Consider the following 108,557-nt stretch of genomic DNA (forward strand, 5'->3'; position numbering starts at 1 on the left):
CCCCGTGTATGTTCCTGCGGCTTAGCAGAGTTCTTTGGGGCATGCGGCAACCGTCTGGTCTTCACTTTTGTTTTGCCATTAGTAGCTGCTATGCCGTGATTTGTAGCCTCCGTTGCCTGGGCAGGCTCGGAAGAAGCAAGGGGCTTAGCACACACCTCCTGGCTGGCTAGCTGGGTAGCCTTAGTGTCTGGAGTTTGATAGAGCTGACCTTGGGACAGCATAGCGTAAACCAGGCGTACCAGCTTGCGTGCTGTGAGCGACAGCGCTCGTTTTATGGGATAGCGAGAAGTTTCATTGACCTTTCGGGTATAGTACTCGCGGTATTCCTGATTATGCTGCACCATAGACTGAGCCGCCTGGATCAGGTAGCAACGCAAGTACGGATTACCTGTCTTGGTCATAGGGGTAATATCCCCGTTAAAGCCGCCGGACTGGTGCTTCCTCCAAGTGAGCCCGGCAAACTTGGCCAGTTGAGCCTGGCCGGGGAAACGAGAAATATCGCCGATTTCGGCAAGGATACCCGCCGCTAGTACGGGTCCGATACCCGGGATAGAAGTCAAAGGCTGCGTGATTTTAGCCAGATGCTTAGCAATGCGCTTGTCCAATCGTTTTAAATGCTTGGCCAAGAGGTCCAGTTCCTGTAGGGTCTGCTTGACCATGAAGTGAACCCCCTGGGCCAGGGCTTTGGGAATAGCGAACGAATCCCGGGCCGCCCGGGAGACCGTGTTAGCCTTATCTTCCACGTCAGTGAAGTGATTGTGGCTAAACTCCGAAAGATAGGCCCTTAACTCATCCAGAGATAAGGCCTCCATGTCCTGGGCCGACGTAAACATCTTCAGCAGGCGGGAAGAAGTGGTCCCGAAGAGGTCCGAGAAAGGCTTGGTCCGTATCCATTCACTGAAGGTCAGGAAGAGCATGGACTGCAGATAGTTCTTCGACTGCGAGGCATGCTGCACCAGGTGGTAGCGGAAACGGGTCAGCCTTTGCAAGGCAAGCAAACCCTCATCTGGCATGTGCTGCTCGGGCAAGTGGCCAAAGCGGAGGCGGTCGGCGATTAGTGAGGCGTCAATGGGGTCTGTCTTATCCACATCAGCATAGGTCTTGCGAATTCCCTGGACCAACTTGGGGTTCATGGCCAGGATCTGTGCTTCCAGGTCGGTAAGACGCGGGTCAGTCCGTAGGGTTTGAAACAGCGGAAACCAGTAGAGGGCGGTAGCCTCCATACCGATAGAAAGCGCGTCAAATTTGGAGTGCTCCATCAGCCCGATCAAGTGGTTCACCATTTGGGCGGTGCCGGGAAGATTATTATCAAACTTCTGGGTCTTGCCCACTGGATGACCGTCACCGTCCATGCAGAATAATTGGTTTTCTTTCAGGCTCACATCAATACCGGCAAACAAGCGTTTTGACAAGTCCATCACCACCTTTTAAAAGTTAGCTGCTTACAGGGCATAAGGGTCCCTGCAACCTGGCCAGCTCAACACCCTCGCACAAATTAGAATTCGAAGAAACAAACTGCGCGTTAGAAGTACCGGCCAGGCGAGGGGGCACACTCTTCAAAAGAAGTCACCGAAGTGCAACAAGGAGGAGTTGTGCTTCCCCTATGTCCAAGGACCATCATGCAGGAAACCTATAACTTTGTAAAGACTTTGTTGGGAACCAGAAATATTACGGTTCCCTTGACGCCTAGAACCTAACTGTATCAAGGTTTCAAAGAACTTTTGTGGGCTACAAGTTAATTCTATACGAGGAGGAGTAAAAAATGGCAGAACAAAAAGTACCAATCGGCCATAGAGGAATCTGAACCCAGCCCCTGCACCTCGGAAGCGAAAGGCCTCACCTGTACCAATCGGCCATAGAGGAATCTGAACGAAAGAGAGTTTAAATAACTTTCTATATGGTCATTTGTACCAATCGGCCATAGAGGAATCTGAACGTTTTTATGACAATTACATTTGCTGAAAATGTTAAGTACCAATCGGCCATAGAGGAATCTGAACTTCGCCTCGCGTCTTCTTGCTCGGATAACACCGCCCGTACCAATCGGCCATAGAGGAATCTGAACTGATCTGGCCGTCATCCCCACCTGCGCAGCGAAAAAGTACCAATCGGCCATAGAGGAATCTGAACTGCACTTCCAGGTGTACTTCAGCCAGAGCCATAAGCTGTACCAATTGTAGATTCTCACATTAAACCGGAAAAACTTCTCACAATAAATTAGCCCAGGATAGCAGCAAAAATATAAGGTTTCTCAGATTAAACCGGTTATAGCCAAACATCATTCTCAGATTGCGCCAGTAAAGGCCCCGACCCATAAAGCAAAGGCCGGACACCCTCTCGAGGGTGTCCGGCCGGGTGACTTATGGCAGTGAATACCAGCGATTTTTGCGCCAGGCCATTACCTCAGCCCGCGCTTCCAGCAACTTTTCTCTAAACACAGCAGCAAACCATGCCGCCCGGTTTTTGGTCGGCGGGTAGGTCCTGGCTTTATCAGCCACCTTACAGATAGCTGCAATCATTTCTGCCGGGTTGCTATCCAGTTCCCCGGCAATTCTCATAGCCAGGGGAAGGAGGTCGGCGAAACCGCAACTGGCAAAATAATAATGCAGTCTATTCATTGCTACCACCTCCGGGGTCTAGATCTCCAGTTCTCTTTGTGCCTGGTAGACGATCTCTTCATCAATCAACCTCTGCTTCTTACCACAGGCACAGAGCATACAGGTAGTAACCAGGTTATTTACCAGGCGGGGTAAGCCGTTGGTGATGCCATAGATCGCATCAAAGGCAGCCGGGGCAAAAATATCCTCGTGGATACCGGCAAGTTTTAGCCGGCTCAAGCAATAATCCTTAAGTTCCTCTGGTTTAAGGCCCTGGAGGAAATACTTGACCGTCAGGCGCTGCCTTAAAGGGTTGTTGACATTAAGGGCGAGCCGGGAACTGATCAGGTTCTGGCCGGCGAGGATGAGGATAAAGGGGTTCTGGGAGTCCATCTGGAAGTTAAAGAGGAGGCGAATGTCCTCCAGGATCTTGTTGGTAGCGAGATGGATTTCATCCAGGACAATCACTGGGATGATATGACGGTCGGCGTAAAGGCTGGTGATAGCCGTCTGGATCTGGTGGAAAATATGAACTTTCTTATGCTTGGGTTCTTCCCCCAGGATTAAAGCCAGGCCCTGGTAAAACTCCAGCACGGTGACGGTGGAGAGGGCGAAATAGCAGGCCTTGTACTGGGCCGGGTTAAGCTCGCTGACAAATTTCCTTAAGGCGGTAGTCTTACCACAACCCGCCTCACCGGTAACCAGGCCGATGCCCCGCACCTGCAGCAGGTACTGCAGGCGGGAGGTGAGTTCCCGCAGGTCCTTGCTTAAGAACAACTGGTCGAAGGAGATCTCTTTGCTAAAAGGGTTAAACTTCAAACCCAAGAACGGCAGAAACATTACGCCTCACCTCCCCTGGCTTCCTCCAGTTTTTCCTTGACCTTCGAGCAGGTCGGCAAAAGAGACGGACGGCGAAGGTTCGGGCCTGTCAGCTGGAGGTGGGGATTCCTCTAGCAGGGCCGGAACCCGGTCCTTATGGGCCGGGCGGCCACGTCCCCTTCTTTTCAGCGTGGCATTGGTAGCCAAATCAACCTGCCTGGCCTCGCCCACCTTTAAACCCTCCCGGTACAGAAGGAGCGGCCGAGCGGGTAAGGTGAGCCACTCCGGGTCGTACCTGACCTCCAGGCGCAGGCTGGCCAGCTGCGGTTCCGTTTCATAGAGAATATTATCCAGGGAGAAGGTAGCGTCATGGTTGACCTTACGCATCACCCGCAGGAGGAAATACTCATCCAGGAGCGCCGGGTCAGGGAAGACCCGCACCCGCTCGGTCTGAGAAAGGAAAAAGTAAGCCCAAAGAGCTATGGATTTTGCGCTGGTAATCCTCCTCCAGCCACTGCCAGAAGGTCAGGTTCAATTCTTCCAGGGATTTAATTTTATCCAGGTCCAGGCGCGGCAAGAAGCGCGTGCGTACCGTGCGAAAGAAGCGCTCAATCTTACCCCGGGCATAAGGGGCGAAAGGTTCGGCATGGAGTAAAGAACAACCTAGACTAGCGCAAACGACGGCCAGCTGGCCCGAACGGTAAACCTTGCCATTGTCGGTATAGATCATTTTCGGCACGCCGCGCTTTAAAATAGCCTCTTTTAAGGTCATCCGCACGGCGGTGTAGTTCTGTTCCCAGAAGAACTGGGCATAAAGGATCAGGCGTGAGGCGTCGTCGATAAAGGCGATGAGGTAAGTCTGCTTTTTACCCCGACCTACCTTAAGGTAAGGGCCGTACATGATATCCCCCTGCCAGAGCTCATTCACCCACTGGTAGGCAAAGCGTTTGATTTCCTTTACCTCCGCCTCGACAGCAGCAGGCGCCGCCAGGTCTGGATGCTGGGCCAGATAGCGGTAAAAGGTGGATAAAGAGACCTTATCAGGGGTAAACACTTCGTCCTTGACCAGTTCATCATAGAGCATGATGCCATTGAGTCGCGGTTTCGCCGCCCTTTTGGTGGCGATTTTAAGGGCCATCTCCGCGGTTATCCGCCGGCTTTTCCCTCGGTCGGAACGGTAACCGGGTTTTAACCCCTCCAGGCCATGGCGGCGGTAGAGATAGAGCCACCAGGAGAAACTCTTGGGAGAATACTGTTTCAGGCCTGAGTTAGGCATCACCACGGGCCTTGCTGCCAGGTCCTTAAAGTACTCCTTCTGATTTGGCACCTGGCCGTTTAGTACCGGGGCAATCAAAGCAAACTTCTTCAGGGCGATCTCTTCTCTCGCTTGAGCAGAAAGCATAAAGAACCACAGCCTCCTTTAGTACTAAATGTTAAATTTTAGGAGGCCGTAAGCGCTTACAGCCTGCAGGCGCCCTTGAGTATCATGATACCATTCCTGATAGCCGCTCCCCAGACCAAAGTTTTGTTGCTTTTCCTTTTCCACCTCCAAGGGTACCAGAAGGGCTCCGTTTATGCTAAAATATTGTGCAGAGGAGCCATAAAAGAGTACCCGTACGCCTCGTAAAACCTGGCGCTGAAGATCTGGATGTGGGCAAATCCAGTGGCCATGAGGCGGAGTACCTTTTGGGCTCCTTCCCTTTTAGCCAGCTTTTCCTCCGGCAATTGGACCCGCGGCAGGAACTGGCGCAGACCCAGTTTGATGGCCGAAAGCCTGGTCAGAAAGCGGCGCAGGTAAAACTGCAGGTGAGAAATATCCCAGTAGAGCTGCCGGCAGCGCTCTTTTAGGAACTTAAGGTAGCCCCGTAGGGAGAAATTAAATTCCAGCACCAGCCTGATGCCGGTAAAGATTAAGTCCACGGTGTACTGGAAGTAGGGTAGGCAAAAGGAAGGCAGATAGGAGATGGTGGTGTGGCAGTAGGGGCAGTAGTAACGCCGGATTAAAATACGGCTGCTGAAATTGGCGGCAATTGCATTACGGTCAAAAAAACCATGTTTTTGCGGCGATACCTTTAGCCGGCAATGGGGGCAATAATCAAGTTCAGGGAAAGGGAAATCCTTACCCTGGCGGCAGTAGTACTCTTCAGGCGACACGGTGGTGTAGAATATCAGCTGCATGGCAACCCCTCCCAGCCAATATTCTACCTGCTTCGCCCTGAAGCTGCACTCCTTGCAGCAGACGGACAGACGGACTAAAACCCATCTATAGTTTAAATACTGGCGTAAAGTGAAATGGGTTTCTCATATTCTCCTGGTATTAACTTCAGATGCATATTGTCCAATTTGCGACCATGGAATTATTTTGGGATGAATGAATATGAGGACCTACAATACGTATCACGCATATATCGAAGGAGTTCGTACCAATCGGCCATAGAGGAATCTGAACTCCCCACTCCACGGTGTTGCCGCATTTGGGACAAGTACCAATCTGGGTCTTAACTGGTCTTGTAATGGAGAGCCAGGTGCGGTGAAAGTCGCAAGCCTGGTTCGGGAAGGGGCATGGGAAAACCGGCTTCAGCCAGGCGTCCCATGCCTACTTCACCAATCTATATCAAAGAACCTACTGAAAGACATTAGGCACTTTTTAATATATTACCCGTCCCTAATGTCTAGTGAGAGGGAAAGAGCGGGGATGGCCGCCCGTCAAACTCGATTTCCAGATGGGTTGAGGCCCATCTTTAGGATAGAAACTATAGCGGATATCCCGGAAGAAAGCATTTCCGGAAAGCACGGGTGGCGGCTGTTATGTTCTGGATCCAGAAATTTGTATTTATAATCCTCCTTGGATGGCAGGAAAAGGACAGTTGCTTGGGGAATATCTTTATAGTTTGCAACTGCGCTGGCAGCCCGGTCATATTAACATTCATAACGGGATATATATTCCGGTATCAACAGGGGCAAACAGTCAATAATTAATGGGGGGATATTGCATGTTACTCTGGCAATTACCAGGACGGCAAGCCGGAAAGAATCATCCGGCTCTGGTATATCACAATCGCACGACTACCTATGGGGAATTAATAGAAAGAATTGGAGCTTATAGCAATCTATTTCATTCGTTAGGACTGCAACCCGGTGAGCGCATAGCCATTTGCGCCCCCAACTGCCCGGAATTTATTTACAGCTATCTTGGGGGTATCCAAGGCGGGGGTATTGTCGTTCCCCTGAATCTGATGCTGACCCGGGAAGAGATTGCTTTCATTATCCGTGACTCCGGGTGTAGTATCCTGGTAATTCACCGGGCAATTATTGACCGCCTAGGTTTAAAGCCCCAGGAGGGGGCGGCCCTGGGCCTGCAACACCTGGTAGTTATAGACGGAACAACTACTGCCAGGGCCCTGGCAGCACCGCCGGCACCGCCGATCAGCACCACAGAGGAGGAGGTTTGTGCCTTCCTTTACACCTCTGGCACTACCGGCCGGCCTAAAGGGGCGATGCTCAGCCACCGCAATTTCCTGGCGGATATCGAGGCCATGGATGCCGTATCTGACCTGGGCCAGGAGGATAATTTCCTCTGCGTTTTACCCATGTTCCACAGCTTTGCCTGGACGACCAGCGTCCTCCTGCCTTTATACCTGGGAAGCACTATTACTATCAAAGAATCTTTTCAACCCAAAGATACGCTGATAACCTTGGCTGAAGAAGGTATCACCGTCTTTTGCGGCGTGCCCTCCATGTATGCCATCCTCTGGCGCCTGGCGGAAAAAGGGCAGTTCAAGACCCTCAAGCTTGCCATCTCTGGTGGGGCGCCCCTGGCGGCGGAGATCCAGCGGGGCTTTGAGGCTAAATTTGCCTTCCCCCTGGTGGAGGGCTATGGCCTTTCGGAAGCAGCACCGGTGGTGTGCCTGAATCCTCTGGATGGCGTACGTAAACCGGGGTCTATAGGCCTGCCCTTACCTGGCATGGAGGTCAGGGTAGTCGACGATAGCGACCGGGATGTACCCCGGGGCGAGGTCGGTGAACTTATCGTCCGGGGTCCCAATGTTATGGCCGGTTATTATAACCAGCCAGAGGAAACGGCTGTGGCCCTGCGGGGCGGCTGGTTGCATACCGGCGACCTGGTCCGCCAGGATGAAGACGGCTATTTTTATGTAGTGGATCGCAAGAAGGATATGATCATCCTGGGCGGCTTTAATGTTTATCCCCGGGAGGTGGAAGAGGTCCTGCTGACCCACCCCGACGTCCTGGAGGCGGCGGTGGTCGGTGTTGGCGATCCGGTAAAGGGAGAGACGGTCAAGGCCTTTATCGTCCCCAAGGAAGGGGCAACAGTGGAGCGGCGCCAGTTACAGGAATTTTTGCGGGAGCACCTGGCAGTTTATAAGATCCCGCGGCTCTTTGAGTTCGTGCCAGAGCTGCCCAAGGGCCCGACGGGCAAGATCATGAAAAAATTACTCAAGGAGCGGGCATAAGGGGTTACTGCTTGATTAGCCACCGGGCCCACTCGGGTCGACACTTTAGCTCATAACATACAACCTGGTTGTCTGTATGGCTATTTAAGGGGCATACGCATGCCGGTATGGGCCCGGATTATAGTCGCGGGTTTTTCCGATGTGTGAAATATGGTTAATTAAGGTGTTCTTTGTCAAAGGGACTTGAGAAGGCATTTTTTTTAGGTTAAAATGGTAGCAGGCGGGAAGAGGAGTGGTCCCGGTGATGGTGGCATCCGAAGCAGCAGTATTACTGGAACGCCTGCGTAACCACAGTATGACTACATACCAGCACTCCTGCAACGTTGGCAGCCTGGCCGGGGCCCTGGCGGAAGGCCTGGGGCTACAGCAAGATGAAGTGGAAGTCATCGCCCTGGGCGGCCTGCTCCATGACATCGGCAAAGCGCAGGTACGGGCAGCTATCCTGCATAAGGCGGCCCGGTTGTCCCCGGAGGAATGGGAAGTCATGCGCAACCATCCGGATTTTGGCGTCCAGATGCTGGCCGCCAAAGAGGAGTTCGAGGTTATTCAGCCCCTAGTGGCCTACCATCACGAGCGCTGGGACGGGCAAGGCTACCACGGGCTGGGAACGGAGGATATCCCCCTGGGGGCCCGGATTATTACCCTGGCAGATGCCTTTGACGCCATGACCTCCTGCCGGGCTTACCAGTATTCCAAGAATTTGCAGGCCGGTATCCAGGAACTGGCGGCCGGAGCAGGTAAGCAGTTTGATCCCCGCCTGGTGGAATTGTTTTTCGACATTATGCCGGAGGTATTGAAACGTAACAGCCGCCGGGCGTCGTAATAAAATTGCTGATTTCTAAAAGCCACCGTAAACCACGGTGGCTTAAATATTAGTTATGGCAGGTAGGAAGTAGTCGCCGGTATGGATGGGGGCCGTAAAGGTTATCTACCCTTCCGGTCCTGGTAGACCCGGAGGAGCTTATTCCCGATTTCCTGGTTATGGCGGGTGAGTTGCATAAGATAGGTGAAGACGCTACCTTCATACTCAAAGTTATCACCCAGGAGGGCCAGTTCCAGGGCACGACGCGTTACGTTAATAACACACTCTTCCTCATGGTTGTCGCGGCAGTTCTGGCACTGGAGCAAAACTTCTACCAGGGCGTTGGTCAGGTCATCCTGGTAGTAAGCCCGCAGGTCGTCCTGGGGCACCAGTTCATGGCCCCGGGGGATGCGGGAGGTATTTTTCTTCCGGGCGTAGGCTATAGCCGTTTGGGCGAAGCCAATGAGGCATTGAGTTCGGTTACATTGGCTGCACTCACTTTCGGTTTTACAGCAGCGATCGATAAACTCTTGCATCCTGTTCAGGTCAATATTGCGAGCAGCCATTATAAAAAACCTCCCTTTTTAATGTTGGAAAACTACCCAGCAGCCTGGTCTCCTGGTATACGTTTACCACTTGGCAAAGTTCAAGAAGTCATTCTCCTCCGATGGGCGGTAGGGATCTAGGAAGCCCTCGGGAGGGAGAAAGGCCTCCAGGCTGACTCGTTTAATGGTATTGCAGAGACGTTCCCGGGGCTCCCCCAGGACGCCGTAGCGCTTCAGGATATGCTCCAGTAGGGCGCTGACCCCCGCACCGGTAATGCTGGTGGCTATGCGGGTGGCGTGGACGGGTTTGCGGCTGCCGCCCCGGCCACCTATGTAGACGTCATAATTATCATTGCTAGTAGCGATAATACCGTAATCGGCACATAAGGGGTCGGTACAGCCGCGGTGGCAGCCGGCCAGGGCGATTTTGAAATCGCAGGGTGTGGGACGATTCATAAAGTGGTCCTGGAGTTTGCCGCCCAGTTCAAAGACGTCGCTTAAGGCCCGCTGGCAGAGGTCCTGATTGCCGGCACAGGCTTTGACATTGCGGACGATTTCGCCGAAAACGCCGACCTTTAACCCCAGGGCGGCAACACCGGCCTTCAGCTCCTCCAGGCGGTTTTCCGGGATGATAAAAATCAGGGTCTGGCGCGTGGTCATCTTACAGTACCGGCACTCCAGGGAGCGGGCCAGATCCCCAAGACCGGCCAGCTGGTTAGGGGTCAGGAGGCCGCATCGGCCGACGATACCAACTCCCAGATAACCGGAGCGTTGTTGAAAGATAGCATCACCCATAGTTCCACCTCCAAGATTAATAGTAATAATTCTTCATAAGGGGAGGAGATTCCTGCTTATAGGGAAAACTTTACCGGGCCATAATAAACTTAAGGATTTACTGCCGGGGCCTCCTGCAATCAATGCTGCGGGTCTGATTTGATTTACAGCCTGAACCCGGCTGTGTATCTATATTGGAAAATGGTAAAGCAATGTAGAGGTTCTGGCAAGAAATCATAGAATAAGTAAGAATTAAGGAGGGATGCAAGTTATGGGCGCTGATAATGCTCCCCTGAGTTACCGCTGCAGCCGTTGCGGCAACACCTTTAAGGCCAACCCGGGTAATCCCAACGTTTGCCCTATCTGTGGCTTTAACTGCGGCCCGGATAAATGCCGGCGATTGGAAGCCTCTGATGAGGGCTATTAAAGTTAGGTGATGGGTTGGCCGGCACAGATGGAGGGCGACTTGGTTTAAGAGATAAGGCCAGTCACCCCACCGCTAAGCAAGGTTGGGGGGCCAGGTTTGTTAACCCAGGCCACCGGTGCCTGAAGGTTGGTAAAGGCCAGGGCCCCATCAGGGGTGGGCCGGCAAAGAAAGGGGCAAAGGGGGGATAGGAGATGGGGACGGGAGAATTGCAGAACTGGGCTATGGCCCGGGGTCTGGTCCTGGGGGTGGCCCCGGTGCGGACCTTCGAAGAAGGCCGGGCGGCCCTGGAGTGGCGTGCCCGGCAGGGCTTCAGTACACCCTTTGCTGCTGGCAGGCCGGAGGAGCGTTACCGACCAGAGCTCCTTTACCCGGAGGCCCGCTCCCTGGTGGTGGTGGCCCGGCCCCATCCCGCCCCCATCCTGGAGCCCGGGCCGGGGCAGGGGGTTATTGCCTGCTACGCCCTGGGACCTGATTACCATGAAGAACTGGGGCGAGACCTGGGGGATCTGGCCAAGCTTTTAAAGCAGTCCGGTGCCCGCCTGGCGGTCACCCAGGTGGACAGCGGCCCCCTCCTGGAGCGGGAGGCTGCCCGCCTGGCCGGTCTGGGCTATTACGGTGCCAGCTGTAATCTGATTATTCCCGGCCTGGGAACGGCCTTTAGCCTGGGCCTGGTTATTACTGACCTGGAGCTGGAGCCCGGCGAACCATTGGCAACAGCCACCTGCCGCAACTGCGGCCGCTGCCTGGCCGCCTGTCCTACCGGGGCCCTCCTGGCTCCTGGGCGCTTGAATCCGGAACTCTGCCTCTCTTATTTGACCCAGAAGCGGGGGTTTATTCCACCAGAGCTGCGGCCGGCCCTGGGGGGCCGTATCTGGGGCTGCGACGTTTGCCAGGAGGTCTGCCCGGAGAATAATCGCTGGGCAGGGGCGATTCCTTTCCGGCCCCGGGCCGGCCTACTGCAAAAGGAGCAGGTGCAAGTCACTCCCTACCGTCAGGATCTGGCTGCTCCCCCTCTAACCTATCCCGACCTGGCAACCATCCTGGCCCTGGATAAGGTCAGCTTTAATCGTATCTTCAAGGGTACGGCCCTGGCTTGGCGGGGGAAGACCGTCCTGCAACGCAACGCGGCCATCGCCCTGGGCAATATGGGCGACCTGGCGGCCCTGGCGACCCTCCGGCAGGCCCTTGGTGCCCCGGTTGCTATCCTGCGGGCCCACGCTGCCTGGGCCCTGGGCCGCCTGGGACCGGCCGGCCGCCCGGCACTGGCCGCCGCCTTGGCTACAGAAGATGATCCCCAGGTCCGCCGGGAGATTCAGGTGGCCCTGGATTTTAAAAACCCCGGTAAAGGGTAATTACCGGGGTTTACTATTGCGGGCGCCGTTTTCTTCCCAATTACTTCAACAGCTTAAAGGCCTCCGGTTCGGCGACAAAGGCCTCATAAAGGGACTTGTTTTTCACTGCAGCCACGGGCTGGGTGAGGCTCGGGGCGGCTATCAGCTTCAGGGCGACAGAATTCTGGTAGCGGGGATTCTTGACGAAGTCACCTTTACCATCTTCACCTTGGAGGTAATAATAGGCTGCCCCTCGTTTTTCCCGGAAGGGGCCGTAAAGGGAAGAGAAGTGGCTTTCAATGAGATTGGCCATGACCAGAGGCTTGTCACCCGGGTTGATGGTCACATGGCCATAGGCGGGGGGGATAAAGACCTTGTCACCCTTTTTAGCCTCAATGGCCATAACCTCTTCGACATCGCCGCTGCGGTTATTCTTTTGGAAAAGGTAAATGGCCTCCCCCTCCAGGACCTCGTAGTATTCAGGGTAGGTCTCGGAGGAGTGGGGTTTCAGGGGATGAAAGTGGCCCACAGTTTTAATGTATTCCCTGCCAATGGTACCGGGTAAGACGACGGTAAGGTCATAGCGAATATCGTGCTGCTGGTAGAGTTCCTGATCATTATCCAAGTATACGCCCCGGTACATATAATAAAGGGGCTGGTCGCTGGGGGGAACATCAGCGTATAATACCGATACGGCGTCGGCCAGGCGCCGGATGTCTGGTTCCGGGGCCTTAACCCCGGGGGCAAAAGTTAAAAGACCGCTTGTTTCGACGGTGAAATGCTTACCTGAAAGCATGGAGGCTGACCTCCTCGAATATTTTTCTTTGCCATTACATACAACTATATCCTAATTATAACCTAATGGTACTAAAAAACAACCCTTGCCAGGTTTACCAGGTGTTAAGATTTCTGCTGGCCGTACATTTCCTGGAAGATTTTAGTTATGATCCGCTTTTCCTCGGCATCAAAGAGCCGGGTAACGGAAAACTCCACCACCGTCGTCAGGGAACCATCCGGTAACTCGTAGATCTCCGATTTGACAATCCGGCCGTAGCCCAGGACCTCTTCACTTTTGGTGACAATCAGGGCTTCCATACCCACTGGATGAGTCAGTTTATGCCCCTGGCGAAAAAAGCCCAGGATGATATTACCGCTGCTGCGTTTCCACAGTAGCAGGTTTTTCCCATCGCCCTTTTGCTCACACGGTTCCTGGGGCAGTTCATCCACAGGCAGGCGGATCAGCCAGGTAAACTCATATTTATACCCCATACCCATCACCTCGCCGCTATTTTTTGCCGATCCTCCTATTATCATTCGGCCTTTTATCGTTTTTTCCTGCTTCTGTCAGTTCCTTCTTTTTTGGTGAGCAACTTCATATTATATAATACTCCCGCAGATGACAGCCTGCTATTTTTACCGGGAAGGAGGAAGAGCCGGTGGAGATATTACAACGATTGGAGGAATACCGCCAGGAAGCGAAAAAACTTCACTGGGAAGGGACTTTCGCTGATTATTTGAAAATGGTGCTTGCTAACCCTAAACTGGCGCGGCTGGCCCATGCTCGTATCTATGAGATGATTGCCAGCGCCGGAGTGGAAGAGGTCGACGGCGTTAAACACTACCGGTTCTTTGAGGGAGAGATTTTTGGCCTGGAACGAACCCTGACTAGGCTGGTGGAGGAGTATTTCCACTCCGCCGCCCGGCGCCTGGACGTCCGCAAGCGAATTCTGCTGCTCATGGGTCCTGTTAGCGGCGGCAAGTCGACCATTGTTACCATGTTAAAGCGCGGCCTGGAGAGATATAGCCAGACCGATGACGGCGCCCTCTACGCCATTAAGGGTTGTCCCATGCACGAAGAGCCCTTGCACCTGATTCCCCGGGAATTGCGGCCGGACCTGCAGCGTGAATACGGCCTCTTTATTGAGGGCAGCCTGTGCCCTGTTTGCCAATTGATGCTGGAAGAAAAGTACGGCGGCCGGGTGGAGGAGGTGCCGGTGGAGAGGATTGTCCTTTCCGAGGAGAAGCGAGTCGGCATTGGCACCTTCAGCCCCTCGGATCCCAAATCCCAGGATATAGCTGAACTCACTGGGAGCATCGACTTTTCCACCATTGCCGAGTATGGCTCTGAGTCCGACCCCCGGGCCTATCGTTTTGACGGCGAACTTAACAAGGCCAACCGGGGAATGATGGAATTCCAGGAAATGTTGAAATGCGATGAAAAATTCCTATATAACCTGCTGAGCCTCTCCCAGGAGGGTAATTTCAAGGCCGGCCGCTTCGCCCTCATCTCGGCCGACGAGATGATTATCGCCCATACGAATGAGGCCGAGTACCGGGCCTTTATCAGCAATCCCAAGAACGAGGCCCTGCAGTCGCGGATCATGGTTATTACCATTCCCTATAACCTCAAGGTTAGAGAAGAGGTGAAGATCTACCAGAAACTCATCCGCCAGAGCGACATCGACGTCCATATCGCCCCCTATGCCCTCCAGGCGGCGGCCATCTTTTCCATCCTCTCGCGCCTGAAGGAATCGAAGAAGCAAGGTATAGACCTCTTGAAGAAGATGAAGCTTTACGACGGCGAGGATATCGAGGGCTTTAAGCAAAAGGACGTTGTCGAGCTGATGAACGAGGCTGAGGCCGAGGGTATGGGTGGTGTTGATCCCCGCTACGTCATCAACCGTATCTCCAGCGCCCTCATTACTGCCGATACCCGCTGCATCAATGCCCTGGATATCCTGCGGGCACTGAAGGACGGCCTGGACCAGCATCCTTCCATTACCAGGGAGGAGAAGGAGCGTCTGATTAACTTTCTCGCCATGGCACGCCAGGAGTACGACGAGTACGCCAAGAAGGAAGTCCAGCGGGCCTTCGTCTATTCCTACGAAGAATCCGCTCGCGCCTTGTTCAACAACTACCTGGATAATGTCGAGGCCTTCGTCAACAAGACCAAGGTCCGCGACCCCATCACCGACGAGGAGCTCGACCCCGACGAGAAGCTGATGCGTTCCATTGAGGAGCAGATCGGTGTCACCGAAAACGCCAAGAAGGCCTTCCGGGAGGAGATCCTAATCCGCTTATCCTCTTACGCCCGCAAGGGTAAGACCTTCGATTTCAACTCCCACGAGCGCCTGCGGGAGGCCATTGAAAAAAAGCTCTTTGCCGATATGAAGGACATTGTCAAGATCACTACCTCTACCCGGACACCGGATCCGGAGCAGCTGAAGCGCATCAATGCCGTCATCGACCGCCTGATTACCCAGCACGGCTACTGCCCGGTCTGTGCCAATGAGCTTCTGAAATACACCGGCAGCCTGCTGAACCGTTAAGCAGGGGCAAGGCCTGATGAGGTTTAATGCCCCAGGTTCTGTGGGTTAACCGCGAGTTAGTGCTGTTTAATGTGAGTTGCTACTCTGGGGAGGTCCATTAGTGATGGTAGTTTTCAAGGAAGGTGAGGGCTGATGACCGTCGAATACAACCTCTCCCGGGAAGACTGGTCCCTGCACCGCAAGGGTTACCTGGACCAGCAGCGGCACCAGGAAAAGGTGCGGGAGGCCATTAAAAAGAACCTGCCCCACATTATCGCCGAAGAGAGTATCATTATGGGTCAGGACAAAAAGGTGGTCCGGGTGCCTATCCGCAGCCTGGAGGAGTATCACTTCCGTTTTAATTACAACCAGGGGCAGCACGCCGGCCAGGGCAGCGGCGGCACCAAAAAGGGTACTGTTATCGGCCGGGAGAGCGCCGGGGGTACCGGCCAGGGACCGGGGGCCGGCGACGAGCCAGGGGTGGATTACTATGAAGCCGAGGTTACCCTGGAAGAGGTCCAGGAGATGCTCTTCCGCGACCTGGAACTGCCCAACCTGCAGGAGAAAAAGAAGCCGGTCCTGGCTTCCCCAACTTACGAGTTTCGCGACGTGCGCCGTAAGGGACTCATGGGCAACTTGGATAAGAAACGGACTATCCTGGAAAACCTGAAGCGCAACGCCTTGAAGGGCAAGTTGGCCATCGGCGGCATCACCCCCGAGGACCTGCGTTTCAAGACCTGGGAAGAGAGGATTCGTTACGAGACCAGCGCCGTGGTCCTGGCTATGATGGACACCTCTGGTTCCATGGGAACCTATGAGAAGTATATCGCCCGCACCTTCTTCTTCTGGATGGTGCGCTTCCTACGCAGCAAGTATCAACAGGTGGAGATTGTCTTTATCGCCCACCACACCCAGGCCCGGGAGGTTACCGAGGAGGAGTTCTTCGCCAAGGGGGAGAGCGGCGGTACCCGTTGTTCCTCGGCCTATCGCCTGGCCCTGGAGATTATCAACCGCCGCTACCCCCCGGCGGACTATAATATCTACCCCTTTCATTTTACTGATGGTGACAACCTGCCTAGCGATAACGAGGCTTGCCTGGAGGCGGTCCAGGAATTGCTGCCCCAGGTCAACCTCCTGGGTTACGGGGAGATTGTTAACCCCTATTATCGCACCAGCACCCTGATGAACGTCCTGAAGCGCATCAAGGATGACCGCCTGGTGACAGTCACCGTCAAGGATAAGAGCGAGGTCTACCAGGCCCTGCGGCAATTCTTCGCCGGCGCGAAGGGGGGAGAAATGGGTGGAACAAGAGTTTAAGGTCCTGGCTCGGGCCATTGAGACCATCCATGACCAGGCCAGGCAATTTGGCCTGGATTTTTTTCCCGTCTACTTCGAACTCTGCCCGGCCGATGTCCTTTATGCCTTTGGCGCCTATGGCATGCCGACCCGGTTCGCCCACTGGACCTTCGGCAAACACTTTTACAAAATGAAGCTCCAGTACGACTTTAACCTGAGCCGCATCTACGAACTGGTGATTAACTCCAATCCTTGCTATGCCTTTCTCCTGGTGGGCAATGACCTAATCCAGAACAAGCTGGTCATTGCCCACGTCTTCGCCCATAGCGATTTCTTTAAAAACAACACCTACTTTGCCCCCACTTCCCGCCAGATGGTGGAGACCATGGCCATCCATGCCGACAAGATCCGGGAATACGAGTTTAAGTACGGCCACCGGGAGGTGGAGATCCTCCTGGATGCCGCCCTGGCCATCCAGGAACATATCGAGCCCCCAGGACCCTACGGCCCTGCTGTAGATGAGGAAAAAAAAGAAAAAGAGGAGGCCAGAAATCACCGTCAGGAAACGCCCTACGACGACCTCTGGGCCCTAGACGGCAAAATAAAGGCCCCCCCGCCGGAGCGCAACCGGAAAATACCACCCCGGCCGACCAAGGATATGCTGGGGTTCATTATGGCCCACAGCCCCGAACTGGAAGACTGGCAGCGGGAAGTCCTGGCTATGATCCGGGAGGAGATGCAGTACTTCTGGCCCCAGATGGAGACCAAGATCATTAACGAGGGCTGGGCTGCCTACTGGCATCCTCGGATTATCCGGGAACTCGATTTGACCCCGGAGGAAACAGTCGAGTTTGCCCGCCTCCACGCCAGCGTCATTCAGCCGGGCCACCGGCAGATCAACCCTTACTTTGTCGGCAGCAAGATTTTTGAGGACATCGAGAAACGCTGGGATAACCCGAACCAGGAGGAACGGGAACGTTACGGACGGCCCGGGGGTGAAGGGAAGGCCAAGATCTTTGAGGTTCGCTCCTGTGAGAACGACATCTCCTTCCTGCGCAACTACCTGACTAGGGAACTGGTGGAGGAACTGGATTTATATCTTTATCAGAAAGTTGGGTCAGAATGGGTGGTGGTGGAAAAGGACTGGGAAAAGGTCCGGGATGGCCTGGTCAGCCGCTTGACTAACTGCGGTTACCCGTACATTGTTGTCGAAGACGCCGATTACCAGCGGCGGGGGGAACTCTACCTTAAACACCGCTATGAAGGGCTGGAGCTAGATATCCCCTACCTGGAGAAGACCTTGCCCCACGTTTACCTTCTATGGGGCCGGCCGGTACACCTGGAAACAGTTATTGATGGCAAAACGGCTGTTTTTAGCTATGATGGCAAGAAAAATAGCCGGCGCTAAAATTTAGCGCCGGTTTTTAGCAGGAATTCCCCAGCTTACGTGGAATAATCTATGCTATATGGAGATAATGGGGGGTACGGGTTTGTACTGGAACGAACGCTACGAGTGTATGCCCGAGGAAGAACTGCGGGAACTGCAGATGGAACGCCTTCAGGCCACGGTTAAAAGAACCTTTTTTAATGTCCCCTTTTATCGCCGGGCCTTTCAAGAGATAGGCCTGGAGCCCGGGGATATCAAGAGTCTTGATGATTTGCAGAAACTGCCCTTCACCACCAAACAGGATTTGCGGGATAACTACCCCTACGGCATGTTCGCTGTACCTATGAGCGAGATCGTCCGTATTCACTCCTCTTCGGGCACCACCGGCAAACCGACGGTGGTGGGCTACACCCGCCACGATATCGACGTTTGGGCGGAACTCATGGCCCGGGCTCTGGTCTGCGGCGGCGCCACCCGCCACGATATTATCCAGAACGCCTACGGCTATGGCCTCTTTACTGGCGGCCTGGGGATCCACTACGGTTCCGAGCGCCTGGGAGCCTCGGTAATCCCCATTTCCGGCGGCAATACCAAACGCCAGGTCATGATCATGAAGGACTACGGCAGCACTGTCCTGACCTGTACCCCATCCTACGCCTTGTATATCGCGGAAGTAATGGCGGAGATGGGGATTAAACCGGAAGAGCTCAAGCTCCGCTGCGGTATCTTCGGCGCTGAGCCCTGGTCAGAGAGCATGCGCCAGGAGATCGAGAAACGCTTGGGCATCAGCGCCGTCGACATTTACGGCTTGAGCGAGGTCATCGGCCCCGGCGTTGGGATCGAGTGTCAGGAGAAACACGGCCTGCACATCTTCGGCGACCACTTCCTGGTGGAGGTTATCGATCCGGTAACTGGGCAGCAGTTGCCCCCGGGCCAGCGCGGCGAACTGGTGATTACCTCCCTTACCAAGGAAGGCCTGCCGGTAATCCGCTACCGTACCCGGGACATCACCACCTTGTTGCCCGGAGCCTGTCCCTGCGGCCGCACCCACCTGCGGGTAGCCCGTTTTACGGGACGCACCGATGACATGCTCATCATCCGCGGGGTCAACGTCTTCCCCTCCCAGGTGGAGAGCGTCCTCCTGGAGATGGGCGGTACCGAGCCCCATTACCTCCTCATCGTCGATCGGGTCGGCCCCCTGGATACCCTGGAGGTCAAGGTGGAGGTCTCCGAAGACCTCTTCTCTGATAAGGTCCGGCGCCTGGAAGACCTGGAGAAACGCCTGCGCCACGAGCTAGAGAGCACCCTGGGCATCAGCGTCAAGGTTACCCTGGTTGAGCCCAAATCCATTCAGCGCAGCGAAGGCAAAGCTGTAAGGGTTATAGATAAACGAAAGTTCTAAGGAGGAGCCTCTCATGGGGGCTGACGCCCCGCCACGAAGAATGAAAATGCAGGTGGAGGCAGGGGCTGGCGGGTACAGGCGCAAGGCGACTTGGTTCAAGGCGCTAGCAAACTCAGCGCAGCCGCAGCGCGGCGGCGGTGAACGGGATGGGGATTGTAACGTAAGTGTTTGTGATAGAGGGTGAGACAGGTTCCCGGAGGGCGCCTTGGCGCGTGAGTATCAAAAGAACGAGAGTGCTTTCGGATCAGCGCGGCCACCTGTTCGAGGCCGCAGCAGGATGACAGTAACAACCATTTATTTTTGGTAGAATCCTATTTCGAAGGAGGCGAGTTTGGTGAAGATCAAGCAGATCTCGGTTTTCCTAGAGAACAAATCGGGCCGGCTGGCGGCCGTCACCCGGCTCCTGGCCGGGCAGGGCATCAACATCCGCGCCGTATCCATCGCCGACACCTCGGACTTTGGCATCCTGCGCCTGATCGTCGATAATCCGGACCGGGCTTACGCCGAATTAAAGGCCGCCAGCTTTACCGTCAGCCTGACGGAAGTCCTGGGGGTCGAGATGCCTGACCGGCCTGGCGGCCTTAGTAGCATCCTGGCTATCCTAGAGGAAAAGGGCATTAACATCGAGTATCTCTACGCCTTTATCGGCAAAGGGGATAACGGTGCCCTGGTCATCTTCCGGGTGGAAGAACTGGATGCTGCCATCGAAGTATTACGCGCCAGGGGGATTAACGTCCTGGATGGGGAAAAAATTTACCGCCTCTAGGCGGGGGTATAATTAAAAGGAGATGACCTACCCATGGCTGCTGCTCCCAAGTGCCGGGAATCCATTCTCACCATCAAACCCTACGTCCCCGGAAAGCCCATTGAAGAGGTCCAGCGGGAGCTAGGGGTAAAGGATGTAATCAAACTGGCCTCCAATGAAAATCCTTTAGGCCCCTCGCCGGACGCTGTCCAAGCCCTGCGGGAAGCCAGTGAGAGGGTTTATCTTTACCCAGACGGTAACTGCTATTATTTAAAAAAAGCCCTGGCAGCCAGGTTGAAAGTCGAACAGGAGAACCTAATTATCGGCAACGGTACTGATGAGATTCTGAAGATGCTGGCTGAGGCCTATATTAACCCGGGCGATGAGATTGTTGTCGCCGACCCGACCTTCTCCGAGTATGAGTTTGCGGCCCAGGTCATGGGTGGACGAGCCATTAAAGTACCCAGCCGCAACTTCCGCCATGACCTGAAGGCTATGGCGGCGGCCATTACGCCCCAGACGCGCCTGGTTTTCATCTGCAATCCTAACAATCCCACGGGGACCATTGTCGGCCAGGCCGCCCTGGACGCTTTCTTAAAGCAGGTCCCGCCAGAGGTCCTGGTCGTCCTGGATGAAGCCTACTCGGATTATGTAACAGCCGAACACTATCCTAACAGCCTGGCCTATGTCCGGGCCGGCCGGGCTAACGTCATTGTCCTCAGGACCTTCTCCAAGATCTACGGCCTGGCCGGTCTGCGGGTGGGCTACGGCGTGGCTGTCACCGAGATTATCCGTGACCTGAACCGGGTACGGGAACCCTTTAATGTCAACCTCCTGGCCCAGACGGCGGCCGTGGCTGCCCTGAAGGACGCGGCTCACGTGGGCAAAAGCCGGGAGGTAAATAGTGAGGGTAAGGACTATCTCTACAGCCAGTTTGAGGCCCTGAATTTAAAGTATATCCCCACTGAAGCCAACTTTATCTTTATTGACATCCGGCGAGACAGCCGGGAGGTCTTCCAGCAGCTATTGCAAAGGGGGGTTATCGTCAGAACGGGGGATATCTTCGGCTACGATACTTTCTTGCGGGTAACTATTGGCACCCGCCGCCAGAATGAGCTTTTTATCCGGGCTCTGCAGGAAGTTTTGGCTTAGACCAAAAAAATTAGTAATATATCCCTCCTTGACAGGATATCTATGATATTAGCATTAGAATCTCCAAAGGAGGGATATCTTTGCGGTGGCGTAAGTATTTAGCGGTTGCTGCAGGTATGCTGCTCATGGTCGCGATGATCAGTGGCTGTGGCCTGACGGACAGGCTGCGGGGCCAGGCCCAGCCCCAGGTCCAGGTCCAGGTTCCTCCCCCAGAGGCCAGTATCCCGGCTCCGGAAGGGCAGCCCCAGGCCGGGGCGCCGGTTAAAACCGCCCAGGTAGTCCTTTACTTCAGTGATCCCAGCGGTAATTACCTGGTACCGGAAAAGCGGAGCATAGCAGCAGTGGAGGGTATCGCCCGGGCGACCATCGACGAGTTAATCAAGGGTCCTGCTCCCGGTTCCCAGTTGCTGCCGACCATCCCCAAAGGGACAGTGTTGAAGGATATCAATATCCGTCCCGACGGCCTGGCCAGGGTGGACTTTAGTAAGGAACTGGTGGCTAACCACAGCGGTGGTTCCCTGGGGGAGAGCCTGACGGTCTATTCCATTGTCAACACGCTGACCCAATTTCCCACCGTTAAGCAGGTCCAATTCCTGGTCGATGGGAAGTATGTTCAGACCATTGCCGGGCATGTCGACGTTTCGGCAGCTATGGGCCGGAACGAGAGCTTGATTAAAAAGTAGAGTACTATCACCCTGCCGGCGAGCTAGTCGAGTAAGGGGTCCAGGGCAGGCAGGTATTAACATATCCAGCAAAAACAGGGTCGCCTGGAGACGGCCCTGTTGTTTTTTCGACAAAAGCTGTCTTGTGGGAAGGAAAGGCTTCACCGGCAGCGAATAGTATAGATGGTATTTAAAAGGTTGAAAGGAGAAAGGAAGGGTGATGGTTAGACACGTAACCAATGGCCGGCGGAGCCTGGCCCTATTTATCGTGGCGCTGGTGTACATAATCGCCATGGGGCTGATGCCCAGGCCGGCCGCGGCCAACCCCGGGGTTAGTCTGGTCCTCAATGGTAGCGGGGTGAACCCTACGGTGCCCGCCTATACTGACACTAACGGTCGTACCATGGTACCGGTGCGCTTTATTATGGAGTATATGGGCGCCCGGGTAGAGTGGCGGGAAGCTGAACAGGGGGTAGTAATCACCCGGGGAGCGACAACTTTAAAGATATGGATCGGCAGCCGCCAGGCTAGAGTTGACGGCCGGGCCCTTAACCTGGACACGGTGCCGGTCCTCCAGGGCGGCACGACCATGGTGCCGGTGCGCTTTATCGTCCAGGCCTTCGGCGGCCGGGTGGCATGGGATGATTCCTCCCAGACAGTCAGCATCTGGCTTGGAGCTGCACCCTCCAGCGGCCAGGTGCGGATCACCGGCAGCTATGTTAACGTCCGTAGTGGACCGGGGACGGGATATGATGTAATCACCGTTATACCCCGGGGTACAATGGCAAAGCTGCTGGCTACTGGTGACGGCTGGTACCAGGTGGAGCTGTCCGGCGGCACGAAAGGCTGGGTTTCTGCCGACTATGCGGAACCGGTCCAGGATAATAACTCGCCGCCGGATACTAATCCGCCTGGTAACAATCCACCGCCAAATGACAACCCGCCGCCTAACACTAACCCGCCGGGGAACGAGCAGCCACCCGGCAGCAACCCACCCGGGAGTGGGCAGCAGCCGCCAGGAGACCCCCTGGGCACGGCTATTGTCGGCAGTAAGCCGGTGGCCATATTAGCTGGTCCCACTTCGGTGGAGCGGCAGGTAGGCACAGCGCCGGCTGGCAGCCGGTTACCTATCTGGCAGCAGCAGGGTAGCTGGTGGCTGGTAGAGCTGGATAACGGCCAGCGCGGCTGGTTGGCCAGTTCTCTGGCAACTTATTCTCCGGAAAAGCCGGCCCAGGGCGGCAGCAGTCCCGGTAACGGCCAGCCAGGGCCTGGAGACGGCAACCAGGGACCGGGCGGCGGGGATAACAACGCCCTGAAGATCACCGGGGTTACAGTTACCCCGGGACCAGACTGGATTGATATCACCGTCCAGAGCAACCGGCCTTTTACCTTTAAAAGCTGCCGCTGGCAAAACCGCTTGATTTTCGATATAGCGGGGGCCACCCTGGCGTTAGCGCCGGGGCAGGAAACGGTGGTAGTAAACCGGCCACCCCTGGCGCAGGTGCGCCTGGGCCAGTATGACGCCGGTACGGCGCGGGTGGTATTCGATCTCAGCGGGGCCGCCAGTTTTACTACCCGGACTCTGGGGTCAGCAGTGGTTTTCCACTTAAAAAAGCTCTCTCTCCGGGGGAGTAAAATCGTCATCGACCCCGGTCATGGCACCGACCCGGCCGGCACTGACCCGGGAGCCATCGGGCCAAGTGGCGTCCAGGAGAAGGATGTCAACCTGGCCATGTCCCGGAAGCTGGCTGACCTCCTGCGGAGCGCCGGCGCCACGGTCTATATGACCCGCGATGGCGAAACCACCCCCTATTCCCTGGCCGGGCGGGCCTATTTTGCTAACGACTTAGGCGCCGACTTGTTTATCTGCATTCACGCCAACGCCTCCTTAAGTGCCAGCGCCGCCGGAACGTCGACCTATTTCTACGCGCCGCCGGACACGGCCCTGGGAGGCCAGCGGGAGGAACGCCAGCGCCTAGCCACCCTGATCCAGAAGGACTTGGTGGCAGCCATCGGCCGCCAGGACCTGGGAGTCAAAGAGGCCAACTTCGCGGTCCTGCGGAATACTGATATGCCTTCGGTGCTGGTGGAGACGGCTTTTATTTCCAATCCTACTGAGGAGCAGCTCCTGAACACCACGAGCTTCCAGGCCCTGGTGGCCCAGGGGATCTTCAACGGGATCAGTGATTATTTTTCCGGACAATAGGACACAAATAAGCCGGGGCGAGGGCCTGTAAATTGCTTGCAGGCCTTTGCCTTCTCTGTTAAAATGGGATGGCAACGGCGACTAAAGGGGAGGGGGAGCCGGTGCTAGTCCTGCTTGGTGGCTACTTATTGATCTTTCTGGCCCGGGTTACCGACGTCAGCATGGCTACCATGCGTATGCTTTTGTTAGTTCGCGGCAAGCGTTTTTATGCCGCGGGCATTGGTCTTTTTGAAGTGACCATCTATGTGGTGGCCTTAAAGTATGTTGTTGATCGTTTGAGTGACCCGGTGAGCATGGCCTTTTATGCCCTGGGATTTACCACCGGCAATATTGTCGGCAGCTTGATTGAAGAAAAGGTGGCCCTGGGACAGCTGACCATGCAGATCATTTCCCTGGCCGCTCCCCTGCAACTGGCCGAGGCTTTACGGGCCGCCGGCTTCGGGGTGACTATAACTGAGGGAACGGGGCGGAATGGTACCCACCCGATTTTGAATCTCAGTTTCCCGCGTCGTCAGTTAAATGAAATCCAGCAGATTATCAATGAATGGGACCCGGCGGCCTTTGTGGCCATCCAGGAATTACGGACTGCCTATGGCGGTTTTTGTCGCTACTGGCGCAAGGGTAAATAGGCATGAAGGTCCGGGTTTTGCGCATATAATATTCAGTACTGGTGTTTTACCAAGAAGCACCTTGATAAGGAGTTGAGGGCGGTGCTTCCCGTCCAACCAGTGGGGATTTTCGATTCCGGCGTCGGCGGTTTGACGGTAGCTCGGGAGATTACCCGCCAGTTACCGGCTGAGACCATAGTTTATTTTGGCGATACGGCTCATGTACCCTACGGGTCGCGAACAGTAGACGAGTTAATCTATTTTGCCGATACGATTGTCGGCTTTTTAATTGCCCAAGGCACCAAGGCCATTGTGGACGCCTGCAATACTACCTCGGCTGTGGCCCTCCCTTACCTGCAAAAAAAGTATGCTATCCCTATCGTCGGCGTCATTACGCCCGGAGTCGTCGCGGCCCTGCAGGCGACGAAAAACGGCCGTATCGGAGTTATCGCCACTGAAGCCACCATCGCCAGCGACGCCCACCGGCAGGCCCTTTTGGCCCGGCAGACAGGGGTACAGGTCTATCCCCGGGCGTGTCCCAGTTTTGTCCCCCTGGTGGAAGCGGGGGAGGTTAGCGGACCCCGGGCGGAAGCGGCGGTTGGCGAGGCCCTGGCGCCTATCCTCCAAGCCGGGATCGATACTTTGATCCTGGGATGTACCCATTACCCCTTCCTGGCACCGGTCATCCAGGCAGTAGCCGGTCCCGGCGTTACCCTCATTGACCCGGCGGCAGCCACAGTTCAGGAATTAAAGGCTGTCCTGGCCAGGAGCGGCGGCCTGCGGGGACCCCATGGTTCCCGGGCCCACAATTTTTATGTCAGTGGTAATCCCCGCTCCTTTAGCGAGGTGGGCATCAAACTGGTTGGCTGGCCGGAACTAGCCGGTACCAGGAAAATGGAGCTGGATTTTAAAGAATATCTGGATGAAGCAGGACTAGGGTATAGGGTAGCCGGCAGCCTCGTTGGGAGCCACCTGGGGCGCAAGGGATGCTTATAGCGGGGTAGTGGGGCAGGCCGGTAAAACGGGTAAATAATCAGGAGGCCTGGGTAATATTGATACGAGCCAATGGGCGTACTCCCCGGGAGATGCGTCCGGTAACTATTGAACGCCATTACCTTAAGTATGCCGAGGGGTCGGCTTTCATTACCGTCGGCGATACGCGGGTACTCTGCAGCGCTACGGTGGAAGACCGGGTACCGCCCTTTTTAAAAAATAGCGGCCGGGGCTGGGTGACGGCGGAATACTCCCTGCTGCCCCGCTCGACCCGGGAACGGACTATCAGGGAGGCCACCAAGGGGCGGCTCAGTGGCCGGACCCAGGAGATCCAGCGGCTCATTGGCCGCGCCCTGCGCAGCGTTGTTAATGTCCACTTCCTGGGGGAAAGGACGATCTGGTTGGATTGCGACGTCCTCCAGGCCGATGGGGGCACTCGGACGGCAGCTATTACCGGTAGCTACATAGCCCTGGCCGAGGCCCTGGCTGGTCTGGTCACGGCTGGAGCCATTCCCCGGTTGCCCCTGCAGGATTTCCTGGCGGCAATCAGTGTGGGTTTGGTGGATGGAGAACTCCTCCTGGACCTGGACTTTCAGGAGGATTCCCATGCCGGGGTGGATATGAACGTCGTCATGACCGGTTCCGGCCAGCTGGTGGAGGTTCAGGGGACGGCGGAGGGCCGGCCCTTCAGCCGGGAACAGCTGGCAGCCATGCTTGACCTGGCAGGGGAGGGAGTCAACACCTTGATTGCTATTCAAAAGCAGGTCCTGGGTGACCTGGCGGACCAAGTGGGGACGGGCCATGATCAATAAACTGGTGATAGCTACTAAAAACGCCGGTAAAGGGGAGGAGTTCCGGGAGCTTTTAGAAGTCCTGGGGGTAGAAATAGAAACCCTGGCGGATTTCCCCGGTTTCAGTTTGCCGCCGGAGACGGGCAGCACCTTTGCCGATAATGCCCTCTTTAAGGCCCGGATGACGGCCAGTCTCACCGGGCTGTCAGCCCTGGGCGACGACTCCGGCCTGGAGGTTGATTATTTGCAGGGCGCCCCGGGTATCTACTCGGCCCGCTTCGCTGGCGAGCCCACCAACGACGGGCGCAATAATGCCAAACTCCTCCGCCTCCTGGAGGGGGTGCCGCGAGAGAAACGGACAGCCCGCTTCCGCTGCGTACTGGCTCTAGTGACCGCTGATGGCGACACTTATCTAGCGGAAGGCACCCTGGAGGGCCTGATTACTACCGAACCCCAGGGCCATCAGGGTTTCGGCTATGACCCCCTGTTTTACCTGCCGGAGTATGGCCAAACCCTGGCTGAGCTGGGGGCGGAGATAAAAAATAAATTGAGCCACCGTGCCCGGGCAGTAAAGAATCTGTGGCCGGTTTTAAGCCGTCTCTGGCCGGCGGAGTGACATTTTGATTGTTATCATTGACGCCAGTGTGTTGCCAGTGACGTCAATGCCGGTATAATTCTTGCCTTGCCAGCGTTGTACCTTGCCAGCCTCCAAACCGGGCACTTTCTCACATCGCGGCTGTATTTATGCCGGTCGGCCTCTAAGATGGTCTTGCCAGGAATGGGACGTTGGATTATAATAAGTACTGCCCTGGATGCAGCAGCTTGCGTGGCTTTTTGATTATTGCTGGTTTGCTTCCCAACCGGCGGCAGATACCCACCGGACGATCCCGTAGCGATGGGTAATTGGTGAACCTTAAAACTTGAAGCCGGTTTGGTATGTGCTAGAGTGGGCCTGAGTAGTAGAATCTGTTTTTGACTTTAAGTTGATTTTGTGATATAATAAAATTTGCTTGCGGGTGTAGCTCAATGGTAGAGCTCCAGCCTTCCAAGCTGGCTACGTGGGTTCGATTCCCATCACCCGCTCCAAGTTCAGGCGCCTGTAGCTCAGCTGGACAGAGCAGCGGCCTTCTAAGCCGCTGGCCGCAGGTTCGAATCCTGCCAGGCGCGCCAGAAAAAGACGTGGTGGGTGTAGCTCAGTTGGTTAGAGCACCAGGTTGTGGCCCTGGGGGTCGTGGGTTCGAGTCCCATCTCCCACCCCATTTTATTTACTTTGGGGCGTAGCCAAGCGGTAAGGCAACGGACTTTGGATCCGTCATTCCGCTGGTTCGAATCCAGCCGCCCCAGCCATATTTGTGAGCCATTAGCTCAGCAGGTAGAGCACCTGACTTTTAATCAGGGTGTCCGGGGTTCGACTCCCCGATGGCTCACCATTTTTTTGCGGGCGTGGCGGAAGGGCAGACGCGCCAGATTTAGGATCTGGTGGCTTGACAGCCGTGGAGGTTCAAGTCCTCTCGCCCGCACCAGTTAAGCCCAAAATCCCGGTTTTTAACCGGGATTTTTTTAGTGCGCCCGGGTATGAACACTGTAGTTCTTTACCTAGACCCTTATACTCGCAAGTAAAGGACGCCGGCAAACTTAATTTAATTTTAAACGTGACTTAATACGTTTATAATGACCACGTGCTATTATAAGACTCGAACAAAGCCCTCTGACCTCCTTTAAAATATATACCCTACCACACCCGGAAGCTTCCGGGACTTTTTTTACAACTACGTTACAGGCGGCCCTGGTGTTCATCCGGATAAAAAGTAAGGGGGGCGACAGGAATATAGCCACCGGTGTAGAATAAATAACCCTTGTGTCAAGGAAAACTTAATTCCTGAGGGATGGGGTTCCCTTTCAATCTGCAGTGTGGCAGTGATGACCCCTACGCCCGGGGGGCAGTTTACTCTGGGGTAGGGGTCTTTTGTTTGCCTGGAAATAGACGGGGGAAAGAAACAACACGGTAGTATGGATGCTACGGGCCACGGTAGGGTTGGCTAATTATCTACTCACAGATAGTGATGACGCAGAAATTGCCAGGTTAGTTCCGGCTATACCGGGTAACAGATGCAGGCAGAGAGTTTTATCGCGATGGGGGCTAATTTGCTATGCTTTACCTTTATTTAGCCGCCGGGGGTTTCGGTGGCGCCGTCGGTCGTTACTTTCTCTCGGGTTGGCTCAACCATCTCTGGCCCGGAGCCTTCCCCCTGGCTACCTGGCTCATCAACCTGGGCGGTTGCCTGGCTATGGGCTTTATCCTGACTTATACCCTAGAACGGCTAGTGATGGGGCCGGAGCTGCGCCTAGGGCTCACCACCGGCATGATTGGCGCCTTTACTACCTTTTCTACCTTCAGCGTTGAGACTGTCCACCTGCTCCAGGCCGGGAAAACCTTTCTAGCCCTTCTCTACCTGTTTACTTCTCTGGTGGGGGGGGTGGCAACTATGCAAATAGGGATCTTTTTGGCACGTCTACCATTGTCATCCTTATTTTCGTTGTTTCCGCTATCTCCCGGAGGATTGCGTAGTATAATAAACAAGAAGGATGAAGGGTAATGACCTTGCTGTATGTCGGTTGCGGCGGGGCGGCCGGGACCCTGGCCCGTTTCCTGATCAGCCGCTGGCTGGGAAACCGTATCGGGGCTACCTGGCCCCTAGGTACCCTGGTAGTAAACTTGAGCGGGGCCTTCCTGCTGGGGCTGCTGCTGGCCCTGCCGGTCGGCAAATTACCCACCGGCGTCACCGTGGGCCTGGGGACGGGGTTTGTAGGGGCCTATACCACCTTTTCCACCTTCACCTATGAGACCCTCACTATGATTGGTGAGGGTGAAGGCGTCCGGGCTCTGGCCTATAGTCTGGGTAGTGTAGCAACGGGTTTGTTTCTGGCCTGGCTGGGCTGGCTGGCGGCTGGGAAATTGGCGTAAAGGCAGTGTTTCTAATTGCCGGGTTGGAGGGATAGAATTGGACAGTACAAAGGCTAAACGGTTGACGGTTTACCTAGGTGAAGGGATGAAGTGGCAGGGCAAGGCCCTCTACCATGCTTTAGTGCTGGAACTAAAAGCCGCCGGTCTGGCCGGGGTGACAGTGAGCCGGGGCATCGAGGGCTATGGTAAGCGCCGGCAGCTATACGCTTCGCGCCTGCTGGAGCTTTCCGCCGACCTGCCGGTAATAGTTGAAGCGGTGGACAGCCCGGAAAAAATAAACGCCGCACTGCCCAGGGTGCAGACTATGGTCCGGCAGGGTTTGATCACCCTGGCTGACGTAGAGATCATTCCTCCGGTTGCAGCGCCAGCTGAACCAAGAAAATAACCGGGCCGAAAACGGCAGAAAACTTGACAGGTACGGGGCTTTCTGTTAAGATATCGCTACGGAAACCGTGCTGGTACGGGCATAACGGGCGGAAGTAGCTCAGTGGTAGAGCATCGCCTTGCCAAGGCGAGGGCCGCGGGTTCAAATCCCGTCTTCCGCTCCATATTTTTTGTAAAGTACCTCGGACTGACACGTCCGAGGTGTTCTTTGTAAGGCTTTTTTTATCTTTTTAGCAGGAAAAGTTTTAGGCACGGCGAAATAAAACCTGAAGGTATTTTTAGGCAAACGGATGGTCATAATGAATGGCGTCCAATAGTCGGGAGTAGGGAGGAGCAAGCAAGTAAATGAAGGCTGCCGTAGAAAAGTTAGAGAATCACCAGGTGGTCCTGGAAGTAGAAGTTGAGGCTTCCAGGGTCGAAAAAGCCCTTAACCAGGCCTATCGCCGTCTTGTTAAAGAGGTAAATATTCCAGGGTTCCGGAAGGGTAAAGCCCCGCGCTTTATCCTGGAACAATTTATCGGTAAGGAGCCCATCTTAAACGAGGCGGCCGAGATCGTCATTCCGCCGGCCTATGAAGAGGCTGTGGCCGAGCACCAGCTCGAGCCCATCGACCGGCCGGAGGTGGAAATAGTCAAGGTAGAAGAGGGCGAACCCCTGGTCTTTAAAGCCCGGGTGGAAGTTAAACCGGAGGTCCAGCTCGGCCCTTACACCGGCCTGGAGGTCGAACGCCCGGAAGTCAAGATCACCGAGGCAGATATCGACGCCTACCTGAAGCGGTTGCAAGAGCGTTACGCTGAACTGGAGGTCGTCGAGGACGGCCCGGCGGTAGCCGGAGATATAGTGACCATCGATTTTAAGGGCACAGTCGATGGCCAGCCCTATCAGGGTCTGGAAGGCAACAACTACCCCCTGGAACTGGGTTCGGGCACCTTTGTTCCCGGGTTTGAGGAGCAGCTAGTCGGTGGACGGGTAGATGAAGAACGCACCGTCACCGTCACCTTTCCCTCCGATTATCATGAGGAGAACCTGGCCGGCAAAGAGGCTGTCTTTCAGGTAACCATCCGGGGTATTAAAAGGAAGAAGCTGGCCCCCATTGATGATGAGTTTGCCAAAGACGTAAGCGAGTGTGAGACCCTGGCGGACCTGCGCCAGGATGTCCGTAAGCGTTTGGAGGAAAGCCAGCAACAACAGATCGGAAACGCCGTCAGGGAGGCGGTAGTGACCAAAGCTGTTGATGCGGCCACTGTGGACCTACCGGAAGTCATGGTCCAGCGGCAGATCGATTCCCGAATTCGTGAACTGGAGCGCAATCTCCAAGCCCGGAAGGTGACCCTGGAGGAGTTCTTAAAAAACACCGATAGGACTATGGATGATTTAAGGAAGGAATTCCGGCCCGGGGCAGAGCGGGACGTTAAGACTGAACTGGTTCTAGAAGCTATTGCTAAAGCCGAAAATATCCAGCCGAGCCAGGAAGAGATTGACGCCGAAATCGAAAGGATGGCTAAGATATTCCGGCAAGATGCCGATGTTGTTCGGAAGAATTTGGGCGACTTGTCCGTCCTGAAATACGATATAATGGTTAAAAAGGCTATTGATTTCTTGGTGGAGCACAGCAAGCCCGTACAGCCCGCGGCAAAGGGTGTGGCAGCGGAAACAGTAGAAGCAGCAAAAGCTACCGAGCCACTGGAGGCAGTCGAGACATCGGCGGCAGCTGAGCCATCAGAGGTAGCAGGAGCTACGACGGCTGAATAGCACTCACGACTGAATTTTAACGTGGAGGTGGGGTTAACAGTGTCAATTCTGGTACCAATGGTAGTAGAGCAGACCAGCAGGGGTGAGCGGGCTTACGATATCTATTCCCGCCTGCTCAAAGACAGGATTATTTTCCTGGGTAGCGCCATCGATGACCATGTAGCCAACCTGGTAATCGCCCAGATGCTTTTCCTGGAGGCTGAGGACCCCGATAAAGATATTCACCTTTATATAAACAGCCCCGGGGGTTCGATTTCGGCGGGGATGGCCATCTTTGATACCATGCAGTATATCCGTCCCGACGTCTCGACTATCTGCGTGGGGTTGGCGGCCAGCATGGGCGCCTTCCTCCTGGCAGCAGGGGCTAAGGGTAAACGTTTTGCCCTGCCTAACAGCGAGATCATGATTCACCAGCCCATGGGCGGCGCCCAGGGCCAGGCGGTAGATATCGAGATCCATGCCCGGCGGATCCTGGCCACCCGGGATAATCTTAATCGCATCCTAAGCGAGATAACCGGTAAACCACTGGAGGAGATCGCCCGGGATACCGATCGCGATCACTTTATGAGTGCCAGGGAGGCCCGGGAATACGGGCTTATTGATGAGGTGATCACCAAGCGCGAGTTGCCCGCTAAATAAGGGACAGCGAGGTGAAGAAAGTGTATAAGTACACTGATGACAAAGGCCAGCTGAAGTGCTCCTTCTGTGGCAAACTTCAGGATCAGGTCAAAAAACTGGTCGCTGGCCCGGGTGTATACATCTGCGATGAGTGCATCGAGCTATGTAATGAGATCATTGAGGAAGAACTGAGCGAGGATCTCAACCTGGAGATGGGCGAACTGCCCAAACCCCGGGAGATTCGGGAGATCCTCGACCAGTACGTCATTAGCCAGGATAAGGCCAAAAAAGCCCTGGCCGTGGCTGTTTACAACCACTACAAGCGCATCAACTTGGGCATGAAGATGGATGACGTCGAGCTCCAGAAGAGCAACATCATCATGATGGGGCCTACCGGCAGCGGTAAGACCTTGTTGGCTCAGACCCTGGCCCGCATCCTCAACGTGCCCTTTGCCATTGCCGACGCCACCTCCCTGACAGAAGCCGGCTATGTCGGCGAGGATGTCGAGAACATCCTGTTAAAGCTGATCCAGGCGGCCGACTACGATGTGGAGAAGGCGGAAAAGGGCATCGTCTATATCGATGAGATCGATAAGATAGCCCGCAAGTCGGAGAACCCGTCCATTACCCGGGACGTCTCCGGCGAAGGGGTACAGCAGGCCCTGTTAAAGATCCTGGAAGGCACCATTGCCAGTGTGCCGCCCCAGGGTGGCCGCAAGCATCCCCATCAGGAGTTTATCCAGCTGGATACCACCAATATTCTCTTTATCTGCGGCGGCGCCTTTGATGGTCTGGATAAGATCATCAAAAACCGGGTCTCCCAAAAAACCATGGGTTTTGGCGCCGAGATCCGGGGTAAGAACGACGTCCAGGTGGGGGATATCCTGAAGCAGGTGCTGCCGGTGGATCTGTTGAAGTACGGCCTCATCCCCGAGTTTGTCGGCCGGATGCCGGTGATTGTCACCCTGGATGCTCTGGATGAAGCGGCTTTGATCCGAGTGCTGACGGAGCCCCGGAACGCCCTGGTGAAGCAGTACCAGAAGCTCTTTGAGATGGACGGGGTGACCCTGGAGTTTAAGGAGGACGCCTTGACGACCATTGCCCGGGAGGCCATCAAACGGGAAACCGGCGCCCGGGGCCTGCGGGCCATCCTGGAGGAGATCATGCTCGACGTCATGTACGAGATACCCTCCCGGAACAACATCTCCAAGTGTATCATTACCAAGGATGTTGTCCTGCGCAAGGAGGAACCCCTCCTGTTGACGGTGGAGCGGAAAAAGAAAAAAGAAGAAACGGCCTGAATGGAGAGGGCGGTGGCTGCAGCCATCGCCCTTTGCATTTTCAGGATTAGCGCCCCTTCGGATAAAAATTTCCTTTCCGGATAAACTTTAGGTGATGGTTTGATACGGAAAGGAGAAGTGCTATGCCGGAATGGGGTCAAGGCCTGGGCGGTGTCCTGGGCTTTATCCAGATATTCTTCGCCGTAGTGATTGGCCTGTATTTTTGGAACCTCCTGCGTAACCAGCAGGGTAGCCGGGTGGCGGTGGAAAAGGAATCCCGCAAAGAACTGGAAAAGCTCCAGCACCTGCGGGAGATATCCCTCTCTGAGCCCCTGGCGGAAAAGACCCGGCCCAGCACCTTTGCCGAGATCATCGGTCAGGAGGAAGGGCTTAAGGCCCTGCGAGCCGCCCTCTGCGGGCCCAACCCCCAGCATGTTATCATCTACGGCCCGCCCGGGGTGGGCAAGACAGCCGCTGCCCGGCTGGTCCTGGAGGAAGCCAAGAAGAATCCCCTATCTCCCTTTAAAGAAACAGCCAAATTCGTTGAAGTCGATGGGGCCACCTCGCGCTTCGATGAGCGGGGCATTGCTGATCCCTTGATCGGCTCGGTACACGACCCTATCTACCAGGGAGCCGGCCCCTTGGGTATGGCGGGTATTCCCCAGCCCAAGCCGGGAGCTGTCACCCGCGCCCACGGGGGTGTCCTCTTTATCGACGAGATCGGCGAACTGCACCCCATCCATATCAACAAACTACTGAAGGTCTTGGAAGACCGCAAGGTTATCCTGGAGAGTGCCTACTACAGCAGCGAGGACACCAATATCCCCAGCCACATCCACGATATCTTCCGCAACGGTTTGCCGGCTGATTTCCGTCTGGTGGGGGCGACTACCCGCTTACCCCAGGAGATTCCGGCGGCCATTCGCTCCCGTTGCCAGGAAATCTACTTTCGCCCCCTGTTGCCCGATGAAATCGCCCTCATCGTCCGCAACGCCGCCCGGAAGATCAATCTGGGCATTGCTGGCGATGCCGTCGAGGTAATCAAGCAGTATGCCACCAACGGCCGCGAAGCAGTAAATATGGTCCAGTTAGCCGCTGGAGTGGCTATGACGGATAAACGCCAGACGATAGACCGCCGGGATATCGAGTGGGTGGTAACCTGCGGCCAGTACACGCCCCGGATGGATAGCAAGGTACCTCCGGAGCCACAGGTGGGCGTAGTGAACGCCCTGGCTGTCTATGGCCCTAACATGGGCCTGGTCGTGGAGCTGGAAGCCAGCGTGAATCTCGTCGGCCGCCGGCGCGGCCAGGTTATCGTCACCGGTGTCGTGGAGGAAGAGGAATCCGGCAGCAGCGACGGCCGACGTATCCGGCGTAAGAGTATGGCCCGCAATGCTGTAGATAACGTCCAGACGGTCCTGCGGCGCCTTCTGCAAGTTGACCTGCGGGATTATGACATCCACCTGAACTTCCCCGGCGGGGTGCCGGTGGACGGCCCCTCAGCGGGGGTCAGCATGCTGACGGCCGTTTATTCCGCCCTTACGGAAACACCGGTCAATAACTTGGTGGCCATGACGGGGGAGGTTTCCATCCAGGGCCGGGTGCGGCCAGTGGGCGGTGTCGTCGCCAAGGTGGAGGCCGCCCGCCTGGCCGGCGCCAGGAAGGTTCTGATCCCTAAGGATAACTGGCAGGAGATCTTTCGCACCCTGGCGGATATCCGGGTTGTCCCGGTGCAGACGGTCAGCGAAGTTCTAGCCGAGGCTTTGCTGCCGCCGGCCCAGGTAACCACCCCGGAGAGGTATAAGGCCCGGCCCCAGGTTTTAAGTGCGGCCCCCAACCTCGGCCGCCCCATGAGCTGTTAGAAAATTGCAGGTGGAGGCAGGGGGCGGCGGGTACAGGCGGAAGGTGACTTAGTTCGCGGCGTAGAGCAAACTCAGCGAAGCCGCACCGAGGCGGCGGTGAACGGGATGGGGATCGTAACGTAAGTGTTTGTGACCGCGGGTGAGGCAGGTTCCCGGAGGGCGCCTTGGCGCCTTAATTCAAAGAGCGGAGCAGGCCGAGGGAACAGCGCGGCCACCTGTTTGAGGCCAGCAGGGCCGAGTTTGGCCGCGCCCGAGGCCTGCGAAGCGAAGTCCTTGTATAATGGCGCAACTAGCGCCCGCAGGGAACCTGCCTCACCCTAGCAGCAAATATCCACTTTTGGTAGAAGTCTATTTTCCGAGGAACATCCGCGAAATAGGGCTAAGCCAGAAGTTGGCCTATTGCAATAACCATCTTCCTGGCGTAGAATATAAAAGAATAATTACCTTTGGAGAGAATGATATATATAGGGAGCACCCTGGAGGTGTAAATTTTGCGTCGAGCCCTGCCCCTCTTGCCCCTGCGCGGGGTTATTGTTTTTCCCTACACGGTTATTCACCTGGATGTAGGGCGGGAACGCTCGGTAAGCGCCATTGAGGCGGCCATGCTTGGGGACCGGTTGATCTTCCTGGCCATGCAGAAAGAAGCCCAGGACGACGATCCCGGCGAAAACGATATCTATACCACCGGCACCATCGCGGAGATTAAACAATTATTGAAATTACCTGGAGGAACCATCAGGATCCTGGTGGAAGGTATCCGCCGGGGTGAGATCCAGCAGTATGTCAGCCATGACCCCTTCCTCAAGGTGGAAGTCGAAGAGGCCCCGGAGCCTACGGCGACTTCCCCCGAGATTGAGGCCCTGATGCGCTGCCTGGTGGACGAGTTTGAAACCTATGTTAAGATGGCCAAAAAAATCCCCCCGGAAACGGTGGTGGCCGTGGTTAGCCTGGAAGAACCCGGCCGCCTGGCCGATGTGGTGGCCTCCCATTTGAACCTCAAGCTGACTGATAAACAGGCCGTCCTGGAGGCTGTAGATATCAAAAGAAGGCTAAATATCCTGTGTGACATCCTGGCTAAGGAAAAGGAGATCCTGGAGCTGGAGCGAAAGATCGGCCTGCGGGTGCGCAAGCAGATGGAGAAGGCCCAGAAGGAATATTACCTGCGCGAGCAGATCAAGGCCATCCAGAAGGAACTGGGCGACAAAGATGATCGGGTGGCCGAGGCCGAAGAACTACGACAGCGCATCGCCAAAGCCAGGTTGCCCAAAGAAGTCCAGGAACGCGCTCTGAAAGAGGTTGAACGGCTGGAAAAAATGCCGCCCATGGTCGCCGAGATAACCGTCGTCCGCACCTACCTGGATTGGCTCCTATCCCTGCCCTGGCACAAGCAGACCCGGGATCGCCTGGATATCAAGGCGGCCGAGGTTATCCTGGATGAGGATCACTACGGCTTAAAAGAGGTCAAGGACCGCATCCTGGAGTACCTGGCCATCCGCCAGCTGGCTAAAAAAATGAAGGGCCCTATCCTTTGTTTCGTCGGCCCCCCCGGTGTCGGTAAGACCTCCCTGGCCAAATCCATTGCCCGGGCCCTGCAGCGCAAGTTTGTGCGTATCTCCCTGGGCGGCACCCGTGATGAAGCCGAAATCCGCGGTCACCGGCGCACCTATGTCGGCGCCCTGCCGGGTCGCATTATCCAGGGTATGAAACAGGTGGGCACAAAGAATCCGGTCTTTTTATTAGATGAGATTGACAAATTGAGCAGCGACTTCCGGGGCGATCCTGCCTCGGCCCTGCTAGAGGTCCTGGACCCGGAACAAAACTATATGTTCAGTGATCACTATATTGAAGCTCCCTTTGATCTCTCCAGGGTAATGTTTATTACTACCGCCAACGTTGAATATTCCATTCCCCGGCCCCTGCTGGACCGGATGGAGGTTATCCGCATCCCCGGCTATACCGAGGAAGAAAAAGTCAAGATTGCCGAGCTGCACCTGCTGTCCAAGCAGCTCCAGGAACACGGCCTCAAGAAGCAGCAACTGGAGGTATCGGAGAACGCCCTGCGGCGGATTGTCCGGGAGTATACCCGGGAGGCCGGCGTCCGCAACCTGGAACGGGAAATCGCCACTATCTGTCGCAAGACGGCCCGGGATATCGTCAGTGGTAAGACGAAGGCTGTCAAAGTGACGGCCAACAATATCGAGCAATACTTGGGCATCCCCCGTTACCACCACACCGAGGCCGTAGGTAATGAAATGGTAGGCGTGGCCAATGGCCTGGCCTGGACGGAGGTCGGCGGCGAGGTCCTGAATGTCGAGGTTTCCATCCTGAAGGGGAAGGGCAACCTCACCCTGACAGGTAAACTAGGGGACGTGATGAAGGAATCCGCCTACGCCGGTTTCAGCTACCTGCGCTCCCGGGCCGCTGAGCTGGGCCTGGAGGATGACTTTCACGAGAAGCATGACCTGCACATCCACGTCCCCGAGGGAGCTATCCCCAAGGACGGACCCTCGGCGGGGATTACCATGGCCACGGCCATGGCCTCGGCCCTGAAGGGGGTACCGGTGCGCAGTGACCTGGCCATGACCGGGGAGATTACCCTCCGGGGACGGGTATTACCGGTAGGAGGCATTAAAGAAAAGATCCTGGCGGCCCACCGGGAAGGAATCAAGACCGTCATCTTGCCCCGGGAGAATGAAAAGAACCTGGAAGACATCCCGGCCAACATCAAACGCAAGATGAAGTTCATCCTGGTCGACCATATGGACGAAGTCCTAAAAGAAGCCATGGTTACCGGCAACCCTGACGGCCGCCAGGAAACCGCTTAGAGCTATATTTTTAGACAGCCCTTGACAGCAAGACCTGGAAATCGGTAAGATAATACCGTACAGCATGGTCAAGGCGGCGCTTAACCCCTCGTCCGTCCGGGCGGACGGGGGTTTTTTGTAATAAGGATGAGGAGGCAGTTTGTGTTGGCTACGCTGGATAAGGTCTATGATCCTGAGGACGTCGAAGAAAAGTGGTACCGTTACTGGACGGAAAAGGGCTACTTCCGGGGTCCCCTGCCGGCAAAGGGCCAGCCGGCCTTTAGTATAGTCATGCCGCCCCCCAACGTTACGGGTAGCTTGCACCTGGGCCATGCCCTGGATAACACCCTGCAGGATATTCTCACCCGCTGGCACCGGATGCGCGGCGACGCCACCCTGTGGGTGCCGGGCACCGACCACGCCGGCATAGCTACCCAGGCAAGGGTAGAAGAAGAACTGGCTAAAGAAGGCTTAAGTAAGTATGACCTGGGCCGGGAGCGATTCCTGGAGCGAGTCTGGGATTGGAAGCACCAGTACGGTAACCGCATTACCAGCCAACTGCGACTCCTGGGCTCTTCCTGCGACTGGAGCCGGGAGCGCTTTACCATGGACGAGGGTTGTTCCCGGGCGGTGCGCGAGGTTTTTGTCCGTCTCTATGAAAAGGGCCTTATTTACCGGGGCAGCTACATCATCAACTGGTGTCCCCGCTGCCGGACCACCATCTCCGATATCGAAGTCGAACATGAGGAGGAGACCGGCCACCTCTGGTATATCCGTTATCCCTTTAAAGACGGCAGCGGTGGCATAACCATCGCCACCACCAGACCCGAGACCATGCTGGGAGATACAGCCGTAGCCGTCAACCCTGCCGATGACCGCTACCGGGAGGTCGTTGGTAAAACCCTGGTCCTGCCCCTGGTCAACCGGGAGATCCCCGTCATTGCCGACGAGTATGTGGATCCTACCTTTGGTACTGGGGCGGTGAAGATTACCCCGGCCCACGACCCCCATGACTTTGAGGTTGCTACCCGCCATAACCTGCCGTCGATTACCGTTATTAGTAAAGAGGCGGTGATGACAGAGGAAGCCGGGCTATATGCCGGCATGGAGCGCTATGCCTGCCGCGGCCAGCTGGTGGACGACCTGCAGGCAGCTGGTTTCCTGGTTAAGGTGGAAGAACATACCCATGCCGTGGGCCACTGCTACCGCTGCGGGACGACCATTGAGCCCCTGGTTTCACCCCAGTGGTTTGTCCGCATGGCTCCCCTGGCCGCCCCGGCCATCCAGGCGGCCAAAGAGGGCCGGGTGCGTTTCGTTCCCGAGCGTTTTACTAGGATCTATCTTAACTGGCTGGAGAATATCCGTGACTGGTGTATCTCCCGCCAGCTGTGGTGGGGCCACCGCATTCCTGTCTGGTACTGCCAGCAGTGCGGCGAGGAGATCTGCACCCGGGAGGATCCGGTGGAATGCCCGGCCTGCGGCAGCACGGCTCTGGAGCAGGATCCTGACGTCCTGGATACCTGGTTCAGTTCCGCCCTCTGGCCCTTCTCCACCCTGGGCTGGCCGGAAAAGACGCCGGAACTGGCGGCCTTTTACCCCACTTCGGTGCTGGTGACTGGCCGCGATATCATCTTCTTCTGGGTGGCCCGCATGCTCTTCATGGGTCTGGAGTTCATGGGTGACGTACCCTTCCGGGAGGTCCTCATCCACGGCCTCATCCTGGACGCCCAGGGGCGCAAGATGAGCAAATCCCTGGGTAACGGCATTGATCCCATGGAGGTCATCAAGGATTACGGCGCTGACACCCTGCGCCTGATGCTGGTCACCGGCAATACGCCGGGGAACGACTTGCGCTTCCATCCCGAGCGCCTGGAAGGCACCCGGAACTTTGCCAATAAGATCTGGAATGCCGCCCGCTTTGCCCTGATGAACCTGGAGGACTACCAACCGGCGCCCCTCCGGCCGGCGGACTTCACCCTGGCCGATGGCTGGATCCTTACCCGTTTAAACCAGCTGATCCGGGAGGTCAATACCGGCCTGGAAGCCTACGAAATCGGCGAGGTGGCTCGGCTCCTCTACGAGTTTTTCTGGGGCGAGTTGTGCGACTGGTATATTGAACTCATCAAGCCGCGCCTCTATGGCCAGGACTGCAGTGAACGGCAGGTGGCCCAGGGGGTGCTGGTGACGGTCCTGGGCCGCAGCCTCCAACTGCTGCACCCCTTTATGCCCTTTATCACCGAGGAGATGTGGCAGCACCTGCCCGGGGAGCGGGAGAGTATTATGATCAGTTCCTGGCCCCGGCCCGTACCGGAGTATGATGATGCCGCTGCCAGGGAGAAAATGGAACTCGTCATGGCTGTCATCCGGGCGGTACGTACCCTACGCAGCGAGATGAACGTCCCCCCCGGCCGGAAGGCGGAGGTCATCCTGGTGGCGGCCGACCCGGCAGATAGGGAGATCCTGCGGCAGGGCACCGGTTACCTGGCCAACCTGGCCGCCGCCGGCCAGGTGCAGGTAGTAGCCGCCCTGGCCCAGCCCCCTTCCGGGGCGGCGACGGCCATTACCGCCGGGGTGCAGGTCTATTTACCCCTGGCCGGCCTCATTGACCTGGAAAAGGAACAGGCCCGCCTGGAAAAGGAACTCCAGCACGTGCGGGCCGACCTGGAGCAGGTGGAGAAAAAGCTGGCCCGGGCCGACTTCCGGACCAAGGCGCCGGCAGCCATCGTCGCCAAAGAAGAGGCTAAAGCAGCAGAATTAAAGGCCACTATGGCGGCTCTAAGCCAGCGCTTGAGCTACCTCAAGAGTTAGAAGTCCCTCACGAACTGATGCCTCGCCAGCGATTACGAAAATGCAGGTTGAGTTAAGGGGCTGGTGGGTACAAGCAGAGGGCGACTTGGTTTGAAACGTAAAACTTTGCGCGAAGCCGATAGCCTCGGCGGCGGTGAACGGGATGGGGATCGTAACGTAGTGTTTGTGACAGAGGGTGAGGCAGGTTCCCGGAGGCGCCTTTGCGCCTTAAGTATCAAGAGCGGAGCAGGCCGAGGAAACAGCGCGGCCACCTATTTGCGGCCCGCAGGGTCGAGTTTGGCCGCGCCCGGGGCTGGCGAAGCGAAGTCCTTGTATAAGGGCGCAACCAGCGCCTGGAGGGAACCTGCCTCACCCCCAGAAGTAGCTATATCCCAACAAAAGACACCATTTTTGGTAGAAGTCTATATTCGGAGGAAAAACGGGTGAACTACCGGGAATCCCTTGAGTTTTTACGGCAACTAACCAAATTCGGCTTTAACCTGGGCCTGGGGCGGATCCAGGAACTCATGCGCCGCTCCGGTTCACCCCAGAAATGCCTGCGCTTTATCCATATCGGCGGCACCAACGGCAAGGGTTCGGTAGCGGCCATGGTGGCCAGTATCCTGCAGGCCGCCGGCTATCGGGTGGGGCTCTTTACCTCGCCCCACCTCCATTCCTATACCGAACGCATCCGCATTAACGGCCAGAACATCCCCGAAGAGGACCTGGCGGCCCTCCTTACCTGGTTCAAGCCCCTGCTGACATCTATGGTAGCCGAGGGCTACGAGCACCCGACGGAGTTTGAGGTCGGCACTGCCGTAGCCCTGAAGTATTTTGCCGACGAAGGGGTAGACCTGGTAGTCCTGGAAGTCGGCCTGGGGGGAGCCATCGATTCCACCAATGTCATCCCCATATCCCTGGTGAGCGTGATTACCAACGTCGGTATGGATCACATGCAGTATTTAGGGAATACTATAGCCGAAATCGCCGCCGTCAAGGCCGGTATTATCAAAGATCAGGGGATCGTGGTGACGGCCTCCCGGCGACCGGTGGCCCTGGAGGTTATCGGCCGTACCTGCCGGGAAAAGGAGGCCATCCTCTATCAGGTCGGCCGGGATGTCACCTGGCGGGAGCGCCGGGTATCTCTGGCCGGGGGCGAGTTTGACTGCCGGGGCCTGCTGGCTGAGTATACGGACCTCAGGGTACCCCTCCTGGGGCGGCACCAGCTAGAGAATGCCGCTACGGCGGTGGCTACCGTCGAGGCCGCCGTCCGCCACCATGGCCTGCAGGTGAGCCCCGATCACCTGCGCCGGGGGCTGGCCGCCGCCTCCTGGCCGGCGCGCCTGGAGATCATGTCCCGCGAGCCTATGATTATTATTGACGGGGCCCATAACTATGACGGGGCCGTCTGCCTGCGCCGGGCACTGGAAGAGCTCTTTCACTATCAACGCCTGATCCTGGTCCTAGGGATGCTGGCGGATAAAGAGCGGGAGCGGGTGGTGGCCGAGCTGGCCCCCTTGGCCGCAGCCGTAGTGGTTACCCGGCCCAATAATCCCCGGGCCGGGAACTGGCAGTCCCTGGCCGATAGTATCGGGAACTACGTCGGGGCAGTCGAGGTTATCGAGGCTATCCCTGCGGCCATTAAAAGGGCCCTGACCCTTGCCGGGACGTCCGACCTGATCTGCATTACCGGTTCTTTGTACATGGTAGCAGACGCCAGGGAATGGCTGAAGAGCTTGCAAAAGGAGGAATTTCCGGGGCGGTAGCGAATATGTCTTGTGAAAGAAGTATTGAGTTATAAGGGGGCAGACCAGGTGAAAACCTTAAAGATTCCCGAGGCGACTATTACCCGGTTGTCGGTTTATTCCCGCTACCTGGCCCAGGTGGACCGCCGCGGTGTGGCCACCATCTCCTCGGGTGAAATCGCCGAGGGGGTCGGCGTCAGCCCGGCCCAGGTCCGTAAGGACCTAGCCTACTTTGGCGAATTCGGCACTCGGGGTGTAGGTTATAACGTTAAGGACCTCTACTGGCATATTATTAAGATCCTTGGTCTCAATACTACCTGGTCGGTGGTCATCATCGGCGCCGGTAATCTGGGTACAGCCCTTTCCATGTACGGCGGGTTTCGCGAGCGGGGATTTAAAATAGTAGGTATCTTTGACAACGCCCCCCATAAGATCGGCTACCGCTTGAATGGGGTCGAGGTCTATCCCATGGAGCGCCTGCAGGAAATAATTGAGTGGGAAAAAGCGCAGATCGCTATTATTACCGTCCCGGCGGAACACGCCCAGGAGGTCGCCGACCTGCTGGCCGGTACTAGTATCCAGGGTGTCCTGAACTTCGCCCCGCGGGTGTTGAACCTCCCAGAACAAATTGAGCTCCGGAACGTCGATCTCTCAGTAAATCTAGAGATACTAACCTTTAATCTGGCCTTTCGCCGGGCCATGAAGGCCGGCAGATGAGCAATTTGATTCTGGCTTCAGCTTCGCCGCGGCGGCAGGAGCTCCTGGGCCGGATCGGTTTAAAGTTTGACGTCCGGCCCAGCCGGATTAATGAGGAACGTTACCGGGACTTACCACCCGGGACCAGGGTGGAAGCCCTGGCCCTGGCCAAGGCCCGGGCCGCGGCTGCTGAAGTGATGGCGCCCAGCTTAAAGACTGCCGGCGGCCAGGTTAAGACCCGGGCGGTGCCGGATACACCGATCGGCACCTTGATCCTGGGGGCCGATACCCTGGTGGTCTGCCAGGGCCAGGTCCTGGGAAAACCGGCTTCGCCGGCGGATGCCGCAGCTATGCTAACCTTTTTAAGTGGCCGCCGCCATAACGTCTATACCGGCGTGGCGGTTGTCCGCGTCCCTGGGGAAGAGGCGCGGGTGACCCATGCCCGGACGGCAGTCACCTTTCGCCGCCTGACCCCGGACCAGATTGCCGCCTATGTAGCTACCGGGGAACCCCTGGATAAAGCCGGCGCTTATGGCATCCAGGGCCGCGGCGCCCTGCTGGTGGCAGGGATCCAGGGTGACTATTTCAATGTCGTCGGCCTGCCCCTGGTCAAGGTGGAAGAGCTGCTGGCTGCATTCGGAGTGGATGTTTGGGGGAGATTATAGATGACTGGAGAACCGGGGGTCACCATCAAAGAATTACCTGCCGAACTACGGCCCCGGGAGAGGCTTTTAACTGCCGGGGTCCAGGCCCTGTCTAATGCCGAACTCCTGGCCATCCTCCTGCGGACCGGGACCAGGACCGAATCGGCCTTGGATGTTGCCCGTCGCCTCCTTTCCGGGCCCGAGGGCCTGCAGTACCTGGCTGGGGCTACCCTGGAAGAGCTGCAGGAGCAAAAAGGGATCGGCCTAGCCAAGGCGGCGGAACTGAAAGCCGCCCTGGAACTGGGCCGGCGCCTAGCTGCCTTCAACCTGGCACGCACGGTGATCCGCAATCCTCAGGATGTCGCCGGGCTCCTCCTGGAGGAGATGCGCTACCTGGACCGGGAGAATTTCCGCACCGTTTCTTTGAATACCAAAAACCAGGTCCTAGGGATTGATAACGTCTCGGTGGGGAGCCTGAACTCCTCCCTGGCCCATCCCCGGGAGGTTTTTAAGGATCCCATCCGGCGCAGCGCGGCGGCCGTTATCCTGGCCCATAACCACCCCAGCGGCGACGCCACCCCCAGCCAGGAAGATATCAACGTCACCCGGCGCCTGGTTGAGGCCGGGCGGATCCTGGGGATTGAAGTCCTGGATCATTTAATTATCGGCGACGGACGCTTTACCAGCCTGAAGGAACGAAATTTACTTTAATGTATAGCTGCCCTGCTTCGACATTTTTTTATTTAATCTACAGGTAAACATAACCTCTTGCCCTGCAGTTAACCCTATACTATAATGGGCACGAGTTAACCAGGAAGGAGCTAAGGTTATGATCTTCGCTCGAGACCTAGGGATCGACCTGGGTACGGCCAATACCCTGGTTCATGTCCGCAACAAAGGCATAATCCTGCGGGAACCGTCGGTGGTGGCCATCCAGCGGGGAACCGGCAATGTCATGGCCGTTGGCGAGGAAGCCAAGCGGATGATCGGCCGGACGCCGGGTAATATTGTGGCTATTCGGCCGCTGAAAGACGGCGTCATTGCCGATTTTGACGTTACCCAGAGCATGTTACGCTATTTTATCGAGAAAGCCATACCCAAGGGTTTCCTGGTGCGGCCGCGAGTAGTCGTGGGGGTCCCTTCGGGGGTGACGGCGGTGGAGGAACGAGCTGTTCGGGAAGCAGCCCTCCAGGCCGGGGCCAAAGAGGCCTACCTTATTGAAGAGCCCATGGCGGCGGCCATTGGTGCCGGCCTGCCGGTTTATGAACCTACTGGTAACATGATCGTTGACATCGGTGGTGGTACCACGGAGGTCGCGGTAATTTCCCTGGGCGGCATCGTCACCAGCCGTTCCATCCGCATTGGTGGTGACGAGATGGACGAGGCCATCACCCAGTATATCAAGCGCACCTATAACCTGATGATTGGCGAGCGGACGGCGGAGGAAATCAAGATTGAGCTGGGCGCGGCTTATTTCGGCGACACCGATGAAGACCAGGAACGCCAGCAGCGAACCTATGCCGTCCGCGGCCGGGACCTGGTTACTGGCCTGCCTAAAACCATCGAGATCACAGCTATGGAGATTAAGGAGGCCCTATCGGAACCGGTAGCCGCCATCCTGGAGGCCATTAAGGTTTGCCTGGAACGGACGCCCCCGGAGCTGGCGGCCGACCTGATGGACCGGGGTATTGTCCTGGCCGGGGGCGGGTCCCTCCTGTGGGGTCTGGATCGCCTGGTGAGCCAGGAAACCGGCATGCCCGTAAATATGGCTGAGGATCCCCTGACGGCGGTGGCTGTAGGCACGGGGAAGGTCCTGGAGAACATTGAAGTCCTGAAACGGGTGCTTTTGCCGGCACGGCGCTCGGGTTAGAGGGAGTGAGGAGCTTTGAGCCGTCGGTGGCGGAAGCTCGTTGCCCCGTTGATCCTGGTGCTGGCGGTAGCCGGTCTGATAGCTATTATGCGCTGGTCGGCCCTGGAGAGGAGTCGCCTGACCTTCCTCGAAGGCAGCCTCCGGGACGCTCTGGCCCCGGCGGAACGGGGCATCACCCTGGTTGTCAACAAGGGAACGGGCTGGCTGGCGGCAGTCAAGGATTACGGTCATCTGCAGGCCGAAAACCAGGCGCTGCAGCAGCAAGTTGCTGAACTGCAAGCGGCAACGGTGCAGATGGAGGAGTACCGCCAGGAGAATAACCGCCTGCGGGCCCTCCTGGATTATAAGACAGCCAACCAGCAGGCCTTTACTTTTACGGCCGCCCCGGTCATCGGCCGCAACCCTAATAACTGGTATCATACCATCACCCTGGGGTTGGGATCCAGTGCCGGCCTGAAAAAGGACCAGGTAGTAGTTACTTCTCAGGGGGTGGTGGGCCGGATTATCGCCGTTTCCCCCCGGACGGCCGAGGTCCTGTTGATCCTGGACCGGGAAGGGGCTATTGGGGGCATGATCCAGGTCACCCGTACCCCGGGGATAGTGGAAGGCAGCCCGGATTACCGGGGTTACCTGCAGATGGTCCACGTGCCCCGGGATGCCCAGATATTGCCCAACCAGGTGGTCATTACCTCCGGCTTGGGGGGTGTCTTCCCCCGGGGTTTATTGCTGGGGACGGTGATTAAGACCCTGCCTGAGCCGGACGGCTTAATGCAGCGAGCCATAATCGCTCCAGCGGTAGACTTTGATCGCCTGGAGGATGTCCTGGTCATCACCGGGGTCAAAGGGGGCATAAACGATGCAGTTCCTGGGGTTACTGGTCCTGGGCCTGGCGGGGCTGGTCCTGGAGGCAACCCTGCTGCCGGCCATTAAACTGGCAGGAGTAAGGGCTGATCTCTTAACAGTTATCCTGTCTATCTATGCCCTCCTTCAGGGTGCTCCCCGGGGTGCATCGCTGGGATTTGCCTACGGCCTCCTGGAGGATTTATACCTGGGCAAGTACCTGGGCCTCAATGCCCTGAGCAAGATGCTCACCGGTTATTTAGTAGGTTTAAGCAAGGATCGCCTTAACCAGGATAACTGGCTGGTTCCCGGTATCCTGGCCTTTTTCGCCACCATCGGCCAGGGTTTGCTTGTGCTTTTGTTGACCTACATCACCGGTCAAGGGTATCCCATGCTGGCCGGCTTGGAGGCCATTGTCCTGCCAATGGCCTTTTATGATGGCGGCCTGGCCTTGCTAGGCTATAACTTTTATCAGGGGGGGATAAGATGGGCAACCAGGAAAGGGAGGATTGGAAGCCATGGTTAAACCGCCGGCTTAAGGGCTATGTGGCAGCCCTCATCTTTATCTTCATCCTGCTGACCAGCCGTCTTTTCTTTCTCCAGATCGTCAGTGCCCAGGAGTTTACCAAACAGTCGACGGAGAACCGGATTCGCATCAACCCCATTGAGGCCCGGCGGGGCGACATCCTGGCCAGCGGTGGCGAGGTCCTGGCTACCAGCCAGCCGGTTTATGTGATTACTATTCGTAGTATGTCCAAGCAAAACAAGGATACAGTCATTAATAACCTGGCTGACCTCCTGGGGGACCCGGAGCTGACCCCGGCGGCAATTAGCGATTTAATAGATAAAAATCCCTTTCGCTACGAACCCACGGAGGTGAAGAGAATCCCGGCCAACGACCCGGCGGCGGCGGCCCTAATCGCCCGGCTGGAGGAACACCGTGAAGAGATACCTGGGGTCGATATCATTGAAGAGCCCCAGCGTTACTACCCCAACGGCCCCCTGGCCGGTCATATCCTGGGGTATGTCGGCCGGATAACCCAGGAGGAACTGGACGCCCATAAAGAAGACAACTACCGGCCCAATGCCATAATCGGCAAGAGTGGTATCGAGGGTTTCCTGGAGTACAGCAATATTAACGGCCAGGAGATGGGCCTGCGAGGTAAGGATGGGGCCGAACAGGTAGAAGTGGACGCCTTCAACCGTAAAGTCCGCGACCTGGTAACCCTGCCCCCTACCCCCGGGGACACAGTCCAGCTGACTATTAATTTTAAGCTCCAGCAGACCCTGGAGAAGGCCCTGGATCAGGTAATCGCCAACACCAAAAAAACAGATCCTGCGGCTGGGGGCGGGGCGGCCGTAGTTCTGGATGTTAAGACCGGGGCCGTCCTGGCCATGGCCAGCAAACCAGATATTGACCCTAATGATTTCGTTAACGGTAACTATGCTAAAAAAGCCAGCTACTACAATGACCCCCAGTTGCGGCCCCTCTTCAACCGCGCCATCCAGGGGGTTTACCCGCCGGGCTCGATTTTTAAGCCCATAACCGCTATGGCTGCCCTGAGTGCCGGCGTTATCACACCGTCAGATACTATCTTTGATCCCGGCCACTACTGGAAGCCGCCCTATATCACCTGCTGGGTGCCTTCGGGTCACGGCTATGTCAACCTCAACCGGGCCATGGCCGTCTCCTGTAACACATACTTTCAGTGGGCCGGGGACTTGGCCGGTATCGATAAGATCGATCAGGTCGGGCGCGAGTTTGGCCTGGGGCAACCGACGGGGATCGTCGGCCTGCAGGGAGAGGCCCGGGGCATCCTCCCCTCGCCCCAGTGGAAAAAGGAGCTCAATGCCCCAATCTGGGACCGGTGGCTCAAGAATCAAGAGGCAGCCATTGAAAAGAAATACGCCGGCCTCCTGGCAGCAGCCGGACCCGGCGAAAAGGACCGGCTGCTGCAGCAAAAGCAGAGCGAACTCAACGCGGTCAAGGCCAAGTATCAGATTAACTATAACTTTGATACCAACTGGCAGCCCTTTAATACCTTTAACACCGCCATGGGCCAGGGCGATAATAGCTATACCGTTATCCAGCTAGCCAACTATATCGCCACCCTGGCCAATGGCGGCACCCGCTGGCGGCCCTACCTGGTGGCCAAAATTGTTGGCGCCGACGGGTCCCTAAAGAAAGAGTACCAGCCGGAGGTGGCCGGCAAAGTAGCGGTTTCACCCCAGGTAATGGCCGAGACCCGGCGGGCCATGCTGGAGGCGACCCAATCCCGGGAAGGTACGGCCAGTTTCCTCTTTACCGATTTTCCGCCCAATATCCAGGTCGGCGCCAAGACGGGTACCGCCCAGACAGGAGCAACAACTAACGGCACTTTCGTGGCCTTCGCCCCCTACGACAACCCCCAGGTGGCCGTGGCGGTCGTTATTGAGCACGCCAAGCACGGCGGTGACTCCGCCGGGGTGGTGGCCCGAGAGGTCCTGGCCCAGTATTTCAACCTGCCGGATGTCCTGAATAAGCCGATTAATGGTGTTTCCGTGGAATAATGTCCACCGCTGTCTGTTTTTGCTGAGAAGACGGGGAAAAAAGGCCCCGTCTTTTTTCCTGTGGCGGCAGGATTTGCCTGATCGATGTAGAAAAATAACTAAGCCGAAGCGGATTTTGCCGCCTAGTATTAAGGAGGAAAAGGACGTGTTTTCTACCAATGAAGGCGAAACCGGGGTAGGCACTTCTCAGGGGGCAACGCAACCGGGTATCAGGGTCCAGCCCGGGCCGGACAACCATACCTTTCTGGTTTGTCGCACGGTACGTTCAGGGCAGGTCATTAAGTGCCCCGGTAACGTGGTGGTCATGGGGGATGTGCACCCGGGAGGTGAAATAATAGCTGCCGGCCATGTTATTATCATGGGTACCCTGAAGGGTGTAGTTCACGCCGGTGCCGAGGGGTATGAAGGGGCTGTCGTCCTGGCCTTTCGCCTGCAGCCCACCCAGCTGCGGATTGCCGGCTACATCAGCCGGGCTCCCGACGACGGCGATTACGCCGGGGGCGGGGGACCGGAAATGGCCCGGGTGCAGGAGGCCACTGTGGTTATTGAAAAGTACCAGCCCGGTAACGAGAAACGCTGGGTAAACCAAGCCTGACGCAGAAAGAGGAGGAACAACATGGGCGAAGTGATCGTCATCACTTCCGGTAAGGGAGGGGTTGGCAAAACAACCACTACTGCCAACCTCGGTACCGGTCTGGCCAATCTGGGTAAAAAAGTTGTCCTGGTAGATACCGATATCGGTTTAAGGAACCTGGACGTGGTCATGGGTCTGGAAAACCGGATTGTCTATGACCTGATTGATGTCGTTGAAGGGCGCTGCCGTTTAAAGCAAGCGCTGATTAAAGATAAAAGGCTGGAAAACCTCTACCTTTTGCCGGCCAACCAGACCCGGGACAAGACGGCCGTCAGCCGCCAGCAGATGATTGATCTGACCTCCCAGCTGCGGGAGGAGTTTGAATTCGTTCTTATCGACTGCCCGGCGGGCATTGAGATGGGTTTCAAGAACGCCATTGCCGGCGCCGAAAAGGCCCTGGTAGTGACGACCCCGGAGGTGGCCGCCGTCCGGGACGCCGACCGCATCGTCGGCCTGCTGGAGGCGGCGGAGATGGCAGCCCCCCGCCTGATTATCAACCGCCTGCGGCCGGATATGGTCCGCCGGGGGGACATGATGGATATTGAGGACATGCTGGAGATTCTGGCCATTGATCTCATTGGGGTGGTACCGGAAGACCAGTACATTGTCATTTCCACCAATCGGGGCGAACCGGCCGTCCTGGACAGGCATTCCCGGGCCGGTCAGGCTTACCGCAATATTTCCCGGCGCCTTATAGGCGAAGAGGTACCCTTCATTAACTGGGAGAATGGCAGTTTCATGACCCGGTTGAGAAAACTCATGGGTTTGGGCTAAAGAAGGGGGCGCGTCATAGTGCTGGAGTTTCTGCTGCGCTTTTTTGGCCGGGAAACTAGCAGTAAGAAGGTGGCCAAGGAACGGTTGCGCCTGGTGCTGGTCCATGACCGGGCCGGCGTTTCCCCCCACCTCCTGGAATCCCTTAAGAACGACCTGATTAGAGTTATCTCTGATTATATGGATATTGACACCAATGGCCTGGAGGTGAGCCTGACCCAAGAGAATGACGCGGTGGCCCTGGTGGCCAATATCCCCATCCTGCGGGTCAAGCGTACCTTTAAGACCATCCAGGAACCGGCCCTGAAGGCTTGAGCTGATCCCCCTCTCTGGGAGGGGGATTTCTTTTTACGATTTTCCTTTTACCGGTAGGGTTGTGGTATTTTGTTATGGTCCTGATGCCGGCGCTATAATATAATGGTGGGGTGAAGGCGGGGGAATTTGATGTTTGACCGTAGAATGTGGCGTAACCTTGATTACTATTTTGTCGGCGGTGTCATTGTCCTGCTGGCCGTTGGCCTGCTGGTTTTAAAGAGCGCTTCGGCCAACGTCATGCCCGATCCCAATTACTTTGTCAAAAAGCAGTTTATCTGGATTCTCCTGGGCCTGGCCGCCATGGCCTGTGTTCTGATGGTGGATTATGACCAGCTTAAGCGCTACCAGTTGCCCCTCTATGCCTTGAATATACTCATGCTGGCGGCGGTAGCCCTGGTCGGCCATGAAGCCAAGGGGGCCCAGCGCTGGATTGACCTGAAATTTTTCCTGCTCCAACCCTCGGAGTTTGCCAAGACCATTACCGTGATTACCCTGGCCTGTCTCTTGGATAAACGTCGGGGTAGGCTCAACCGCTGGCAGGATCTGTTCGTCCCCTTTCTTTATGTCGCCGTACCCCTGGTCTTGATTCTCAAACAACCCGACCTGGGCACAGCCCTGGTACTCCTGGCCATCCTTTTTGGCATGCTCTATGTGGGTGGCGCCAACCTGAAGCTCCTGCTCTTGATCTTTGGCGGCGGCCTGCTGCTGATAGGTCTGGGCCTTTTCGCCCACTTCCACTTTGGCCTGCACCTGCCTTTGCAGGATTACCAGATGCGGCGCCTGGTAGTCTTCTTGAACCCCTATAATGACGGCAAAGGGGGCATGGGGGAGGGCTACCACGTCATCCAGTCCCAGATCGCCATTGGTTCCGGCGGCTGGTGGGGGGTGGGCCTGTACCAGGGCTCCCAGGTGCAGCTGAACTTCCTGCCCGAGCACCACACGGACTTTATCTTCTCGGTGGTGGGCGAGGAACTGGGTTTTGTGCGAACGGTAGGGATTATCGCCCTGTACTTTCTGGTCCTGTACCGCATGGTTCGTATCGCTGGCCAGGCCAAGGATATGTTCGGCTCCCTGCTGGTGGGCGGGGTGGCCTCGATGCTGGCCTTTCATATCCTGGTCAACGTCGGCATGACTACGGGCATCATGCCGGTGACAGGCATCCCCCTGCCCCTTTTCAGCTACGGCGGCAGCGCCATGTTGGCCAACATGCTCGCCCTGGGGCTGGTTCTCAATGTCAACCTTCGGCGGCAAAAAATACTTTTTTAGGGGTTACTCCTATTGACAAGGGGTAACCCCTTGTGTATATTAATAATTGGCTGTTAGCACTTGAGTCCGGTGAGTGCTAACAAACCAGCAGCTTACGAAAGGAGGAGTTTTACCATGCTCAAACCACTTGCCGACCGGGTAGTTATCAAGGTTCTATCCGGCGAGGAAAAAACCCAGGGAGGTATCGTCTTACCGGATACCGCCAAGGAGAAACCCCAGGAGGGGGAAGTAGTCGCCGTCGGTCCGGGCAAAATCCTGGATAATGGCAGCCGCGTAACGCCGGAAGTTAAAAAAGGCGATGTCGTGGTATTTGCCAAGTACAGCGGTACCGAGGTTAAGTACGAAGGCCAGGAATACCTGATCATCCGTGACAGCGATATCCTGGCAATTAAAGAATAAGTAAAGAATAAGGTGGTTGCTAAATCTTTAACGAGCTAAAGCTAAAAGGAGGTAGTAGCTATGGCTGCTAAACAGCTGGCCTTTGATGTCGAAGCCAGGCGTTCTCTGGAAAAAGGTGTCAGCACCGTCGCCCAGGCAGTTAAGGTCACCCTGGGCCCCAAGGGGCGTAACGTAGTTCTGGAGCGTAAATTCGGTTCCCCGGTAATTACTAAAGACGGGGTTACGGTGGCCAAAGAGATTGAGCTGAAGGACCCCTATGAAAATATGGGTGCCCAGCTCTGCCGGGAAGTTGCCTCCAAGACCAATGATGTCGCCGGTGATGGGACAACCACCGCTACAGTCCTGGCCCAATCCATTATGCTGGAGGGCTTAAAGAACGTGGCTGCCGGCGCCAACCCCATCTTTGTCAAGAAGGGTATTGACCGCGCCGTAGAGACAGTGGTCGAGGAGATCAAGAAAATAAGTATTCCGGTAGAATCCAAGGAAAGTATCGCCCATGTCGCCTCCATAGCGGCCAACGAAAAGGAAATCGGCGAACTCATTGCCGACGCTATGGAGAAGGTGGGCAAAGACGGCGTCATTACCGTCGAGGAATCCAAGGGTACCGCCACCACCGTCGAGGTCGTGGAAGGTATGGAGTTCGACCGCGGCTACGTATCGCCGTATTTTGTCACCAATACTGAGGCCATGGAAGCCGAGTTCGAAGAGCCCTATTTACTTATCCATGAGAAGAAGATCTCGGCCATTAACGACCTGCTGCCCCTGCTGGAGAAGGTAGTCCGTACCGGCAAACCGCTGGTCATTATCGCTGAGGACATTGAGGGCGAAGCCCTGGCCACCCTGGTGGTCAATAAACTGCGGGGCACCCTGAACTGCGCCGCCGTCAAAGCCCCTGGCTTCGGCGATCGCCGCAAGGCTATGATGGAGGATATCGCCATCCTCACCGGCGGCACCTTTATCTCCGAGGATCTGGGAGTCAAACTGGAGAACATCGACCTGAACATGCTCGGCCGGGCTAAGAAGGTCAAGATTGCCAAGGAGAAGACCACGATCGTCGAGGGTTACGGCAAGAAGGAAGCCGTCGACGGCCGGGTAGCCCAGATTAAAAAGCAGATCGAAGAAACCGACTCTGATTATGACCGCGAGAAACTACAGGAACGCCTGGCCAAACTGGCCGGCGGCGTAGCCGTCATCCGTGTCGGTGCGGCTACCGAAACCGAACTGAAGGAAAAGAAACACCGTGTCGAAGACGCCCTGGCAGCCACCCGGGCGGCCGTGGAAGAGGGTATTGTCCCTGGCGGTGGCGCTACCCTGGTCCATGCCATTCCGGCTCTGGATCAGATCCAGGCTGAAGGCGATGAAGCCGTGGGTGTCCGCATTGTCCGCCGCGCCCTGGAGGAACCCTTGCGCCAAATTGCGGCCAACGCTGGTCTAGAAGGCTCGGTCATTGTGGAGCGGGTCCGCAGCGAGAAGCCGGGTATCGGCTTCGACGCTATCAGCGAGGAGTATGTGGACATGATAAAAGCTGGTATCGTTGACCCGGCCAAGGTCACCCGCAGCGCCCTGCAGAACGCAGCCAGCATCGCTGCCATGCTTCTGACCACTGAGGCCATCATCGCCGAGATTCCTAAGGAAGAAAAAGCCCCGGCCATGCCTCCCGGCGGCGGGATGGATTACTAGGCCGGCAGTTATTAGGAAAGCCAGGATTCGTTCCTGGCTTTTCTTTTTAGCAAGGCTGAGGAGCCGCTCATGGAGGCTAACCTCCGCTCCGGGGCGGGGCTGGCGGGTACAGGCGGAAGGCGACTTGGTTCGAGGCGTAAGCAAACTCAGCGAAGCCGCAGGGAGGCGGCGGTGAACGGGATGGGGATCGTAACGCAGGTTTAGGAACTAAGAGTTTCGCTCCCCGCTGTGATTATTCAAAGAGATAAAGTCAAGCCACCCCTGCCGCCGAGCAAGGCTGAGCGCTTAGTTTGCTAGCCGAGAACCATCGGAGCCTGGAGACTGTACCCCCCAGCCCCCAAGAAGCTGGAGTACAGACAATCGCCATTTTTGGTAGAACCATATTTGCGGGGGAGGGTGACTATGGCCCGGCTCTATGTTATCAGTAACCGTCACCTGTTAGTATCCGGTTCCCTGGTCGATCTGGCTGCCGGCCTCGCAGGTGTCGATTACCTGCAATTGCGGGAAAAGGATCTGCCGGCGGGCGAGCTCTATAGCCTCGCCCGGCAGATCAAAGAGGTCTTACCCGGGGGGACGCGCTTGCTGGTGAACGATCGCCTGGACGTCGCCCTGGCTGCCGGGGTCGACGGGGTCCATTTGGGCGAAAAATCCTTACCCCCGGCCGCTGCCCGCCGGCTCCTGGGCCCGGAGAAAATCCTGGGGGTTTCTGTCCATAGCGTCGAGGGCGCCAGGCGGGCGGCAGCAGCCGGGGTCGATTACCTCCTTTTCGGCCATATCTTTCCCACGGCCTCCAAGGCGGGCCTCCCGCCCCGGGGGCTGGGGGCACTGGCGGAAGTTGCCGCCGGCGTGGACATACCGGTAATCGCCCTGGGCGGGATTACCATCGCCCGGGTAGCCAGCTGCCTAGCGGCCGGCGCTGGAGGGGTGGCCGTCATGGCGGCGGTGATGGCCGCCCGGGAGCCGGCGGCTGCCGTTGCCGCCCTGCGCCAAGCCCTGGACAGGAAACCTTTAGAGTATTAGAAGCTTATTTGCTGGAGGCCGCCTCATGAAGGCTGCCACCCCCGCCGCCGAGCAAGGCTAAGCGCTAAGTTTGCTCGCTTAAGCACCCGGAGCCTGGAGACCTGTACCCGCCAGCCTCGCGGCGATAATGTAAATCGTATCCATTTTTAGGAGAAGCCTATTTTCGGGGGAGTCATACGCCCCTCACGGAAGCATATACATATACAAAGAAAATGCTTGTCCGGGGGGGACGTCTGGTGCGTGATAACTGGGATTGGGAAGATATCAAGGGAGAACCCCTGGGCGGCTGGTCCGGGCCGGGCCGGAGCCTGCCACCGTCGCGGTTGCCCCGCCGCTGGCTCCGGCAGGCGGTCATAGCCGGCCTGCTGTGGCTGGGTATCACCATACTCTTTCGCCTGGATGCTCCCGGCGCCCGGCAGTTACAGGTAGGCCTGCGTCACTACCTGGCCGACCCGGCGGCCGATTATACCACCGTGGTCGCCGGGGTCGTACGCTCCAGCATGTGGATGGACGCCTATGATCGCTGGGTTTTTCATGCCCTGCAGCCCCGGGGTAACGCCGTCCCGGTTACGGCCAATCCCGCCCGGCCGGTTCTGGCCTTGCCCCTTTCCGGGCAGATCAGCCGCCCCTATGGTCAGGTCAGTAATGGCAGCCAGCAGTACTTTCATAACGGTATCGATATCCAGGCCCCCGGGGGGACGACCGTCAGGGCCGCCCTAGATGGCCGTGTCGTCCGGGTGGGCCAGGATCCCCTCCTGGGGCAGGTGGTAGAGATTGACCACGGCCGGGGTCTGACGACGGTTTATGGTACCCTGGGCCGGGTTAAGGTTACCAGGGGGCAAGAGGTAGCCCGGGGAGCGGTAATCGCTACCCTGGCGGGGGGTAAAACGGCCCAGCTCCATTTTGAAGTGCGCCAGGACGGGCGGGCAGTAGATCCGGGCCCCTACCTGGAAAACCCGGCAAAAATTTAAACCATGCGTGCCGGCCGCTGGGGTACGACAACCTTTATCCTTAACGATTTTTTCCTGCTCCTCCTGGGCCTTTATTTTCTCGCCGGGGTCCTGCCCCAGGCCCTGATGCTCTTTACGGCCGTGGCCTGCCATGAAGGTTGTCACGCCCTCACGGCCGCCCGCCTGGGCTGGCAGGTTAAGAGTATGGAGCTCTTCCCCTTTGGTGGAGTGGCCCGCCTGCAGAGGCCCGCCGGGTGGCACCCCCGGGAGGAAGCCCTGATCGCCCTGGCCGGGCCGGCAGCCAGCCTCTTTCTGGCTGCTGTAGCGACCCTGGTTGTTAACCTGGCCGGGACCCCGCCGGTCTGGCTTCTTTTTTTTCGCCAGGTCAACCTGATCCTGGCTTTCTTTAACCTCTGGCCGGGGCTGCCCCTGGACGGCGGCCGTATCTACCGGGCCTGGCGGGCCCGGCGGGCCGGCCAGGCCCGGGCTACGGTAGAAGGCGCTTACATTGGCCAGGCCCTGGGCCTTCTCCTGGGTGCCGGTAGCAGCATCGGCTTTTACCTGCACCTGATGGACCTGCAGGGCCTGGTCCTCGGCCTCTTTATTTTTTACAGCGCGCGGCAGGAAGGGGAGATGGCACCTTATATGTTCTGGCAGGACTTTTGGCGGCGACGGGGGGTAAGGAGGAAAACCGGCCCTTTAAAGACAGGTAAGGTCTTCTGGCTGGTGGCCGACCCGGAGCTGCCTTTAAGCCAGTTGATGCGTTCCTTTGCCCCGGGTTCCTTTAACCTGGTGGCCATAGTAGGCCGCAAGGGCAGGCTGGAGGGGATTGTCACCGAAACAGAAGTCCTGGAGGAACTCCTCTCCGGCGGGAGGGGTACCACCCTTACCAGCCTGCTGAAAGGCCCCAAAAAGCCTTGACATCCGGTAGTCCGAACGTTATAAGCATACTTACTCCCCGGTAAAGAGCAGTCCGTCATTCCCGCCTGTAATAGCGTCACTATTCCCGGGGATATGACAGTCGGGACCCCACCTTGCGCCCGGCAACCGATTTTGCTAAAATAATACTGGGAGAATATTAAAGGCGATCTACCCCGGTCCCGCCCCGCGCAGGAACGGGGGTTTTTTATGGCAGCCTTGGCACTTTTGAAAGAAGGGAAGCCTGTGCGCATAGCCCTGGCCCAGCTCGATCCTACCATCGGCAATATTGGGGGTAACCTGGATAAAATCCGGCAGGCGGTGGCGGCCGCCCGGCAGCAAGGGGCCGGGCTGGTAGTCTTTCCCGAGCTGGCCATCACCGGTTACCCGCCCCGGGACCTCCTCTGCCGGCATGACTTCCTGGAGCGAGTGGAAAAGGCCTTGAAGGAAGAGATAGCTCCTTTAAGCCGGGAGGTGGCCCTGCTCCTTGGCGCCCCGGTCCGGGTTCAGGAGGAATCCAGCCTTTATAACGCCGCCCTGCTCTATGCCGGCGGCGAACTCTGTGGCCGCCAAGATAAAAGCCTGCTGCCGAACTACGATGTTTTTGATGAGAGCCGTTATTTCCGGCCGGCGGCAAGGCGGGTTCCGGTATCCCTGGGGGACCTGCGCCTGGGGTTGACCATTTGCGAGGATATTTGGAACGACAAGGATTACTGGAACCGGCAGCTGTACGATATTGATCCGGTGGCTGAAATACTGGACCGGGGAGCGGAACTCCTGATTAACATTTCCGCCTCGCCCTACAACTACGGCAAAATCGAGCTGCGGGCGGACATGCTGCGGAGCCTGGCCCGCAAGTACGGCCGGCCGATCCTTTATATCAATCAGGTTGGCGGCAATGATGAACTCATCTTTGACGGCACCAGCCTGGCTATCGACGCCAGCGGCGCTATAGCCGCCCGGGCCGCCAGCTTTAGCGAGGACCTCCTGATCCTGGAGGTGGAAGGGCTGGCAGCGGGGGCGGCCCCGGCTGTGCGGTTGGTTGCCAGGGCCCTGGACGTAACGGAAGTCTCGGTTCCCGGCCCTCCTACCAGCACGGCACCAGGCGGCCCGACTGATCCGGACGCTGCTATCCCGGGGCCGTCCCGCCCCGCCGGTAGTTCGAACACTGCAGTGCCGGCACCCGGAGCTCCGGGACTGGCGCCCCCGGCTGTTGAAGCTGCGGTAATTCGGGAAGACATCAGTTATGTCTACCGGGCCCTGGTCCTGGGTATTGCCGACTACCTGCACAAGACCGGTTTCCGGAAAGCCCTAATCGGTTTGAGCGGGGGCATTGATTCTTCAGTGACTGCAGCCCTGGCCGCTGCCGCCCTGGGCCCGGAGCATGTCCTGGGGGTGGCCATGCCTTCCCGTTACTCCTCCTCCGGCAGCCGTTCCGATGCCCGGGAACTGGCCGCTAACCTGGGTATCGCCTACCGGGAGATCCCCATTGAAGGTATGTTCCGGGCCTATCTGGAGGCTTTAAATCATGGCGGACCGCCCCGGGGTGACCTGGCAGAGGAGAACATCCAGGCCCGCATCCGAGGCAATATCCTGATGTTTATCTCTAACCGAGAGGGCTACCTGACCTTGACCACCGGCAATAAATCGGAGATGGCGGTGGGTTACTGCACCCTCTACGGCGATATGTCAGGCGGGCTGGCGGTCCTGGCCGACGTACCCAAGGTTATGGTCTATGACCTGGCCCGCTATATCAACCGGGAGGGAGAGGTTATCCCGGCCGGCGTCCTGGTTAAACCCCCGTCGGCAGAACTGCGGCCCAACCAGACCGATCAGGATTCCTTGCCGCCCTATGAGGTTCTGGACGCCATTCTCCAGGCCTATATTGAGGAAGAGCTGTCGGCTGCCGAGATTGCCGCCCGGGGTTTCGAGCTTAACTTGGTCCAGGAGGTCATCCGCAAAGTCGACCGGGCCGAGTACAAGCGCCGCCAGGCAGCCCCGGGGCTCCGGGTAACCTCCAAGGCCTTCGGCATGGGCCGCCGCATGCCTATTGCCTGGCGAGCCGGTTAACCGGGGTATATTTTTCTTCCTTTTCCTGTTATACTAATGTCCAGGAAATCAAAGAGCACGAGGCGAAACAATTGTCACATGTTGTTACCGATGAGTTACTAAAGCAGGTCAGCAAACCGGCCCGCTACCTGGGCACGGAATGGAACGCCATCCATAAAGACTGGGATGACAACCCTGCCCGTATGGTTTTTATTTACCCCGATCTTTACGAAGTCGGCATGTCCCACCTGGGCTTGGCCATCCTCTACGGGGCCGTCAATGAGCAGCAGGGGATGCTCCTGGAACGGGCCTTTGCCCCGGCACCAGATATGGAGGACCTCCTGCGGGAGCAGGGCCTCCCCCTCTTTAGCCTGGAGTCCCACCGTCCCTTGACAGATTTCGACATGGTGGGCTTTACCCTCCAGTATGAAATGAGTTATACTACAATTCTAAATATCCTCGACCTGGCCGGGATCCCCTTGCTGGCGGCCGCGCGCGGGCCCGGCCATCCCCTGGTAATCGGCGGGGGACCGGGGGTGGCCAACCCGGAGCCGGTGGCTCCCTTTTTTGATTGCTTCCTCCTGGGGGACGGGGAAGAGGCCCTGCCGGAAGTCCTGGCTTTAATCGGGCAGCTCAAAAAGGAGGGCCGGCTTAACGATCGCCGGGAGGTACTGGCCCGGATCGCGGCCTTACCCGGCTTTTATGTCCCTTCCTTCTATAATGTGACCTATAACAGCGACGGTACCGTAGCCGCTGTAGTGCCCGACCGGGAAGGCATCCCGGCCAGGGTGACCAAGCGGGTCCTCCCGGATCTCGATGCGGCCTACTTTCCCACCCGGCCCATTGTCCCCTTCCTGGAGATTATCCACGACCGCATCATGCTGGAAGTCATGCGGGGTTGTACCCACGGCTGCCGCTTCTGCCAGGCCGGAGCCATCTACCGCCCGGTACGGGAGCGGGACCTGGCCGTCCTCCTGGCCCAGGCGGAAGAGCTGGTGCGCGAGACCGGCCACGAAGAGATCTCCTTGACCTCCCTGAGTACAGCCGATTACTCCCGGGTGGAGGAACTCGCCCGTATCCTGGCCACCGCCTACGAGGACAGGGGGGTCAGTGTTTCCCTGCCGTCCTTACGGGTGGACGCCTTCAGCGTCCGCCTGGCGGAGGCCGTCCAGCGGGTGCGCAAGAGCTCCTTGACCTTCGCCCCCGAGGCCGGCAGCCAGCGCCTGCGCGACGTGATAAATAAAGGGGTTACGGAGGATGATGTCCTGACGGCCACGGCCGAGGCCTTCCAGGCCGGCTGGCAGGCTGTCAAGCTCTACTTCATGCTGGGACTGCCCACCGAAAGGGAGGAAGACCTCCTGGGCATCGCCGACCTGGCACGGCGCATTCTCTACCAGGGCCGGCAGCTGGCCCCGGGCAAGAAGCCAACGGTCACGGTCAGCGTCTCTTCCTTTGTTCCCAAAGCCTGGACGGCCTTCCAGTGGGAGCCCCAGGATACATTGGAGGTGCTACAGGAAAAACAGCAGCTGCTACGTTTCCATCTTAAGGGCCCGGGGTTGCGTTTCAGCTGGCATGACGCCAGGGTAAGCTTTATCGAGGCCGTCTTGGCCCGGGGGGACCGCCGCCTGGCGGCGGCTGTTATGGCAGCCTGGCGCCGCGGGGCCCGGCTGGAGGGCTGGTCGGAGTATTTTCGCTATGACTGCTGGGAAAAGGCTTTTCAAGAAACCGGCCTGGACCCCTCCTTTTACGCCCACCGGCAGCGCCGGGAAGGGGAGGTCTTCCCCTGGGATCACCTGAATTTCGGCATAGCCAAAGGCTTTTTGCTGCGGGAGCGCCGCCGCGCTCGGGCCGGGGAACTGACGGCCGATTGCCGTGCGGGCCGCTGCACCGGGTGCGGCGTCTGCCCGGATCTGGGGGTTGATCTCCGCCTGAAGGGGGGTCCGGTGGATCGTGCGCCTGCGGCTGAAGTATAGTAAAACCGGCCAGATGGCTTTCCTGGGTCACCTGGAGATGCTACGTTTCTGGCAGCGGGCCCTGCGCCGGGCGGATTTACCCGTGGCTATGAGCCACGGCTTTAATCCCCATCCCCGCCTGGCCTTCGGCCCGGCCCTGGCCGTAGGTGTCGCGAGCCTGGCGGAATACCTAGATGTAGAACTGACGGCAGACCGGGAGCCAGGCCGGGTCCGGAAGGAACTCCAGGCCCAGCTGCCTCCAGGATTGGCAATCCTGCTGATCCAGGCCATACCAGCCGGGGCCCCGGCCCTGACGGCTGTTATCGACGTAGCCGTCTACCGAGTTAGCTGGCTGGCAGCAGTAGACCCCGGGGAGCTGGAGCAGCGGGTCGAGGCTTTACTGGCCCGGCCGGAGATCCCAGTAAGCCGGCCGGGTAAAGACGGCCGCCCCCGGGTCAAGGATATTCGCCCGGGTATCCTGGAGCTAACCCTGGCACCCGCGCCGGACCTGGTCATGCTCCTCCAGTGCAGCCCGGCCGGGAGCGTCCGGCCGGAAGAGGTTTTGCAGGCCCTTGACTGGGAGGTCCCGGTACGGATTACCCGTACCGGCCTCTTCGCCCGCCGGGGCGATGACCTTCTGGCCCCCGAGGATTTAATATGAGAAGGTAGAGATGGGTGCTCAAAGAGATATTAATTCAGGTTGACGCCGAGGAGACGGCGGTGGCCCTCCTGGAAGACGGCCGGTTGATGGAAATCTATCTGGAGAGGGATAGCAATCAGCGCCTCGTCGGCAATATTTATAAAGGCCGGGTGGCCAACGTGCTGCCCGGTATGCAGGCGGCTTTCGTTGATATCGGCCTGGAGAAAAACGCCTTTCTCTTTGTCGACGACACCAGCGGCATCGAGGCCCTGGAAGGAGAGTTCGTTGCCCGTTCCCGGCGGCGTATTAGCGACGTCGTCCGGGAGGGCCAGGAGATCCTGGTTCAGATAACCAAGGAACCCCAGGGTACCAAAGGGGCCCGGGTTACGACCCAGATTACCCTGCCAGGCCGTTACTTGGTCCTCATGCCCACGGTTAATTATGTCGGTGTCTCCCGCCGTATCAACAATGAGGAAGAGCGGGAAAGGCTGAAGAAACTGGCCCGGACGGTAAAACCCCGGCGTATGGGCCTGATTGTCCGGACGGTGGCCGCCGGCGCTAGCCAGGAAGAGCTCCAGGAAGACTGCCAGAACCTTACCCGCACCTGGAAGCGTATCCGGCAGGTGGCCCGGCGGGGGAAAGCTCCCCGCCTGATTCACCACGACATCGAGCTTTCCCTGCGTATCCTGCGGGATTTCTATGCCGACGATGTTAACCACCTGCTGGTCAACTCTCCCGCCACCTACACCAAGGTCCTCGAGGTCCTCTCCGACCGGGCCCCTGACCTGCGTAAGCGGGTGGTTTTAAGGGAACACGCCGACCTTTTTGCTATCTACGGGGTCCATAACCAGGTGGAGCAGGCCTTGAAGCGGAAAGTCTGGCTCAAATGCGGCGGCTACCTGATTATCGACCAGATGGAAGCCCTGACGGCCATTGATGTCAATACCGGTAAGTATGTCGGCCGCCACAACCTGGCCGAGACGGTTTTGACTACCAATTTAGAAGCCGCCGTTGAGGTGGCCCGCCAGTTACGGCTACGCAATATCGGCGGTATTATTGTGGTCGACTTTATTGATATGGATAATCCCCTCCACCGGGAACAGGTCATTAAAGTCCTGGAGGGTGAGTTGACTAAAGATAAGACCAAGACCCAGATCCTAGGCTTTACCCGCCTGGGGCTGCTGGAAATGACCAGGAAAAAGGCGCAGCAGCGGCTCGAGAGTGTCCTGCAGCAAGATTGCCCCTACTGCCACGGGACCGGCAAGATCCTCTCCGCCGAAACAATGACCCTGAAGGCCCGCAAGGAGCTCCTGCAGCTGGCGGCCAACAGCCGGGCCCTGGCCATTCTGGTGGAGGCCAACCCGGCCGTGGCGGCCCCCCTCATCGGTGTAGGCGGGGCCAGCCTGCGCACCCTAGAGCGACGGGTCGGCAAGAAGCTGATTATCAAGGGTAAGGAGAGCTTGCACCTGGAAGAGGTGCGGCTGCGGGAATTAAACGACCCGGAGGAAATCGCCAAACTCGCGACGCCCGTGAAGGTCGGCCAGGTCCTGCAGGTTACGGTGGAAGGGGTGCATACGGGTAACGGCGGCGATGGTATTGCCCGGGTGGGGGGGTTTGTGTTGAATATCTCCGGTGGTGCCGCCTTCCTGGGCCGGGAGGTGCCGGTGGAGATTACCCGGGTCTTTCGCACTTACGCCCGGGCGCGGTTGCTGGCCGAAGCTTGACACTTAATGGGAAGATATGTTACACTGCAGAAAGCATGGTACCAGAGTTTTAAACCGCACGCTCCGGGTGGTAAAACCCAGCGGGTACCTGGCAGCGGCGAGTCTTAGCTTGGGAGGAATTGCTGTGTACGCCATTATTATGACCGGCGGCAAACAATACCGCGTCAGCGAGGGTGATACCTTGCGGGTGGAGAAGCTGCCGGCGGCCGCCGGGGAAAAGGTCGTCCTGGATAAAGTCCTGGCCGTGGGCGAGGAGGCCGACCTGAAGGTAGGTAACCCTTACGTAGCTGGTGCTATCGTAACTGCTACCGTAAAAGATCAGGGCAAAGCCAAAAAGATCATTGTCTTCAAGTACAAACCCAAGAAAAACTACCGGCGTAAACAGGGCCATCGCCAGCCCTTTACCCAGCTGCAGATTGAAAAAATCGAGGTCCAATGATTCGGGTTACTTTTTGGCAGGGGAAGGACGGTAACCTCCGGGGCTTTACCGTTACCGGCCACGCCGGTTACAGGATAAAAGGAGAGGATATCGTCTGCGCCGCTGTTTCGGCCCTGGCCCAGACGACCGTTTTGAGTCTACAAGAACACCTGCGATACCTGGAAAAGGAAAATAAGGAGCCCGTAGTCACCCTCAGGGAAGGAGACCTGCAATGCCTTGTCCCGGACGGCCTGAGCCCCGCCGGGGCCGGCACTGCGGGGGTCATTCTTAGAACCTTGGAGATTGGTTTACAAGCCATAGCTACCGATTATGCTCAACACGTGCGAGTAGAATATAAGAAGTATAAAACAGCGGATTGTGGCAAGCTCACCCAGGGGAGCTAACATCCTTGTGAACGAGCCACTACTACTGGGAGAAATGAGAGTTCGACAGGTTTTAATCTGTACCTGGTGTAGCCAGGTGCGACCGCATCTTATTGAAGGAGGTAGGTCTCAATGTTGATCGATCTACAACTCTTTGCCCATAAAAAAGGTGTCGGTAGCTCCCGTAATGGTCGCGACAGCGAAGCCAAACGCCTGGGCGTGAAAAGGCAGGACGGCCAGCTGGTCAAGGCCGGCAACATCATCGTCCGGCAGCGGGGAACGCGGATTCATCCGGGCCTGAATGTAGGCATTGGTAAAGACGACACCATCTTTGCCCTCATTGATGGCAAAGTGCATTTTGAGCGTAAAGGACGCGAAAAGAAACAGGTCAGCGTTTACGCCTGAAGCCCGGCTCCACGATGAGCGGTTCGACGATGTTCTCCAGAAACCCCTGGTTAGATCCAGGGGTTTCTGGTATCGCCTGGTGTCCACCTGAAGGAGGGGTGACTATGGCCTGGCAGGCCGCCGAGATTATCCCCCTGCTACGCTGGCAGCGGCATGACTTTCTCAATCACCTGCAGGTTATTTCGGGTTATATCCAGCTCCAGAAAAGCGACCGGGCCCTGGCTTACCTGCGGCAGGCAATTGATCAAATGGAACAGCTGGGTCAGATTATGCGCCTCCTCCAGCCGGAGCTGGCCCTAATCACCCTGACCAGAATTGAAGGGGCTACCGCCAGGGGTATTACCCCGGAGGTTAAAATCGAGACCCGGCTGGAAAACCAGGCCCTGGAACCGGGGGACCTGGCGGAGCTCTGGGCAACTGCTTGGGATCTCGCCCTGGCCCTGTGCAGCGGGGATACCCTCAGCTTCACCCTGACAGAAGCAAGGGACGGCTATCGCCTGCAATTCCATATCCCCGTACCGGTTACACCACCCCCGCCGGAGGCGGCAGCCACCCTGGCGGGCAGGCAGCAAGTACCCTTCAACTGGCAACCCGAAACAGGTGATTTAAGCATCCTCTTGCGGAAAAACTCCATTTAATTTTGAGGAGCCACCCATGGTGGCGAGCTGCCGCCAACGAAGGGAAGAAATGAGAGGTGGGAAAGCTTTAATCTGAAACTGGCGCAGCCAGTTTCGACAAAAATCCCACTTCTCACCTCCCACATCTCATATCTCATTTTGAGGAGCGATACCCCCTTTGTTTTATGATGAAGCCAAGATCTACGTCAAGGGCGGCGACGGCGGTAATGGTATCGTCGCCTTCCGGCGCGAGAAATACGTTGCGCGGGGCGGTCCCAGCGGCGGCGACGGCGGTCGCGGCGGCAGCGTAATCCTCAAGGCCGACGCCGGCCTGCGTACCCTGGTCGACTTCCGCTACCGCGCCCATTACCGGGCGGAGCGGGGCCAGCACGGCCAGGGGAAGGATCGCCATGGTCGCAGCGCCCCGGATCTGATCCTGCGGGTGCCGGCCGGGGTGGTCGTTCGGGACGCGGCCACAGGCCAGGTCCTGGCCGATCTGGTGGTCGACGGCCAGCAGGTGGTAGTGGCCGCCGGGGGCCGGGGGGGCCGGGGTAACGCCCGGTTTGTTTCGCCCACCGACCGCGCCCCGGCTTTTGCCGAGAAGGGCGAGCCCGGAGAAGAGCGCTGGCTGCGTCTGGAGTTAAAGCTTCTGGCCGATGCCGGTCTGGTAGGTCTGCCCAATGCTGGCAAATCAACCCTTCTGGCTCGCATCTCAGCAGCACGGCCCAAGATCGCTGCTTACCCCTTCACCACCCTGGCACCCAACCTGGGGGTAGTGCGCCTGGAGGACGGGAAGTCCTTCGTCGTGGCCGATATTCCCGGCCTGATCGCTGGGGCCCATCAGGGGGCTGGCCTGGGCTTGAAATTCCTGCGCCACATCGAGCGGACCAGGGTCCTGGTCCATGTCCTGGATATCACCCACCCGGCAAAAGAGGTCCTGGCCAACTGGCAGACGGTCAATGACGAGCTGGCCCATTACAACCCGGAACTCGCCCAGCGGCCCCAGGTGGTAGCCGCCAATAAGATGGATCTCCCCGGTGGCGAGGAAAAGGTGGCCTTGCTACAAGAACAACTTGGCCCAGATTACCGGATCTTTCCCATTGCCGCTGCTACGGGAGAGGGTATTAACGCCCTTCTCTATCACCTGGCTGGCCTCCTGGATACCCTGCCCCCGCCGGCGCCGGTAACCGCCCTTGAGGAAGAGGCAGAAAAAGTAACCATCGTGGCGCCGGAGGAATTATCCATTGAACGTGAAGGCGGTGCTTTTGTCGTCAGGAACCCAGCCATCGAGCGCCGGGTAGCCATGACCTACCTGGATAACGAGGAAGCCCTGCGGCGCCTGCAGGCTTACCTGAAGGAAAAGGGCGTTGACGAAGCCCTGCGGCGGGCCGGTGCCACCGCCGGCGCCACTATCCGCATCGGCAAGTATGAGTTCGAGTATGTGGAGGAGTGAGGGGGTTTGACAGAGGAGGAGTGCCGGCGGACCCTGGGCCAGGCCCGGCGGCTGGTGGTGAAGGTCGGTACCAGCACCCTGACCCATAAAACGGGCAAACTAAACCTGGAACGCATGGAACGCCTGGTGCGCGAACTGGTCGACCAGGTCAACGCCGGCCGCCAGGTAGTCCTGGTGACCTCCGGCGCCGTGGGGGCCGGGATGGGCCGGCTGGGGTTAAAAGAAAGACCCCGGACCCTGCCGGAAAAACAGGCTGCCGCTGCCGTGGGCCAGGGACTGCTCATGCACATGTATGAAAAATTCTTCAGCGATTACGGCCTGCTGGTGGCCCAGGTACTGCTAACCCGGGATGACCTGGCCGACCGGACCCGTTACCTCAATTCCCGCCATACCCTGGCTGCCTTGCTGCGGCACGGCGTCATACCGGTTATCAACGAAAACGACACCGTGGCAGTAGAGGAGATCCGCGTCGGCGATAATGACACCCTATCCGCCCTAGTGGCCGGGTTGATTGATGCTGATATTCTTTTTCTCCTTACTGACACCGGCGGTCTTTTTACCGCCAATCCCGCCACCGATGCCGGAGCCTGCCTGCTCCCCTGTATTACCGAGATTACGCCGGAGATAGAAGCCCTGGCCGGGGGCTCCGGTTCCACCTGGGCGACGGGGGGGATGGCTACCAAGATTCAGGCTGCCCGGCTGGCTACCAGCTTCGGCATTCCGGTAGTCATCGCCAGCGGTATCCACACCGGCCAGATCAGTTCCATCCTCCGGGGTGAAGAAGTAGGGACCATCTTCCTGCCCCGAGAACATCGCGCCCATACCAGGAAGCGCTGGCTGGCCTACGCCCCGGCCGCCCAGGGCCAGATCCAGGTTGACGCCGGGGCGGCCCGGGCCATCTGCAAAAATGGTAAGAGCCTCCTCCCCGGCGGCGTCACAGCAGTGGTAGGAGATTTTGAACAGGGGGCCATTGTCAGTATCGTTGATCCCGCTGGTAAAGAGATAGCCCGGGGAATGACCAATTACCCGGCTACGGCTATTGGGCGAATTAAAGGCAGGAAAACAGGCGAGATTGGCGAAATCTTAGGTTATAAGGATTACGACGAAATCGTCCACCGGGATAACTTGATTGTCCTGGGATAGGGGAAAGGAGCGGTTATGATGGATATAGCCCGGGAAGTGCAGGAGAAAGGCCGCCGGGCCAGGGAGGCAGCCAGGATTTTGGCCGGCCTGGGGACGAACCAGAAGAACGCCGCCCTGCTGGCCATGGCCCGGGCCCTGGAGGAGGAGCAAGCGGAAATCCTGGCGGCTAACGCCCGGGATATGGCTGCCGGGGAAGAAAAGGGTCTTTCCCGGGCCCTCCTGGATCGCCTGCTCCTGAACGAAAAACGCATCCGGGATATGGCCACCGGCCTGCGGGAGCTGGCAGCTCTGCCCGACCCCGTCGGCGAGGTGACCTCCATGTGGACCCGGCCCAACGGCCTGCAGATCGGCCGCATCCGGGTGCCCCTCGGGGTGATCGGCATTATCTATGAGGCCCGGCCCAACGTCACCGTGGACGCCGCCGGCCTCTGTTTAAAGACCGGCAATGCCGTCATCCTACGCGGCGGTTCCGAGGCTTTTTATTCCAACCAGGCTCTGACCGGGGTCATCAGCCGGGCGGCTACGGCAGCGGGGGCACCCGAGGGGGCCATCCAGTTAATCGCAACTACCGATCGGGAGGCCGTCAACCTGCTCCTGCGGGCCCATGATTACCTGGACGTCCTCATTCCCCGGGGCGGCGCCGGCCTCATCCGGGCGGTGGTGGAAAACGCCACCGTACCCGTCATTGAGACCGGTGTCGGCAACTGCCACGTCTATGTCGACGCTGAGGCTGACCTGGAGATGGCCCGGCGGATCGTCGTTAACGCCAAAACCCAGCGTCCCGGCGTCTGTAACGCTATGGAAACCCTGCTAGTGCACAAGGACGTGGCGGACGAGTTCTTGCCGCCCCTGGCAACGGCCTTAAAGGAAAAGGGTGTCACCCTGCGGGGGTGTGAGCGTACCCGGGCCCTCATCCCCTGGGCGGAAGCTGCTACTGAAGCCGATTGGGCTACAGAATACCTGGATCTCATCCTGGCCATTCGCGTTGTCGGCAGCTTTGGGGAGGCCCTGGAGCATATCCACCGGTACGGTACCAAACACTCGGAAGCCATTGTGACCACCAATTACCAGAGGGCGAGGGAATTCCTGGCCCGGGTGGACGCGGCCGCCGTCTACGTCAACGCCTCAACCCGTTTTACCGATGGTTACGAATTTGGCTTTGGCGCCGAGATCGGTATCAGCACCCAGAAACTCCACGCCCGGGGCCCCATGGGACCGGAGCAGCTAACAACTTTTAAGTATATTATCTTTGGTAGTGGACAGATCCGTCAGTAATTGTTAAAATAACAGCATAGGGAATCTGGAGGTAATGATGAATTCAGTTACCCGTCCCGGACGGGTAGGGATTATGGGGGGAACCTTTGATCCCATCCACTACGGTCACCTGGTGACGGCCGAAGCAGCCCGCTGGGAGTTTGCCCTGGATAAGGTGATCTTTGTGCCCTCCGGGCGCCCTCCCCATAAAAAGGACTACCAGGTCACCAGGGCGGAATACCGCTATCAAATGACCGTGCTGGCCACCACCAGCAACCCTTATTTCGAAGTCTCCCGGAGCGAGATTGACCGGGAGGGTTACTCTTACACCGTCGACACAATCTGTGCCTTTCGACGGGCGTATGGCCCCCAGACCCAGCTCTACTTTATTACCGGTGCCGACGCTATCCTGGAAATCTTGACGTGGAAGGATGTCGACAGGCTCCTGCGTGAATGCCAGTTTATTGCTGCCACGCGACCTGGTTTTCAGCTGAACCGGCTCGAGGAATCCCGGCCCCAGTTACCGGTTGAGGGTAGGCACCGAATTCATCTCATTGAAGTCCCGGCTCTGGCCATATCATCTACTGACATCCGCTGGCGGGTAAAGAATAATCAACCCATAAAATACCTGCTGCCGGAAGCAGTAGAAGAGTATATCTGTTCCCGGGGATTATACCGGCCCCGGCCGGACGGTGTATACGATAAGGGCTAGGACTGTATACTACTAATAACATTTAAGAAGAGGTGAATGGCATTGGTGCGTACCCTGTACGTGGGTAACCTCCCCTGGTCTACCAGTGAAGAAGAACTGGCGCAGGCCTTTGGCTCCCACGGCGAAGTGTTGAGTGCGCGGATTATTACCGATCGGCAGACCGGCAGGTCACGGGGCTTTGGCTTCGTAGAAGTAAATGATGCGGACGCCGATCAGATGATCGCCGCTATGAATGGGTCTGAACTGGGCGGCCGTATTCTGACCGTCAACGAAGCCCGGGCCCGTTCCTAGGTTTTAAAGCCGCAGGCATCTCTAACCTCCTATTGCTATAATAGGGGGTTTTTGTTAACAGCGGCTCCCTCGCAGAAGGAAAGCGGAGCAGGAACAATGATTGATTATCAAAAAATCCTGGCCGCCAGGCTACCGGAAAAGCGCTACCGGCATAGTCTGGGGGTAGCTACGACGGCTGCCCAACTGGCAAACCAAAACAAGGTCGATCCAGAACAGGCCCGCCTGGCGGGCCTGTTACACGATTATGCCCGGGATTTACCGGGACCGGAATTACTGGCCCTGGCCACCCGGGCCGGCCTGGTGACCTGTGAACTGGAGCGGCGGCTCCCTGTTTTACTCCATGGCCCGGTAGGCGCCCTGTTGCTTAAACAGGACCTGGGACTGGTGGATCGGGCCATCCTCCAGGCCGTCGCCCGGCACACGGTGGGAGCCGTTGCTATGACCACCCTGGATAAGATTATTTACCTGGCCGATGCCATTGAACCGGAGCGCCGTTTCCCCGGGGTGGCAGAGCTGCGCCGCCTGGCCGGGACGGATCTGCAGGCCGCCCTTCTGAAAGCCTTTGAATCCAGTATTTTTTATCTCCTGGGCAAGGGGCAGCCCCTACACCCGGCGACAGTCGAAGCCAGGAACTATATACTTTTAGCGGAGGGGGTCGAGATTTGATGGATGCAGGCCGGGTAGCCCAACTGGCAGCCCGGGCGGTGCAGGAGAAAAAGGGACGCGAGCCGGTTATCCTTGATCTCCGGGGCATCACCCTCATTGCCGATTACTTCGTCATCGCCAGCGGTACCTCCACCGTCCAGGTACAGGCCATTGCCAACCAGGTGGAGGAGAGCCTGGCAACGGCCGGGGTAGAACTATTGCACCGGGAAGGCCTGGACGCGGCCCGCTGGGTATTGTTAGATTTCGGTGCTGTGGTGGTGCACATCTTCCTTGAAGAAGAGCGCCGTTTCTATGACCTGGAACGCCTCTGGGGCGATGCCCGGAAGGTGGCTCTTGCAAACGAATGAGTCTGGTAGTCTGGAGTGACACTGATGGAAGCACGCTATAATTTCAAAGAAATTGAACCTAAGTGGCAGCGGCGCTGGGAGGCCGGCGACCTGTACCGGGTGACGGAGGATCCCGGCAAGCCCAAGTTTTACTGCCTGGAGATGTTCCCTTATCCCTCCGGTAACCTGCATATGGGGCACGTCCGCAACTACTCCATCGGCGATGTTGTCGCCAGGATCAAGCGCATGCGGGGCTACAACGTCCTGCATCCCATGGGGTGGGACGCCTTCGGCCTGCCGGCGGAAAATGCCGCCATCCACCGGGGTATCCCGCCGGCGCAATGGACCTGGAGCAATATCGCCAACATGCGCCGCCAGCTCCACGCTATGGGCATCAGCTATGATTGGGAGCGGGAGGTAGCCACCTGTCACCCCAATTATTATCGCTGGACCCAATGGCTTTTCCTGCAGATGTATAAACATGGCCTGGCCTATCGTAAAAAGGCTGCCGTCAACTGGTGCCCCTCCTGTGCCACCGTTCTGGCCAACGAACAGGTCGTGGACGGCGCCTGCGAGCGTTGCCACACACCGGTAATGCGTAAAGACCTGGAGCAGTGGTTTTTCCGGATTACCGCCTATGCTGATCGCCTGCTGGAGGATTTGCAGCAGCTCCCCGGCTGGCCGGATAAGGTTAAAATCATGCAGGAGAACTGGATCGGCAAGAGTACCGGTGCCGAGGTAATCTTCACCGTCGCGGGTAGCGGCCAGGAGATCCCGGTCTATACCACCCGGCCGGATACCCTCTACGGGGTTACCTATATGGTTCTGGCACCCGAGCACCCCCTGGTCGAGGAGTTGACCGCCGGGACGCCTTACGCCGATCCGGTGGCGGAATTCGTCCAGGCGGCACGCTATTTGAGCGCCCTGGATCGCACAGCCACGGATAAGGAAAAGGAGGGCCTCTTCACCGGCGCCTATGCCATCAACCCGGTGAATGGCGAGCGGGTACCCATCTGGATTGCCAACTACGTCCTGATGGAATACGGTACCGGCGCTGTTATGGGGGTGCCGGCCCACGACCAGCGGGATTTTGAGTTTGCCCGTAAGTATAATCTGCCCGTCAAGGCGGTAATCCGGCCCGCCGATGGGGAACTGGACGGCGCTGCTATGACGGCTGCCTATGTCGCCGACGGCGTCATGTTCAACTCCGGCCCTTTTGATGGCGTCCCCAACCAGGCGGGTATCCGGAAGGTTACCGCTTACCTGGAGAGCATTGGTAAGGGTAAAGCACGGATCAACTACCGCCTGCGGGACTGGCTTATTTCCCGCCAGCGTTACTGGGGTGCGCCCATACCCATGATCTACTGCGACCGCTGCGGTATCGTCCCGGTACCGGAGGAAGACCTACCGGTCCTCCTGCCGGAAGGGGTGGAATTCCGGCCCACCGGGGAGTCACCCCTGACCTATTGCCCGGAGTTCGTCCAGACCACCTGTCCCCAGTGCAGCGGCCCGGCGCGGCGGGAGACGGATACCATGGACACCTTCGTCTGCTCCTCCTGGTATTTCCTGCGCTATACCAGCCCCCACAGCCAGGAACAGGCCTTTAAACGGGATAAGGTCGATTACTGGATGAATGTGGATCAATACATCGGTGGGGTGGAACACGCCATCCTGCACCTGATGTACGCCCGTTTCTTTACCAAAGCCCTCTATGACTTCGGCCTGGTGGGGGTCGAGGAGCCCTTCCAGAACCTCCTGACCCAGGGTATGGTCCTCAAGGAAGGCAGCAAGATGTCCAAGTCCAAAGGGAATATCGTCAGCCCCGAGGAGATAATCGACCGCTACGGCGCCGATACGGCACGCCTCTTTATCCTCTTTGCCGCCCCGCCGGAGCGTGACCTGGAGTGGAGCGACCAGGGGGTGGAGGGCTGTTATCGTTTTTTAAACCGGGTCTGGCGCCTGGTGGCCTCTTATGCCGAGGCAGTACGTCAGGCCGGCGGCCCCCTAGGCATCAAAGACCATGCCGACCGGGAGCTCTGGTGCCTCCTCCACGCCACCATCAAGAAAGTAACCGCGGATGTCGAGGAGCGCTTTAACTTTAACACCGCCATCAGCGCTATTATGGAACTGGTCAACGGCTGCTATCGTTATCAAGATAGCGTTCCGGAGCAGGAGCAAAATCTTGCTCTCATGGGTGAGGTTTTACGGAAGCTGGTTACCATCCTGGCCCCCTTTGCCCCCCATATTGCCGAGGAACTCTGGCAGGGCCTGGGCGGCCGGGCGAGCGTTCATTTGGAAGCCTGGCCCCAGTATGACCCGGCGGCCCTGGCAGCAGAGGAAGTAACCCTGGTGGTGCAGATTAATGGTAAGGTGCGGGATCGCCTCCAGGTGCCGGCAGGGCTGGAGCGGGAGAAGATAGAAGAACTGGTCCTGAAACAGGATAAGATGGCCGCCCTGCTGGCCGGGCAACAGGTGGTCAAGATCATCGTGGTCCCGGATAAACTGGTTAACGTCGTCGCCCGGCGGGCGAGTTAGGTTTCCCGTCAGATAGCGCCGGGCTGGAAATCCAGGTGAAGATAGGATGGAATACTTACGTATTAATCAAGGCTGCGCCGGGTTGATTTAAGTGTAGAAAAAAGTGGATGGGATGGATGGGGATGGGAATAAAGCGCCTGGTCACAACGGTAATGCTACTTCCGGGTCTGTTGCTGGCTTTTAGTGGGGCAGCCTGGGCAGCTGGGGGTTATGATCTGGGACATGCTTTACCCCTCTGGAGCGTGTTACCCTTTGTGGGGATGCTGCTGTCCATTGCCATCTGGCCCCTGGTCAACGGCCCCTGGTGGGAACATAACATGTGGAAGGTAAGCGCCTTCTGGGCCCTGGCCTTTTTTATTCCCTTTTTGATCGCCTTTGGTACTGGGACGGCCTTTTTTCAAGCCCTGGAGGTTATTCTCCTGGATTACGTACCCTTTATTATTCTCCTCTTCGGTTTATTTGTAGTCTCGGGAGGGATTATCCTGCGGGGGACCCTGCGGGGTACACCAGCTGTCAACACCCTGTTACTGCTGGTAGGCACGATTCTGGCCAGCTGGATTGGGACCACCGGTGCCAGCATGCTCCTGATTCGGCCGGTGCTGCGGGCCAATGAGTGGCGGCGTTATAAGGCCCACATCGTTATCTTCTTTATCTTCCTGGTAGCCAATATCGGCGGCGCCCTGACGCCGGTGGGTGATCCGCCCTTGTTCCTGGGTTATTTAAGGGGCGTACCCTTTTTCTGGACGATGCGGTTGATTTTCCCCATGGGATTTAATGTGCTAATCCTGCTGCTTTTTCTTTATTTCCTGGATAGTTTCTTCTACCGTAAAGAAAGTGTTCCCAGAACAATTAAGAAGCATGATCCCCTGCGGGTCGACGGGCTGCCGAACCTGATTTACCTGGCCATGATCGTCGGGGCGGTAATTTTAAGCGGCATTCTGGCCAAGAACCCGGCCTTCGCTGACCAGCAAACAGGTGCCCTTTATGGTATCGCCCTGTACCGGCATGGTAGCGGGCCCATTGTCCTCCCTTACACCAATATTATTCGTGACCCGGCCATCCTCCTGGCCGCCTTCCTTTCCTGGAAAACCACTTCCAAAAGGATTCGTCAAGATAATAATTTTACCTGGGGTCCCATCCGGGAGGTAGCCACTCTCTTTGCCGGTATCTTTATGACCATGATCCCGGCCCTGGCCATCCTCCACGCCCGCGGGGCAGAGTTGGGCTTATCACAGCCGGCCCATTTCTTTTGGGCTACCGGTGCCCTGTCCAGCTTCCTCGATAATGCCCCTACGTACCTGGTATTCCTAACAACGGCCACCAGCCTGGGGGCGTTAAGCGGCGTCCAGACTACCTTGGGGATGATCGGCACCGAAATGCTGGCCGCCGTATCCTGCGGTGCCGTCTTCATGGGCGCTAATACCTACATTGGCAATGCCCCTAACTTCATGGTGCGGTCAATAGCTGAGGAGAACAACATCCGCATGCCCAGTTTCTTCGGCTACATGGCCTGGTCGGTGGGCATCCTCATCCCCCTGTTTATCCTGGACACCCTGATCTTTTTCCGTTAATTAGTAGGCCGAAGGGAAGCATGATTCGGGGGCACCGGTACTCCTTGATCACTCGAGTTAGCACCCCGGCTCTTTCCCGGCCTGGCCGCCCTGCAGGGCGGTTTTTATTTTCCCATGGCGAAATTTGCCACACCTGGCAGGAATAAAGCTGTGGAAGTCGTATTTTATGGCAGGAGGAAAAGTATGGTGACGAGGTGGTACTATGTGGGAATGGGACGGGCGGGTCCGCTGGCTGGCCGCCGCCCTGGCGGTAGCCCTTATTTTTGGGGCTGGGATGCAATACAGCCGCTGGCAGAGTCACCGGGAAGCGGCTTCTTTACCCCAGGTCGTGCCGGGGGATAAGGTGGGAGATAAGACCCCGGGGGCAGGGGTGGGTACTGCCCCCGACCAGAAAGCCGTCGGGGAAAAGAAGGGTACCATCCAGGTCCACGTAACCGGCGCTGTCAAGCTGCCCGGGGTTTATGAACTCCCCGCCGGCGCCCGGGTTAATGAGGCTGTTAACCTGGCGGGTTTGCTCCCGGAGGCCAATGCTAATGCCCTGAACCTGGCAGCTCCCTTAAACGACGGCCAGCAGATTGTGGTTCCCAGGCAGGGTGAAGCCATAGCAGCGGTGGGTACCGGCAGCCTGCCGGCCCCTGGTTCCGGCCCGGGCGCCGCTCCCGGTGTTACGGCCGGGGCCACCCCGGTTAATAGCGGCGGTAAGGTGAATATTAATACCGCCACCCTGCAGGAACTGGACAGCCTGCCGGGAATTGGCCCTACCCTGGCCCAGCGTATCCTGGATTACCGCAACCAGAAAGGCCCCTTCCGCAACATCGAAGACCTGCAGAATGTCTCCGGTATCGGCGCTAAGAAATTCGCCGACCTCAAGGACCGGGTCACCGTAAACTAAATCAAGGGCACCCCTAACACCTGGAGCCGAGTAATCTTCGCTGCCACCTTTTCCCGCTGGGACGCAAAGGATCTTGACACCAGCAGGAAGGGAAGATAAACTTGGTCTGTAGTTGACACCACTAAAGGAGCGTATGATCATGAATGTTCTGCAGGCCATTGTCCTGGGCCTGGTCCAGGGTTTGGGTGAGTTTTTACCCATCTCCAGTTCCGCCCACCTGGTTTTAGCGCCCTGGCTCTTCCGCTGGCCCGACCCCGGGTTAACCTTCGACGTCGCCCTCCACCTGGGTACTTTGATTGCTGTAGTGGCCTTCTTTTGGCGCGATATTATTGAACTGGTCCTTAGCGGGTTGGGCCAGCCTCATAGCCAGGACGGGCGCCTGTTCTGGTATTTAATTGTCGCCTCTATCCCTGGGGCTCTCTTTGGGGTGCTCTTTGAAAAGCAAGCGGAGACTATTTTTCGTTCACCCTTACTCATTGCCCTGACATTGACCTTGATGGGTATCGGTCTCTGGTGGGCCGATCGGGTGGGACGTAAAAGTAGGCAGATGGAAGACCTCAGCCTGATGGACGGCATTATAGTCGGCATCTCCCAGGCCCTGGCCATTATCCCCGGTGTTTCCCGTTCGGGGATCACCATGTCGGCCGGGCTTCTTACCGGTATGGACCGGGAGACCGCGGCTCGCTTTTCTTTCTTAATGTCCGTACCTATCATCGCCGGGGCGGCCCTCTTGAAATTAAAGGATTTGCCCCTTCATGAAGTCAACCTGGCCTTCATTGTTGGGGTGCTGACGGCCGCCGTAGTTGGTTTCTTGGCCATTAAATTCTTACTTCAGTATCTCCGTCATGGAAGTTACCTGCTCTTTACCGGGTACCGGATTTTGCTGGCAGCCCTGGTAGTGGCCGTTTTCTGGCTGCGGCATTAAATTCCTTTAGTAGCTGGAGCTGCCTTGTGGGCAGGGGACCGCGTATTTTTAAAGGGGATACGGCGGGCAGATGGAGCCGGTGAGGCAACTATGGCGGCCGTCGTGTCCCCTGTTCTATCCTGAGAAAAGGTCAGTTTGGCCATAAATACTAATTTCCGGCAGGAAAATTGCTATCGAGGGCGAACTATGTTCTATCCCGACGAAAAAGGAGCGAGCCGGTAATGGTTGATAACACCGCCCAGAAAGAACAGCTAAGCTTCCTCAATCTCAGTGAGGACGAGCTGGCCCTCATGCAGGCCGAAAAGGAGATCTTCGTCAAAGAAGCCGATGGGGTGGTCAAGACCTTTTATGATCACTTCATGCAGTACCCCTACTTGGAGCAGATGATTAAAAAGCATAGTACCGTCGAACGGTTGTCCCAGACCCAGAAGGCCTATTTTATCAGCCTGACTGACCCTATCTCTGGCGAATACATAAACGGCCGCCTGCGTATCGGCAAAAAGCATCAAGAAATCGGCCTTTACCCTAAATGGTACCTGGGTACCTATCGCCTCTACCTCAGTGAAATTCACCGTATTATCTGGCACTACCACGGCGATGATCCCGATTTGTGCCTGCGCTTGCTGGAGGCCTTTACCAAACGGGTGATCTTTGACATGCAACTGGCCATAGAGAATTATATCGTGGACCAGTTGCAACAACTCGGCCACTTCCAGGATGAGATTGCCGCTGTGGCGAAAATAATTGGCGATATTGCCGAGCAGACCAAGATTTTATCCCTGAATGCCTCCATTGAGGCGGCCCGGGCCGGGGAGCACGGCCGTACCTTCTCAGTGGTGGCCCAAGCGGTCCGGGACCTGGCTGCCCGCACCTCTCAGTCAGCTAAGGATATTACCCTTAAGGTCCAGGAGAACCACCGCGTCTTGGCCCGGATGCAACAGATCAGCAGGTAAATGGCCAAGATCTATTTTCAGAGGAGCCGACCATGGTGGCGGATCACCACCAACGAAGGAAAGAAATGAGTGGCGGGCAAGCTTTAATCCGAAACTGGCGCAGCCAGTTTCGACAAGCCTCCCACCTCTCACCTCCAACCTTACACATCTCATTTCGGAGGAGCCAGGGTGTAGCTCATGTCTTCTACCCGCAGTCATCGCCAGCCGACCTTACTTTTTCTCATCATCCTTAGCATAATAGCCTGCCTTTCTGCGCCGGCGTGCCTTTACGCAGCGGACAACCATGCCCCCGTGGCGGGCTATGGTTGGGCCCTGGAGTTTACCGGGGAAAACCAGTATCTGTACGCCAATTACGCTCCCCCGGTACCTGATCTAACGCAAGCCCTGACAGCTGCCTTCTGGGTGCGGGTCAATAAAATTGAGCCCGGCCGGAAGATGTACTTTATCAATAATTATGACGAAACTTATCACGTCGGTTTTAAAGGTTATATAAATGGAGACGCCAGCATCCATTTTAAATTCGGTAATAATCCGGAAATCGCCACCTCCGCCAATGTCCTGAAAACGGGAGAATGGCAGCACGTAGCCATTACCGGGACAACTTCTTCCCAAATGATCTATGTCAACGGCGAAGTACAAGCCAACCGGACTGGTAGTTTCGGCTGGGGTAGCGCCGCCGGCCATTGTTACCTGGTTAATAATTATTTTAATCAGGGTACCCTGAACGGGGCCATCGATGCGATCAGCCTGTGGGATAAAGCCCTGGACGGGGCGGCCATCCTTGACCTGGTCTATGGGGGGATTACCCCGGGTCAGCCGGAATATGCCCACCTGGTGGGCTACTGGCGGCTGGATGAGGGTTTGGGTAGCGTAGCCCTGGATGCCACGGGCAAGGGTAATGCTACCCTTGGTAGCCATAAATCCGGCACACCCCTCCCGGCCTGGATCCCTTCCGGGGTAACTTTAACCTTCGTCACCGCTGATACTACCCCGGTGGGCGGCTTCCTGCTGGCCCGCGACGCCGACGGTGACAGCCTGACCTACAGTTTAACAGCTGGGGGAAGCCAAGGAACCGTTACCCTTACAGATCCCCAGCGTGGCGCTTTTACTTATACTCCCGCCCTTTATAGCAGCGGCCCGGATTCCTTTGCCTTCAAAGTAAATGATGGCCGGCTGGATTCCAATATAGCCACAGTGACGGTCACCGTTTACCGTGCCGCCCCCGACCCCGGCGGGGATGTGACGGTGGTCGATCCCGGCGACCCGGCGCGCCCGGCAGCCATCGTCGCCGGCTCACCTTACCCGGCTGCCAGACCTAACATCCGCCTGGTAGTACCGATTTTACAGGACCCCCAGGGTACGCCCCCGACCAGCATCCGCATCCTGACCGTTACCGGGGGCCGTTTGGCCCTGGTTACCGAAACTGAGACCCCCGTACCGGTGGGGGAGGGGGCGCCGCCCCTGGCACTGTCCGAGAATTACGTTGACCTTAAATTTACTCCCGACCCCGACCGGGAGACAGATGCCTATTTTACCTATGCCGTCGTCGACCCCCAGGACGAGGCCCACCACTCAGCCCCCTCGCAGGCGACGATTCCCATTATACCTGCTGGGCCGCCCGTCCTGCAGCTCTCCGAAGAACTGGCCGCCAACGGTCGTGAGTATCGCGAGGGTAGCGGACCCCTGATTATTGATCCCGGCCTAACCGTCGCCGCCGGCGCCAGGGGTAGCCTGGCGGGAGCTACAGTGGCGATTACTGATAATTTCTTCCCTGACCAGGATAGCCTGGGCCTTAACGAGGAGGGGAAAAACGGCCAGGAGCGCAGCGCTATCCTGAGCAATTATGATGCCGCCACTGGAGCTTTAACCCTTACTGGCCCGGCTTCCCCGGAAGCCTACCAGGCGGTCCTGAGCTCCCTTACCTATAGTAATAGCAGCAAAGACCCAGCTCCCGACCCGCGGACGGTAACTTTCATCGTCTATGATGGTTATACATATAGCAGCCCGGTCTCCTGCCAGATCCGGATCACGGCGATGAATGATCACCCTGGTGATACCCCCGGCGATCCGGGAGATAATAGTCGGGGAGCCGATGGGGGGTCCGGGGGAACGGATCCGGCAACTGACAAATCCGGCGGCGAGCCGAAGGGCGGGCCGGTAGCGGTGGAACCGGACCCGGGCGCTATCCAGATAGCCCCTGGTAACTTTCTGCTCAAAGCGAGGGAGACATCCCGGGAGGGCGTCGTGACCTTAACCTGCGACGCCGGGAAGCTGGCTGCCCTGGTAAGCAGGAAGGGCCGGGAGATCGACACTTATACCCTGGCCGGCAGGGAGGCGGCCGATGGTTTTGTGGCCAGAATTCCCGCCATTGTCCTGGAACAGATGGCCCGCCAGAATCCCGCTGCCAGCCTGGAATTGCAGGCTGCCCTTGCTACCTGGCGCCTGCCGGTCCGGAGCCTGGATGTTTCTACCATTGCCGGCAGCTTGGGCACCAATCTGGATAATCTATTCCTGGACTTCAGAATTCAAAGGCTATCGCTGGCGAGAGTCCTTTCTGCCGGGGCGGTAGAGCAGGGGCGGGCAGAGCCTGGTCTCCCAACCAGCGGTGACGGTCGCGGAGAACTGCTGGCCGGCCCGGTATTTTTTGCCGTCCAGGGCGTGGACGGTAGCGGGCAGAGTATAGCGTTACCCGGGTTTCCTACCTACACCAGCCGGAGCATCAACCTGGCAGGAACCCCGGACCCGGAGGCGGCAGCGGCAGTTCTTTACGATCCGGTCCGCCGCGATCTCCGGCCGGTGCCGGTGGTATTTACCTTTACCGAGGGGCGGGCTGTAGCTGTAGTGAAGCACCGGGGTAATGGTATTTACTTTATTTTTAAACATCATCAGGCCTTCCCCGACCTGGCCGACCACTGGGCGAGAAGGGATGTCGCCAAACTGGCCTCCCGGCTGATTGTCGCCGGCCGGGAAAAACAGAACTTTGATCCGGAGGAACCGGTGACCCGGGCCGAGTTCACTGCTTTACTGGTGCGGGCCCTGGGTTTGTCCGGCGGGGAAACCGGGGCTGAAAAGGCAAACTTACCCGATGTTACCGGCCACTGGGCGGCAGCCGCCATTAATACCGGCGCCGCTGCCGGCCTGGTGCAAGGGTATGATGACGGTACCTTTCGGCCGGACGCCGCCATTTCGCGCCAGGAGATCGCCGCCCTGCTGGTGCGGGCGATCCGGTATGCCAGCAGCAGCCTGGTTACTCCGGGCGGCGCCGTGGCCAGCGCTCCCGTCGGCAGTAGCCCGATCGACGCCGGCGACGCCGGGATTATCAATCCAACCAGGAGCAACCCGGACTATTGGAACAGTGCGTCGCCCATCCGTTATGCAGATGCCGGTATAGGTGCTGGAATAGATATCACCAAACCGGGCGGCCTCCTACCGCGTTTCAGCGATAGCCAGGAGATTGCCCCCTGGGCGCGGGAGGCCGTGGCTATATCTATTGCTGCCGGTATTATCCACAGCGACACCCAGGACAGGCTCAAACCCGGCAACAGTGCTACCCGGGCCGAGGCTGCGGTTATGCTGGCGCGCACCCTGAAGTTGTTGCAATTAATTAATTGAAGGCTGTTGCCGGCGCGTGCACCACCAATTGATAACCAACTGGCCCGCGGACTTTACTTGCCTCCCTGGAAGCATTGGTTGGCAACATCAAGAGAACCCTATTTGAGGAGGAAAACTATATTGTTGGATAAGGAGCCCGGCATAAATCTATGCACTGGATCGAGGTACAGGTTCTAACTACATCTGAAGCCACGGAAGTTGTAGCCGCGGTTCTAGAAGGTTATGGCGCCGACGGGGTAGTCATTGAGGATAGCGCCGACCTGACCAGGGAATGGTCAAAGCCCTATGGCGAGATTTACGACCTGGATCCGGCCAATTACCCGGAAACCGGGGTACGGGTCAAGGCCTATCTACCAGCCATCTCCTGGCGGGAAGAGCTGGCAGCTGCTATTACAGCCAGGGTCAAGGGCCTGGCAGCCATGGGACTGGACCCGGGACCGGCGACCCTGGCCTACCGCCTGGCTGATGACGCCGAGTGGGCACATAAGTGGAAGCAATACTATCACCCGGTGCGGGTGACGGAGAAGTTGACCATTAAGCCCTCCTGGGAGGATTATTCCCCGGCCGCGGGAGAAGTGGTCCTGGCAATTGATCCGGGGATGGCCTTCGGCACCGGCACCCACCCGACGACTGTCCTCAGCCTCCGGGCCCTAGAGAAGGTTTTACAGCCTGGTGATAGGGTAGTCGACGTCGGCTGCGGTACCGGCGTCCTGGCCCTGGCCGCTGCCAAACTGGGGGCCGGAGCGGTGCTGGCTCTAGATTTGGATCCGGTTGCCGTGGAGGTAGCCCGGCAAAATGTCACCCGCAACGGCGTTACCGACCGGGTGGAAGTAAGGGTTAATGACCTGCTTGAGGGCGTGGCGGGCCCCTTTGATGTGGTAATCGCCAATATCCTGGCGGAGATTATTCTGCCTTTGATCCCTGCAGCCCGCCGGGTATTAACACCCGGCGGCAGGCTGATCGCCTCTGGTATCTCCAGGGGTAAAGCCGAGGGAGTTAAAGCCGGATTAATGGCTGCCGGGTTCGTTATGAGCGATACATTGGTAATGGGCGAGTGGTTTACCCTGTTGGCTTCAACCGGAATAAAAGTCTAAGAGCAGTTTTGATCATATCATTTTGTCGCATCTTTCTTAATGCCCGCCGTTTTTTGTAGGCGGGTCATTTTTTTAAGAGGAAATTCTCCCCTGGTGGCGAATTACTTCTTTACCACAATGATGCAACCCCTGTGATTTTTAGTATCGGGCTACTATAAAAAATGGTAGCCGGGCGACCTGGCTATCCCGCAGCCAGGAGGTATGATAAAGATGAACGCGGCAGGAAGAGACAGGCAGAACCGGGAAATCTTGATTGCCACCCTGGGCGTGGAACCCCAGGTGGTAACTATCACCCTGGATCGCTTGCTTGCCGGCGGCCAGGTCGTTAGCGAGGTGGCCGTAGTCTACACCGAGAATCCCGCCGTGCAGAAAGCCATGGACATGGTAGCGGGTGAATTTAGAAGCCGGTTCTACCCTGGCATCCAGTTGCGGCCGGTGCCGGTGACCGCCGGGCAGGAGAAGATACGGGATTTTTGTAATAATGCCGACCTGCAAGCCCTGTGGCGTACCCTGTACGGTGAGGTGCGCCGGGCCAGGCAAGAGGGTTTTATTGTTCACCTGTGTGTCTCCGGGGGCCGTAAAGTTATGGGTATCATGGCTATGGTCGTGGCCCAGCTCCTCTTTGGACCTGAAGATTGCGTCTGGCACTTGGTTACCGAAGGATGGCAGCCCGGTGACCGGCGCCGCCTGCACCTTCCCGCGGGGGAGAAAGTCTGGCTGGTGCCTGTACCGGTGTTACGCTGGCAGGAAGCAGGCACGCTGGTACGGACGGTAACCGAACTGGATGACCCCGCCGAGGTAGTGGCCTGGTACGAGAAGTTAACCCGCGACGAGCGCGCCAAGCGCCAGGGTGAGTTCATCCGCCACTGGCTGACGCCGGCGGAACGGGAAGTAGTCGAACTCGTCTGCCGCGGGTTGGACAATAGAGCCATTGCCGCCCGGCTTTATAAAAAGGAGCAGACCGTGGCCAACCAGCTGCGCAGTGTTTATGAAAAGTTGCGGGAATGGCTGGGCTACCCGGCAGGCACCATCGAGCGCAGTGTCTTGATTGCTGAATTCTCTTCTTACTTTCATGAACGAGAGTTTATAGCGTTTGGGTGTACAGGGTGCCTGAGTCAGGTACATAGCAACAGCAAGGGATAAAAGGAAGTTCCCACCCGCTGACGCCGACCAAACAAGAGGCCTGCTAAGTTGATTAACAAGTACCTGGTAATAATTCAATCTGTTGAGGCAATAAAGGAAAAGGGGAAGAATCTATGGCCAGAGTCCTCATATCAGCCATTGGTACCGGTAGATTAAGAAATATGCAAATGGAGGAACGAAAATACGATAATGTTAGCTACAGATTTCAAGATGAGGGGCTAGAGTATGAAACTCCATTCATAGCGGCAGCCTTGGCCCGGCATCTTAAAGTAGATCGAATTTATCTGGTTGGAACCGGCAGGTCGATCTGGGAAGTAGTTTACGATTATTTTGTTGAAGAAGCCGGCTTAGAATGGGATATCGGCTTTCGCGAGGCTTTAGAGCAGAAAATCAAGCAATCCGGGGCAGGTCGATCAATGGTCAAAAGGGAGGAACTTAATAGAGTTGGTGAGGTAATTGATGACTACTTAAAAAGCATAAACCCTTCTGCGGTTGCAGGATCGAGATGCTATCTCATGGATTATGGCGTTACTCAGCAAGAGCTGCAGAACAATATCCATGTTTTCATGGACATCGCCAACGAATTGGGCCTCAATGACGATATCTATCTGGACATTACCCATTCTTTCCGCTCCATACCTCTGTTTATGTATATAATGCTAGACTTTGTTGAGACCCTCCGGCTACGACGACAATTAAAACTCAGTGGTGTCTATTATGGTATGCTCGATGCGAGCAGGGAACTGGGTTATGTACCAGTAGTTGATCTGAAAATCCTTTTTGAGATTTCCAGATGGGTAAAAGCTGTTTACGATTTCCTAAATTACAGCAATGGTTATCTTATGGCCGAACTTCTCGCGGGTAACGCGATCGCCGAGCCAACCCGGAAGATTTCGGAACTCATTAATATCAACTATCTACCGGACTTGAGACGAGAGGTTGACCGTATGAAGGGGATTCTAGCCAGGAGTGGTGATATTATAGTCCCGGTTTTCCAATACCTCATGCCCTACGTAAATGATTTTATAAAAACATTTTCGGGGATAAATTCCAACGCCGAATTTCAATTCCGGCTGGCTGGCTGGCATTTTGAACATCGACGTTATGCCAGCGGGTATATCTGCCTAGCAGAATCCATAATCACCAGGTTGTTGGAGATTTATCGGAAAGAGGGGATTAAGATAGACTTAACTGAGAAAAATGCCCGGGAAAAGGGCAAAAAGTTGTTATATAAACTAGAATTTAGCGGTTCCGACTGCAGGCGGCTATTTTCCCTTTATAAAGAGATTAACAACATCCGCAATAGGATTGCCCACGCAGGGTTTGATGAGCAAACTAAAGGTCTAACTCACAGGCAAACTTACGATGTCGAAAGGGATATTGAAGCAGCTCGCAGTTACATGGAAGGCATAAAGACGCTGCTTTTCCAGGGTGATCTGGACAGGGTAGTTCCGGAGATAACCCGGCTACCAGCAGAAATACCCTTTAGAGATTTATAAAAATAACCTGGAGTGGTTTTACTTGACGAATATGTACCTGTTATTCTCACATCAATTAACAGCTCTCCAGAAGCAGGAAGCAGCGGCAATACTCGGCGTCAAGAATTTTATCTATCTTCCCTGCGATTTGCAGCAACTCTGGTCCAATGTTCCCCCTCACCTCCCGGAGTTAGGTCCATATCTGCGTCCCCTGAAGCAATGGCTGGCGATAAAGGCGCAGGAGGATGATTATCTTCTGATACAGGGGGATTTTGGTGCTACCTATATTATGGTGAGATGGGCCAGGCAACATGGTTGTTACCCGATATATTCTACGAGTGAAAGGAAAATAGTTGAGGAAGTGCATATCGATGGGAAGGTGGAGACAAGAAAAGTATTTGCCCATTGCCGTTTCCGACTTTACCAGGATGAATGAGATCATAGGTAATGATTACTGTTGGAGGGGGAGAGGAGATTGGCGGAAATTGTCCTGGAAGCGATTTATAAAGTAGCGACACCCCTTTTTATGGCGGGAGCGGACCAAAGTCGCCCCGAGCTCAGACCTCCTTCACTGAAGGGGTTATTAAGATTCTGGTATCGAGCCACATCCCTGGGTAGATATGGTTCGTGGGAGCAAGTGCAGGAGGAAGAGAATAGGCTTTTCGGCAGCACTGAGGGTCAGGGGGCCTTTACGATTCAACTAGCAGGAAATGAAATGGCCGAACAACCTCCCGGGCAAATTTGGCCGGGAAGTAGTGGCGCGGCTTATTTAGGCTACGGTGTATTAGATGGGAACAAGGGGAATAGACGGGGATATATTAAACCAGCATCTCGATTCACCCTGCGCCTCTACTTTACTTCCCGCCGGCGTGACACCGGGAGTGAACCTGATACCCGGGGGCTGGTCCTGTCCCTCATGGCCCTGGGGCTTTTGGGAGGCGCCGGGTCCCGTTCGCGCCGGGGTTACGGTTCTTTGAACCTGGAATCCCTGCGAGTAAATGGAGAAGAGAAATATCAAGCACCAACTACATTGGAGAAATTGAAACAAACAATTGAGGGCTTCCTAGATAGCCTGGGGCCACTGCCGGCAACCCTACCGGAATATTCGGCCCTGAGTAAAAGAAGCCGTATTATCATAAGCGATACTGCCAGTGACCCCATAGATCTCCTGGAGAAAATTGGCCGGCAGATGCTCAGATATCGCAGTTACGGGAGCTCCCATGGTGGAGGACAGGAACACCGGCTTCCCTGGGGGGAAAGGGCGAAACAGCTTTTTGCTGATGATCACGATAACGCCCTGGCGGTTGCTTTGGGGCGGAGGCCTGAAGCCCCGCCGCGCCGGGTGGTTTTCGGGTTGCCCCATAATTATTACTTCCGGTCGTTGGGCCGGAATGTAGCTGTTAAAGGAACCTCAAACCTGGAACGCCGTACCAGCCCCCTTTTGCTGCACATCCACCAGGTAGGCCAGCAATATGCAGCCGTTTTAACCTTTATACCGGCGCGTTTTTTACCTGCTGGCGAGCAAATCCTGATGCAGACAGGCGGAAAGCAGATGCGCTATAGCGTGTCTCTGGACCTGCCCCAGAAACCTGACCCGGATTGGCGGGTAATCGATGCCTTCCTTAACAGCTTTTCCCCACGGTTGGAGGTGAAGATCCCTTGAACACCCTGTATTTCACCCTGGGGCCGGTGCAGGGGTTTGTCGCTTGGGCCCGCCGGACCCGCGATTTTTGGGCCGGATCTTTTATCCTTTCTTACCTGGCCGGACATGCCATCTTGAACGTAATAAAAGCTAGAGGGAAAATACTTCTCCCGGCTGTTACCATAAACGCTGAGGAAGGATTTCATGATCCCCTTCTGGCAGCCATTCAGAGACACAGCGAGGGATCGCCGGTGGAGAAGGGGCCGTTCATCGCCACCTTGCCCAACCGCTTTCAAGCGGAAATACCGGCCGGGTATGACCCCAATCAAGCAGTCATGGCTGTACAGGAAGCTTGGTCGCGCCTGGCCGCTGTAGTTTGGACGCATTTTGTTGCCCCGGTCGCCCATCTCGGTAACGGGACCCGGGCCATCTGGGAACGGCAGCTTGCGACTTTCTGGGAAACAGCCTGGGTTATCGGTAATAGTAAAGCAAGCGACCTGCTGGAACGACGAAAAAACTGGCGCAGCCAGGTACCGGCCGTGGAGCCGGGCGATAAATGTACCCTTATGGGTAACCGCCAGGAGCTATCCGGCTTTATCCGTATTCGCCAGCACCGGCAGCAGGACAGGTTCTGGGAAGCATTAAGGCAACTGGCCGGGGAATTGGAGATAGGTGAGGATGAGCGCCTCTGCGCTGTCGCCCTGGTGAAGCGACTTTTCCCCCTGGTGGCGCAAGAGGCATTGGGATGGCGGCTGCCTGTACATTACCCCTCCACGCCTTACTTGGCGGCGGTGCCCTGGCTGGCAGGCATCCTCCAGACCAACCCCGCCGGGGCTGCCAGCTATGCAATCAAAGCAGATAGTTTGCTCCAGACTGCCGGGCGCGAAGATCCCGGGCAGTTTAGCAGGTTAGCCCATTTCCTGGCTGATCATCCAGAGGCTAAGGGTTTTTCCTCCCTGGATGGTAACTGCTTTTTCGTAAACGCCATGCAAAATACCAGCCTGTGGATGAAAAATAAACAAAAAGAAATGGAACAGGCCAACCCGGCTCTTGAGTTACAAAAAGATCTGGAGCAACTTGGGCCGCCGGCTTCACCCTTCTACGCCATGCTGAAGATGGATGGGGACCGGATGGGCGCTTTACTTCAGGAATATAAACCGGCTTTGGTAAGTACCGCTCTGGCCAGGTTTAGCCGGGAAGTACCCCGGATTATTGAAAACCACGATGGCATTACTGTTTTTGCGGGTGGTGACGACGTCCTGGGATTATTGCCTCTGGATAAGGCTTTGCCGGCAGCCCTGGAGTTAAAAGAAACTTATACCAGGAGTTTCGAGGGGATAGAGGGTATATATAAAGCCGTCAATAAAGGGACTATCTCAGCAGCTATCGTTTATACCCACTATACAACGCCTTTAACGGTGGTCTATGCCGAGGTCTGTCGCCTCCTGGATGAAGTCGCCAAAGAAGATACCGGGCGCGATAGCCTGGCCGTAACTGTCTGGAAAGGCGCTGGGCGGGCCCTTATCTGGGCCGCACCCTGGCAGGTAATAAAAGAACAGGAGGGAGCGCCTGACCTTATTACAGCTTTGGTGAAAGCATTCCAAAGTTGTGAAACCGGGAAGGGGGAGTTTAATAATAGCTTTTTCTATAACCTGCGTTCTCGTTTACGCATCCTTAAAGATGAAGGAAGCCTCCTTTCCGACCTGGATGCAGTCGAACTCCTTATAGCCGAATACCTGAAAAACAGAGAGCGACAATGCACCAAAGAAGAAGCCAGGGAAAGAATGAAGCGATTACTCCGGCTTTGCCGCCGCTCCTGGCGGGATGCAGAAGCTAAAGTTCATATAGCTGAAGGCCCCCTGACCCTGGATGGGGCCCTCCTGGTGAAGTTTCTGGTGCAGAAGGGAGCGATTTGATGGCCTGGCAGCAATGGAGCTTTCATTTGCTTGATACCTGTTTTTTCCGTGATGGTCTACCTTACAATAAAGGTGAGGGAGGATATGGCCAGGTAGAAGGCGCTTTTCCACCTTATATAACTACCTTGCAGGGGGCCATCCGTACCCAGTTGGCTGCGGAGCGGGGATGGCGACCAGGGGGAACAGAAGAATGGCCTGACGAACTGGGCGGCAATGAAGATCCGGGTATCCTGCAATTCCGCGGACCCTATATCGCTCTGGATGATGAACTACTATTCCCCATGCCATACCATGTGTTAATTAAAAAAGAAGTGTTACATGGCAAGAAAGAGAAACACAACTTTACTTTGCGGCGCCTGCTCCCCGGGCAAGAGGTTGTGTGTGACCTGGGGGAACAGATAAGATTACCGCAGCCTGCAGAGGCTTTGCCGGGTGCCAGTTCGCCCGATGGCTTTTATATTACCAGAACAGGGTTGGCAGCCATTTTACAAGGTAATCTACCGGGCTGCGGGCATATAAAGTCAAAAAGTGAACTCTGGGTCGAAGAACCCCATATCGGGTTGGAACGCCGGGATGACTCCCGTACAGCCCTGGAATCCATGCTTTACCGGGCGGTACATATTCGTCCCCGGCCGGGCTTAAAAATTATTGTCCTGGTACATGGTATCCCTGAAGGATGGAAGATAGCAACCCGCAAGGTTCTACCTTTGGGTGGGGAAGCCCGCCTGGCGGAAGTGGAAACAAGAAAGCTGGATGAAGTTGGCAGCAGGGGTTTTTTACCTTTACTCCCGGCCCTGGAGCCGGATAAAAACGGCAGGATCCATTTTACCATAACCCTCATTACCCCGGGCTGGTATGAAGATCCGGGCCGGGCCATTCTGGATGGACCACCTGATGTGCCGGGTAGATGCATTTCCGCCTGCCTGGGACGGGTTATTCAGGTAGGCGGTTGGGACCTGGCCCTAAATCTGCCCCGCCCTCTGGTACCCCTTGTACCGGCAGGGAGCACCTGGTTTTTTGCAGCCGAAGCCCGAGATGGGAAAATCATAAATAACCTGCATGGCAGGTGTTTGGGCCACAGAAAGGCCTTTGGTTATGGGCAGGTAGCTATCGGCGAGTGGAAGGAGGAGATTAATTAATGACAAGTGCAATCCTGGGATTGCTGGCGGAAACCAGCCTGCACCCCGGCAGTGGCCAGACAACAGGGGTAATCGATCTGCCGGTGGCACGGGAAGCAGCTACCGATTATCCAGTCATTGTGGGTTCCAGTATGAAAGGCGCCCTGCGCGATCGGGCCGAACAGTATAAACAGGAGAAACCGGGTGCTGACCTGGCCGTGGATGAAATTTTCGGTAACCCTAACGGTGCTGGAGCTCTAGCCGTTACCGATGCTCGCCTTTTACTTCTGCCCGTCCGCTCCTTGCATGGTCATTATAAATGGGTGACCTGCCCTTACCTTCTGGAGCGCTACCGGCGCGATTGCAGCCTGGCAGGGTTAACCTGGGGTGAAACGGGAGAAATTCCGGTACTGCAACAGGGACAGGCTCTAACTGCCGCTGGCCCAGACCACCTATACCTGGAGGAGCTATCCTTTGCAGTAAAAAGCTTCAGTATGGAAGCAATAGCTACTGCTGTCAGTCCACTGATTTACCATGCCCCGGTAAAAAAACGACTGGCCACCAGCATGGTGCTGATATCGGATGATGAATTCGCCTATTTTGCCCGCTACGGCCTGGCTGTTAACGCGCGGAATGTACTTGACAACGATAAAAAAATCAGTACGAACCTCTGGTATGAGGAGACCCTGCCCCCGGACAGCCTGTTTTACGCCCTGCTAATGGCCAGGCCGGGGAAAGAAAAATATTTAGCCCAACTTAAACAGCTGTTTACGGAACGCCCCTACCTGCAGGTGGGGGGAAACGAAACCGTGGGCCAGGGCTGGTGCGCCGTAACCTGGCTGTCAGAGGGGGGGAGCGAAAGGTGAAGCAGACCCTGGAACAGGAACGGGCCCGGAATGCCCTGGCAAAAGAAAAGGATATAGAGAAGAAATATGGCGCCCGCACCGAAAAGTCGAATAAGTTAGCTGGTTACGTTGAAAACCTGCCGGCCATGATATTAACTAACGGGTTGGGCCAGGCTGCGGCTACTCTCCTGGCCCGGGCTGAGGGGAATAAGGAAGATCCCTACTGGGTGCTTTATGAAGCCCTTTCTGGGTGGCTTTGCCGCAACGACCCGCAGGCTCCTTATAGCGGTGCCCGCGATCTTATGGAAGCCATAGTCCAAAATGATCGCACTGCCTATCTAGGAGCCCAGGTGGAAGCTCTGGCCTGGCTGGAGTGGATGAAAAAATTTGCCGTTGCCTACCTGAAGGATCCCCAGAAAGGGGGGAACACCTGATGTTACCCCTTTATGAGCACGGTAACCTTGCTCCGGCCAAGTACGATCATAACGCCGGCTTTAATACCGGCCTCTGGTACGATAAGTTTTACAATAAGTGGTTCACAAAGACAGGTAAAAATAGCGGTGTAGAATGGGCGTTGGAAGATAGGGGCAAATGGGAATGGGTCAAGGAATTGGACGGCCGCACAGTTGGCGATCCAGGATTGTTAGCGGAAGCAGTGGAGCGGATGGTTTTCCTGGCTTTTTCCGGGCAGGGGGACATACGCTGCCTGGCCACGGATTGGCGGTTTGTCACCGGCCTGGGTCGGGAGCACCAGGTGGAAAACGGCTTTGTCTGGCATCACCCCCTGGGAGTGCCCTACTTACCCGGTTCTACGGTTAAGGGCGTAGTCCGCGCATGGACGGAAACTCTGGATAACGTCACTGACGCCATAAAGCGCATATTCGGGCCGGAGGGGGAAAGTGTAGAAAAGATGGCAGGCAGCGTTATCTTTTTTGATGCCCTGCCTGTAGACACTGTAAAAGTGCAGGCTGATGTTATAACCTCCCACTATGATCCCTACTATAAAAATAGCGATAAAGGAAACGGAACAAAGCGGGAGCCCCCGGCCGACTGGTTCAATCCAATACCCATCCCTTTCCTCACGGTAGCGCCTGGACAGGTTTTCCTTTTTGCCATCGCCCCCCGCCGACCTGGGATAGAAGAAGATCGCCAGGACTGCAAACGGGTTCTCGGGTGGATGGAGGAAGCTCTGTCTTTTATGGGTGCCGGCGCCAAAACAGCGGCAGGTTACGGTCGTTTTAGCCGCCGGCAAGCACTAGAAGTCAGGTGGCAGGAAAAATGGGAACAACACTTGGCACAGGCTAATCGGGCATTAATGGGTCCTATCAGATTAGCAATGGAAGAAGAAGGTTATAGTTGTGAACCAGAAAAATTTATGCAGGCCCTAACCACCAGATGGATACGCCAGATGCTAGATGAAAAAGCAGACCCGCGTGAGCGTCAGGAAATTGCCACTCTGCTGGCGGCATGGTACCAATCCCACAGACCCGATCAATGGCATAAGCCCAACAAAAAGAACACCCCCAAAATAGAGGCCATCAAAAGGATCCTTGGAATGTAAAACAAGCTTAATCTATGTGGGAGAAGATGATTATATAAACGAAAATCCCTGGTGGGATTTGTCAGCAAGGTACCTATCGTGAAGTTAGAAGGTATTCCTTATAGGTAGGCTAATTTCCACATTAAACTTAAATAATGTTTCAATTCCTTATAGGTAGCAAGGTTTGCATATCTTATTTTATCCAGAGGGGTAATGTTAGTAAACCCTTGACAAAGAAATGAGATAATGATATTTTATAGACGAAAATATTATACTTATATAATTAAAAATTGAGGTGGTGACAACATGGGTTTTCTCCAAGCCGTAAATTCCTTGGGCGATCTGGAGGCGGGGGAGGGACTGGAACCTTATCTGAAAGACCCTTTGGAGAAAGAAGGCCGGGTAATCCGGGTCTACCTGGATATTCTCGATCCCCTGGCTGAGGTGCTGGTGGTTCGGGGGGTGGCCAGGGTGGATGTCGCCCACTTTCAGTCCGAGCCGGCCATGAAGAGGAAATATCTCTTCCGGGAGCGGGTGGGTTCGGCCGCCACCTGGGGCTTTACACCCCTGCATAAGTTGGGACGACCCAAGGGTAACCGGGAGAAAAACAGAGAGTATTTATTTGGTAAAACCGGTGACTGGCGTCATGATAAAGATAGCCATTTCTTCAAGATCCGCAATAAACTCCTCCTTGAATACGAGGCTACAGGAACCATGGCACCAGGTTCGGTTGATGTAATTTTGACTGACCTGGAGAAAAAAATCGATATAGTGCTGGATGACCTGGACCCCAAACAATCCCACATTATCGTCTTCGGTGCAGCGTATGAAGGCCAGTTCCTTTACCCGGGGGAGATCCCGGCCTTTGTCGCTTATTTCCAGCGCAAGCTGGAGGAATCATTGAAAGGCGAAGGTTTCCATCCAAAGGCGAAGACCCGAAACTCCAGGGAGGCACCTATCCAGCAGGAAGAGAGTCAGGTCTGCGCTATCTGCGGGCAGGTTGCCAGCGACTTTACCGGATTGAAGAAGGTCTTTAAGTTCGCCACTGACGACAAAGTTAACTTTACCCCCGGCCTGGCCAAAGAACGTGCTGCGACCACTTTCCCCATTTGTCTTACCTGCCTGGCTAATATGTCCGGCGGGCGCGAGCATGCCGAAAGGAGGCTCACCAATACCTCCCTTTTGCCAGGAATGCGGCTGTGGGCTATCCCCGAAGCGGTGGGTGGTGAGGCAGCGTCGAATATTTTCTCTGGCCTCCTGAAAAATATGGAAGCTAATTTAGAGAATGAACGCCTACAGACATCGGGAGAAAAAAGCGAGGAGCGATTTTTCAGCCATTTGGCCCGCAAAGATAATGCCGGCCTGGCCTTCCACTTTGTTTGCTGGGAACGCAACAACGCTCAGGAACTGGTCCACATGATGGTCGAGGATGTACCACCGGAACGGCTGGCCTTCCTGGAAAACCGCTGGAATGAAACCATGCAGACATTTTTTGGCGATGTTACCAAATTATTATCCCTGGATATGGTGGTGCGTTCCTTGTACGTAACCCTGAGCCGCCTGGCCGGCAAGAGCGAAGCCGATAAAAAAGTCTGTCGCGATTTTGCCTTGAAGGTTATTACCCGGATGCTCCAGGGTGAAACGTTGTCTGTAGCCACTTTTAAGAAGATGGTCAATGCCCGGACGAGTAAACTGATTTTCGATAGTGACAGCTGGTCCAGCGCCCAGGAAAGTATCCTTTTTGCCCATGCCCTGGCAGAGTTTATGACCCGAGTAAACAGCAGGAGGGGAGACTATGAAGCTTGAATTCCTGGATGAGTTTAAGGATCCTTATATGGGGACGCCCCTGGGGCGGGGTGTCTTTCTGGCCGGCGTGGTCCTGGGTTACATGGCCCGCAGTCAGGTGGAAGGGGAAAAGGACATCAGCAGCGCACCCCTTTTTAAGCAGCTGGAGTTCGGCCGCCTGAACATGAAGGCTTTGAAAAAACTTCTAGCGCGGGTACCCCAGCTCCTGGCCGCCTACAGGGAGAGTATGAAGTACAGTGGCTATATAGCTACCCTGGCCGCCGAAGCAAATGGCTTAATCCTCAAAGGTGAAGACCAGGAATTGGGTGTGGAGGGCAACTTTGCCTTTACCACCGGTTTTGCCGGCGCCAGCAAGTATTTCTGGAAGATATTCGGCAAAATGGATGGAGAAAAAGCAAACGAGACTACTGATGCTGAGTAATACCGGCAACATTGTAACTAAAGCTAAAGCACCCCTGCTGCGCTACAGCAGCTTTCATCAAAATTATGTTTTAGAGGGAGGTACATAAAATATGTCTTTTACTAATAGGCGAGAAGTCCTTTTCCTTTACACCGTCAAGGATGCCAACCCCAACGGTGATCCTTTGAACGAGAACCACCCCCGTTACGATGAAGATACGGAGCAGGTACTGGTTTCTGATGTGCGCGTTAAAAGGACGGTCCGCGATGAATGGGTGCGGCAGGGCAAAAGGGTTTTTGTCGACAGTGAACCCAAAACTTTAAAGGCACGTTTTGAGGAATTAAAGGCCATGACCGGCAAAAATACTGGGGAAGAAGTCATGCGGGAATGTCTGGACACCAGGCTCTTTGGAGTAACCTTCGCCCTGGGCAACGAATCCTTCTCCTGGACCGGCCCCGTCCAGTTTAAGTGGGGTCGCTCCCTCCACGCTGCTACCTTTGAGTTTATCCAGGGTACCTCGGCCTTTGCCACTGAGGGCCGAGGCGGCAAGGAGAAGGAACAGCGCTCCTTCCGCAACGAATATAAAGTCCCCTTCGCCCTGGTTGCCGTGTACGGCATAGCCAACCAGCACGCCGCCGGCTTTACCGGGGCCGATGATGCCGACCTGGAGGACCTGGCTGCGGGCCTGTGGCAGGGCACTGATAACCTGATCACCAGGAGCAAAAATGAGCATAAAGCCCGCTTCTTTCTGGAGATAAAATACCGCCAGGGTTTCGACGGGAAGATTGGCGCCCTGGATGAAAAGGTTGCCCTCTGCTTGTCCGATGGCCAAGAGCTGATCCGCGACCGGCAGAAAGCCCTGCGGCGGTTGGATGAGATTCTGGTTGATGTGACACCCCTGGCCCAGGCCCTGGCTGATAAGAAGGAAGTCATAGAGACCGTCAGGATTATTAAAGACCGCGAGCTAAGGCTGAAGGGGGAGGAAAGGTTCAAATCTGCCGGTTGCAATAACATCGAGTTGAGGTGATCAGGGTGGTCCTGGTATTTGACGTTGCCGCTGATATGGCTATGTTTAGAAAACCATATACCACCACCTCCCTGGTCTCCTTTCCCTTTCCCCCACCGACGGCGGTGGCCGGCCTTGTAGGAGCCATAACCGGCCTCGACCACGGCGCCGCCCGTGGCTCCTGGCGGGCCGAATTCTGGCACCATTTGGCCGGGACCCAGATTGCTCTGGGATTTAACCGGGAACCCCTATGGATGACGACAACTGTCAATATGATCAAATTCAAATCCCCCAGCGGCGATATGAGCGAACATATCCAGGCCAAACACCAGCTGGTGAAGAAACCCTCCTACCGCGTTTACCTGCGCGGTGGCGCCATCTATATCGAACTAAAAAAGCGCCTGGAAAGGGGAGAGTTTGTCTATACCCCCTATCTGGGAGTGGCTTGGGCCCTGGCGGATATTGCTTATGTGGGCGAAATTAATGAAGTAGAAGTCAGGGAAGAGGATACCTGGATTAACACGGTGTTACCGATATATGGGGGTGCCCGGGTGGATGTCCTGCGCAGTGGGACCATCCACCGGGAGCTGGTACCTTATCGCCTGGACGCAGAACGCCGGTTAAAGGAAACTGTTAATGTAGTCTATCTGGACTTCAAGAACAAAGGGTGCCTATGGCTAAAAGCCAGGGGCAACCTGCCGGTGTCCCAGGTAGGCGGGGAAAGGGTGGCGTGGTTTGGAGCCTGGTGAAATTTACAGCCATCCGGGTAAAAGGCTGGAAGACCACCTTTCCCGCACCCGCACCATAGCCTCTAAGATGGCGGCCTGGTATCGAGTTAACCTTGAACGGGGCCAAGAGGAGGCCCTTCTCCTCCATGACCTGGCCAAGTCCCATCCTGCCTTTCAAAGGAAGCTGGCCGGGGAGCGCCTGCGTTTTAGCCATGCCGAACCATCGGCCGTCCTCGTCCTGGCCCGGACCGGTGACCTTATTTGTGCTGAAGCCGTGCGGCGCCACCATACCTCCCTGGAGAACCTGGCCGATATCAAGCGGCTCTGGGGCAACCGGGCCTATGCAGAATGGCAAAAGACTATCAAGAGGCTACCCTGGTGGCCGGGAGCCACCAGGGTAGCCGGAGAACTGGGAATTGATGTTTCCCGCTGGGCTGACCTGTTGCCTGATGAAGAAGAGTGGGAGGATATAATCTTTAATTCCGTCGAGCTTTACGGCCCGGATACAGCGGATGCATTGCAGGACTGGCTCAAATTGCGGTTACTAACTTCCCTGCTGGTGGCGGCCGACCGCCTGGATGCCATAGGAGGCGATATAACCTGCTCGCCTTTGGTTATAGACCAGAAGAAAACTCAAAACTATATCGCCTCCCTGAAGGATAAAAAACTGGCCCGGTGGCGCAGCCAGATAAGGCAAAAGGTGGTAACCGCCGCCTCACAAATTATGAAAGCCCCTGGGATATATACCCTCACCCTGCCTACCGGCGCCGGTAAAACCATCACCGGTCTCCAGGTAGCCATGGAGGCTGCCGGCCAATTGGAAGCAACAGGTATCCTCTACGTCCTTCCCTTTGTCAGCCTGGTGGAACAGAATACGGCGGTAGCCCGGGAGGTCTTCCCATATGTTATGGAAGACCACCATCTCAATTTCCCGGATGGAGTGACGAATGAAGAAGACAGTGAAGCAGACGAGGCCAACCGGCGCTTTATAGCCTTTTACCGCTACTGGCAGGAGCCGGTAATCGTGACTACCTTGGCCAAAATGTGGGAAGTACTTTATTCGCCAAGGGTGAATGAGGCCATGTCCTTTCACCGCTTAAGCCGGGCTATTGTTATCCTGGATGAGCCCCAGTCCATTCCGGCCACCTGCTGGCAGGGCTTTGGTAAGACGCTGGAGCTATTAACGGAACGCCTGGGGACCACCTTTATCCTCATGACCGCCACCCAGCCCGGCATCGCGGCAGGGCAGGAACTGGCCCTGGAGCCGGTGTCTTTTCCCATTATTAGGCACGAATTTCACTGGTTAAACCGTCAGATGACCATTGAAGACGCAGCCGATTTTTTGGTAGGAAGGGGGGCTTTGAATAACGACTGCCTCATAGTCTTAAATACCCGTGAAGCGGCCCTGCGTATGTACCTGGCTATGAAGGCTAGGGGGGCGGAACCGCTATTCCTCTCGGCCTGGGTAGCCCCGGTGCACCGGGAGAAGATATTCCGGCAATTAAAAGAAAGGGAGCAAAGGGGCGAGCCGCGCTGTCTGGTTGCCACCCAGGTTATCGAAGCGGGCATGGATCTGGACTTTGCCATGGTCTTTCGTGACCTAGGGCCCATGGACAGTATCGTCCAGGTGGCCGGCCGTTGTAATCGTAATGCTGGTCCCCGGCGGGGGCAAATCTACCTGGCGGAACTGGTGGACGCGAAGGGCCGAAATTTCGCTTCCCACATTTATGATCCAACCTTACTCAACCTGACCCGTCAGGTTTTACGAGAGTATTTCGATGAAAAGGACTGCCGGGAAATAATCCAGGATTATTTTAAGGCCGTGCAGGGGGCCGTTAATGATTCAGACCTGTGGCGCAATATTACTGAAGGCCGGTGGGGTGAGTATATTGACCTGTACCCGGACAAGCGGCCTGATGAAGTGATGCTGGTAATAAAAGGTGCCGTAGAAGGGTTAGGTGAGAGAGTCTCCCAATTATTGGCCACCATTTGTGCGTCGCTCGCGCCGGAGGATAAAGGTGATTTTCGGGAAATCGAAAAAAGGCGTCAGGCCTTCAGGGAGATTACCAGGCACGCAATATCCGTTCCCAAAAAACACCTCGACGAGTGGTACCAGCGGGAAGGGGGCATGATTTATGGCGGGGATGAAACAGCCATAAGGGAGCTCTTTCCCGACCTGTGGCTGGTGCAGGGGGAAGGCATAGGGCGTATTTACCGGCGGGAAACGGGTTTTGTCCCGGTAAAGATCGCCGCCCTTATGGAGGGTGGGAAGGATGTTGGATACTAACCTGCCGCCGGTAAATGGTACCCTTATCTGGTACTATACCATTTGTCCCCGCCAGGCCTGGCTAATAGCCCGGCAGATGACCCCGGATGAAAATGATGATAATGTGGTCCTGGGGCGTTTCCTGCATGAGAAGGCCTATAACCGCGACCGGCATGAAGTTCTGGTCGGCAATATCAAAATCGATCTAGTACGTGGTGCCCGAGGGGAGGTCGTCATTGGTGAGATCAAAAAATCCAGCCATGCCAGGGAAAGCGCCCGCCTGCAGTTGCTATATTATCTCTATGTCCTCAAGGGTTATGGTCTCGACTTAAAGGGGGTTTTACTTTTTCCTTTGGAAAAGCAAAGGGAAGAAATAGTCCTTGATGCAGCGGGGGTAGAGGCTGTAGAAAGGGCCATCGCCGGCGTGCGCGAAGTTGTGGCCCAACCTTTTCCCCCATCACCGGTGAAGATAAAATGGTGCCGGCCCTGCGCCTATGCTGAGTATTGCTGGGCCTGAAGGTGGCGGAAGCATGAAAAAGTCGATCTATGTTTTGAACGATGGCGAACTAAAAAGGGAAAATAATACCCTTTGCCTGATCATGGCGGACGGCAAAAAATTTATTCCCGTAGAAGATGTGAGCGAGATCCACATCTTCGGGGAATTAGACATTAATAAACGTTTATTGGAGTTCCTCACGGAGAAAGAGATAATTCTCCATTTTTACAACCACTATAACTATTACGTTGGCAGCTATTATCCCCGGGAGCACTACAACTCCGGTTATATGATTATCAAGCAGGCTGAGCATTACCTGGTACAGGAACAGAGAATGAAGATTGCCAGAGCCTTTGTTGATGGAGCTGCCAGGAATATCAGGCAGGTACTCACCTATTATAAAAATAGAGGCAAAGATTTAAGCGTTACCCTGGATCATATTGATTCCCTTGCTGCTTCAGTTGAACGGGTGGGCAGTATTGAAGAACTTATGGCCATCGAGGGTAATATCAGGGAGAGGTATTATCAAGCCTTCGACATAATCATCGACGACCCCGACTTTACCTTTAATGAAAGGAGCAGGAGACCACCCCAGAATCAATTAAACGCCCTGATTAGCTTCGGTAATACCCTGCTGTATACTACGGCTTTAAGTGAGATTTATCGTACCCACCTGGATCCGCGGATAGGGTTCCTGCATACGTCCAATTTTCGCCGATTTTCACTGAACCTGGATGTGGCTGAGATATTTAAGCCCCTAATAGTTGACCGTTTAATCTTCAGCCTCATTGGCAGGAACATGATTAAAAAGAACCATTTTCAAAAGAAATTGGGAGGCATAGTTCTCAACGATAGTGGCCGTATGCTTTTTATCAAAGAATATGAGGATAAAATCGCCACTACCATCCGACACCGGGAGCTGGGACGTAATGTTTCCTACCGGCGCCTTATCAGAATGGAGCTTTACAAACTGGAGAAACACCTGATAGCGGAAAAAGAGTACGAACCCTTCCAGGCCAGGTGGTGAAAATGTTTGTTATTGAGGTTTATGATGTTAATGAAAAAAGGGTCGCCAAGGTATTAAAAGTGAGCCGTAAATACTTGTACTGGGTCCAGAACTCCGTCCTGGAGGGTGATATTTCCGAGGCCAATTATAAAAAGCTAAAGATGGAGTTGAAGCGAATTATTGTCACCGATGAGGATTCAGTAATGTTCTATACTTTTCGGACCACCAGATACTCCCAGAGGGAATCCCTCGGTGTTGTTAAAGGCGGCGAAAGTAATATTTATTAGAAGGCTGGTTGAAAGGAAATGTTGAAGGGAAATATGGATATGCATCTTCAGGTTGAACTGGCCACAGCTGAAAACGATAGTTTAACCTTACCTATTCACTATAACAACTTGCTCCAGGGATTTATTTATAGTAAGGTAAAAGACAGGATGCCTCAGGTCCATGCTCAAGGTTTCGTGGCCGGAGAAAGGACATTCCGCCTTTTTGTATTTTCACGCCTTATAGGGCGGGTTAAAGAGGTAAGAGATGGCCATATAGTCTTTTATTCGCCGATAAAATTTAAAGTTGGTAGCCCGTTAAAAGAGTTTATCGAGGACCTGGCGGAAGCCCTTCTGACGGTAGATGAAATACATTTGGGAAATGTCGTGTTCTGGCCCGGGGCGCTGGCTTTAACCCCTCTGCCGGACTTTAGTAACGGCAGAGCCAGGGGCAGAGCTCTATCCCCAGTAACGGTTTATTCTACCCTGCAGAATCCGGAGGGAAAAAAGAAAACTTATTACTACCACCCGGCGGAAAAAGAGTTCGGGCAGCAAGTTAAAGCCAACCTGCTTAAAAAGGCCACTGCCCTGGGAATTGAACTTTCACCCGAGACCCCCCTGGAGTTACAACCAGTTAACGTTAGGAGTAATGACCTTAAAGTAGTATATTATAAGGAAACGGTGGTTAAGGGTTGGATGGGTCAATATATACTGTCCGGTGATCCGCGATTGCTTCGTTTGGCATTTAGCGCAGGCATTGGGTCCAAAAATTCCCAGGGCTTTGGTATGCTGGAACCGGTTGTCTAATTAAGGTAATCAAAAGGAAAAATGTCGTCGACCTCCAATAATGCAAAATCCCCGGGAGATCGACGACAGGAAAAATTGACGTGATTGTTGATTTTGCTTGGTTTAATAATACGAGCCCTTTTTAGCTCTATCTGTGGTAAAGTAAAAAATGAGCCAGAATGCTATATAAATTGGGGTCTGCAGCCTACCTATCAGGGATTGAAACACGACCCGTTGATCCAGGGCATGCTGCCGGCGCAGGTCTGCAGCCTACCTATCAGGGATTGAAACATCGCCGGGCCTTTCTCCAGCTAACAATAGTGCCGGGGTGTCTGCAGCCTACCTATCAGGGATTGAAACTGAAGAGGTGATTCTAGATTCCTCGCGTTGGGTTATGGTCTGCAGCCTACCTATCAGGGATTGAAACACAAGGACAAAAACGCATGATACAATAAAGCCAGAGTCTGCAGCCTACCTATCAGGGATTGAAACATGTCCTGGCGATTGCCAAACTTGCCGCGAATATCAGTCTGCAGCCTACCTATCAGGGATTGAAACCGGGGATTTCGTCCGGCGTACAAATACGCCGGACATGTCTGCAGCCTACCTATCAGGGATTGAAACCTCCCACACGGGCGTTCTTCTAATAACGCCACCACGTGTCTGCAGCCTACCTATCAGGGATTGAAACGGAGGCAGAAATCGCGGAAACCATCCGCGACTATTTGTCTGCAGCCTACCTATCAGGGATTGAAACGCAGGATCACTGGGAGGCAGAAATCGCGGAAACCATGTCTGCAGCCTACCTATCAGGGATTGAAACGAAGAAACTCCCATTACTTACTACATGCAGAGGTTTAGTCTGCAGCCTACCTATCAGGGATTGAAACCAAATTAGGCTAGATAGGTTAGGTTCTTTGAAAACGTGTCTGCAGCCTACCTATCAGGGATTGAAACAGATATGCATCGTATCCAGTCATTACAATCCTCCTGTCTGCAGCCTACCTATCAGGGATTGAAACGGGTACGGTATGAGTACCAGAAGGGTCTGTGGACCGTCTGCAGCCTACCTATCAGGGATTGAAACATAGAGAGCAACCGCTTTAAACTCGCCTTCCGTCAAAGTCTGCAGCCTACCTATCAGGGATTGAAACATTGCAACACGTGTCGGTATATTAATGTTAACGGCGGTCTGCAGCCTACCTATCAGGGATTGAAACGCCAGATGCAAAGACCATCGCGACTATGCCTTGATGTCTGCAGCCTACCTATCAGGGATTGAAACTCGGTAATGGAGTGGTCGCCCCAGATAAAGTTGTGTTCGTCTGCAGCCTACCTATCAGGGATTGAAACGCCGCAAACCAAAACGCCGCCCTGGTGCAGTTTGACGTCTGCAGCCTACCTATCAGGGATTGAAACGATGGACAAAGAATACTGGGCCGTCTACTTTATAGATAGTCTGCAGCCTACCTATCAGGGATTGAAACGAGAAAAAAGCGGGGTAGAAAATGGCAATAAGCCTGAAGTCTGCAGCCTACCTATCAGGGATTGAAACGAAAAAATCGAAGAACGGGGCACTTCCGGCACCTGCCCGTCTGCAGCCTACCTATCAGGGATTGAAACCCAAGGCCCGGCAGCTTGCCCGTGAACGCCGCCGGGGTCTGCAGCCTACCTATCAGGGATTGAAACTCGAATATCGTGGAAAAATGGCAAAGCCAGGCTGAGTCTGCAGCCTACCTATCAGGGATTGAAACAGGGAGGATTCGAGGATGACAGCAAGGGAATTTTTGTGTCTGCAGCCTACCTATCAGGGATTGAAACACCCTCCCTAAGCTAGATCATACCATGCCGATCTAGTCTGCAGCCTACCTATCAGGGATTGAAACTAGTAGTATTCGTGGGCGCAAGGCAAGCAATTGCCTGTCTGCAGCCTACCTATCAGGGATTGAAACAATATTCCCCCGCCCAGCCTATTTAGTATGGTGTTGGTCTGCAGCCTACCTATCAGGGATTGAAACATCTTCTGTAAGGATTTCATCATAACCGCGACAGCCTGGTCTGCAGCCTACCTATCAGGGATTGAAACCCTTCCGAATCGGACGGCTTCTGCGATTTGTTCTTCCGTCTGCAGCCTACCTATCAGGGATTGAAACTCGGTCCTGAAGCGGTCTATCGCCCAGGCCAGGGGCACGTCTGCAGCCTACCTATCAGGGATTGAAACTCCTCAATCTCGGCTTCCAGCCGGGCGATCTCGTCCTGTCTGCAGCCTACCTATCAGGGATTGAAACCAACCTTTGGGCTAACTGGGCCTTAAGTGCCGCCGTGTCTGCAGCCTACCTATCAGGGATTGAAACCCTGGAAGGGCCGTCCAGTGGTATGCTGGAAGAAAAGTCTGCAGCCTACCTATCAGGGATTGAAACTTTCGGCTTCTTCCCGGGTGCCGTGTACATCCCGGCGTCTGCAGCCTACCTATCAGGGATTGAAACGGTGTCGGTGAGGTTTTTAAGCTTCTGCACCAATGCCGTCTGCAGCCTACCTATCAGGGATTGAAACACAAGGACAAAAACGTGTAGTACAATGATAGTGCAGTCTGCAGCCTACCTATCAGGGATTGAAACACCAGCTTTTGCCATATTGTGGAGAGGAAGAGTCTATCGTCTGCAGCCTACCTATCAGGGATTGAAACATGGAAGTGGGAAGTTCACCGGGATTGCTCCCGGCGTCTGCAGCCTACCTATCAGGGATTGAAACCGGCCCGGCTGGCTGCTATGTCGGACCGCTTGCTCCGTCTGCAGCCTACCTATCAGGGATTGAAACGTCGTTGTTGCCTGGTAGTTGCTCTTTGGCAAAAACATGGTCTGCAGCCTACCTATCAGGGATTGAAACGAGCAGATAGCGGTGATGCTCGCACAACGGGGACCGTGTCTGCAGCCTACCTATCAGGGATTGAAACGCCGGGAGCAATCCCGGTGAACTTCCCACTTCCATGTCTGCAGCCTACCTATCAGGGATTGAAACGGAGACTGAGATTGAGCAGATTATCCGCGATTATTTGGTCTGCAGCCTACCTATCAGGGATTGAAACAGGAAATTATTATACCACCGACGGCCAGCTTCGTTAAGTCTGCAGCCTACCTATCAGGGATTGAAACGAATACTTGTGCTAACTAGGAGCAATCATAGTGAGCGTCTGCAGCCTACCTATCAGGGATTGAAACACCTTCCCTAAGCTAGATCATACCATGCCGATCTAGTCTGCAGCCTACCTATCAGGGATTGAAACCCAAGGGAGGAAAATGAACATGACTGCGCGCGAATTTGTCTGCAGCCTACCTATCAGGGATTGAAACATGAATACGCATACAGGTTAGTAGTTTAGTACATCGAGTCTGCAGCCTACCTATCAGGGATTGAAACAACGCTCCCCGGACAGGATTTTGGGGCCCGGGGCCGCGTCTGCAGCCTACCTATCAGGGATTGAAACGGGGAAGGTATGCTTTACCTTTTTGCCCCCAACACCGTCTGCAGCCTACCTATCAGGGATTGAAACTCGACGATGCTCCTGCATCCAGGCGACGCAATCACCGTCTGCAGCCTACCTATCAGGGATTGAAACTGATATTCATATCGGACGCGTAGCTGCCTTGCCATGCGTCTGCAGCCTACCTATCAGGGATTGAAACGCCACGCGCTCAGGCCGCAAGGCCGAAGGCCGTGGCAGGTCTGCAGCCTACCTATCAGGGATTGAAACCTCAATCTCAGTCTCCCAGTGATCCTGCCAGTCTTGTCTGCAGCCTACCTATCAGGGATTGAAACCCCCCGCTGTGACGGGGAAGGGGAAATCGAATGCCCCGGTCTGCAGCCTACCTATCAGGGATTGAAACTAAATGCAGCAGGCTCATCAGGGAGTTCAGAGAGCGGGTCTGCAGCCTACCTATCAGGGATTGAAACCATCCAGGCGACGCAATCACCTGGTTCATAAACCAAGTCTGCAGCCTACCTATCAGGGATTGAAACCAATGTGTCCGCAATCAATTCCGCTTCTTTCCATCCGTCTGCAGCCTACCTATCAGGGATTGAAACACGCGGACAAAAGAGTATGGTACAATAAGAACAGAAAGTCTGCAGCCTACCTATCAGGGATTGAAACTTATGGGGCCAGATCACATTGAATCGTCTACTATCAGTCTGCAGCCTACCTATCAGGGATTGAAACCCGGCCGCGCCGGGCACCATGGCAGTCGCGTTTATGTCTGCAGCCTACCTATCAGGGATTGAAACTCGGCGACCCGGTGCCTGCAGAGGAGTTCGACATCAGTCTGCAGCCTACCTATCAGGGATTGAAACGATAGTCAATGTTGTTTTCTTTGCACCAGGCCGAAAAGTCTGCAGCCTACCTATCAGGGATTGAAACTGCCTGTCGGCGCTTGGACCAGTATCCATTTTTTATGTCTGCAGCCTACCTATCAGGGATTGAAACACGCGTCCTCCTTTCAGATATTCCGTAATCAGATAGTCTGCAGCCTACCTATCAGGGATTGAAACCGGGCCGAAACGCCCCTTCGGGGGCGTAGGCGGAAGTCTGCAGCCTACCTATCAGGGATTGAAACCCAGGAAAACATTTTGAGCCCTCCTTGTTACACTTTTGTCTGCAGCCTACCTATCAGGGATTGAAACTCCTGCATCAGGCCCTTATACTCGATGTCTTCCCGGTCTGCAGCCTACCTATCAGGGATTGAAACTGGTGTATCGACCTCAAGAGGTTCCTGACCTGCTCTTTCGGTCTGCAGCCTACCTATCAGGGATTGAAACCCGATATGATTTCTTAATCACCCTGACGACACGATCTGTCTGCAGCCTACCTATCAGGGATTGAAACATGTGCTCAATGGTAAAACACACAAATACGATTTAACGTCTGCAGCCTACCTATCAGGGATTGAAACAAGACCTCCAGGTCAGGGTTATCACCCGGCTGGAGTAGTCTGCAGCCTACCTATCAGGGATTGAAACCTAGCACCAGCAGTGGACTTTGGGTGGCAGCGGTCCGTCTGCAGCCTACCTATCAGGGATTGAAACCGAATACCGTCACGGTCTGTGGACCTGCACTTTGACCACGTCTGCAGCCTACCTATCAGGGATTGAAACGGACGAAGAGGAAATGAAGGCGGTCGCTGCGACCCGTGTCTGCAGCCTACCTATCAGGGATTGAAACTCCGCATCTCAGCTTGCTTAATCCTGGCCTTCATGGTCTGCAGCCTACCTATCAGGGATTGAAACGCGTTGAGGAACCTTTCCAGGGCCTCAGCCAGTCTATGTCTGCAGCCTACCTATCAGGGATTGAAACTTTCTTGTCGGCTAGTTGCTGGCCGGTCTTAGGAGTGTCTGCAGCCTACCTATCAGGGATTGAAACCGCAAGAGGCATCTGGTGTTGCCCAACCTGCCGGAGTCTGCAGCCTACCTATCAGGGATTGAAACTGGCAAAAGGAGGAAACCGCCATGGGTGATGTGGTCCAGTCTGCAGCCTACCTATCAGGGATTGAAACAGGTGGTGGCATTTCCGCCAGCGGAAGTAGGGGTAGGTCTGCAGCCTACCTATCAGGGATTGAAACCCCAGCAAGATTTGGGTGGTGGCAGTGGTAATATTAGTCTGCAGCCTACCTATCAGGGATTGAAACCTAAGCCACATTGTCATTTTCCTCCCGTCTCCTTTGTCTGCAGCCTACCTATCAGGGATTGAAACTAAGGTTGCAAAACCTGGATACAGGCATAGCCAGCGTCTGCAGCCTACCTATCAGGGATTGAAACCTGTCCTCCATCCCGGTGCGCCGTGTAGCTACACCGGGTCTGCAGCCTACCTATCAGGGATTGAAACGTGGCCAGGTAGCAAGTCCAGAGGCCGTGATATTCAGTGTCTGCAGCCTACCTATCAGGGATTGAAACATACCAAAAACAAGCGATGGGCGAACTATGACCTGGGTCTGCAGCCTACCTATCAGGGATTGAAACGCTCCAACAGTGAACCTTGGGAGCAAGCGGTCCGACAGTCTGCAGCCTACCTATCAGGGATTGAAACACAAGGACAAAAACGTGTAGTACAATAAGAACAGAAGTCTGCAGCCTACCTATCAGGGATTGAAACCAGGTCCTGGATGGGCCGCAAGACGTTGCGTGGCTGTCTGCAGCCTACCTATCAGGGATTGAAACGTACATCAATATATTCATATATAAGGAAATTATTATGTCTGCAGCCTACCTATCAGGGATTGAAACCATAACAAAATAGCTATCTATCTCCCCGATCCCCTATGTCTGCAGCCTACCTATCAGGGATTGAAACCCGGGATTAACGGCTTTCAGCGGGCCGGGATAAATGTCTGCAGCCTACCTATCAGGGATTGAAACAAGCATACTCCATAAATGCAGCGGGTTCGTCGGGGGTCTGCAGCCTACCTATCAGGGATTGAAACACGGATACAATTTCGTCGCGCACTTTGGCGTCCCGTGGGTCTGCAGCCTACCTATCAGGGATTGAAACGCCTCTGGACTTGCTGCCTGACCACGCGCTCAGGTCGGTCTGCAGCCTACCTATCAGGGATTGAAACACAGACACAAAAATGCATGATACAATACAATCAGAGTCTGCAGCCTACCTATCAGGGATTGAAACTATATGAATAGTACTAAGTTAATATATCACTACATAAGTCTGCAGCCTACCTATCAGGGATTGAAACCGAGCAACTTTCTCATAAACCAACATTGTTATGTTCCGTCTGCAGCCTACCTATCAGGGATTGAAACCGAGTGGTCATAATCAAAAGTAACTCCAGCGTCAACGTCTGCAGCCTACCTATCAGGGATTGAAACGGCAGACCGGGACAAGTCGACCAGCCTGCCGTACCAGTCTGCAGCCTACCTATCAGGGATTGAAACGCCAATGGCCAGCTACTACACCAGGCAGTGGACTTGTCTGCAGCCTACCTATCAGGGATTGAAACACAAATGCAAAAGGATATAATACAATACAACCAGAAGGGTCTGCAGCCTACCTATCAGGGATTGAAACTGGGCTTCGGGGAGCAGGCGGCTTATCAAATGTCTACGTCTGCAGCCTACCTATCAGGGATTGAAACGCTTCCCCATGTATTGGGCGGCGCCAGGTCCTGCCAGTCTGCAGCCTACCTATCAGGGATTGAAACGGGAAAATGTATTTAAGGCCATCCGCGAACATCGTATGTTTATGATAGCCTAATAGTATACCACCATAGTCATTGAAAAGTACCCCACCCTAAGATAAACTCACTGAAGTAGGTCACTACGGAAGTGAGGTAAATGGGGGATATGATTAACTTGCTGCAGAAACAGGAACTCATTTTAAAATACTACCAGGAAGGAGAATCCCAACGAAGAATTTCCAGACAGACAGGTATCTC

At 56.1% G+C, this 108,557-nt stretch carries 90 protein-coding genes, 7 tRNA genes, 1 pseudogene and 2 CRISPR repeat arrays; of the genes and pseudogenes, 89 read left to right on the forward strand and 9 right to left on the reverse strand.

Going from position 1 to position 108,557, the window contains the following annotated elements; all coding sequences use genetic code 11:
* From SDD30_RS09210 to SDD30_RS09230, 5 genes and pseudogenes are all read right to left on the reverse strand, one after another.
* Positions 1 to 1,412 (reverse strand): IS110 family RNA-guided transposase (locus SDD30_RS09210; RefSeq protein WP_434074631.1); only part of this gene is annotated, 1,412 nt, incomplete at its 3' end.
* A gap of 365 nt (positions 1,413 to 1,777) precedes the next feature.
* A CRISPR array of direct repeats spans positions 1,778 to 2,130; the repeat unit is 29 nt; unit sequence GTACCAATCGGCCATAGAGGAATCTGAAC.
* A 230-nt stretch (positions 2,131 to 2,360) separates the two neighbouring features.
* On the reverse strand, positions 2,361 to 2,618 hold the full coding sequence (locus tag SDD30_RS09215) for a hypothetical protein (protein ID WP_434074632.1): 258 nt from the start codon (positions 2,616 to 2,618) through the stop codon (positions 2,361 to 2,363).
* Positions 2,619 to 2,636: 18 nt separating this feature from the next.
* The gene (locus tag SDD30_RS09220) at positions 2,637 to 3,437 is read right to left on the reverse strand and encodes an ExeA family protein (RefSeq protein WP_434074633.1); all 801 of its coding nucleotides are present in this window, start codon (positions 3,435 to 3,437) and stop codon (positions 2,637 to 2,639) included.
* A 6-nt stretch (positions 3,438 to 3,443) separates the two neighbouring features.
* Positions 3,444 to 4,818: pseudogene (locus SDD30_RS09225) on the reverse strand (DDE-type integrase/transposase/recombinase).
* 170 nt (positions 4,819 to 4,988) lie between these two features.
* Positions 4,989 to 5,594, reverse strand: a complete 606-nt coding sequence (locus SDD30_RS09230) for a DUF6431 domain-containing protein (protein ID WP_434074634.1) — start codon at positions 5,592 to 5,594, stop codon at positions 4,989 to 4,991.
* 815 nt (positions 5,595 to 6,409) lie between these two features.
* Between SDD30_RS09230 and SDD30_RS09235 the strand changes: the two genes are divergently transcribed.
* Both SDD30_RS09235 and SDD30_RS09240 read left to right on the forward strand, forming a co-directional pair.
* Positions 6,410 to 7,888 (forward strand): long-chain-fatty-acid--CoA ligase, encoded by a 1,479-nt coding sequence (locus tag SDD30_RS09235; protein WP_434074635.1) that lies wholly within the window; start codon positions 6,410 to 6,412, stop codon positions 7,886 to 7,888.
* A 244-nt stretch (positions 7,889 to 8,132) separates the two neighbouring features.
* The gene (locus tag SDD30_RS09240; protein WP_434074712.1) at positions 8,133 to 8,711 is read left to right on the forward strand and encodes an HD-GYP domain-containing protein; all 579 of its coding nucleotides are present in this window, start codon (positions 8,133 to 8,135) and stop codon (positions 8,709 to 8,711) included.
* Positions 8,712 to 8,812: 101 nt separating this feature from the next.
* Here SDD30_RS09240 and SDD30_RS09245 read toward each other — a convergent pair whose 3' ends face one another.
* Both SDD30_RS09245 and SDD30_RS09250 read right to left on the reverse strand, forming a co-directional pair.
* Positions 8,813 to 9,256, reverse strand: coding sequence for a hypothetical protein (locus SDD30_RS09245; RefSeq protein WP_434074636.1), 444 nt, complete (start codon positions 9,254 to 9,256; stop codon positions 8,813 to 8,815).
* 63 nt (positions 9,257 to 9,319) lie between these two features.
* Positions 9,320 to 10,030: a ferredoxin-like domain-containing protein gene (locus SDD30_RS09250; protein ID WP_434074637.1), complete on the reverse strand. Its 711-nt coding sequence runs from the start codon at positions 10,028 to 10,030 to the stop codon at positions 9,320 to 9,322.
* 250 nt (positions 10,031 to 10,280) lie between these two features.
* On the opposite strand from SDD30_RS09250, the gene SDD30_RS09255 reads away from it, so the two are divergent.
* A complete protein-coding gene (locus SDD30_RS09255) occupies positions 10,281 to 10,436 on the forward strand; it encodes a hypothetical protein (protein ID WP_434074638.1) in 156 nt (51 codons plus the stop codon).
* Between the two features lie 191 nt (positions 10,437 to 10,627).
* Positions 10,628 to 11,788: a tRNA epoxyqueuosine(34) reductase QueG gene (gene queG / locus SDD30_RS09260; protein ID WP_434074639.1), complete on the forward strand. Its 1,161-nt coding sequence runs from the start codon at positions 10,628 to 10,630 to the stop codon at positions 11,786 to 11,788.
* A gap of 40 nt (positions 11,789 to 11,828) precedes the next feature.
* On the opposite strand, the gene SDD30_RS09265 is transcribed toward queG, so the two are convergent.
* Together SDD30_RS09265 and SDD30_RS09270 are read right to left on the reverse strand one after the other, a co-directional pair.
* The gene (locus SDD30_RS09265; protein ID WP_434074640.1) at positions 11,829 to 12,563 is read right to left on the reverse strand and encodes a glucose-6-phosphate isomerase family protein; all 735 of its coding nucleotides are present in this window, start codon (positions 12,561 to 12,563) and stop codon (positions 11,829 to 11,831) included.
* 104 nt (positions 12,564 to 12,667) lie between these two features.
* On the reverse strand, positions 12,668 to 13,036 hold the full coding sequence (locus SDD30_RS09270; RefSeq protein ID WP_434074641.1) for a hypothetical protein: 369 nt from the start codon (positions 13,034 to 13,036) through the stop codon (positions 12,668 to 12,670).
* 167 nt (positions 13,037 to 13,203) lie between these two features.
* Between SDD30_RS09270 and SDD30_RS09275 the strand changes: the two genes are divergently transcribed.
* From SDD30_RS09275 to cas6, 85 genes are all read left to right on the forward strand, one after another.
* Positions 13,204 to 15,096, forward strand: a complete 1,893-nt coding sequence (locus SDD30_RS09275; protein WP_434074642.1) for a PrkA family serine protein kinase — start codon at positions 13,204 to 13,206, stop codon at positions 15,094 to 15,096.
* Positions 15,097 to 15,228: 132 nt separating this feature from the next.
* Positions 15,229 to 16,392, forward strand: a complete 1,164-nt coding sequence (gene yhbH, locus SDD30_RS09280; RefSeq protein ID WP_434074643.1) for a sporulation protein YhbH — start codon at positions 15,229 to 15,231, stop codon at positions 16,390 to 16,392.
* Complete coding sequence (locus SDD30_RS09285) at positions 16,376 to 17,779, forward strand: SpoVR family protein (protein WP_434074644.1); 1,404 nt, start codon at positions 16,376 to 16,378, stop codon at positions 17,777 to 17,779. The genes yhbH and SDD30_RS09285 overlap by 17 nt, the downstream gene beginning before the upstream one ends.
* An 82-nt stretch (positions 17,780 to 17,861) precedes the next feature.
* Positions 17,862 to 19,160, forward strand: a complete 1,299-nt coding sequence (locus SDD30_RS09290; RefSeq protein WP_434074645.1) for a phenylacetate--CoA ligase — start codon at positions 17,862 to 17,864, stop codon at positions 19,158 to 19,160.
* A 334-nt stretch (positions 19,161 to 19,494) separates the two neighbouring features.
* The gene (locus SDD30_RS09295; RefSeq protein WP_434074646.1) at positions 19,495 to 19,926 is read left to right on the forward strand and encodes an ACT domain-containing protein; all 432 of its coding nucleotides are present in this window, start codon (positions 19,495 to 19,497) and stop codon (positions 19,924 to 19,926) included.
* A 33-nt stretch (positions 19,927 to 19,959) separates the two neighbouring features.
* A complete protein-coding gene (hisC, locus tag SDD30_RS09300; protein WP_434074647.1) occupies positions 19,960 to 21,057 on the forward strand; it encodes a histidinol-phosphate transaminase in 1,098 nt (365 codons plus the stop codon).
* A gap of 80 nt (positions 21,058 to 21,137) precedes the next feature.
* Positions 21,138 to 21,740, forward strand: a complete 603-nt coding sequence (locus SDD30_RS09305; RefSeq protein ID WP_434074648.1) for a GerMN domain-containing protein — start codon at positions 21,138 to 21,140, stop codon at positions 21,738 to 21,740.
* A 199-nt stretch (positions 21,741 to 21,939) separates the two neighbouring features.
* Positions 21,940 to 23,925, forward strand: a complete 1,986-nt coding sequence (locus SDD30_RS09310) for an N-acetylmuramoyl-L-alanine amidase (protein WP_434074713.1) — start codon at positions 21,940 to 21,942, stop codon at positions 23,923 to 23,925.
* Between the two features lie 101 nt (positions 23,926 to 24,026).
* The gene (locus SDD30_RS09315) at positions 24,027 to 24,554 is read left to right on the forward strand and encodes a DUF2179 domain-containing protein (RefSeq protein ID WP_434074649.1); all 528 of its coding nucleotides are present in this window, start codon (positions 24,027 to 24,029) and stop codon (positions 24,552 to 24,554) included.
* An 81-nt stretch (positions 24,555 to 24,635) separates the two neighbouring features.
* On the forward strand, positions 24,636 to 25,529 hold the full coding sequence (gene murI / locus SDD30_RS09320; protein WP_434074650.1) for a glutamate racemase: 894 nt from the start codon (positions 24,636 to 24,638) through the stop codon (positions 25,527 to 25,529).
* 56 nt (positions 25,530 to 25,585) lie between these two features.
* A complete protein-coding gene (rph, locus tag SDD30_RS09325) occupies positions 25,586 to 26,338 on the forward strand; it encodes a ribonuclease PH (protein WP_434074651.1) in 753 nt (250 codons plus the stop codon).
* Positions 26,328 to 26,933, forward strand: a complete 606-nt coding sequence (locus tag SDD30_RS09330) for an XTP/dITP diphosphatase (RefSeq protein ID WP_434074714.1) — start codon at positions 26,328 to 26,330, stop codon at positions 26,931 to 26,933. The genes rph and SDD30_RS09330 overlap by 11 nt, the downstream gene beginning before the upstream one ends.
* 396 nt (positions 26,934 to 27,329) lie before the next feature.
* Positions 27,330 to 27,403: transfer RNA gene (locus SDD30_RS09335), tRNA-Gly, on the forward strand.
* A 7-nt stretch (positions 27,404 to 27,410) separates the two neighbouring features.
* Positions 27,411 to 27,487: transfer RNA gene (locus tag SDD30_RS09340), tRNA-Arg, on the forward strand.
* A 12-nt stretch (positions 27,488 to 27,499) separates the two neighbouring features.
* A tRNA-His gene (locus SDD30_RS09345) sits at positions 27,500 to 27,576 on the forward strand.
* Between the two features lie 12 nt (positions 27,577 to 27,588).
* Positions 27,589 to 27,664, forward strand: a tRNA-Gln gene (locus tag SDD30_RS09350).
* Between the two features lie 7 nt (positions 27,665 to 27,671).
* A tRNA-Lys gene (locus SDD30_RS09355) sits at positions 27,672 to 27,747 on the forward strand.
* Between the two features lie 7 nt (positions 27,748 to 27,754).
* A tRNA-Leu gene (locus SDD30_RS09360) sits at positions 27,755 to 27,840 on the forward strand.
* Positions 27,841 to 28,467: 627 nt separating this feature from the next.
* Positions 28,468 to 28,914 (forward strand): fluoride efflux transporter CrcB, encoded by a 447-nt coding sequence (crcB, locus tag SDD30_RS09365; protein WP_434074652.1) that lies wholly within the window; start codon positions 28,468 to 28,470, stop codon positions 28,912 to 28,914.
* A complete protein-coding gene (gene crcB / locus SDD30_RS09370) occupies positions 28,914 to 29,282 on the forward strand; it encodes a fluoride efflux transporter CrcB (RefSeq protein WP_434074653.1) in 369 nt (122 codons plus the stop codon). Before crcB (SDD30_RS09365) ends, crcB (SDD30_RS09370) begins: the two co-directional genes overlap by 1 nt.
* A gap of 37 nt (positions 29,283 to 29,319) precedes the next feature.
* Positions 29,320 to 29,667 (forward strand): DUF190 domain-containing protein, encoded by a 348-nt coding sequence (locus SDD30_RS09375; RefSeq protein ID WP_434074654.1) that lies wholly within the window; start codon positions 29,320 to 29,322, stop codon positions 29,665 to 29,667.
* 88 nt (positions 29,668 to 29,755) lie between these two features.
* Positions 29,756 to 29,830 (forward strand) — tRNA-Gly (locus tag SDD30_RS09380).
* Between the two features lie 181 nt (positions 29,831 to 30,011).
* Positions 30,012 to 31,418, forward strand: a complete 1,407-nt coding sequence (gene tig / locus SDD30_RS09385) for a trigger factor (RefSeq protein ID WP_434074655.1) — start codon at positions 30,012 to 30,014, stop codon at positions 31,416 to 31,418.
* A 39-nt stretch (positions 31,419 to 31,457) separates the two neighbouring features.
* Positions 31,458 to 32,057, forward strand: coding sequence for an ATP-dependent Clp endopeptidase proteolytic subunit ClpP (clpP, locus tag SDD30_RS09390; RefSeq protein ID WP_434074656.1), 600 nt, complete (start codon positions 31,458 to 31,460; stop codon positions 32,055 to 32,057).
* A gap of 20 nt (positions 32,058 to 32,077) precedes the next feature.
* Positions 32,078 to 33,337, forward strand: coding sequence for an ATP-dependent Clp protease ATP-binding subunit ClpX (gene clpX, locus SDD30_RS09395; RefSeq protein ID WP_434074657.1), 1,260 nt, complete (start codon positions 32,078 to 32,080; stop codon positions 33,335 to 33,337).
* A 122-nt stretch (positions 33,338 to 33,459) separates the two neighbouring features.
* Entirely contained in the window at positions 33,460 to 35,178 is a 1,719-nt protein-coding gene (gene lonB / locus SDD30_RS09400; RefSeq protein WP_434074658.1) for an ATP-dependent protease LonB, read from the forward strand.
* Positions 35,179 to 35,669: 491 nt separating this feature from the next.
* Positions 35,670 to 38,003: an endopeptidase La gene (lon, locus tag SDD30_RS09405; RefSeq protein ID WP_434074659.1), complete on the forward strand. Its 2,334-nt coding sequence runs from the start codon at positions 35,670 to 35,672 to the stop codon at positions 38,001 to 38,003.
* A gap of 126 nt (positions 38,004 to 38,129) precedes the next feature.
* Entirely contained in the window at positions 38,130 to 40,790 is a 2,661-nt protein-coding gene (locus tag SDD30_RS09410; RefSeq protein ID WP_434074660.1) for a valine--tRNA ligase, read from the forward strand.
* Between the two features lie 422 nt (positions 40,791 to 41,212).
* Positions 41,213 to 42,535, forward strand: coding sequence for a bifunctional folylpolyglutamate synthase/dihydrofolate synthase (locus SDD30_RS09415; RefSeq protein ID WP_434074661.1), 1,323 nt, complete (start codon positions 41,213 to 41,215; stop codon positions 42,533 to 42,535).
* A 48-nt stretch (positions 42,536 to 42,583) separates the two neighbouring features.
* The gene (locus SDD30_RS09420; protein WP_434074662.1) at positions 42,584 to 43,231 is read left to right on the forward strand and encodes a redox-sensing transcriptional repressor Rex; all 648 of its coding nucleotides are present in this window, start codon (positions 42,584 to 42,586) and stop codon (positions 43,229 to 43,231) included.
* The gene (locus SDD30_RS09425; RefSeq protein ID WP_434074663.1) at positions 43,228 to 43,875 is read left to right on the forward strand and encodes a Maf family protein; all 648 of its coding nucleotides are present in this window, start codon (positions 43,228 to 43,230) and stop codon (positions 43,873 to 43,875) included. Before SDD30_RS09420 ends, SDD30_RS09425 begins: the two co-directional genes overlap by 4 nt.
* Positions 43,876 to 44,565, forward strand: coding sequence for a RadC family protein (gene radC / locus SDD30_RS09430; RefSeq protein ID WP_434074664.1), 690 nt, complete (start codon positions 43,876 to 43,878; stop codon positions 44,563 to 44,565).
* A gap of 118 nt (positions 44,566 to 44,683) precedes the next feature.
* Positions 44,684 to 45,724 carry a rod shape-determining protein gene (locus SDD30_RS09435; RefSeq protein ID WP_434074665.1) on the forward strand — a complete coding sequence of 347 codons (1,041 nt, stop codon included), beginning with the start codon at positions 44,684 to 44,686 and terminating at the stop codon, positions 45,722 to 45,724.
* Between the two features lie 15 nt (positions 45,725 to 45,739).
* Entirely contained in the window at positions 45,740 to 46,654 is a 915-nt protein-coding gene (mreC, locus tag SDD30_RS09440) for a rod shape-determining protein MreC (RefSeq protein ID WP_434074666.1), read from the forward strand.
* Positions 46,581 to 47,090, forward strand: coding sequence for a rod shape-determining protein MreD (gene mreD / locus SDD30_RS09445; protein ID WP_434074667.1), 510 nt, complete (start codon positions 46,581 to 46,583; stop codon positions 47,088 to 47,090). The genes mreC and mreD overlap by 74 nt, the downstream gene beginning before the upstream one ends.
* Positions 47,051 to 49,114, forward strand: coding sequence for a penicillin-binding protein 2 (gene mrdA / locus SDD30_RS09450; protein WP_434074668.1), 2,064 nt, complete (start codon positions 47,051 to 47,053; stop codon positions 49,112 to 49,114). Before mreD ends, mrdA begins: the two co-directional genes overlap by 40 nt.
* A gap of 145 nt (positions 49,115 to 49,259) precedes the next feature.
* On the forward strand, positions 49,260 to 49,709 hold the full coding sequence (locus tag SDD30_RS09455; RefSeq protein WP_434074669.1) for a septum site-determining protein MinC: 450 nt from the start codon (positions 49,260 to 49,262) through the stop codon (positions 49,707 to 49,709).
* A 21-nt stretch (positions 49,710 to 49,730) separates the two neighbouring features.
* Positions 49,731 to 50,522, forward strand: a complete 792-nt coding sequence (gene minD / locus SDD30_RS09460; protein ID WP_434074670.1) for a septum site-determining protein MinD — start codon at positions 49,731 to 49,733, stop codon at positions 50,520 to 50,522.
* An 18-nt stretch (positions 50,523 to 50,540) separates the two neighbouring features.
* Positions 50,541 to 50,834 carry a cell division topological specificity factor MinE gene (gene minE / locus SDD30_RS09465; protein WP_434074671.1) on the forward strand — a complete coding sequence of 98 codons (294 nt, stop codon included), beginning with the start codon at positions 50,541 to 50,543 and terminating at the stop codon, positions 50,832 to 50,834.
* 129 nt (positions 50,835 to 50,963) lie between these two features.
* A complete protein-coding gene (rodA, locus tag SDD30_RS09470; protein ID WP_434074672.1) occupies positions 50,964 to 52,100 on the forward strand; it encodes a rod shape-determining protein RodA in 1,137 nt (378 codons plus the stop codon).
* Positions 52,101 to 52,214: 114 nt separating this feature from the next.
* The gene (gene groES, locus SDD30_RS09475) at positions 52,215 to 52,499 is read left to right on the forward strand and encodes a co-chaperone GroES (RefSeq protein WP_434074673.1); all 285 of its coding nucleotides are present in this window, start codon (positions 52,215 to 52,217) and stop codon (positions 52,497 to 52,499) included.
* A 60-nt stretch (positions 52,500 to 52,559) separates the two neighbouring features.
* Complete coding sequence (groL, locus tag SDD30_RS09480; protein ID WP_434074674.1) at positions 52,560 to 54,179, forward strand: chaperonin GroEL; 1,620 nt, start codon at positions 52,560 to 52,562, stop codon at positions 54,177 to 54,179.
* A gap of 402 nt (positions 54,180 to 54,581) precedes the next feature.
* A complete protein-coding gene (gene thiE / locus SDD30_RS09485) occupies positions 54,582 to 55,199 on the forward strand; it encodes a thiamine phosphate synthase (RefSeq protein WP_434074675.1) in 618 nt (205 codons plus the stop codon).
* 236 nt (positions 55,200 to 55,435) lie between these two features.
* Complete coding sequence (locus SDD30_RS09490; protein ID WP_434074676.1) at positions 55,436 to 56,170, forward strand: murein hydrolase activator EnvC family protein; 735 nt, start codon at positions 55,436 to 55,438, stop codon at positions 56,168 to 56,170.
* Positions 56,171 to 56,173: 3 nt separating this feature from the next.
* Entirely contained in the window at positions 56,174 to 57,070 is an 897-nt protein-coding gene (locus SDD30_RS09495) for a M50 family metallopeptidase (RefSeq protein ID WP_434074677.1), read from the forward strand.
* A gap of 207 nt (positions 57,071 to 57,277) precedes the next feature.
* The gene (locus SDD30_RS09500; RefSeq protein ID WP_434074678.1) at positions 57,278 to 59,137 is read left to right on the forward strand and encodes an NAD+ synthase; all 1,860 of its coding nucleotides are present in this window, start codon (positions 57,278 to 57,280) and stop codon (positions 59,135 to 59,137) included.
* A gap of 71 nt (positions 59,138 to 59,208) precedes the next feature.
* On the forward strand, positions 59,209 to 61,089 hold the full coding sequence (locus SDD30_RS09505) for a TIGR03960 family B12-binding radical SAM protein (protein WP_434074679.1): 1,881 nt from the start codon (positions 59,209 to 59,211) through the stop codon (positions 61,087 to 61,089).
* A complete protein-coding gene (locus SDD30_RS09510) occupies positions 61,067 to 61,729 on the forward strand; it encodes a TIGR03936 family radical SAM-associated protein (protein ID WP_434074680.1) in 663 nt (220 codons plus the stop codon). The genes SDD30_RS09505 and SDD30_RS09510 overlap by 23 nt, the downstream gene beginning before the upstream one ends.
* Before the next feature lie 14 nt (positions 61,730 to 61,743).
* Positions 61,744 to 63,432 carry an Rne/Rng family ribonuclease gene (locus SDD30_RS09515; protein ID WP_434074681.1) on the forward strand — a complete coding sequence of 563 codons (1,689 nt, stop codon included), beginning with the start codon at positions 61,744 to 61,746 and terminating at the stop codon, positions 63,430 to 63,432.
* Positions 63,433 to 63,556: 124 nt separating this feature from the next.
* The gene (gene rplU / locus SDD30_RS09520; RefSeq protein ID WP_434074682.1) at positions 63,557 to 63,871 is read left to right on the forward strand and encodes a 50S ribosomal protein L21; all 315 of its coding nucleotides are present in this window, start codon (positions 63,557 to 63,559) and stop codon (positions 63,869 to 63,871) included.
* Positions 63,868 to 64,254: a ribosomal-processing cysteine protease Prp gene (locus tag SDD30_RS09525; protein WP_434074683.1), complete on the forward strand. Its 387-nt coding sequence runs from the start codon at positions 63,868 to 63,870 to the stop codon at positions 64,252 to 64,254. Before rplU ends, SDD30_RS09525 begins: the two co-directional genes overlap by 4 nt.
* Before the next feature lie 117 nt (positions 64,255 to 64,371).
* On the forward strand, positions 64,372 to 64,638 hold the full coding sequence (gene rpmA, locus SDD30_RS09530) for a 50S ribosomal protein L27 (RefSeq protein WP_161954957.1): 267 nt from the start codon (positions 64,372 to 64,374) through the stop codon (positions 64,636 to 64,638).
* 104 nt (positions 64,639 to 64,742) lie between these two features.
* The gene (locus tag SDD30_RS09535; protein WP_434074684.1) at positions 64,743 to 65,276 is read left to right on the forward strand and encodes a Spo0B domain-containing protein; all 534 of its coding nucleotides are present in this window, start codon (positions 64,743 to 64,745) and stop codon (positions 65,274 to 65,276) included.
* 157 nt (positions 65,277 to 65,433) lie between these two features.
* Positions 65,434 to 66,708 carry a GTPase ObgE gene (obgE, locus tag SDD30_RS09540; protein WP_434074685.1) on the forward strand — a complete coding sequence of 425 codons (1,275 nt, stop codon included), beginning with the start codon at positions 65,434 to 65,436 and terminating at the stop codon, positions 66,706 to 66,708.
* A 6-nt stretch (positions 66,709 to 66,714) separates the two neighbouring features.
* Positions 66,715 to 67,851 (forward strand): glutamate 5-kinase, encoded by a 1,137-nt coding sequence (proB, locus tag SDD30_RS09545; protein WP_434074686.1) that lies wholly within the window; start codon positions 66,715 to 66,717, stop codon positions 67,849 to 67,851.
* Between the two features lie 18 nt (positions 67,852 to 67,869).
* Positions 67,870 to 69,126 carry a glutamate-5-semialdehyde dehydrogenase gene (locus SDD30_RS09550; RefSeq protein WP_434074715.1) on the forward strand — a complete coding sequence of 419 codons (1,257 nt, stop codon included), beginning with the start codon at positions 67,870 to 67,872 and terminating at the stop codon, positions 69,124 to 69,126.
* Positions 69,127 to 69,163: 37 nt separating this feature from the next.
* Positions 69,164 to 69,817 carry a nicotinate-nucleotide adenylyltransferase gene (gene nadD, locus SDD30_RS09555; RefSeq protein WP_434074716.1) on the forward strand — a complete coding sequence of 218 codons (654 nt, stop codon included), beginning with the start codon at positions 69,164 to 69,166 and terminating at the stop codon, positions 69,815 to 69,817.
* 45 nt (positions 69,818 to 69,862) lie between these two features.
* Positions 69,863 to 70,108, forward strand: coding sequence for an RNA recognition motif domain-containing protein (locus SDD30_RS09560; protein ID WP_109206396.1), 246 nt, complete (start codon positions 69,863 to 69,865; stop codon positions 70,106 to 70,108).
* A 96-nt stretch (positions 70,109 to 70,204) separates the two neighbouring features.
* Entirely contained in the window at positions 70,205 to 70,774 is a 570-nt protein-coding gene (yqeK, locus tag SDD30_RS09565; RefSeq protein WP_434074687.1) for a bis(5'-nucleosyl)-tetraphosphatase (symmetrical) YqeK, read from the forward strand.
* On the forward strand, positions 70,774 to 71,121 hold the full coding sequence (gene rsfS / locus SDD30_RS09570) for a ribosome silencing factor (protein WP_434074717.1): 348 nt from the start codon (positions 70,774 to 70,776) through the stop codon (positions 71,119 to 71,121). Before yqeK ends, rsfS begins: the two co-directional genes overlap by 1 nt.
* A 24-nt stretch (positions 71,122 to 71,145) precedes the next feature.
* Positions 71,146 to 73,635, forward strand: coding sequence for a leucine--tRNA ligase (leuS, locus tag SDD30_RS09575; protein WP_434074688.1), 2,490 nt, complete (start codon positions 71,146 to 71,148; stop codon positions 73,633 to 73,635).
* Positions 73,636 to 73,757: 122 nt separating this feature from the next.
* Positions 73,758 to 75,206 carry a sodium:proton antiporter gene (locus tag SDD30_RS09580; RefSeq protein WP_434074689.1) on the forward strand — a complete coding sequence of 483 codons (1,449 nt, stop codon included), beginning with the start codon at positions 73,758 to 73,760 and terminating at the stop codon, positions 75,204 to 75,206.
* Between the two features lie 202 nt (positions 75,207 to 75,408).
* Entirely contained in the window at positions 75,409 to 76,098 is a 690-nt protein-coding gene (locus SDD30_RS09585; RefSeq protein ID WP_434074690.1) for a ComEA family DNA-binding protein, read from the forward strand.
* Between the two features lie 139 nt (positions 76,099 to 76,237).
* A complete protein-coding gene (gene uppP / locus SDD30_RS09590) occupies positions 76,238 to 77,023 on the forward strand; it encodes an undecaprenyl-diphosphatase UppP (RefSeq protein ID WP_434074691.1) in 786 nt (261 codons plus the stop codon).
* A gap of 221 nt (positions 77,024 to 77,244) precedes the next feature.
* A complete protein-coding gene (locus SDD30_RS09595) occupies positions 77,245 to 77,976 on the forward strand; it encodes a protoglobin domain-containing protein (protein WP_434074692.1) in 732 nt (243 codons plus the stop codon).
* Positions 77,977 to 78,153: 177 nt separating this feature from the next.
* Positions 78,154 to 81,588 carry an S-layer homology domain-containing protein gene (locus SDD30_RS09600; RefSeq protein ID WP_434074693.1) on the forward strand — a complete coding sequence of 1,145 codons (3,435 nt, stop codon included), beginning with the start codon at positions 78,154 to 78,156 and terminating at the stop codon, positions 81,586 to 81,588.
* A 149-nt stretch (positions 81,589 to 81,737) separates the two neighbouring features.
* The gene (gene prmA / locus SDD30_RS09605; RefSeq protein WP_434074694.1) at positions 81,738 to 82,682 is read left to right on the forward strand and encodes a 50S ribosomal protein L11 methyltransferase; all 945 of its coding nucleotides are present in this window, start codon (positions 81,738 to 81,740) and stop codon (positions 82,680 to 82,682) included.
* Positions 82,683 to 82,892: 210 nt separating this feature from the next.
* Positions 82,893 to 83,825 carry a CRISPR-associated protein Csx14 gene (locus SDD30_RS09610; protein WP_434074695.1) on the forward strand — a complete coding sequence of 311 codons (933 nt, stop codon included), beginning with the start codon at positions 82,893 to 82,895 and terminating at the stop codon, positions 83,823 to 83,825.
* 113 nt (positions 83,826 to 83,938) lie between these two features.
* On the forward strand, positions 83,939 to 85,324 hold the full coding sequence (gene csx2 / locus SDD30_RS09615) for a TIGR02221 family CRISPR-associated protein (RefSeq protein WP_434074696.1): 1,386 nt from the start codon (positions 83,939 to 83,941) through the stop codon (positions 85,322 to 85,324).
* 31 nt (positions 85,325 to 85,355) lie between these two features.
* The gene (gene csx20, locus SDD30_RS09620) at positions 85,356 to 85,739 is read left to right on the forward strand and encodes a CRISPR-associated protein Csx20 (protein ID WP_434074718.1); all 384 of its coding nucleotides are present in this window, start codon (positions 85,356 to 85,358) and stop codon (positions 85,737 to 85,739) included.
* 39 nt (positions 85,740 to 85,778) lie between these two features.
* Positions 85,779 to 86,966, forward strand: a complete 1,188-nt coding sequence (gene cmr1 / locus SDD30_RS09625; protein ID WP_434074697.1) for a type III-B CRISPR module RAMP protein Cmr1 — start codon at positions 85,779 to 85,781, stop codon at positions 86,964 to 86,966.
* A complete protein-coding gene (gene cas10, locus SDD30_RS09630) occupies positions 86,963 to 88,861 on the forward strand; it encodes a type III-B CRISPR-associated protein Cas10/Cmr2 (RefSeq protein WP_434074698.1) in 1,899 nt (632 codons plus the stop codon). The genes cmr1 and cas10 overlap by 4 nt, the downstream gene beginning before the upstream one ends.
* The gene (locus SDD30_RS09635) at positions 88,861 to 90,000 is read left to right on the forward strand and encodes a type III-B CRISPR module-associated Cmr3 family protein (RefSeq protein ID WP_434074699.1); all 1,140 of its coding nucleotides are present in this window, start codon (positions 88,861 to 88,863) and stop codon (positions 89,998 to 90,000) included. The genes cas10 and SDD30_RS09635 overlap by 1 nt, the downstream gene beginning before the upstream one ends.
* Positions 90,000 to 90,845 (forward strand): type III-B CRISPR module RAMP protein Cmr4, encoded by an 846-nt coding sequence (gene cmr4, locus SDD30_RS09640; RefSeq protein WP_434074700.1) that lies wholly within the window; start codon positions 90,000 to 90,002, stop codon positions 90,843 to 90,845. Before SDD30_RS09635 ends, cmr4 begins: the two co-directional genes overlap by 1 nt.
* A complete protein-coding gene (cmr5, locus tag SDD30_RS09645; RefSeq protein ID WP_434074701.1) occupies positions 90,842 to 91,258 on the forward strand; it encodes a type III-B CRISPR module-associated protein Cmr5 in 417 nt (138 codons plus the stop codon). The genes cmr4 and cmr5 overlap by 4 nt, the downstream gene beginning before the upstream one ends.
* Positions 91,258 to 92,385, forward strand: a complete 1,128-nt coding sequence (gene cmr6, locus SDD30_RS09650; protein WP_434074702.1) for a type III-B CRISPR module RAMP protein Cmr6 — start codon at positions 91,258 to 91,260, stop codon at positions 92,383 to 92,385. The genes cmr5 and cmr6 overlap by 1 nt, the downstream gene beginning before the upstream one ends.
* Positions 92,386 to 92,670: 285 nt before the next feature.
* Complete coding sequence (locus SDD30_RS09655) at positions 92,671 to 94,170, forward strand: TM1802 family CRISPR-associated protein (protein ID WP_434074703.1); 1,500 nt, start codon at positions 92,671 to 92,673, stop codon at positions 94,168 to 94,170.
* On the forward strand, positions 94,160 to 94,591 hold the full coding sequence (locus SDD30_RS09660) for a TM1802 family CRISPR-associated protein (RefSeq protein ID WP_434074704.1): 432 nt from the start codon (positions 94,160 to 94,162) through the stop codon (positions 94,589 to 94,591). The genes SDD30_RS09655 and SDD30_RS09660 overlap by 11 nt, the downstream gene beginning before the upstream one ends.
* Positions 94,592 to 94,682: 91 nt before the next feature.
* Positions 94,683 to 95,597: a type I-B CRISPR-associated protein Cas7/Csh2 gene (gene cas7b / locus SDD30_RS09665; protein ID WP_434074705.1), complete on the forward strand. Its 915-nt coding sequence runs from the start codon at positions 94,683 to 94,685 to the stop codon at positions 95,595 to 95,597.
* A 5-nt stretch (positions 95,598 to 95,602) separates the two neighbouring features.
* Positions 95,603 to 96,325, forward strand: coding sequence for a type I-B CRISPR-associated protein Cas5b (cas5b, locus tag SDD30_RS09670; protein WP_434074706.1), 723 nt, complete (start codon positions 95,603 to 95,605; stop codon positions 96,323 to 96,325).
* On the forward strand, positions 96,312 to 98,591 hold the full coding sequence (gene cas3, locus SDD30_RS09675) for a CRISPR-associated helicase Cas3' (protein ID WP_434074707.1): 2,280 nt from the start codon (positions 96,312 to 96,314) through the stop codon (positions 98,589 to 98,591). Before cas5b ends, cas3 begins: the two co-directional genes overlap by 14 nt.
* Positions 98,578 to 99,087 (forward strand): CRISPR-associated protein Cas4, encoded by a 510-nt coding sequence (gene cas4, locus SDD30_RS09680; RefSeq protein WP_434074708.1) that lies wholly within the window; start codon positions 98,578 to 98,580, stop codon positions 99,085 to 99,087. The genes cas3 and cas4 overlap by 14 nt, the downstream gene beginning before the upstream one ends.
* Before the next feature lie 13 nt (positions 99,088 to 99,100).
* Positions 99,101 to 100,093, forward strand: coding sequence for a type I-B CRISPR-associated endonuclease Cas1b (gene cas1b, locus SDD30_RS09685; protein ID WP_434074709.1), 993 nt, complete (start codon positions 99,101 to 99,103; stop codon positions 100,091 to 100,093).
* Positions 100,094 to 100,095: 2 nt separating this feature from the next.
* Positions 100,096 to 100,359 (forward strand): CRISPR-associated endonuclease Cas2, encoded by a 264-nt coding sequence (gene cas2, locus SDD30_RS09690; protein WP_434074710.1) that lies wholly within the window; start codon positions 100,096 to 100,098, stop codon positions 100,357 to 100,359.
* Positions 100,360 to 100,377: 18 nt separating this feature from the next.
* A complete protein-coding gene (gene cas6, locus SDD30_RS09695) occupies positions 100,378 to 101,142 on the forward strand; it encodes a CRISPR-associated endoribonuclease Cas6 (RefSeq protein ID WP_434074711.1) in 765 nt (254 codons plus the stop codon).
* 175 nt (positions 101,143 to 101,317) lie between these two features.
* A CRISPR array of direct repeats spans positions 101,318 to 108,323; the repeat unit is 30 nt; unit sequence GTCTGCAGCCTACCTATCAGGGATTGAAAC.
* The last annotated feature ends 234 nt before the right edge of the window (positions 108,324 to 108,557 follow it).

The sequence above is a fragment of the Moorella naiadis (nom. illeg.) genome (assembly GCF_051020825.1).
GTDB classification, from domain to species: domain Bacteria; phylum Bacillota; class DSM-521; order Neomoorellales; family Neomoorellaceae; genus Neomoorella; species Neomoorella naiadis.

Bases quoted from the DNA above. Each gene is read 5' to 3' on its own strand.
- SDD30_RS09215 (WP_434074632.1), bottom strand. From the start codon at position 2,618: ATGAATAGACTGCATTATTATTTTGCCAGTTGCGGTTTCGCCGACCTC.
- SDD30_RS09220 (WP_434074633.1), bottom strand. From the start codon at position 3,437: ATGTTTCTGCCGTTCTTGGGTTTGAAGTTTAACCCTTTTAGCAAAGAG.
- SDD30_RS09230 (WP_434074634.1), bottom strand. From the start codon at position 5,594: ATGCAGCTGATATTCTACACCACCGTGTCGCCTGAAGAGTACTACTGC.
- SDD30_RS09235 (WP_434074635.1), top strand. From the start codon at position 6,410: ATGTTACTCTGGCAATTACCAGGACGGCAAGCCGGAAAGAATCATCCG.
- SDD30_RS09240 (WP_434074712.1), top strand. From the start codon at position 8,133: ATGGTGGCATCCGAAGCAGCAGTATTACTGGAACGCCTGCGTAACCAC.
- SDD30_RS09245 (WP_434074636.1), bottom strand. From the start codon at position 9,256: ATGGCTGCTCGCAATATTGACCTGAACAGGATGCAAGAGTTTATCGAT.
- SDD30_RS09250 (WP_434074637.1), bottom strand. From the start codon at position 10,030: ATGGGTGATGCTATCTTTCAACAACGCTCCGGTTATCTGGGAGTTGGT.
- SDD30_RS09255 (WP_434074638.1), top strand. From the start codon at position 10,281: ATGGGCGCTGATAATGCTCCCCTGAGTTACCGCTGCAGCCGTTGCGGC.
- queG (WP_434074639.1), top strand. From the start codon at position 10,628: ATGGGGACGGGAGAATTGCAGAACTGGGCTATGGCCCGGGGTCTGGTC.
- SDD30_RS09265 (WP_434074640.1), bottom strand. From the start codon at position 12,563: ATGCTTTCAGGTAAGCATTTCACCGTCGAAACAAGCGGTCTTTTAACT.
- SDD30_RS09270 (WP_434074641.1), bottom strand. From the start codon at position 13,036: ATGGGGTATAAATATGAGTTTACCTGGCTGATCCGCCTGCCTGTGGAT.
- yhbH (WP_434074643.1), top strand. From the start codon at position 15,229: ATGACCGTCGAATACAACCTCTCCCGGGAAGACTGGTCCCTGCACCGC.
- hisC (WP_434074647.1), top strand. From the start codon at position 19,960: ATGGCTGCTGCTCCCAAGTGCCGGGAATCCATTCTCACCATCAAACCC.
- SDD30_RS09310 (WP_434074713.1), top strand. From the start codon at position 21,940: ATGGTTAGACACGTAACCAATGGCCGGCGGAGCCTGGCCCTATTTATC.
- SDD30_RS09330 (WP_434074714.1), top strand. From the start codon at position 26,328: ATGATCAATAAACTGGTGATAGCTACTAAAAACGCCGGTAAAGGGGAG.
- crcB (WP_434074652.1), top strand. From the start codon at position 28,468: ATGCTTTACCTTTATTTAGCCGCCGGGGGTTTCGGTGGCGCCGTCGGT.
- crcB (WP_434074653.1), top strand. From the start codon at position 28,914: ATGACCTTGCTGTATGTCGGTTGCGGCGGGGCGGCCGGGACCCTGGCC.
- tig (WP_434074655.1), top strand. From the start codon at position 30,012: ATGAAGGCTGCCGTAGAAAAGTTAGAGAATCACCAGGTGGTCCTGGAA.
- lonB (WP_434074658.1), top strand. From the start codon at position 33,460: ATGCCGGAATGGGGTCAAGGCCTGGGCGGTGTCCTGGGCTTTATCCAG.
- SDD30_RS09410 (WP_434074660.1), top strand. From the start codon at position 38,130: ATGAGGAGGCAGTTTGTGTTGGCTACGCTGGATAAGGTCTATGATCCT.
- SDD30_RS09425 (WP_434074663.1), top strand. From the start codon at position 43,228: ATGAGCAATTTGATTCTGGCTTCAGCTTCGCCGCGGCGGCAGGAGCTC.
- radC (WP_434074664.1), top strand. From the start codon at position 43,876: ATGACTGGAGAACCGGGGGTCACCATCAAAGAATTACCTGCCGAACTA.
- SDD30_RS09435 (WP_434074665.1), top strand. From the start codon at position 44,684: ATGATCTTCGCTCGAGACCTAGGGATCGACCTGGGTACGGCCAATACC.
- mreD (WP_434074667.1), top strand. From the start codon at position 46,581: ATGCAGTTCCTGGGGTTACTGGTCCTGGGCCTGGCGGGGCTGGTCCTG.
- mrdA (WP_434074668.1), top strand. From the start codon at position 47,051: ATGGGCAACCAGGAAAGGGAGGATTGGAAGCCATGGTTAAACCGCCGG.
- minD (WP_434074670.1), top strand. From the start codon at position 49,731: ATGGGCGAAGTGATCGTCATCACTTCCGGTAAGGGAGGGGTTGGCAAA.
- rodA (WP_434074672.1), top strand. From the start codon at position 50,964: ATGTTTGACCGTAGAATGTGGCGTAACCTTGATTACTATTTTGTCGGC.
- groES (WP_434074673.1), top strand. From the start codon at position 52,215: ATGCTCAAACCACTTGCCGACCGGGTAGTTATCAAGGTTCTATCCGGC.
- groL (WP_434074674.1), top strand. From the start codon at position 52,560: ATGGCTGCTAAACAGCTGGCCTTTGATGTCGAAGCCAGGCGTTCTCTG.
- thiE (WP_434074675.1), top strand. From the start codon at position 54,582: ATGGCCCGGCTCTATGTTATCAGTAACCGTCACCTGTTAGTATCCGGT.
- SDD30_RS09495 (WP_434074677.1), top strand. From the start codon at position 56,174: ATGCGTGCCGGCCGCTGGGGTACGACAACCTTTATCCTTAACGATTTT.
- SDD30_RS09500 (WP_434074678.1), top strand. From the start codon at position 57,278: ATGGCAGCCTTGGCACTTTTGAAAGAAGGGAAGCCTGTGCGCATAGCC.
- SDD30_RS09525 (WP_434074683.1), top strand. From the start codon at position 63,868: ATGATTCGGGTTACTTTTTGGCAGGGGAAGGACGGTAACCTCCGGGGC.
- SDD30_RS09535 (WP_434074684.1), top strand. From the start codon at position 64,743: ATGGCCTGGCAGGCCGCCGAGATTATCCCCCTGCTACGCTGGCAGCGG.
- SDD30_RS09550 (WP_434074715.1), top strand. From the start codon at position 67,870: ATGGATATAGCCCGGGAAGTGCAGGAGAAAGGCCGCCGGGCCAGGGAG.
- nadD (WP_434074716.1), top strand. From the start codon at position 69,164: ATGAATTCAGTTACCCGTCCCGGACGGGTAGGGATTATGGGGGGAACC.
- yqeK (WP_434074687.1), top strand. From the start codon at position 70,205: ATGATTGATTATCAAAAAATCCTGGCCGCCAGGCTACCGGAAAAGCGC.
- rsfS (WP_434074717.1), top strand. From the start codon at position 70,774: ATGGATGCAGGCCGGGTAGCCCAACTGGCAGCCCGGGCGGTGCAGGAG.
- leuS (WP_434074688.1), top strand. From the start codon at position 71,146: ATGGAAGCACGCTATAATTTCAAAGAAATTGAACCTAAGTGGCAGCGG.
- SDD30_RS09580 (WP_434074689.1), top strand. From the start codon at position 73,758: ATGGGAATAAAGCGCCTGGTCACAACGGTAATGCTACTTCCGGGTCTG.
- SDD30_RS09585 (WP_434074690.1), top strand. From the start codon at position 75,409: ATGTGGGAATGGGACGGGCGGGTCCGCTGGCTGGCCGCCGCCCTGGCG.
- uppP (WP_434074691.1), top strand. From the start codon at position 76,238: ATGAATGTTCTGCAGGCCATTGTCCTGGGCCTGGTCCAGGGTTTGGGT.
- SDD30_RS09595 (WP_434074692.1), top strand. From the start codon at position 77,245: ATGGTTGATAACACCGCCCAGAAAGAACAGCTAAGCTTCCTCAATCTC.
- SDD30_RS09600 (WP_434074693.1), top strand. From the start codon at position 78,154: ATGTCTTCTACCCGCAGTCATCGCCAGCCGACCTTACTTTTTCTCATC.
- prmA (WP_434074694.1), top strand. From the start codon at position 81,738: ATGCACTGGATCGAGGTACAGGTTCTAACTACATCTGAAGCCACGGAA.
- SDD30_RS09610 (WP_434074695.1), top strand. From the start codon at position 82,893: ATGAACGCGGCAGGAAGAGACAGGCAGAACCGGGAAATCTTGATTGCC.
- csx2 (WP_434074696.1), top strand. From the start codon at position 83,939: ATGGCCAGAGTCCTCATATCAGCCATTGGTACCGGTAGATTAAGAAAT.
- csx20 (WP_434074718.1), top strand. From the start codon at position 85,356: ATGTACCTGTTATTCTCACATCAATTAACAGCTCTCCAGAAGCAGGAA.
- SDD30_RS09635 (WP_434074699.1), top strand. From the start codon at position 88,861: ATGGCCTGGCAGCAATGGAGCTTTCATTTGCTTGATACCTGTTTTTTC.
- cmr4 (WP_434074700.1), top strand. From the start codon at position 90,000: ATGACAAGTGCAATCCTGGGATTGCTGGCGGAAACCAGCCTGCACCCC.
- cmr6 (WP_434074702.1), top strand. From the start codon at position 91,258: ATGTTACCCCTTTATGAGCACGGTAACCTTGCTCCGGCCAAGTACGAT.
- SDD30_RS09655 (WP_434074703.1), top strand. From the start codon at position 92,671: ATGGGTTTTCTCCAAGCCGTAAATTCCTTGGGCGATCTGGAGGCGGGG.
- SDD30_RS09660 (WP_434074704.1), top strand. From the start codon at position 94,160: ATGAAGCTTGAATTCCTGGATGAGTTTAAGGATCCTTATATGGGGACG.
- cas7b (WP_434074705.1), top strand. From the start codon at position 94,683: ATGTCTTTTACTAATAGGCGAGAAGTCCTTTTCCTTTACACCGTCAAG.
- cas4 (WP_434074708.1), top strand. From the start codon at position 98,578: ATGTTGGATACTAACCTGCCGCCGGTAAATGGTACCCTTATCTGGTAC.
- cas1b (WP_434074709.1), top strand. From the start codon at position 99,101: ATGAAAAAGTCGATCTATGTTTTGAACGATGGCGAACTAAAAAGGGAA.
- cas2 (WP_434074710.1), top strand. From the start codon at position 100,096: ATGTTTGTTATTGAGGTTTATGATGTTAATGAAAAAAGGGTCGCCAAG.
- cas6 (WP_434074711.1), top strand. From the start codon at position 100,378: ATGTTGAAGGGAAATATGGATATGCATCTTCAGGTTGAACTGGCCACA.